Annotated in this window: 109 protein-coding genes, 2 tRNA genes and 2 pseudogenes (2 of these 113 cut by a window edge); 58 read left to right on the forward strand and 55 right to left on the reverse strand. The window is 65.3% G+C overall.

Translation table 11 applies throughout. The features are described 5' to 3' along the window. The 5 genes from AC6HZP_RS21730 to AC6HZP_RS21750 form a co-directional block, all read right to left on the reverse strand. Positions 1 to 556, reverse strand: partial view of a glycosyltransferase family 2 protein gene (locus AC6HZP_RS21730; RefSeq protein WP_497524501.1) — the 5' portion only. Its footprint begins 416 nt before the window's first position; 556 of the gene's 972 nt are visible here — the first part of the coding sequence; its start codon is at positions 554 to 556; its stop codon lies beyond the left edge, outside the window. Positions 557 to 1041: 485 nt separating this feature from the next. Beyond that, positions 1042 to 2442 carry an LLM class flavin-dependent oxidoreductase gene (locus AC6HZP_RS21735; protein WP_201400996.1) on the reverse strand — a complete coding sequence of 467 codons (1401 nt, stop codon included), beginning with the start codon at positions 2440 to 2442 and terminating at the stop codon, positions 1042 to 1044. A gap of 8 nt (positions 2443 to 2450) precedes the next feature. Further along, on the reverse strand, positions 2451 to 4070 hold the full coding sequence (locus tag AC6HZP_RS21740) for an acyl-CoA dehydrogenase family protein (RefSeq protein ID WP_201400997.1): 1620 nt from the start codon (positions 4068 to 4070) through the stop codon (positions 2451 to 2453). Then, a complete protein-coding gene (locus AC6HZP_RS21745; RefSeq protein ID WP_497524502.1) occupies positions 4067 to 5113 on the reverse strand; it encodes an ABC transporter substrate-binding protein in 1047 nt (348 codons plus the stop codon). Before AC6HZP_RS21745 ends, AC6HZP_RS21740 begins: the two co-directional genes overlap by 4 nt. Positions 5114 to 5116: 3 nt before the next feature. Further along, a complete protein-coding gene (locus AC6HZP_RS21750) occupies positions 5117 to 6202 on the reverse strand; it encodes a hypothetical protein (protein WP_497524503.1) in 1086 nt (361 codons plus the stop codon). 221 nt (positions 6203 to 6423) lie between these two features. Here AC6HZP_RS21750 and AC6HZP_RS21755 point away from each other — a divergent pair, with 221 nt between their 5' ends. The 8 genes from AC6HZP_RS21755 (at position 6424) to AC6HZP_RS21790 (ending at position 12884) form a co-directional block, all read left to right on the forward strand. Continuing rightward, positions 6424 to 7275 (forward strand): amino acid ABC transporter permease, encoded by an 852-nt coding sequence (locus tag AC6HZP_RS21755; RefSeq protein ID WP_497524504.1) that lies wholly within the window; start codon positions 6424 to 6426, stop codon positions 7273 to 7275. Between the two features lie 48 nt (positions 7276 to 7323). After that, on the forward strand, positions 7324 to 8115 hold the full coding sequence (locus AC6HZP_RS21760) for a transporter substrate-binding domain-containing protein (protein ID WP_497524505.1): 792 nt from the start codon (positions 7324 to 7326) through the stop codon (positions 8113 to 8115). A gap of 53 nt (positions 8116 to 8168) precedes the next feature. Next, positions 8169 to 9062 carry an amino acid ABC transporter permease gene (locus AC6HZP_RS21765; protein WP_497524506.1) on the forward strand — a complete coding sequence of 298 codons (894 nt, stop codon included), beginning with the start codon at positions 8169 to 8171 and terminating at the stop codon, positions 9060 to 9062. A 171-nt stretch (positions 9063 to 9233) separates the two neighbouring features. Beyond that, a complete protein-coding gene (locus tag AC6HZP_RS21770) occupies positions 9234 to 10052 on the forward strand; it encodes a transporter substrate-binding domain-containing protein (protein WP_497524507.1) in 819 nt (272 codons plus the stop codon). Positions 10053 to 10054: 2 nt separating this feature from the next. Continuing rightward, positions 10055 to 10837, forward strand: a complete 783-nt coding sequence (locus AC6HZP_RS21775; RefSeq protein WP_497524508.1) for an amino acid ABC transporter permease — start codon at positions 10055 to 10057, stop codon at positions 10835 to 10837. Between the two features lie 3 nt (positions 10838 to 10840). After that, on the forward strand, positions 10841 to 11497 hold the full coding sequence (locus AC6HZP_RS21780) for a glutathione S-transferase family protein (RefSeq protein WP_497524509.1): 657 nt from the start codon (positions 10841 to 10843) through the stop codon (positions 11495 to 11497). Beyond that, complete coding sequence (locus AC6HZP_RS21785; RefSeq protein WP_497524510.1) at positions 11494 to 12240, forward strand: creatininase family protein; 747 nt, start codon at positions 11494 to 11496, stop codon at positions 12238 to 12240. The genes AC6HZP_RS21780 and AC6HZP_RS21785 overlap by 4 nt, the downstream gene beginning before the upstream one ends. A 203-nt stretch (positions 12241 to 12443) precedes the next feature. Then, positions 12444 to 12884: a lipid-binding SYLF domain-containing protein gene (locus AC6HZP_RS21790; protein ID WP_201401007.1), complete on the forward strand. Its 441-nt coding sequence runs from the start codon at positions 12444 to 12446 to the stop codon at positions 12882 to 12884. A 140-nt stretch (positions 12885 to 13024) separates the two neighbouring features. Here the strand turns inward: AC6HZP_RS21790 and AC6HZP_RS21795 are convergent, their stop codons facing one another. Further along, the gene (locus tag AC6HZP_RS21795; protein WP_497524511.1) at positions 13025 to 13933 is read right to left on the reverse strand and encodes a LysR family transcriptional regulator; all 909 of its coding nucleotides are present in this window, start codon (positions 13931 to 13933) and stop codon (positions 13025 to 13027) included. A gap of 167 nt (positions 13934 to 14100) precedes the next feature. Here AC6HZP_RS21795 and AC6HZP_RS21800 point away from each other — a divergent pair, with 167 nt between their 5' ends. Together AC6HZP_RS21800 and AC6HZP_RS21805 are read left to right on the forward strand one after the other, a co-directional pair. Then, positions 14101 to 15036 carry an MFS transporter gene (locus tag AC6HZP_RS21800; protein WP_497524512.1) on the forward strand — a complete coding sequence of 312 codons (936 nt, stop codon included), beginning with the start codon at positions 14101 to 14103 and terminating at the stop codon, positions 15034 to 15036. Positions 15037 to 15072: 36 nt separating this feature from the next. Then, on the forward strand, positions 15073 to 15294 hold the full coding sequence (locus AC6HZP_RS21805) for a hypothetical protein (RefSeq protein ID WP_497524513.1): 222 nt from the start codon (positions 15073 to 15075) through the stop codon (positions 15292 to 15294). Positions 15295 to 15421: 127 nt separating this feature from the next. Here the strand turns inward: AC6HZP_RS21805 and AC6HZP_RS21810 are convergent, their stop codons facing one another. Next, complete coding sequence (locus AC6HZP_RS21810; RefSeq protein WP_497524514.1) at positions 15422 to 16699, reverse strand: MFS transporter; 1278 nt, start codon at positions 16697 to 16699, stop codon at positions 15422 to 15424. Positions 16700 to 16854: 155 nt separating this feature from the next. Here AC6HZP_RS21810 and AC6HZP_RS21815 point away from each other — a divergent pair, with 155 nt between their 5' ends. Next, complete coding sequence (locus AC6HZP_RS21815; RefSeq protein WP_497524515.1) at positions 16855 to 17790, forward strand: LysR family transcriptional regulator; 936 nt, start codon at positions 16855 to 16857, stop codon at positions 17788 to 17790. Between the two features lie 62 nt (positions 17791 to 17852). Here AC6HZP_RS21815 and AC6HZP_RS21820 read toward each other — a convergent pair whose 3' ends face one another. The 14 genes and pseudogenes from AC6HZP_RS21820 to AC6HZP_RS21885 all read right to left on the reverse strand — a co-directional run bounded on the left by AC6HZP_RS21820 (position 17853) and on the right by AC6HZP_RS21885 (position 32619). Next, the gene (locus AC6HZP_RS21820; protein ID WP_497524516.1) at positions 17853 to 19118 is read right to left on the reverse strand and encodes a D-tagatose-bisphosphate aldolase, class II, non-catalytic subunit; all 1266 of its coding nucleotides are present in this window, start codon (positions 19116 to 19118) and stop codon (positions 17853 to 17855) included. Further along, on the reverse strand, positions 19115 to 20092 hold the full coding sequence (locus AC6HZP_RS21825) for a tagatose kinase (RefSeq protein ID WP_497524517.1): 978 nt from the start codon (positions 20090 to 20092) through the stop codon (positions 19115 to 19117). The genes AC6HZP_RS21820 and AC6HZP_RS21825 overlap by 4 nt, the downstream gene beginning before the upstream one ends. 337 nt (positions 20093 to 20429) lie before the next feature. Then, a complete protein-coding gene (locus AC6HZP_RS21830) occupies positions 20430 to 21200 on the reverse strand; it encodes an L-iditol 2-dehydrogenase (RefSeq protein ID WP_497524518.1) in 771 nt (256 codons plus the stop codon). Between the two features lie 170 nt (positions 21201 to 21370). Then, on the reverse strand, positions 21371 to 22135 hold the full coding sequence (locus tag AC6HZP_RS21835; protein ID WP_497524519.1) for an SDR family NAD(P)-dependent oxidoreductase: 765 nt from the start codon (positions 22133 to 22135) through the stop codon (positions 21371 to 21373). A gap of 40 nt (positions 22136 to 22175) precedes the next feature. Beyond that, a complete protein-coding gene (locus AC6HZP_RS21840; protein ID WP_497524520.1) occupies positions 22176 to 23120 on the reverse strand; it encodes an ABC transporter permease in 945 nt (314 codons plus the stop codon). 2 nt (positions 23121 to 23122) lie between these two features. Further along, the gene (locus AC6HZP_RS21845) at positions 23123 to 24625 is read right to left on the reverse strand and encodes a sugar ABC transporter ATP-binding protein (RefSeq protein ID WP_497524521.1); all 1503 of its coding nucleotides are present in this window, start codon (positions 24623 to 24625) and stop codon (positions 23123 to 23125) included. A 12-nt stretch (positions 24626 to 24637) separates the two neighbouring features. Further along, positions 24638 to 25597: an ABC transporter permease gene (locus AC6HZP_RS21850; protein WP_497524522.1), complete on the reverse strand. Its 960-nt coding sequence runs from the start codon at positions 25595 to 25597 to the stop codon at positions 24638 to 24640. Between the two features lie 63 nt (positions 25598 to 25660). Then, positions 25661 to 26755 (reverse strand): sugar ABC transporter substrate-binding protein, encoded by a 1095-nt coding sequence (locus tag AC6HZP_RS21855; RefSeq protein WP_497524523.1) that lies wholly within the window; start codon positions 26753 to 26755, stop codon positions 25661 to 25663. A gap of 229 nt (positions 26756 to 26984) precedes the next feature. Continuing rightward, on the reverse strand, positions 26985 to 28004 hold the full coding sequence (locus AC6HZP_RS21860; RefSeq protein ID WP_497524524.1) for a substrate-binding domain-containing protein: 1020 nt from the start codon (positions 28002 to 28004) through the stop codon (positions 26985 to 26987). Positions 28005 to 28147: 143 nt separating this feature from the next. Next, positions 28148 to 28303: pseudogene (locus AC6HZP_RS21865) on the reverse strand (IS5/IS1182 family transposase); the annotation flags it as partial. 75 nt (positions 28304 to 28378) lie between these two features. Further along, complete coding sequence (locus AC6HZP_RS21870; protein ID WP_497524525.1) at positions 28379 to 29644, reverse strand: glycerate kinase type-2 family protein; 1266 nt, start codon at positions 29642 to 29644, stop codon at positions 28379 to 28381. An 80-nt stretch (positions 29645 to 29724) separates the two neighbouring features. After that, complete coding sequence (locus AC6HZP_RS21875; protein WP_497524526.1) at positions 29725 to 30729, reverse strand: aldo/keto reductase; 1005 nt, start codon at positions 30727 to 30729, stop codon at positions 29725 to 29727. Positions 30730 to 30738: 9 nt separating this feature from the next. Next, positions 30739 to 31623 carry an amidohydrolase family protein gene (locus AC6HZP_RS21880; protein WP_497524527.1) on the reverse strand — a complete coding sequence of 295 codons (885 nt, stop codon included), beginning with the start codon at positions 31621 to 31623 and terminating at the stop codon, positions 30739 to 30741. A gap of 9 nt (positions 31624 to 31632) precedes the next feature. After that, the gene (locus tag AC6HZP_RS21885; protein WP_497524528.1) at positions 31633 to 32619 is read right to left on the reverse strand and encodes an aldo/keto reductase; all 987 of its coding nucleotides are present in this window, start codon (positions 32617 to 32619) and stop codon (positions 31633 to 31635) included. 149 nt (positions 32620 to 32768) lie between these two features. On the opposite strand from AC6HZP_RS21885, the gene AC6HZP_RS21890 reads away from it, so the two are divergent. From AC6HZP_RS21890 to AC6HZP_RS21915, 6 genes are all read left to right on the forward strand, one after another. Then, complete coding sequence (locus AC6HZP_RS21890) at positions 32769 to 33977, forward strand: ABC transporter substrate-binding protein (RefSeq protein WP_201401025.1); 1209 nt, start codon at positions 32769 to 32771, stop codon at positions 33975 to 33977. Between the two features lie 84 nt (positions 33978 to 34061). Beyond that, on the forward strand, positions 34062 to 34937 hold the full coding sequence (locus AC6HZP_RS21895; RefSeq protein WP_201401026.1) for a branched-chain amino acid ABC transporter permease: 876 nt from the start codon (positions 34062 to 34064) through the stop codon (positions 34935 to 34937). 21 nt (positions 34938 to 34958) lie between these two features. Then, on the forward strand, positions 34959 to 35978 hold the full coding sequence (locus tag AC6HZP_RS21900) for a branched-chain amino acid ABC transporter permease (protein ID WP_497524529.1): 1020 nt from the start codon (positions 34959 to 34961) through the stop codon (positions 35976 to 35978). Further along, positions 35975 to 36697: an ABC transporter ATP-binding protein gene (locus AC6HZP_RS21905; RefSeq protein WP_201401028.1), complete on the forward strand. Its 723-nt coding sequence runs from the start codon at positions 35975 to 35977 to the stop codon at positions 36695 to 36697. Before AC6HZP_RS21900 ends, AC6HZP_RS21905 begins: the two co-directional genes overlap by 4 nt. Beyond that, positions 36694 to 37425, forward strand: a complete 732-nt coding sequence (locus AC6HZP_RS21910; protein WP_201401029.1) for an ABC transporter ATP-binding protein — start codon at positions 36694 to 36696, stop codon at positions 37423 to 37425. The genes AC6HZP_RS21905 and AC6HZP_RS21910 overlap by 4 nt, the downstream gene beginning before the upstream one ends. Then, entirely contained in the window at positions 37422 to 38714 is a 1293-nt protein-coding gene (locus AC6HZP_RS21915) for a nickel-dependent lactate racemase family protein (RefSeq protein ID WP_497524530.1), read from the forward strand. Before AC6HZP_RS21910 ends, AC6HZP_RS21915 begins: the two co-directional genes overlap by 4 nt. Before the next feature lie 16 nt (positions 38715 to 38730). Here the strand turns inward: AC6HZP_RS21915 and AC6HZP_RS21920 are convergent, their stop codons facing one another. Beyond that, entirely contained in the window at positions 38731 to 39477 is a 747-nt protein-coding gene (locus AC6HZP_RS21920) for a FadR/GntR family transcriptional regulator (RefSeq protein WP_497524531.1), read from the reverse strand. A 215-nt stretch (positions 39478 to 39692) separates the two neighbouring features. On the opposite strand from AC6HZP_RS21920, the gene larC reads away from it, so the two are divergent. From larC to larB, 3 genes are read left to right on the forward strand one after another with little or no spacing between them, the layout of a single operon-like run. Next, a complete protein-coding gene (gene larC, locus AC6HZP_RS21925) occupies positions 39693 to 40973 on the forward strand; it encodes a nickel pincer cofactor biosynthesis protein LarC (protein WP_497524532.1) in 1281 nt (426 codons plus the stop codon). Further along, positions 40970 to 41764 carry an ATP-dependent sacrificial sulfur transferase LarE gene (larE, locus tag AC6HZP_RS21930; RefSeq protein WP_497524533.1) on the forward strand — a complete coding sequence of 265 codons (795 nt, stop codon included), beginning with the start codon at positions 40970 to 40972 and terminating at the stop codon, positions 41762 to 41764. The genes larC and larE overlap by 4 nt, the downstream gene beginning before the upstream one ends. Next, a complete protein-coding gene (gene larB / locus AC6HZP_RS21935; RefSeq protein WP_497524534.1) occupies positions 41761 to 42420 on the forward strand; it encodes a nickel pincer cofactor biosynthesis protein LarB in 660 nt (219 codons plus the stop codon). The genes larE and larB overlap by 4 nt, the downstream gene beginning before the upstream one ends. A gap of 16 nt (positions 42421 to 42436) precedes the next feature. Here larB and AC6HZP_RS21940 read toward each other — a convergent pair whose 3' ends face one another. The 4 genes from AC6HZP_RS21940 to AC6HZP_RS21955 are packed head-to-tail and all read right to left on the reverse strand — an operon-like array spanning position 42437 to position 46254. After that, a complete protein-coding gene (locus AC6HZP_RS21940; RefSeq protein WP_497524535.1) occupies positions 42437 to 43282 on the reverse strand; it encodes a fumarylacetoacetate hydrolase family protein in 846 nt (281 codons plus the stop codon). Between the two features lie 35 nt (positions 43283 to 43317). Beyond that, the gene (locus tag AC6HZP_RS21945; protein ID WP_497524536.1) at positions 43318 to 44061 is read right to left on the reverse strand and encodes an SDR family oxidoreductase; all 744 of its coding nucleotides are present in this window, start codon (positions 44059 to 44061) and stop codon (positions 43318 to 43320) included. 4 nt (positions 44062 to 44065) lie between these two features. After that, positions 44066 to 44809, reverse strand: coding sequence for a FadR/GntR family transcriptional regulator (locus AC6HZP_RS21950; protein WP_497524537.1), 744 nt, complete (start codon positions 44807 to 44809; stop codon positions 44066 to 44068). Next, entirely contained in the window at positions 44800 to 46254 is a 1455-nt protein-coding gene (locus tag AC6HZP_RS21955; RefSeq protein WP_497526840.1) for an FAD-binding oxidoreductase, read from the reverse strand. The genes AC6HZP_RS21950 and AC6HZP_RS21955 overlap by 10 nt, the downstream gene beginning before the upstream one ends. 162 nt (positions 46255 to 46416) lie before the next feature. Here AC6HZP_RS21955 and gloA point away from each other — a divergent pair, with 162 nt between their 5' ends. After that, entirely contained in the window at positions 46417 to 46833 is a 417-nt protein-coding gene (gloA, locus tag AC6HZP_RS21960; RefSeq protein WP_497524538.1) for a lactoylglutathione lyase, read from the forward strand. A 492-nt stretch (positions 46834 to 47325) separates the two neighbouring features. Here the strand turns inward: gloA and AC6HZP_RS21965 are convergent, their stop codons facing one another. Further along, positions 47326 to 48171, reverse strand: coding sequence for a helix-turn-helix transcriptional regulator (locus AC6HZP_RS21965; protein ID WP_497524539.1), 846 nt, complete (start codon positions 48169 to 48171; stop codon positions 47326 to 47328). 123 nt (positions 48172 to 48294) lie between these two features. Here AC6HZP_RS21965 and AC6HZP_RS21970 point away from each other — a divergent pair, with 123 nt between their 5' ends. The 5 genes and pseudogenes from AC6HZP_RS21970 to AC6HZP_RS21990 all read left to right on the forward strand — a co-directional run. Beyond that, positions 48295 to 49071, forward strand: coding sequence for an ABC transporter substrate-binding protein (locus tag AC6HZP_RS21970; protein WP_497524540.1), 777 nt, complete (start codon positions 48295 to 48297; stop codon positions 49069 to 49071). A 102-nt stretch (positions 49072 to 49173) separates the two neighbouring features. After that, a complete protein-coding gene (locus tag AC6HZP_RS21975; RefSeq protein ID WP_201401064.1) occupies positions 49174 to 49842 on the forward strand; it encodes an amino acid ABC transporter permease in 669 nt (222 codons plus the stop codon). Then, a complete protein-coding gene (locus AC6HZP_RS21980; protein ID WP_497524541.1) occupies positions 49839 to 50636 on the forward strand; it encodes an amino acid ABC transporter ATP-binding protein in 798 nt (265 codons plus the stop codon). Before AC6HZP_RS21975 ends, AC6HZP_RS21980 begins: the two co-directional genes overlap by 4 nt. 34 nt (positions 50637 to 50670) lie before the next feature. Continuing rightward, positions 50671 to 51861, forward strand: a complete 1191-nt coding sequence (locus AC6HZP_RS21985) for a pyridoxal phosphate-dependent aminotransferase (protein WP_497524542.1) — start codon at positions 50671 to 50673, stop codon at positions 51859 to 51861. Between the two features lie 7 nt (positions 51862 to 51868). Then, a pseudogene (locus AC6HZP_RS21990) lies at positions 51869 to 52024 on the forward strand (fumarylacetoacetate hydrolase family protein); the annotation flags it as partial. A gap of 60 nt (positions 52025 to 52084) precedes the next feature. Here AC6HZP_RS21990 and AC6HZP_RS21995 read toward each other — a convergent pair. Together AC6HZP_RS21995 and alr are read right to left on the reverse strand one after the other, a co-directional pair. Further along, positions 52085 to 53335: a D-amino acid dehydrogenase gene (locus AC6HZP_RS21995; protein WP_497524543.1), complete on the reverse strand. Its 1251-nt coding sequence runs from the start codon at positions 53333 to 53335 to the stop codon at positions 52085 to 52087. Positions 53336 to 53423: 88 nt separating this feature from the next. Next, positions 53424 to 54557, reverse strand: a complete 1134-nt coding sequence (gene alr / locus AC6HZP_RS22000) for an alanine racemase (protein ID WP_497526841.1) — start codon at positions 54555 to 54557, stop codon at positions 53424 to 53426. A gap of 307 nt (positions 54558 to 54864) precedes the next feature. On the opposite strand from alr, the gene AC6HZP_RS22005 reads away from it, so the two are divergent. The 7 genes from AC6HZP_RS22005 to AC6HZP_RS22035 all read left to right on the forward strand — a co-directional run bounded on the left by AC6HZP_RS22005 (position 54865) and on the right by AC6HZP_RS22035 (position 64022). Beyond that, entirely contained in the window at positions 54865 to 56955 is a 2091-nt protein-coding gene (locus AC6HZP_RS22005) for an alpha-galactosidase (protein ID WP_497524544.1), read from the forward strand. 104 nt (positions 56956 to 57059) lie between these two features. Further along, entirely contained in the window at positions 57060 to 58970 is a 1911-nt protein-coding gene (locus AC6HZP_RS22010) for an ABC transporter substrate-binding protein (protein WP_497524545.1), read from the forward strand. A gap of 59 nt (positions 58971 to 59029) precedes the next feature. Further along, complete coding sequence (locus AC6HZP_RS22015) at positions 59030 to 60013, forward strand: ABC transporter permease (protein ID WP_497524546.1); 984 nt, start codon at positions 59030 to 59032, stop codon at positions 60011 to 60013. Next, positions 60006 to 61142 carry an ABC transporter permease gene (locus tag AC6HZP_RS22020; protein WP_497524547.1) on the forward strand — a complete coding sequence of 379 codons (1137 nt, stop codon included), beginning with the start codon at positions 60006 to 60008 and terminating at the stop codon, positions 61140 to 61142. Before AC6HZP_RS22015 ends, AC6HZP_RS22020 begins: the two co-directional genes overlap by 8 nt. Before the next feature lie 13 nt (positions 61143 to 61155). Then, positions 61156 to 62172, forward strand: a complete 1017-nt coding sequence (locus AC6HZP_RS22025) for an ABC transporter ATP-binding protein (RefSeq protein ID WP_497524548.1) — start codon at positions 61156 to 61158, stop codon at positions 62170 to 62172. Continuing rightward, positions 62169 to 63200 (forward strand): ABC transporter ATP-binding protein, encoded by a 1032-nt coding sequence (locus AC6HZP_RS22030; RefSeq protein ID WP_497524549.1) that lies wholly within the window; start codon positions 62169 to 62171, stop codon positions 63198 to 63200. Before AC6HZP_RS22025 ends, AC6HZP_RS22030 begins: the two co-directional genes overlap by 4 nt. 66 nt (positions 63201 to 63266) lie before the next feature. Next, entirely contained in the window at positions 63267 to 64022 is a 756-nt protein-coding gene (locus AC6HZP_RS22035) for a FadR/GntR family transcriptional regulator (RefSeq protein ID WP_497524550.1), read from the forward strand. 219 nt (positions 64023 to 64241) lie between these two features. Here the strand turns inward: AC6HZP_RS22035 and AC6HZP_RS22040 are convergent. Next, positions 64242 to 64318: transfer RNA gene (locus AC6HZP_RS22040), tRNA-Arg, on the reverse strand. Between the two features lie 325 nt (positions 64319 to 64643). On the opposite strand from AC6HZP_RS22040, the gene AC6HZP_RS22045 reads away from it, so the two are divergent. Both AC6HZP_RS22045 and AC6HZP_RS22050 read left to right on the forward strand, forming a co-directional pair. Continuing rightward, on the forward strand, positions 64644 to 65450 hold the full coding sequence (locus AC6HZP_RS22045; RefSeq protein WP_497524551.1) for a thermonuclease family protein: 807 nt from the start codon (positions 64644 to 64646) through the stop codon (positions 65448 to 65450). A 3-nt stretch (positions 65451 to 65453) separates the two neighbouring features. After that, positions 65454 to 66956 carry a M48 family metalloprotease gene (locus tag AC6HZP_RS22050; protein WP_497524552.1) on the forward strand — a complete coding sequence of 501 codons (1503 nt, stop codon included), beginning with the start codon at positions 65454 to 65456 and terminating at the stop codon, positions 66954 to 66956. A gap of 86 nt (positions 66957 to 67042) precedes the next feature. Here the strand turns inward: AC6HZP_RS22050 and ilvD are convergent, their stop codons facing one another. Beyond that, positions 67043 to 68899, reverse strand: coding sequence for a dihydroxy-acid dehydratase (gene ilvD, locus AC6HZP_RS22055; RefSeq protein ID WP_201401077.1), 1857 nt, complete (start codon positions 68897 to 68899; stop codon positions 67043 to 67045). A 261-nt stretch (positions 68900 to 69160) separates the two neighbouring features. Here ilvD and AC6HZP_RS22060 point away from each other — a divergent pair, with 261 nt between their 5' ends. Next, entirely contained in the window at positions 69161 to 70180 is a 1020-nt protein-coding gene (locus AC6HZP_RS22060) for a TerC family protein (protein WP_497524553.1), read from the forward strand. On the opposite strand, the gene AC6HZP_RS22065 is transcribed toward AC6HZP_RS22060, so the two are convergent. After that, positions 70138 to 71307 (reverse strand): M20 aminoacylase family protein, encoded by a 1170-nt coding sequence (locus tag AC6HZP_RS22065; RefSeq protein ID WP_201401079.1) that lies wholly within the window; start codon positions 71305 to 71307, stop codon positions 70138 to 70140. The genes AC6HZP_RS22060 and AC6HZP_RS22065 overlap by 43 nt on opposite strands. An 87-nt stretch (positions 71308 to 71394) precedes the next feature. After that, complete coding sequence (locus AC6HZP_RS22070) at positions 71395 to 72069, reverse strand: urease accessory protein UreE (protein WP_497524554.1); 675 nt, start codon at positions 72067 to 72069, stop codon at positions 71395 to 71397. 384 nt (positions 72070 to 72453) lie between these two features. On the opposite strand from AC6HZP_RS22070, the gene AC6HZP_RS22075 reads away from it, so the two are divergent. From AC6HZP_RS22075 to AC6HZP_RS22090, 4 genes are all read left to right on the forward strand, one after another. After that, positions 72454 to 73761, forward strand: coding sequence for a D-alanyl-D-alanine carboxypeptidase family protein (locus tag AC6HZP_RS22075; protein ID WP_497524555.1), 1308 nt, complete (start codon positions 72454 to 72456; stop codon positions 73759 to 73761). Further along, positions 73758 to 74942 carry a CobW family GTP-binding protein gene (locus AC6HZP_RS22080; RefSeq protein ID WP_497524556.1) on the forward strand — a complete coding sequence of 395 codons (1185 nt, stop codon included), beginning with the start codon at positions 73758 to 73760 and terminating at the stop codon, positions 74940 to 74942. The genes AC6HZP_RS22075 and AC6HZP_RS22080 overlap by 4 nt, the downstream gene beginning before the upstream one ends. Before the next feature lie 126 nt (positions 74943 to 75068). After that, positions 75069 to 75335, forward strand: coding sequence for a hypothetical protein (locus AC6HZP_RS22085; RefSeq protein WP_497524557.1), 267 nt, complete (start codon positions 75069 to 75071; stop codon positions 75333 to 75335). Positions 75336 to 75456: 121 nt separating this feature from the next. Further along, positions 75457 to 75996 carry an NADPH-dependent FMN reductase gene (locus AC6HZP_RS22090; RefSeq protein WP_497524558.1) on the forward strand — a complete coding sequence of 180 codons (540 nt, stop codon included), beginning with the start codon at positions 75457 to 75459 and terminating at the stop codon, positions 75994 to 75996. Here the strand turns inward: AC6HZP_RS22090 and AC6HZP_RS22095 are convergent. Beyond that, on the reverse strand, positions 75984 to 76274 hold the full coding sequence (locus tag AC6HZP_RS22095) for a sulfurtransferase TusA family protein (RefSeq protein WP_497524559.1): 291 nt from the start codon (positions 76272 to 76274) through the stop codon (positions 75984 to 75986). The genes AC6HZP_RS22090 and AC6HZP_RS22095 overlap by 13 nt on opposite strands. Positions 76275 to 76414: 140 nt before the next feature. Between AC6HZP_RS22095 and AC6HZP_RS22100 the strand changes: the two genes are divergently transcribed. Then, positions 76415 to 77854 (forward strand): lipopolysaccharide biosynthesis protein, encoded by a 1440-nt coding sequence (locus AC6HZP_RS22100; protein WP_497524560.1) that lies wholly within the window; start codon positions 76415 to 76417, stop codon positions 77852 to 77854. After that, positions 77851 to 78987, forward strand: a complete 1137-nt coding sequence (locus tag AC6HZP_RS22105; protein WP_497524561.1) for a GNAT family N-acetyltransferase — start codon at positions 77851 to 77853, stop codon at positions 78985 to 78987. The genes AC6HZP_RS22100 and AC6HZP_RS22105 overlap by 4 nt, the downstream gene beginning before the upstream one ends. Here AC6HZP_RS22105 and AC6HZP_RS22110 read toward each other — a convergent pair. Further along, complete coding sequence (locus AC6HZP_RS22110) at positions 78950 to 79993, reverse strand: YeiH family protein (protein ID WP_497524562.1); 1044 nt, start codon at positions 79991 to 79993, stop codon at positions 78950 to 78952. The genes AC6HZP_RS22105 and AC6HZP_RS22110 overlap by 38 nt on opposite strands. An 82-nt stretch (positions 79994 to 80075) precedes the next feature. Here AC6HZP_RS22110 and AC6HZP_RS22115 point away from each other — a divergent pair, with 82 nt between their 5' ends. Beyond that, positions 80076 to 80978 carry a LysR family transcriptional regulator gene (locus AC6HZP_RS22115; protein WP_497524563.1) on the forward strand — a complete coding sequence of 301 codons (903 nt, stop codon included), beginning with the start codon at positions 80076 to 80078 and terminating at the stop codon, positions 80976 to 80978. Here AC6HZP_RS22115 and AC6HZP_RS22120 read toward each other — a convergent pair. After that, on the reverse strand, positions 80968 to 81576 hold the full coding sequence (locus tag AC6HZP_RS22120) for a CAP domain-containing protein (protein ID WP_497524564.1): 609 nt from the start codon (positions 81574 to 81576) through the stop codon (positions 80968 to 80970). The two genes, AC6HZP_RS22115 and AC6HZP_RS22120, sit on opposite strands and share 11 nt — an antisense overlap. Positions 81577 to 81651: 75 nt before the next feature. After that, a complete protein-coding gene (locus AC6HZP_RS22125; RefSeq protein WP_497524565.1) occupies positions 81652 to 84036 on the reverse strand; it encodes a DUF3772 domain-containing protein in 2385 nt (794 codons plus the stop codon). 284 nt (positions 84037 to 84320) lie between these two features. Between AC6HZP_RS22125 and AC6HZP_RS22130 the strand changes: the two genes are divergently transcribed. Next, positions 84321 to 84602, forward strand: coding sequence for a hypothetical protein (locus AC6HZP_RS22130; protein ID WP_497524566.1), 282 nt, complete (start codon positions 84321 to 84323; stop codon positions 84600 to 84602). A 74-nt stretch (positions 84603 to 84676) separates the two neighbouring features. Here AC6HZP_RS22130 and AC6HZP_RS22135 read toward each other — a convergent pair whose 3' ends face one another. The 8 genes from AC6HZP_RS22135 to AC6HZP_RS22170 all read right to left on the reverse strand — a co-directional run bounded on the left by AC6HZP_RS22135 (position 84677) and on the right by AC6HZP_RS22170 (position 92114). Beyond that, complete coding sequence (locus AC6HZP_RS22135) at positions 84677 to 85399, reverse strand: L,D-transpeptidase (protein WP_497524567.1); 723 nt, start codon at positions 85397 to 85399, stop codon at positions 84677 to 84679. A 157-nt stretch (positions 85400 to 85556) separates the two neighbouring features. Then, entirely contained in the window at positions 85557 to 86231 is a 675-nt protein-coding gene (gene bioD, locus AC6HZP_RS22140; RefSeq protein WP_497524568.1) for a dethiobiotin synthase, read from the reverse strand. Beyond that, on the reverse strand, positions 86228 to 87244 hold the full coding sequence (gene bioB / locus AC6HZP_RS22145; protein WP_497524569.1) for a biotin synthase BioB: 1017 nt from the start codon (positions 87242 to 87244) through the stop codon (positions 86228 to 86230). Before bioB ends, bioD begins: the two co-directional genes overlap by 4 nt. Further along, positions 87241 to 87807 (reverse strand): biotin transporter BioY, encoded by a 567-nt coding sequence (locus AC6HZP_RS22150; protein WP_497524570.1) that lies wholly within the window; start codon positions 87805 to 87807, stop codon positions 87241 to 87243. The genes bioB and AC6HZP_RS22150 overlap by 4 nt, the downstream gene beginning before the upstream one ends. A gap of 89 nt (positions 87808 to 87896) precedes the next feature. Then, positions 87897 to 88565, reverse strand: a complete 669-nt coding sequence (locus AC6HZP_RS22155) for a GntR family transcriptional regulator (RefSeq protein WP_497524571.1) — start codon at positions 88563 to 88565, stop codon at positions 87897 to 87899. A 218-nt stretch (positions 88566 to 88783) separates the two neighbouring features. Next, positions 88784 to 89668 (reverse strand): aldose 1-epimerase family protein, encoded by an 885-nt coding sequence (locus tag AC6HZP_RS22160; protein WP_497524572.1) that lies wholly within the window; start codon positions 89666 to 89668, stop codon positions 88784 to 88786. Beyond that, positions 89665 to 90639, reverse strand: coding sequence for an ABC transporter permease (locus AC6HZP_RS22165; protein WP_201401096.1), 975 nt, complete (start codon positions 90637 to 90639; stop codon positions 89665 to 89667). Before AC6HZP_RS22165 ends, AC6HZP_RS22160 begins: the two co-directional genes overlap by 4 nt. Continuing rightward, entirely contained in the window at positions 90639 to 92114 is a 1476-nt protein-coding gene (locus AC6HZP_RS22170) for a sugar ABC transporter ATP-binding protein (protein WP_497524573.1), read from the reverse strand. The genes AC6HZP_RS22165 and AC6HZP_RS22170 overlap by 1 nt, the downstream gene beginning before the upstream one ends. A gap of 234 nt (positions 92115 to 92348) precedes the next feature. On the opposite strand from AC6HZP_RS22170, the gene AC6HZP_RS22175 reads away from it, so the two are divergent. Further along, positions 92349 to 93182 carry an IclR family transcriptional regulator gene (locus AC6HZP_RS22175; RefSeq protein WP_497524574.1) on the forward strand — a complete coding sequence of 278 codons (834 nt, stop codon included), beginning with the start codon at positions 92349 to 92351 and terminating at the stop codon, positions 93180 to 93182. 64 nt (positions 93183 to 93246) lie between these two features. Here the strand turns inward: AC6HZP_RS22175 and AC6HZP_RS22180 are convergent, their stop codons facing one another. The 3 genes from AC6HZP_RS22180 to AC6HZP_RS22190 all read right to left on the reverse strand — a co-directional run bounded on the left by AC6HZP_RS22180 (position 93247) and on the right by AC6HZP_RS22190 (position 96363). Continuing rightward, entirely contained in the window at positions 93247 to 94215 is a 969-nt protein-coding gene (locus AC6HZP_RS22180) for a substrate-binding domain-containing protein (protein WP_497524575.1), read from the reverse strand. Positions 94216 to 94286: 71 nt separating this feature from the next. Next, the gene (locus AC6HZP_RS22185) at positions 94287 to 95072 is read right to left on the reverse strand and encodes an SDR family NAD(P)-dependent oxidoreductase (protein WP_497524576.1); all 786 of its coding nucleotides are present in this window, start codon (positions 95070 to 95072) and stop codon (positions 94287 to 94289) included. Between the two features lie 742 nt (positions 95073 to 95814). Next, entirely contained in the window at positions 95815 to 96363 is a 549-nt protein-coding gene (locus AC6HZP_RS22190) for a TetR/AcrR family transcriptional regulator (protein WP_497524577.1), read from the reverse strand. A 112-nt stretch (positions 96364 to 96475) separates the two neighbouring features. On the opposite strand from AC6HZP_RS22190, the gene AC6HZP_RS22195 reads away from it, so the two are divergent. Next, entirely contained in the window at positions 96476 to 97267 is a 792-nt protein-coding gene (locus AC6HZP_RS22195) for an SDR family NAD(P)-dependent oxidoreductase (RefSeq protein ID WP_497524578.1), read from the forward strand. A 121-nt stretch (positions 97268 to 97388) separates the two neighbouring features. Here AC6HZP_RS22195 and AC6HZP_RS22200 read toward each other — a convergent pair whose 3' ends face one another. After that, entirely contained in the window at positions 97389 to 97763 is a 375-nt protein-coding gene (locus AC6HZP_RS22200) for a hypothetical protein (protein WP_497524579.1), read from the reverse strand. Between the two features lie 483 nt (positions 97764 to 98246). On the opposite strand from AC6HZP_RS22200, the gene AC6HZP_RS22205 reads away from it, so the two are divergent. Next, entirely contained in the window at positions 98247 to 98891 is a 645-nt protein-coding gene (locus AC6HZP_RS22205; RefSeq protein WP_497524580.1) for a class I SAM-dependent methyltransferase, read from the forward strand. Between the two features lie 135 nt (positions 98892 to 99026). Here AC6HZP_RS22205 and AC6HZP_RS22210 read toward each other — a convergent pair. Then, positions 99027 to 99111, reverse strand: a tRNA-Leu gene (locus AC6HZP_RS22210). A 199-nt stretch (positions 99112 to 99310) separates the two neighbouring features. Between AC6HZP_RS22210 and AC6HZP_RS22215 the strand changes: the two genes are divergently transcribed. After that, a complete protein-coding gene (locus AC6HZP_RS22215; protein WP_497524581.1) occupies positions 99311 to 99814 on the forward strand; it encodes a disulfide bond formation protein B in 504 nt (167 codons plus the stop codon). A gap of 3 nt (positions 99815 to 99817) precedes the next feature. Here AC6HZP_RS22215 and AC6HZP_RS22220 read toward each other — a convergent pair whose 3' ends face one another. From AC6HZP_RS22220 to AC6HZP_RS22230, 3 genes are all read right to left on the reverse strand, one after another. Further along, entirely contained in the window at positions 99818 to 100633 is an 816-nt protein-coding gene (locus AC6HZP_RS22220; RefSeq protein WP_497524582.1) for a TrmH family RNA methyltransferase, read from the reverse strand. 83 nt (positions 100634 to 100716) lie between these two features. Then, complete coding sequence (locus AC6HZP_RS22225; RefSeq protein ID WP_201401107.1) at positions 100717 to 101274, reverse strand: HNH endonuclease; 558 nt, start codon at positions 101272 to 101274, stop codon at positions 100717 to 100719. A gap of 113 nt (positions 101275 to 101387) precedes the next feature. Then, complete coding sequence (locus AC6HZP_RS22230) at positions 101388 to 102041, reverse strand: alpha/beta hydrolase (RefSeq protein WP_497524583.1); 654 nt, start codon at positions 102039 to 102041, stop codon at positions 101388 to 101390. Positions 102042 to 102137: 96 nt separating this feature from the next. Here AC6HZP_RS22230 and gluQRS point away from each other — a divergent pair, with 96 nt between their 5' ends. Continuing rightward, complete coding sequence (gene gluQRS, locus AC6HZP_RS22235; RefSeq protein ID WP_497524584.1) at positions 102138 to 103031, forward strand: tRNA glutamyl-Q(34) synthetase GluQRS; 894 nt, start codon at positions 102138 to 102140, stop codon at positions 103029 to 103031. Here the strand turns inward: gluQRS and AC6HZP_RS22240 are convergent. Further along, positions 103010 to 103960 carry an AEC family transporter gene (locus AC6HZP_RS22240; RefSeq protein WP_497524585.1) on the reverse strand — a complete coding sequence of 317 codons (951 nt, stop codon included), beginning with the start codon at positions 103958 to 103960 and terminating at the stop codon, positions 103010 to 103012. The two genes, gluQRS and AC6HZP_RS22240, sit on opposite strands and share 22 nt — an antisense overlap. 212 nt (positions 103961 to 104172) lie before the next feature. Here AC6HZP_RS22240 and AC6HZP_RS22245 point away from each other — a divergent pair, with 212 nt between their 5' ends. From AC6HZP_RS22245 to AC6HZP_RS22280, 8 genes are all read left to right on the forward strand, one after another. Next, entirely contained in the window at positions 104173 to 105003 is an 831-nt protein-coding gene (locus tag AC6HZP_RS22245) for an SDR family oxidoreductase (protein WP_497524586.1), read from the forward strand. A 76-nt stretch (positions 105004 to 105079) separates the two neighbouring features. Further along, positions 105080 to 105595, forward strand: coding sequence for a TspO/MBR family protein (locus AC6HZP_RS22250; protein ID WP_497524587.1), 516 nt, complete (start codon positions 105080 to 105082; stop codon positions 105593 to 105595). A gap of 79 nt (positions 105596 to 105674) precedes the next feature. Next, the gene (locus AC6HZP_RS22255; RefSeq protein ID WP_201401112.1) at positions 105675 to 105866 is read left to right on the forward strand and encodes a twin transmembrane helix small protein; all 192 of its coding nucleotides are present in this window, start codon (positions 105675 to 105677) and stop codon (positions 105864 to 105866) included. A 7-nt stretch (positions 105867 to 105873) separates the two neighbouring features. Beyond that, positions 105874 to 106440 carry a cob(I)yrinic acid a,c-diamide adenosyltransferase gene (locus AC6HZP_RS22260; RefSeq protein ID WP_497524588.1) on the forward strand — a complete coding sequence of 189 codons (567 nt, stop codon included), beginning with the start codon at positions 105874 to 105876 and terminating at the stop codon, positions 106438 to 106440. A gap of 9 nt (positions 106441 to 106449) precedes the next feature. Then, the gene (locus AC6HZP_RS22265) at positions 106450 to 107169 is read left to right on the forward strand and encodes a rhomboid family intramembrane serine protease (protein ID WP_497524589.1); all 720 of its coding nucleotides are present in this window, start codon (positions 106450 to 106452) and stop codon (positions 107167 to 107169) included. A 104-nt stretch (positions 107170 to 107273) separates the two neighbouring features. Further along, complete coding sequence (locus tag AC6HZP_RS22270) at positions 107274 to 108023, forward strand: electron transfer flavoprotein subunit beta/FixA family protein (protein WP_497524590.1); 750 nt, start codon at positions 107274 to 107276, stop codon at positions 108021 to 108023. 1 nt (position 108024) lies between these two features. Beyond that, positions 108025 to 108960, forward strand: coding sequence for an electron transfer flavoprotein subunit alpha/FixB family protein (locus AC6HZP_RS22275; protein ID WP_497524591.1), 936 nt, complete (start codon positions 108025 to 108027; stop codon positions 108958 to 108960). 124 nt (positions 108961 to 109084) lie between these two features. After that, entirely contained in the window at positions 109085 to 109966 is an 882-nt protein-coding gene (locus AC6HZP_RS22280; RefSeq protein WP_497524592.1) for a 3-hydroxybutyryl-CoA dehydrogenase, read from the forward strand. A 57-nt stretch (positions 109967 to 110023) separates the two neighbouring features. Here AC6HZP_RS22280 and tlpA read toward each other — a convergent pair whose 3' ends face one another. After that, positions 110024 to 110686 (reverse strand): thiol:disulfide interchange protein TlpA, encoded by a 663-nt coding sequence (gene tlpA / locus AC6HZP_RS22285; RefSeq protein WP_497524593.1) that lies wholly within the window; start codon positions 110684 to 110686, stop codon positions 110024 to 110026. A 26-nt stretch (positions 110687 to 110712) separates the two neighbouring features. Between tlpA and argH the strand changes: the two genes are divergently transcribed. Continuing rightward, a protein-coding gene (gene argH / locus AC6HZP_RS22290; RefSeq protein WP_497524594.1) for an argininosuccinate lyase crosses the window boundary here: on the forward strand, positions 110713 to 111612 show its 5' portion. Its footprint extends 495 nt past the window's final position; only the first 900 of its 1395 coding nucleotides appear in the window; its start codon is at positions 110713 to 110715; the stop codon falls past the right edge of the window.

Here is a 111612-nt window from a genome sequence, read left to right on the forward strand (position 1 = left end):
CCTCGCCATGATCGAGCAGGGCGGCCAGCGCTTTCCTGGACATCAAGCGGAAATCGGCATGGTTCTCGATGATGTTCACGCCCATCAGCCGGAGCAGCCGGTAATAGGCATTGGCAAATCCGCGCTTGCCGCGGCTGTCGGAACTGCGGTCCTGACGAACCCCGAGCGCCATATCGGCCCCTGACTCGTAAGCGTCCAGCATGGCGGAGACAGCGTGGATGTCATCCTGAAGATCGGCATCCATCGTGACCACCACGTCGGCCGTGGCTAGCGACAGGCCGGACAGCATGGCTGCCTGATGGCCGTAATTCCGCGAGAGCTTCACGCCTTCGATTTCGGGATTGGCCTCGGACAGACCTTCAATGATGCCCCAGGTGCTGTCCTTGCTGCCATCATCCACCAGCAACAGCCGGAACGACATGGCGTCGTTGGAAGGCGAGGCAACGAGATCACGAAAATAGGCCGCGATCTTCGGGGCCGTAATCGGCAGCGCGTCCTGCTCTTGATAGCAGGGAACAATAACGTCGATGCTATACGGATTCCGCCTTATGGACACTGCTGAACACCCAAAACTTCATAAGCAGGAAGAAGGTGATGTTGTAAGTCAGTATGGCCATGACGATCCCCGTCGTCCGCCGTCAAAGCATTCGACCTGATTTTCGACATAGATTACGGATCGCCCGTCGAGCCGTCAGAGGGAAGGTACGCAGCGATCTCGCTTTGCGGCAAGCGACAATCCCGAAATTCAGCAAAATTGCTGGAGAAAACGGGGATATCGCCGACGAGGACCAGAACTCACCGACGAAAATCCGCGCATGTAAAGAATTACTACTAAGGTAACATTACGGAATATCGGGATCGAAAGATCGATCCACGCCAGCTCCCGTGCGCCGCAAGGCTGATCTCCGTATCGACCGCCATTGCCCCTGAGGCCCGCCCGCAGACGTCCAGAGACCGAGGGGGACAGAGCCAACCCATCGATCCATCAAAGCTTTGGTGTCCCGGAAGGGAATCGAACCTTCTCAGCGCTCCTGACGAGGCTCACACTGTCGACTCGCCGGCGGGAGCGGATTTCTGCCAGATTTCGGGTTCGACGTGCCGCTCGGGCTGCGCGACGAAGAGGTTTTCGGGGCGGCTGAGGCCGAGATTTTCGCGCAACGTCGCCCCTTCATATTCGGTGCGGAACAGGCCGCGTTCGCGCAGGATCGGCACGACGCCCGCGATGAACTCGTCGAGACCGCCCGGCAGATAGGGCGGCGAGACGACGAAACCGTCGGCAGCACTTTCTTCGAACTGATGCTGAAGGATGTCGGCGATCTCGGTGGCCGTGCCGACAAAGCGCTCGCCGAGGCGCGTGGCGGCGACATGGGTCGCGATCTGGCGAATGGTAAGATCGAAGCGCCTGGCCCGGTCGATCACGCCCTGCCGCAGCGAGTGCCCGCCTTTGGTCGGCGGTATCTCGGGCAGCGGACCATCCAGCGGATAACCGGAGAGATCCACGCCGCCCAGCGACATCTGCAGCCAGGACAGCGCCAGATCGGGATGGATCAGATTGTCGAGATAGGCCGCCTTTTCCGCGGCCTCCCTGGCCGTCGCCCCGATGACCACCTGAATGCTGGGCATGATCTTGAGGTCATCGGCCCTTCGACCATGGGCCACGACGCGCTGTTTCATGTCGGCGTAGAACGCCTTGGCCACATCGAGCGGCGGATTGACCGTGAAGATCGCGTCAGCCGTCCGGGCGCCGAGCGAGCGCCCCGCAGGGGAGCCGCCGGCCTGCACCAGCAGGGGGTGCCCCTGCGGCGCGCGACCGACATTGAGCGGGCCATGCACGAAGAAGTTGGGACCATCATGGCCAAGCGCATGCAGCTTGTCGGGATCGAAATAGCGCCCCGATTCCTTGTCGAGCAGGAAGGCATCGTCCTCCCAGCTGTCCCAAAGCCCGCGCACCACATCGATGAACTCTTCGGCGCGCTGATAGCGCGTATCGTGATCGTTCAGCGTGCGCTGGTTGAAATTGTGCGCTTCGTTCTCGCCGGTCGAGGTGACGGCGTTCCACCCTGCCCGTCCCTTGCTGATGTGATCGAGCGAGGCAAACTTGCGGGCGATGTTGTAGGGCTCGTTGAACGAGGTCGAGGCGGTGGCGATCAGGCCGATATGGCGGGTGCCCATGGCAAGCGCCGCCAGCATGGTGATCGGCTCGAGCTTGCCCACATCCATGCGCGAAAAGGCGTCCTTGCCCTCGACGCGCCGGAACCCCGGACCATCGGCGAAGAACACCGCGTCGAACTTGGCCGCCTCGGCGCTCTGCGCCATGGCGAGGAAATAGTGGATGTCGTGCAGTCCGCCGGCGTGCGCCTCGGGATGGCGCCAACCGCCCATCTGGTTGCCGGTATTGAGCAGATGCGCGAAGAGCTTGATCTGTCGCCTGGGAGCGGCCATGGAGGGTCTCAATTGGTGCGGTTGCGGGGCGGCAGACGCCCGTTGAGAGCGTGGTCGCCAATGCGCAGATAGCGCCAGCGGCTCGGGTCGTGCAGCGTATGGGTCCGCGCATTGCGCCAGTGGCGATCGAGGCCGATCAGGTCGGGCCGCGCGAACTCGGCCGCAATATCGAGCAGGCCCGCCGCGATATCGATGGCAAGCTCGCCGGCGTGCACCTTGACGACGCTCACCTCGAGCGAGAAGCGCTGCACGACCGCTTCGGTCAGTGTCTGCGAGGCCAGGGCGCGCAGCGAGTCCAACGCCTCGGCAAACAGGGCCTCGCTGGCCGCGAGGTGCGCGGAGAACGCGCCGAGATTTCCCAGAATTTCGTCGGGAACAGGGTCGGCGCTCGCTGCGATGAGATCAACGATTCCGCTCAGCGCGGCACGCGCGATGCCGAGATCGATGCCGACATGCGCAAGATTGGCGCCGGCATTGCCGGTCGTCGGGACCTCCGAATTGAGCCAGCGGGGCAGGATTTCGTCGGCCGCGACCACGACATTGTCGAGGATCGCCGTGCCGCTGCCCGTACCGCGCTGTCCAAGCCCATGCCAATCGTCGAGTAGCGTCAGCCCGTCGCTGCCGGCGGCGACCACGGCGATGGAGGGTTGCCCGTCGTCGCCGACGGCCAGCACCGAGACGAAGTCCGCGCCGGTTGCACCGGTCGAATAGAATTTGCGACCGTTGAGCCGGTAGCTGCCATCGGGCTGGGCCGCCAGCCGGGTCGCGGTGATTTTGGCATGGGCGACGCCACGCTCGGCGGCGGCATTGCCGAAGCGCGCGCCTCGCACCACCTGCGGCAACCATCGCGCCAATTGCGCTTCGGTCGCCGTGCGGATCAGGGATTCCAGTATCCCGTAGTGGATGGTCATGATCTGGCCGACCGAGCTGTCGCCAATGGAAAGGCGGCGCGACACTTCCAGCGCATCGGCGAAACCGAGGCCAGCGCCGCCAAAGGCCGTCGGCACCGTGATGGCCAGCAGGCCGCTGCGAGCGATCGCCTCCAGCTCTGCCTTGGGAGTAGCTCGCTCGCGGTCTCGCTGGGCCGCATCCCTTGCGAGATGCTGGCTTATCGCGTCGGCGCGTCGATACGCATCGGCACGATCGACCGGCACGCCGACGGGAATGGGGAGAGCCTCGCTGGACGAGCGCCTCTGCTCCAGCGCGGTACGTCCGGCTGCCAGCCGCGCCGCTCGAACGGGTTCACGAGACGCCGTCTCCAGCACAGCGCGATGATGACGGCCAAAGTCGCTGGGATCGTCGGTCGTGCTGGTGCCGCCCGCTTCGAACAGGAAGCGCACGGCACGCCTGGCGACGTCGCCTGCGAGCAGGCGCGCTTCGGCTTGCCCAATCGTCTCGGAGCGGCGCGCCGCCAGCGCGGCGGCGAGCTCCACCGCGAGAGCGCCGGCGGCGTGAACGATCGTCGGCTCCTCGCGAACCGGCAGTCCCTCCGCTTCGAACCACGGCCGCGCCGCCGTCGCGAGGAACGACACGGTGTCTGCGAACGCCGCCTCGGCGACGGCCAGATCGGCATCTGTTGCATCCAGAACGTCGTCGCGATGCGGTTGAACGGCGACGTTGGCGCTCATGCCGCCCCCTCGCCACGCGCAGCCCGCGCCGCTTCGAGCGGGCCAGCGTCGATGAACGCGTCGAATTCGAACGCGTCGATGAACTTGGCATCGCGCAGATGCTCGTACTTGGCCTTGAGCAGCGCCACGCGCGGTGCGCTCAGGGATACATCGGCCTGTGCATGCAGGCGCGGCGAGTAGGCCTTGTCGAGCAGGTCTTCCGGCAGCCCCGTTTCGCGCGCGAACAGGCGGCGCGTGTCATCGGCGTGCTGGATGGCCCATTGCTGCGCATCCAGCAGCCGGCCGACCCAGCGCGCCACCAGATCGGGGCGTTCAGCCAGCAACGGCGCCGATACGGTCAGGATGCAGGGCGTGCCATAACCGTCGCTATCATCCTCGTTGCCGCGCAGAACGACCACGGGATGCGCGCCGGTGGTGCCTGAAAGGATCGCCGTCAAAGCGCCGTCGCTATAGATGGCATCGACCTTGCCCCTATAGAGCGCCGCCACCTCCTCGCGCTGCACGGCAAATTGGCTATTCGCCCCCCAGAGCGACTGCCCCGCCGTCGAGCCGCTGGTGGCATCCGCCACATATTCGCGACTGACCGGAATCTCGACCAGTTCCACGTCCTCGCGATCGATGGCGCCGCTGGCGAACAGCGCCTTGTAGCCACCCAGAACCGAGGCGCGCCACCAGTCCACGTCGTCATTCAAACGCACCGGCACGCCGAGCCGCTTGCCCTTGAGATCGGCGGCGGTCTCGATGCCGGCACCCGGCAAGGCATAGATGCCATGCACCCGATCATGCCAGGCAATGCCGATGACCTTGATATCGGCGCCGCGCGACTGCGAGATCAGCGGCGGGACGTAGCCGCCGAAGCGGAACGAATTGGGCTGCGAATGGCGGTAGTGGGACAGATGCACCTGTCGGTCCGTCGAGGACGCCAGCGAGCGCACCGCAATGCCATCGCCGGCAAACTCGGTGTCGAGCCAGCCCTCGCGGATCGCGATCGTGGCCGCCGTCGGCGCGGGGCAGCGCGTGTACCAGAGTGTGTCGATAGCCATGCCCTATGCCTCCACGCCGATCGATTGCTGGGCGGCCAGCGCGTTGCGTGAAAGGCCGTGCTTGTCCAGGAGTTGAGCCACTTCTGGCCGGTCGAGAAACACGAAGCGCCCGTGGTCCCAGAGGATTTCATCGTCAAAGCGGATCGTGGCGTTGAAGAGCGATCCGCAGATCTCGCCGGGATCAGACCCCACAATGTGTAAGTGGGTGTAGCTGGGGCTGCCGAAGGCAACCGAACCCCAGCGGTCGAGATCATCGATCGCGCGACCCGCGAAGAAGGTCGTCGGGTTGATCCCGGTGTGCCAGGAATTGAGCGCCCGTGCGTCCGCCCCAAACAGCGCGGCGACGCGATCAAAATGCGCCTCGGCGCGCGCGGCCTGAACGGGCTCTCCCCCGAAACGCGTGATTTTCCCCTGCTCGATGTCGAGCAGAAGCGGGCTCTCCAGCGGCACGATGGGATCGTCATATTGGTGGATCGACGTCGACAGCAGCGCCAGGGTCAGGGCGAGACGACCACTGGCTCTCGCGCTCGAAATCGGCGGAAAGATCATCACCGGGAAGTTTCGCACCGCGAACGGCGTCAATTCCGTCGGCTTGCCGGCGTCGCTGGGCTCCAAGGCCATGCGGAGATCGCTGCCATTGGGGCATGTCAGGTGATAGCTGCGGGCCGCCGCAATTCGCTCGACCACCAGATCGTGCAGCTCGGTGACAAAAGCGTAGGGAAGCCTGCCGAACGGAGCGGCCAGACTCTCCGCATCCAGCACATAGGAGACGGTCTTCGTGCCCGGGCCCGGCAACTGCAGGAACCGCGCCTGGGATCCCAGGCGACTGAAGAAGAGCGTGTGATCCGCCGCTGCGATCTTGTCGAGCACGTGCCGCGGGAAGTGCTCGGGCCCCGCCGGCACGCTCTCGACGATCAAGGTCGCATCGAGTCCGCGCGCTTGCGCGGCGTCCACGACCTGCCGACCGAGTTCTCCGCGATAGAACGTCTGATCCTCGGGCTCCGCGACCACCAGAAGCGACTGCCCGGCAGCAATACCGATGCAGCCGTCGAGCACGTTGGCGATGCCCGCAGCAAGGTCTGCACTCACTCTCAAAACCTCCCGAACCAGTTGTTCTCCGCATGTCGCCGATCGGATTCACGCGATTTTCGATAATGCCGTTTCGATTTCACCTGATTTGGCAGCAGCCATTTGGCGCGAAACGCTACGTCACCAGAATATGCTTGCGAAGATAAAACCATTTAATTTCAATGGGTTGTCATTTCTATATAGAATTTATAGACATAATCAAGATTTCCACGGATCGATAGATGACCTTTGCTTCACTGCAACTGGATGCGCCGACCGGCACAGCGATCCCGTGGCTCACGCGATGGCGTGCTTTCGCTCGCAGCGACACTGTCCGATCGGTCGGCACCTACGCTGTCGTGACCGGGGCGCTGCTCTATTCGATCTGGGCCGGCGCGGCCGCCATGCCCTACCAATGGCAATGGGAGCGCGTGCCGCAATTTCTGTTCGTGGCGGACGAGTCCGGCTTCCACTGGGGCACGCTGACGCTCGGCCTGATGGAAACGCTGCGCATCTCGGCGCTCGCCCTGGTCCTCGCCCTGCTGCTCGGTCTGGGGCTCGCACTGCTGCGCCTGTCGCCCTCGTGGTCGGGTCGTGCCATTTCGGGCGGCTTCGTTGAGTTGGTCCGCACGACACCGCTGATCGTTCAGGTCAGCATGTTCTATTTCGTGCTGGCGCCGACGATCGGCATCGGCCGTTTCTGGACCGGCGTGTTCGCGCTTGCCCTGTTCGAAGCGGCCTTCATCGCGGAAATCGTCCGCTCGGGTATTCTCTCGGTACCGCAAAGCCAGTGGGAGGCGGGCACGAGCCTCGGCCTGTCGCGCTTCACCATCTATCGCCACATCGCGCTGCCGCAGGCGCTGCGCCTGATGTTGCCGCCGCTCACCGGCGCCGTGATTTCGCTGATCAAGGACAGCTCGATCGTCAGCGTCATCGCGCTGTTCGAACTCACCACCGCCGGGCGCGATGCCATCTCGCTGACCTATATGAGCTTCGAGATCTGGCTGACGGTCGCCGCGATCTACCTCGTTCTTACCCTGCTGCTTTCCCTCGCCGCCCGACATCTCGAGCGGCGCCTGAAAACGCGCGCCTGACGATCGGCTGCATTCCTGTCACCCACAGAAACGGATGAAAGAGCTGAAATGAAAAAGTTCCTCTTCAGCAGCGTTCTCGCGCTTGCCCTGACCGGTTCCTCGCTGGCTTACGCCGGCCCCGTGATCGACGACATCAAGTCCGCCGGCGTCATCCGCGTCGGCCTGGGCACCTTCGTGCCCTGGGCCTTCCCGAACAAGGATGGCCAGCTGATCGGCTTTGAGGTGGACGTTGCCAACAAGCTGGCCGAAGACCTCGGCGTCAAGCTGGAACTGGTGCCCACCGCATGGGACGCCATCATCCCCTCGCTCGTTTCCGGCCAGTTTGACGCCATCATCGGCGGCCTGACCATCACGGAAGAGCGCGCCAAGACGGTCGACTTCACGATCCCCTACGAGCACTCGCAGGTCTATGCGGTGGTCAACAAGAAGGTCGCCCCGGACGTGACGACGCTGGAAAAGCTCAACAAGCCCGGCGTCACCTTCGCCAAGCGTCGTGGGTCCGCCGCGGCCGCGATCGATCGCTTCCCTCTGGCGAAGACCGTCCTCTTCGACGACGAGAACACCCAGCAGCAGGAATTCTTCAACGGCAACGTGACCGCCCTGACCGTGGCGACACCGACCCAGGCCCTGCTCGCCGAACAGTATCCGGACATCGTGCGCGTCGTCGAACCCGCCACCGAGCAGACCGACGAGGGGATCGCGATCCGCAAGGACGATCCGACTTCGCTGGCTGCCCTCAACGAATGGATCCAGAAGCGCACCGACGATGGCTGGCTGCAGGAGCGCTTTGACTACTGGTTCAAGGGTCGCGCCTGGGCCGATCAGGCCGCCTCGAACTGAATTCTTGCCGGTATCCCGGCTCAGGGCCGGGATACCAAACCGGATATGCCCTCTTGCTTCCAGGCTCGCGCAAACCACGCTTCGGCTGGCTCGACGCTTTGATTCTCGCCGTTCTCGCGGGGGGGATCGGCTATGTATTTCTGCAGGTCGGCGAAGTCCTGAACTACCAGTGGAAATGGTCGGCGCTGCCGCGATTTGTGCTGCGATATGATGAGGCCACCGCCCGCTGGATCCCGAACCTACTGCTACTCGGCATCCTGACGACGCTGCGTCTGTCCATCTGGGGCAGCGTTGTCGGTCTCGCGATCGGCACACTGGTCGGTCTGTTGCGGGTGTCGCCAAGCTTGACCCTGCGCATGTTCGGCACGACCTATGTCGAGACCATCCGCAACATCCCGCCGCTGGTCTTCCTCTTCATCTTCTTTTTCTTCTTCGCCAGCCAGCTGATCCCGCTGACGGGAATTGCCCCGGCGGTCCGCCGCGCCGGCCCCGAGACGTTGGCCATCCTGAACTTCCTGTTCGGCGAGCCACGCCAGCTCACCTCGTTCCTCGCCGCGTCGCTCGCCCTCGGCCTGTTCGCGGCGTCCTACGTGGCCGAAATCATTCGCGGCGGCATCGAGTCCATCGATGAAGGACAGTGGGAGGCGGCGAAGGCGCTGGGGCTGAAGCGCGGCGTCACGTTGCGCAAGGTGATCCTACCGCAGGCCCTGGCGCGCGTCTGGCCGCCGCTCGCCAACGAGGTGATCCTGCTCGTCAAGTTCTCGTCCCTGGCATCGCTGGTGTCGGTGCCGGATCTCACCTTCCAGGCCAATCAGGTCGGCGTCACCACGCGCGGCATGTTCGAGGTCTGGCTCGTCGTCGCGGCCATCTATTTCGTCATCTGCTTCGGCCTCGCCGCGATCTTTTCGGCGTTGGAGAAGCGCTCCAACCGCTATCTAGCCCGCTGAGGCCGCCCGCATGAAACCCTCGTCCCTCGCCGACAGCGCCGCCGGAGGGCCGCAGCAAGGGCGCTGAATTGGTGCGCAAGGCCATAGCGCTCGGCGCCCTTGCCGAGGCCCAGGCGGTCGCGGCCGCGTAACGCTTCCTTCCATCTCGAAACACAAGAAACGAGACATCCAATGAACAGACGCGAAGTTTTCGGCGCAGTCGCCCTCGGCGCCGGCCCCGGCCTTGCCACGCAGGCATCGGCACAGGCGCCGGCTGCCGCCAGCATTCCCGCCAACAATTCCCGGCTCGCCAAGATCCTCGAGCGCGGCGTGTTGCGCGTCGGCACGACGGGCGACTTCAACCCCATGTCGTTCCGCAATACCGCGACCAACAGCTATCAGGGCTATGACATCGAAGCCGTGACGGCCCTTGCCGCAGATCTCAAGGTCGAGATCGAATGGGTGACCGCCGAATGGGCCACCATTACCACCGGCATCACCGCTGACCGCTTCGACATTTTCTCCGGCGCTTCGGTCAGTGTCGCCCGCGCCCGCGTCGCTGCATTCTCCATTCCCTATACCGAGGCCGGCACCGTGCCCCTGGGTCTGGCGAGCGCGGCCGAGCGCTTCCACAGCTGGGATTCCATCAATGCGTCGGGCGTGCGGGTCGCCGTGAGCCAGGGCACGGTGTTCGAGGATCAGGCACGCCAGCACTTCCCCAACGCCACGATCCAGGCCGTGCAGTCGCCCGCCACCGGCTTCCAGGAAGTCCTCTCCGGGCGCGCCGATGTCACCATCACCTCCAATGTCGAGGCAGCAACGCTGGTCGCCAAGTATCCGGAGCTGAAGATCCTCGTTTCGAGCGCCGAGCTGCGCAACAAGCGCCCCTTCGCCTATGTGGTGGATCAGAACGATCCCGTCTGGCTGAACTTCATCAATACCTGGGTATCGCTGCGCCGCATCGAAGGCTTCTACGCGGCGCTCGACGCCAAGTGGCTCGGCCGGGCCTGAACATGACGCATGCCAAGACCAGGGCAAGCCGCGCGCTTGCCCTGTCCGCCGTCATCTTTCTCGCCATCCTGGTGAGCGGCTGCACCAGCACCAACTACAATTGGAGCTGGTACATCCTCTCTCCCTTTGACGCTCGCGGCCAGCAGAACCTCCGGTTCCTGCTGGCCGGCTTCGGCACGACGATGGGCCTGTCGGTTGCCGCATCCCTGATCTCGATGGTCATCGGGATCGTCGTTGCCCTGATGAGCTTTGCCCGCTGGCGTCCGGTGCGCCTGGCGGCTCGCAGCTATGTCGAGATATTCCGCGCAATCCCCATTCTGGTTTTCATTCTGTGGGTGTTCTACGGCCTGCCGATCCTGACCGGCGTGCGGTTTGACGTATTCACCACCGGGCTCATTTGCCTTGCCGTGTCGGACTCGGCCTTCACGTCGGAGATCTTCCGAAGCGGGCTGCAATCGCTCGACAGAGGGCAACCCGAAGCGGCTCGCAGCCTTGGCCTGGGGCCGGTGCGCACCCTGCGCCTGGTGGTGCTGCCGCAGGTTGTCCGCGCCATCCTGCCGGCACTCGGCAACCAGTTTGTCTACGTGCTCAAGATGTCGTCGCTGGTGTCTGTCATCGGGCTGCAGGAACTGACCCGCCGCGCCAACGAGCTGACCCTCGTCGAGTATCGCCCGCTGGAGATCTACACCTTCCTCGTGGCCGAATATCTCGTGCTCATCTTGATCATTTCGTGGCTGGTGCGTCGCCTTGAGGTCAAGCTGCGGCTGCGGACGAATGGGCGCTAGACCATGAGTTCAAAACTGCGCCTCTACGCGACGCCCGGCAGCCTCTATTCGGCCAAGGTCCGCATTGCCCTGCTGCACAAGGGGTTGGATTGGGATGAAATCGAACCCGAGGGCGGCTATCGCAGCGACTCCTACCGCAAGCTGGTGCCGCAAGGCACGGTGCCGGCGCTGGAGGTCGACGGCTTTCTGATCGTCGATTCCGAGGCGATCCTCGAATATCTCGAGGAGGCCTATCCGACCGCTCCCCTCCTTCCCCGCGCCCCGCTGGATCGGGCGCGGATCCGCTCGTTGTCGCGCTTTCACGACACGGCCCTGGAGCCAGCTATCCGCGCGCTTTTTCCGTCCATCCGCGAGGGAAAGCGTCCGCCGGATGAGCTGATAGACGGTATCAACACACGCCTCGCCGATCTCCAACGCATCGCCGAGCCATCGCCACTGCTCGGCGGCGCTGTGCTCTCGCTCGCCGACTGCGGCTATCCTGTCAGCTTTGCCACGCTCGACATCCTTGAGGCTTCAACGGGCATGAAGCTCGATTGGCCGGAAGCGATCCAGCAATACCAAGACGCGCTGGATCGGATGCCGGCCGTCGACGCCGTCCTCACACCCTATCGCGCCATCACGACAAAATGGGCCGAAGCGGCCCTTGGAGCCCGCGCATGAGACTGGACCTCAGCACCTGGAAGGAGATCGACGCCTATCTCCTCAAATCCCAGGCGGTGATCTTGCCGGTGGGTTCCACCGAACAGCATGGCCCCCTCGGGATTATCGGCACCGACACGCTGTGCGCCGAGGCCGTCGCCCGAAGGGCTGGCGAACTCGGCGGGGCTCTGGTGCTTCCTGCCCTCGCCTACACGCCAGCGCCCTTCAACATGGGCTTCGCCGGCACGATTTCCGTCAGCGAGACGGTGTTCTCGGCGCTCGTCACGGAGATCCTTGCCGCGCTGGCTCATCATGGCTTCCGGCAGGTCTATGTGCTCAATGGCCACGGCGCCAATCTGGAGCCCCTCCGCCGTGTCGCATCCGCGCAAAGCGCGCTCGACATTCACATTCGCTCCTGGTGGGAGTTCGCGGCCGTCCGCGCCCTGCGCGACGAACTCTATGGCTCCTGGGAAGGCATGCACGCCACGCCGTCCGAGGTGGCGATCACGCAGCACACCCACCGCATCGTGGACCACGCCCCGATCCCTGCCCCCGAGCCTCTCACGCCCGAGTTCATCGCTAGCCACGCGGGCGACCGTCACGGCCCTCCCGACGAGCACCGCCGCCAATTCCCCGACGGCCGCGTCGGCTCCCACTCGGGATTGGCGCGACCTGAACATGGCGAGACGCTGCTAAAGCTAGCGAGCGAGGCTTGCGCCGCAGAAATCAATACGCTGTGGGCAACGGTCGAGACGTCTCCTTGAGCGCCTGCCTGTGCCGGAGCGGCCGCGGCTTCGCTGCCACCGGGACTTCGTTCTGCCACGCCGCCTCGTCTCGTGCCGGCCTTCCCACAACCGGATTTTGGCAGCATGCTCGGAACCAGGATGAGTTAGCTCAGTTGTAACCTGGGTACGACGCTGACGAGCCCGGCCGCAGGGTAAGCGGCTTCCTTGAGGAACTCCCCATCATGATGCTTTCGACCAGAATTCGTTCAGTCGCGATTGCCGTCATCGCCGCTGGCGCGGTCAGCCTTGCGGGCGCTGCGCATGCCGACAGCGGTACGATCCGCTTCGCGGTCTACAAGGCCGCCTTTTTCGTCGGTGGCTCCGGCGGCGAGGGAACGCTGACCTTCCAAGGTCGTCGTTATCCCATCTCGATCGCCGGTGTCTCGGGCGGCCTCGCCTTCGGTGTTTCCAAGACCTATTTCCAAGGTACCGTGCGCCACATTCGCCGCGCCCGCGACGTGACGGGCGTCTACGCCGCGGTGGGCGGTGGCGGCGCGGTCGGCAGGGGCGCCCAGATGATCATCCTGAAGAACGACAAGGGCGCCCAACTCGAACTCACGGGCAAGCAGGTGGGCCTGCAGGTCAACGCCGATCTCAGCGGTATGGCCATCACCGTGAAGTAAGCGACACGGCAAATCCGGAAGCGACAACGCGGCTGGTCCGCGCCCGGTGACTTGCTCAGGGTTCCGCCGTAGGGCGGAGCCCATCGCCGGAGCTATGCCGAACCTGCGTCGGCGATCACGATTGAAGTTCGGATGGTTGGCTAGGACACCGGATGTCGGCGGGCGGCAAAAAGCTGCGCGGCCCAATCCAGAAAGATGCGCACGCATGGAGAAAGGTGCCGCGACGGCGGATACAGGGCAAAAACCGGGACCGGATCGCCGCGGAAATCTGCGAGGACTTCGCGGAGAGCGCCCTTCTCGATGATCGGTGCGGCCAGATAATCGGCGATGCGGATCAGTCCGTGCCCGTTGAGGGCGCATTCGACATAGGCCGCCGTGTCATTGACGGCCAGTTGGCAGCCCAGGGGAACCAGGAGCTCCCGCCCCTGCTCGCTGAACTTCCACGTCTCGCGAAATTCGGAGCCGTTCTGGAAATACCCGACAATGCGATGCCGGGTGAGGTCCTGAGGGGAAATCGGTGCGCCGAATTGCTCAAGATATTCGCTTGAGGCGCAGACTATCCAGTTGAAAGAGCCGATCCGCCGGCTCACCAGCGAAGCATCGTCCAGCTCGCCGGTCCTGAGCACGCAGTCAACCGCTTCCCGCACCAGATCGACGCGCCGGTCGCCAACTCCCAATGCAATCTGAATGGCGGGATATCGACGCGCGAATTCCGACAGATTGGGAAGAATAAGAGACGCCGCGATCGAGCCCGGCATGTCGACGCGAATGCGGCCGGCCGGGTGCTCGTGGTTGCTGCCAAGCGAGCTTTCGATCGCTTCGATCTCGGCCAGAACCGCCAGACTTCGCTCATAATACGCGCGGCCATCGTCCGTGAGACTGAAATACCGCGTGGACCGCACGATCAATTGCGCGGCCAGATGCCGCTCCAGTTGCTTGATGGCCATGCTGACGGCGGATTTTTGCAGCGACAGCGTTTCGGCTGCTTTCGTCATGCTGCCGGCCTCGACGACGCGCACGAATATTTCCATGGCCCGCAAACGATCCATCCGGCCCACTCCTTAACGATACGGCCAAGGCCACGACGCCCGGATCCGCGTTGTAGTTCAAAATAATTGAACTGTCTTGTTATTTCAGGGGAGGTAGCCGGGGTCATTTCTGAACATTAAGTGAGCGCTCTTCGACCCCTCTCCTATTCCAAGTTTGTGAGGCCAAGTTGAGCGACAATATAGTTTCTGAAGCGACACCCAGCCTGCGCGGTTGGCTGGCTGTATGCGCCGTCGCACTTTGTGGCGCTGTTTTCTGCACGACCGAGTTTCTACCCGTCGGCATCCTGCGATACATCGGCGCCGATCTTGGCGTGTCGGACGGCACGGCCGGTCTGATGATTACGATACCTGGCATTCTGGCCGCGCTGGCTGGCCCCCTTGTCACGCTTGGCATCGGAAAGATCGACCGGCGACACGTCCTCTGGATTTTGACCGCCTTGCTCATCGCAGCGAACGTGCTGGCGATGTCGGCGACGAGTTTCGAGATGCTTCTGGCTGGCCGGGTTCTGTTCGGAATCGGGCTTGGAGGGTTCTGGGCGATCGGTGTGGGCATTGCAGCGCGCCTCGTGCCGACCCGGTCGGTGGGTCGCGCCACGTCCATCATATTTACCTCCATCTCGGTCGGCCTGCTTGTGGGAGGTCCTGCCGGGTCGTTCATCGGGGAGGCTTATGGCTGGCGCTATGCTTTCGGACTGGCGATGGTCCTGTCCCTCGCCGCGATCGTGCTGCTGCTTGTCGCCCTGCCGCCGCTTCGCGTCGCCCAACGCGTGACGGTGGCGGACTTCGTGCAGATCCTTCGCACGCGAAACGGCGTGGTCGGGATCGTCGCCATGTTCCTGATCGTCGTGGCTCATTTCGGCACGTATACCTACGTGACGGCCTTTCTCAGCGAAAACGCCGGCTTCAGCGGGACAGCCATCTCGATCACCCTTCTGGTCTACACGCTTGTCGGAATGCTGGGTAATTTCGTCGGAGGCGCCGCTTCGGACGTGAACGTCAAGGCGACGCTGGTATCCGGTATCTTGCTGGCTTGTCTCTCCATCGCCCTCCTGCCGGGTCTGAGCGGCAACGCGGTGCTCCTCGTGCTCGTGATCGGAGCCTGAGGCTTCGCCTATGGCGTCATTCCGATCGCCCTGCAGATGTGGCTGATAAAGGCGGCGCCGAATGCGCATGAGGGCGGCACCGCCCTGTACGTCACCAACTTCCAAACCTCGATTGCTCTCGGCTCGCTCCTGGGCGGCATCCTCGTCGACCGGGCAGGACTGTCGCTGGCGATGTACGCCGGCGCTGCCGTCGCCGCGCTGTCCCTTGCGACAATCGTGACAATGGCCGGAGACTGGACTCCGAAGAAACCCCGATGAGGTTCGGAGGGGGCGCCGTGTTCCAGCTAGGCAAGCAAGGCGCCCCCAAAGCTTTCACAGGACCGATCGGGCATGCGCCCGGCACGCAAATCACTATTGGCCCGCCCGGACGAGGCAAGGCCGCCGCCTACCCCGCCTTGCGCCTGCCGCTCGCAACCACCACGACCAGCCCCACCAGGACGAAGGCCGCGGAGACATACGGGATGGGCAATGGCCCCATCCTGTTGATCAGGATGCCTCCAGACAGAGAGCCAAGGCCAACGGCGCCGTTGAACAAGGCGACATTGATCGCGGTGGCTGCGTCGGCACTGCCGTTAATGGCAGAGGCACCCTTGAAGACCGACGTCTGCAACAACACAGGAAGCGCCCCGTAGGCGGCGCCCCAGATTGCGAGGATGAGCACCAGAGTGGCGTACTGGTTGGCGGCGATGTTCATCGTCGCGAGGCTCACGGCGAGCAACGCCGTTACAATCCCCAAGCTCAACCGAAGCGCCTTATTCGCGAAGGGACCGATGGCGAAATTCGCGACCACGCCGGCGCCACCATAGACCAGCAGCAGCAGGCCGACTTGGCCGGGAGCTTGCCCTGCGATCTGCTCAAGATAGGGCGTGATGTAGGTGTAGGCGAGAAAGTTGCCCGTCACGACCAGTACCGTCGTCCCAAAAAGCGCCAGCAAGGGGCCGTCCTTCAGAATTGTCGACATCGCATTGCGGGCGGAGGATTTGGAAATTCGTATCGCCGGCACGGACCAGGCAATGACGGTGAACGCCACCAGGCTCAGCAGCGAAAGAGCCGCGAATACCGAGTGCCATCCCTGCATCTCGCCGAGCAATGTCCCCGCGGGAATTCCCAGCACCGTGGCAAGCGACACGCCGCCAAAGACGACCGAGGTCGCGCGCACGGCGTTGCGGTCCGACACGAGATGGACGGCGGTGACAACCGCCGTGGACCAGAAGACCCCGATCGCTCCGGCCACCAATATGCGCGCCAGGAGAACGATGACGTAGTCCGAGGCTAGAAAGGTAATCAGATTTCCCAGGCAACAGACGGCCAATAATCCGGCCATAAGGGCTTTACGGTTGATGCCGCCCAACATTCCCGTGAGCGGCGCTGCGGTGATCGCAACGACGAACGCGAAGACCGTGATCAGATATCCCGCCGCGCCCAGCGACACGCCGAGCCCTTCCGCCATGGATGGCAGCACGCCAACCGGCATCAACTCCGTGCTGACAAACGTGAAGCAGCCCAGACTAAGCGCCAGAACCGCCGAGACCGTCCGAAATCTGGAGCGTGTCCGACCGTGTAGATTGGAACTGTCACTGGGATGCGAAGATGTTCTCGGGGTGCTTGCTGTGACCATTGTTTTACCCTGTGCTGGATGCCTGCGAATGGACTTCGAAGGCATAGACAATCGATCCCAGACGTCCGCAGACGTCTGGAGTTCGATACGCGCATGAATTGTTGAAAGCGCCGATTGCTGAGGCGCCGCGGAGTTCTGGCACGACGCCCGCAGAGTTGCTATGTCATGAAATTCATTTCATTGATGCTTCGGAGGCATAAATGCGTCAGCCGTTCTCGCAACTGCTCGAGGGCATCGATGTCATGGCGGCGGTCTCGGAGATGAAGAGCTTCGGCGGTGCCGCGGAAGCGCTGGACATGTCGCAGTCCGGGGTGAGCCGGGCGATCGCCCGCCTGGAGGCAAGGCTGTCGATCCGCCTCTTCGAGCGCACCACCCGATCGGTCCGGCTGACCGATGAGGGGCGAGACTTCTACGAGCAGGTAATGCCGCTGATCGGCGCACTCGCCGAAGTCACGTCCAATGCCGCGGGGAGCGCCCGGAAGGTTCGCGGACGACTGCGGGTCAATGTCGATCCGCTCTTCTCCCAGCTCGTGCTGGGTCCGCGTCTGGGAGATTTTCTGGACAGCCACCCGGAGCTGGAAGTGGAGTTGCGCAGCCGGGAGGACCTGGGAGATCTGGTGGCGGACGGCTTTGATCTGGCCCTCCGGTTTGGGCACCCACCGACATCATCACTCATTGTCAGGAAGCTGTTCGACACGCGGGTGCTGGCCATGGCCTCGCCTGCCTATCTCGAGCGGTTTGGCCATCCTGCCCATCCACGTGACCTTGGGACGCCGCTGCACCGATGCGTTGAGTTCAGGGAACCGGTGACGGGGCGACCGTTCCCCTGGGAATTTCATCGACGTCGACAGACGCTTGTCGTGAAACCCCAAGGCGTGTTGACCGTCAACGATCCGGGTACCCTGCACAGTGCCTGCCTCGCTGGGCTGGGCATCGCCCAACTCTTCGAGTTGGGCATCGAGGACCACATCGCAAATCGTCGGCTGGTTCAGCTCTTCCCGGACTGGTCCGAACAGCGATTTCCGCTCCATGCGTACTATCCGTCCCGGAAGCACGTGCCTCCCAAGACCCGCGCGCTGTTGGATTTCGTCGCGGGCCTCGTACGCCGGGATGATGCATCCCATACGCAAACCTGAGGCAGATGTTTGGATCGAGCCTCCTGTCCGCGAGCAAAACGGATGAACGGCACGATGCTCAATTATTTCAATGCGATGGCCCGACCGTACACCTGCAATATCCGATCCACTGCAGCCACGACGATGGCATCAGCGCCGCCTGCCGGCAGCGGCTCGACTTGCGGCAGGTACTGGTGAAGCACTGTTTCCGGGATGCGGACCCCTTCCAAGGCCGTCAGCAATTTCTGAACCGCCATTTCGGCCTCCGGTTGGCTCCAGTAGTAGCGAATGCGGTCGCTGTAGCTGAAATGGCGCTGGATGCGCAGGTCCGTCTCGTCGCCGTGGTAGTAGCCGCTCCAGTAGCCGGGCTTCGCCAGCATCAGCGCCTCCATGGCCCTGGCAAGCGTGCGCTCGCGATAACCGGGTACGATGTCCGACGCGATAAGATCGAGGCCGTAGAGCGCCTCGCGATAGGCGAACGTAAGCCCGGGGCCGACCTTGAGGATCGGGTAGCCGTCAGCGACGAGGGCCGTGAGCGCTTCTTCGGTCTGGTAATCCGTCGAGTGGGCCTCGAACACCAGCCCCGGCTCCTCGTCGAGAAGGCCGCTCAGGGCGGCGGCGCGCGGCGCGTCGTAGGCAATGACGTTGTCGCTGCCGAATTCGACGCCGGGCTGTACGACGAAGGCTATGACGCGGGCGAAGGCATCGGCGAGCCCCGCCTTGGCGAAGGCTTCGCGGTGGACGGCGATGGTCTCGCGCGCCGCTTCCGGCGCAGTCGGCTCGACCGCGTCCAGCGCATGGTCCGCGCCGCCGGGGATCGGCACCTCCGTCCCGAGAATATAGACCGGCGCGGGGAGGCCGGCGCTTTCCGCGGCGTGCTCGGCGACCGCGCAAAGGGTCGCGGCGCGCGCGGCCACGGTATGGTCGTCCAGAGCGACGGGTTCCCCGGCACAGCCCATCGACGCATCGAGATGGATCTTGCCGAAGCCCGCCGACACATAGGCCGCGACCATATCGGCCGCCTTCTTCAGCGCGATCTCCGCCGGCTCCTTGCGCCAGGGATTGGGGCCAAGATGGTCGCCGCCGAAAAGGATCTGCTCGCGACGCACGTTTTCCTCGGAAGCAATTCTCTCGACGAAGGCGACGAAATCGGCCGGCGTCATGCCGGTATAGCCGCCGAACTGATTGACCTGATTGCAGGTCGCCTCGATCAGCACGGGGCCGCCGCTCTTCGCCGCCCGCCTGAGCGCCGCGCGCAGAACCGTCGGATGGGCGGAGCAGATCGAAGCGATGCCGTAGGGCCGGCCTTCGCGCCGGGCGGTTGCAAGTCCGGTCAGTATGTCGCTCATGCCTGCATCTCCCGGCCCGCGGCCGCGATGAATTGATCGAGTTCCGCCTTGCTGGAGACACCCTCCATGGGGCCTTGTCTTGTCACTGTGCGGGCGCCGGCGGCATTCGCGTAGAGCAGCGCGCTGTGCGGCGGCAGGCCGGCGCGCCGGCTCGTAAGATAGACAGCGCCGAAGCAGTCGCCCGCCCCGGTCGGATCGATTTCCTCGACCCGGAAGGCCACGCAGTCGACGCGGCCGAAGGCCTTGCTGAAATGAGTGGAGCCCTCGCTGCCGCGCTTCAGGACGATCTCGCCGACGCCGAGATCGAGCAGGCGCTCCACCGCCGCCGCTTCGGTCGTTTCGCCGGCAGCCACCAGCAATTCGTCACCCGAGGGCAGCAGCAGATCGGTGACGGCGATCATGTCGTCGATCAGCTTGCGGCCATCGCCGCCCTGCACGAGTTCCTTGCGGATGTTCGGATCGAAGGAAACCGACCCGCCCCGCGCCTTCACGATCGAAACGGCCTCGACGAGAATCGACCAGAGGCCAGCGATGGCAAAGGCCGACCCCATGACGTGGACATGGCCGGCACGGGAAAACAATGCGTGCGCGGCTTCGGTTGTCGTCACCTCTCCTGCCGCGGAATGCTTGATATTGTAGACGAAGTCGCGCGAGCCGTCGGTCCGGTAGCGGACAAAGGCGCTTCCGGTCGGCTTGTCCGCGCTGACGGCGATCGCTGACACGTCGACGCCGTCCGTCTTCAACCGCCCGACATTCAATCGGCCAAAATCGTCGTTGCCCACGACTGCCACGATCCCGCAGGCGCCGCCTATGCGAGCCACCTGATCGATGAAGATGGCCGGCGCTCCACTGGGAAACGGCCCAATCAGCGTTTGTGGCGCCAGGAAGCCCTCGCCAACCGTCGTGGCCATGATCTCCACGAGAATTTCGCCGACGGTCACCGTCGGCCCGAGTGCTTCCGGGGCGAGTGTCATCTCGATTTCCAACTTAGCCTCCGTCGATGTGTCGTCGCATGCCGTGAGGCGAACGAACGGAATTGAGGTTGCGGATTCCGCAAACCGCCATTGTGCGAGGCGCCACGGGCCATGAAGCCGCGACAGAGATCGGTCCGGCCCTCAGGGCGGGCCGGGCAGATGTCGCAGGGGGGGCGGCACGGCGGCGAAGCAATCGCCGGCGCGGAGGCCGGCGACGCCTTCCGCGACCGCCTGCACCGTGCCGGCCTATTCATCCCCCGGCACAAGCGGAAATGCACCGACGCCGCAGCGGCCTGCGGCACCCGTGAACCGGATGCCTTCATGCCGCTCGCATGGTTCAGTTCATCCAGTTGCCGCCGTCGACGTTGTAGGTCTGGGCCAGGATGTAGTCGCTGTCCTTGGAAGCGAGGAAGACGGCGAGGCCCTTGATGTCGTCGGGCGTCGCGAAACGGCCGATCGGAACTTCCTTGGCGACGGCTGCCTTCTTCTCGCCGGGCTTCAAGCCTTCCCATTCGGCGAACTTGGCATCGACAACGTCCCAATGCGCGCCATCCACCACACCGGGGGCGATGGCGTTGACATTGATGCCGTATTTCACGAGGGCGAGTGCGGCGGACTGGGTCGCCGAAATGATCGCGGCCTTGGAAGCGCAGTAGAGCGTCACCAGCGCCTCGCCGCGCCGGCCGGCCTGGCTTGCCATGTTGATGATCTTGCCGCCGCGGCCGCGCGCGATCATGACATTCGCCACCGCCTTCATGGTGAACAGCGGTCCCTTCAGATTGACGTCGAAGACGCGGTCGTAGCTGTCTTCGGTGATCGCCTGGATCGGCGCCAGGTCGAAGATGGCTGCATTGTTCACGAGGATATCGATGCCGCCGAAATCGGCGTCGATCTGGCTGACGACGGCGTCGATGTCCTGAAGGTTCGTGACGTCGATCTTCATGGCCGTTGCGGCGGGGCCGATGGAGGCAGCTGCTTCCTCCGCAAGCGCCAGATTGATGTCGGCGATGATGACCTTGGCGCCTTCGGCGACGAAAGCTTCGGCAAAGCCGAGGCCGATGCCTCGCGCGCCGCCAGTGATGAGGGCAACCTTGTCTTGAAGTCTCATATCAATGTCTCCGTCCTGCCGCCGCGAAAGCTCGTGCGGCGTATCCTGTCGATGGAAGCAATCTTGGGCGAGAAGTCCGGCGCGAAGCGCGGCCTCCCCGGGAGGCCCGCGGCCAAGGCCGCGAGCTGGAGCCTCAGTCGGCGCGCGTCATGTCGCGCGTTCGCGCTCCGTCAACGCGTCGTGTAACCGCCGTCGATGACAAGCACTTCGCCGGTCACATAGCTCGACGCCGGAGCGCAGAGGAACAGCGCCGCCGCGGCCACCTCGTCCGGCTGGCCTACGCGGCCCATGGGTGTCATGTTGCGCCAGATCGGGAACCAGTCCGGGTTCTCGATGCCGCCGCGCGACATGTCCGTATCGATGTATCCGGGCGCGAGGGCGTTCACCCGGATGTTTTCTGCCGCCAGTTCGCTCGCCAGGCTTTTGGTCATCATGTGGACCGCAGCCTTCGAGCTGTTATAGGCGACCTGGTTCTGGGGAATGTTCGACGCGATGCCAGACATCGAGCCGATGTTGAGGATCACCCCTGATCCCTGCGCGCGCATCGGCGCGAGAGCCGCGCGGCAGGCACGAAACACGGCATCGACATTGAGGCTCATGACCTTGCGCCAGGTCTCGTCGTCGAAATCTGCACTGTCACCATGGATCGCAACGCCGGCATTGTTGACGAGGATGTCAAGCCTGCCAGAACGCTCGACAACCTGCCGCGTCAGCGTATCGGCCGCCCCTTCGTCCCGCATGTCGGCGGCAATGAAGTCGAAATCGATGCCGGCGCCCGCCAGAACCTCGGCCGCCTCCTGGACAGGAGCGCGAGCGCTTATGATGACGCGGGCACCCGCCTCCCCGAGTGCCTTGGCGATGGCGAGGCCAATGCCGCGCGTGCCGCCGGTGACGAGGGCAACCTTCCCATCAAGCCTGAACTTATCGAGTATCAAGGGTAGTCTCCATTGATTCAAATTGGGGGGATGAGCGGCGCTACTTCATGACGCCCTTGGGTGCGCGCCCGATGCTTAGCGCGACAGCCGCAACCAGGATGATGCCGAAGACGATCTGCTGGGCGAGCACGTTGATGCCGACGAAGGTCATGCCGGTACGGACGACGGCGATCAGCAACGTTCCGACCAATGTCCGCAGAACGCCGCCACTGCCGCCGGTCAGCGAGGTGCCCCCGAGCACGACGGCGGCGATCGCCGGCAGCAGGAATTCGTTTGCGATGATCGGGGAGCCGCTGGACAGCCGGCCGGCCAGGACCACGCCGCTCAGCGCGGCGAAGAGCCCCGCGATCATGAAGACGATGATTTTGACAGACGTGATGTTTATGCCCGCGACGCGGGCCGCCGCCTCGCCGCATCCGACAGCCTTCATGGCCTTACCGAAGGGCGTCGCCTGCTCCACGGTGAGCGCAACCACCAGGACGACCAGAGATACCCAGACCTCGTTCGGTACGCCGAGAGTCGTTCCAATCGCCCAGGAAAGGGAATCGAGACGCGGCTGAGCATCGATCTGGATCGAGCGCTGATTTGAGAGATAGAGAGCGGCGGTCGTGACCACACCGCCCACGGCAAGCGTCGCAATAAAGCTCGGCAGGCGCAGGACCGCGTGAACCACGCCCGAAAGGCAGCCGAACAGCATCCCGACCAGCAAAGCCACCGGAATTGCCAATATGCCGTAGTCCGGAATGAGCAGTGCGAGCACAATCGAGCTGATCGCGGCAATCGACTGGAGCGACAGGTCGATGCTTCCGATGTAGATGACGGCGGTCATGCCAATCGCCATCAGGAACAGCGTCGCAGAATCGGCGAACAGGCCAATCAACGTCGTCGGCCTGAGGAAGGCCGTGTCGAAAGAACCAACGATCAGAATGAGGACGACCAGCGCGATCCATGGGATAAGGCCGGCAAACTTGCCAAACTGCTTCATGTTCACACCATGTGTGGAATGAGGTCGAGGGGAGTGACAGGCGTCGGTCCTGTATTGTCGAATCGCGCCGTCTGCCTGCCGTCCTTGAGAACGATGACCGTATGGGCAAGGCCGAGCGCTTCCTCGAGCGTGTCGGCAATCAGGACCACGGCGGCGCCCGCCGCGCACATTTCACGGATCAGCGCGTAGACGTCTTCCTTGGCGCCGACGTCGAGGCCGCGCGTGGGATGATCGAGCAGGAACAGCCGCGCATCCGTGCGATACCATTTGGACAGGACCACCTTCTGCTGATTGCCGCCGGAAAGATTGGCGCACAGCGCCGATCCGTCAGGGGTCTTGATGCGCAGCTTGGCGATGAGTTCGGATGTCTTCCTGGCGATCGCACGAAAATCGAACAGGCCGAAACGTGTCAGGCGGCCGCCCAAGGGCAGGCAGATGTTCTCCTGAACGGACATCTCCTCGACGATGCCCTCGATTTTCCGTTCGCGCGGCACATAGCCGATGCCGGCGGTGACGGCCCGTCCGGAGGAGGTGTTCGTGAGATCTTCGCCGCGATAGACGATCTTGCCGAGATGGACACGCTCAAGACCGAAGAAGCTCCGGATCAGGGGCTCCGAGCCGGCGCCTTCCGTGCCGACCAGAGCGAGAACCTCGCCATCATGGACGTCGAAGCTGATCTCGGAAAAATCGAGCGCCCGAGAGACGTTCTGCACGGAGAGCGCGACCGTATCGGAAGGCGGGCGGCGCTCGTCCTGCTTGTAGTAGGAGCCGGTCGCCTCGCGCCCGACCATAAGGTGGTGGATGCGCGCCGGCGTCGCGTCGGCCTTGGCCATGCGTTCGACGACGGCACCGTCCTTCATGACGACGATCGTGTCCGAGATCTCGATGACCTCGTCCAGCCGATGCGAGATGAAGATGATGCCAGCGCGATCGCGCAGCTTGCGGATGACGCCGAAAAGGATGTCGATCTCGGCCTGCTCGAGCACCGAAGTCGGCTCGTCCAGCAGGATGCAGAGGTTACCATCGACGGCTTCCTCGAGTGTCAATACCTTTGCCAGTTCCACCATCTGGCGCTGCATGAAGGTCAGGGCGGAGGTCGTCGTCCGCGGATCGATGTCCAGACCAACCTTGTCGAGTTGCCGTCTCGCGGCATGGCCCATCGCCTTCCAGTCGATGCGACCCAAACGCACGAACTGCGCCTCGTTGCCGATGAAGATATTCTCGGCAACCGAGAGGTTCGGGATGAGGGATTGCTCCTGGAACACCATGCCGATGCCCTTGGCGGCCGCGTCGCGCGGTCCGCGCAGCGTCTCGGCCACGCCATTCATCTCGATCGTCCCGCTGTCGGGTTGATAGATGCCGTTCAGAACCTTCATGAGGGTGGACTTGCCGGCGCCGTTCTCGCCGACGAGGCCGACCACTTCGCCAATGTTCACCGTGATCGAGACGCCCTTGAGCGCCTGCACGCGGCCGAACGTCTTGGTGATTTCCTTGAGGTCGAGCATGATCACACGCTCCTACTTGACGATTGCCAGGCTGCGGCGGGGCGAGTTGAGCAGCACGGCGAGGATGATCGCCAGGCCCAGAACGCCCTGCTGCACAAAGGACGGCAGGCCGAGGATGATCATGCCGTTGTTGAGCACGATGACGATGAGGACGCCGACGACCGTCTGGAGCACGCCACCCTTGCCGCCGGTCAGCGCGGTCCCGCCGACGACGACGGCGCTGATCGCGGTGAAGAGCTGGCCGCTCCCGATGAGGGCGCTCGATGCGCCGAGCCGCGCGCAGGTGAGGATCGCCCCCACCCCGAAGAACGCGCCGGCGATGGTGAATGCCAAGATGCGAACCCGCCGGACATTGATGCCGGACGCGGCTGCGAGGTCCTCGCCGCCGCCGAGCGCCATGATGTGACGGCCGATGCGGGTATGGTCCTGGATGAACCACGCCACCGCCAGCATGAACACGCCGACATAGACGGAGAGCGGAAGGCCCAGGACGCGGTTCAACGCCAGCGCCCGGATATTCGGATCGAGAATGCCGACGCGTTCCCCGCCGAGAAGCACCGTTGCGATGCCTACCCCGACAAAACCCATGCCGAGGCTCGCCATGAATGACGGCACCTTGAGATAGACATGGACCAGGCCGATGACGCAGCCGAAGGCGCCTGCCGCGAGAAGAGCGATCGGTATGGCCGCAAGGCCGATATCGAAACCGGTTCCGGAAGCGTTGGCGACGAAGGCAGCGAGGACCGCGCCAGAGAACGCCATCGAGCCTTCGATGGAGAGATCGATTGACCCCATGAGGATGATGAAGGTGGCCCCGAGCGCGAGGACCAGGGGTGCCGATGCCGCTGCCGCGATGCGCCCCAAATTCCCGAACGACAGGAACCTCGGATCGACGATCGCGATGGCAAGGCAAAGTCCTATCAAGACGAGCAAAGGGGTGGCGCTCGCCCAGCGCGAATCCAAGCGTGTCATGTTATCCTCCCGGAGCGGTATTCGGAAAGGCCGCGATAGAGTTCGCGGCCTCTCTCCTGTCGATCAGCCGTACTGGATCTGACCGCTGACGCGGCCCCAAAGGTCGTTCCAGTCGACCTCAGGCGTCGCCTCGACATTTTTCTTCCAGTAATCATCGACATCGGCCTGCGTGATCAGGGCGCCCGTGCCGTAGAATTCGCGATGCTCCTGCGGCTCCTTCGAGGGAGAGAAGGCGCCGGTCGCCGCGTGATGGCCGAGGGACAGGGCGATGCCGCCGATCCAGAACGGATCCCAGTCGACGGTTGCCGCCATTTCCTTGTTCTTCACCGCCTGCACGGCGTCACGGGTGCCGTCGACGCCGGTAACCTGGATCTGACCGGCCAGCCCCTCGGCGCGTAGCGCTTCCAGCGCGCCGATCGCCATGCCGTCATTGGCCGCCCAGACGCCCTTGATATCGCCGCCGAAACGGGTGAGCCATGCGGCGACGATATTGTTGGCCTTCGCCGAATCCCAGTCGGCGTCCTGGAAATCGAGAAGCTGCACGTTGCCGTTCGACGCCTCGATCGCCTTCAACAGGCCCGCCTTGCGCTCGATCGCGGACACGTTCGACGGAATGCCGCCGAGCGCGACGATGGCGCCCTCGCCGCCGAAGCTGTCGAACAGCGCCTTGGCCGTCTGCTCCCCGGCCGGCACGCCGTTGAAGGACATGTGCGCAACGTAGTTGTCGCCGAAATCCCAGGGGTGCAGATCGTTCGGCTTGTTCCAGACCGTCACCACATGGCCCTTGGCGGCCGCGACCGCCTCGACGATCGGGCGAGCGTCCGGAGAGTCGTTGGGATCAACGCCAAGGATCGCCTTGTCGCCGGCCTTGGCGAGGAAGGCCTTGATATCCGCAATCCCCTTCTCGCTGTTGCCTTCGGTCACCAGCGCGCTGTGGGGATCGCCAATGGTCTGGGCGAACGACTCGGCGCCCTTGTTCCAGGCGGCATGGAAGGCGTTCGACAGCGAGCGGATCGAGCTTGCGTGGCTGTAGCCGGTGCCCGCGAACGCCGGGCGAACCAGGCCAGGCGCGCCGATGACGCCGACGCCCAGCGCCGAGCCTATGAGAAAGCGGCGGCGGTCGATCAGCGCCTTCTGCATGAAGTCATTTATGCTCATTCACTTTCCTCCTCTGAAAGCGTCCTCCCACGGACGCAGGTATCCGTTGCCCGCGCATCTCAGCGCGGGCCGCCATGGCCGTTTCGAATTGTTGGGTGCCTTCCCGTTTTCCTCGGGCGTCCTAGGCATAGGGCGCGAAGGAGCCTTCCGTCAATTGCTAAATGGATTTAGCAAGTGTTTAGCGGGAAGTTATTTTTTTACGCGCGTCAAAAATAATGGCCGAAACGGCCTATGGTTCGACGGGGACCACCAGCCTGGCGGGAATGGTGATGAGGGGGATGTCTTCGGGGTAGGTGTCCATCAGGCCGAAGCTCGCCGAGATCATGGCCTCGACGTCCTGGCGTATCATCGTGATGTCATAGGGCATCTGCGCCGCGAACGGATCCCAGTCGAAGGCGGCGATCCGCGTCGAGTTCCAGGTCTCTCTCGGAAGCCTTCCCAGGAAGCTGGCGGCGCCTTCCAGTCCCGTGATGCCGTTGACGAAAAGTCCCGCCGGCAATCGACCGTTCCGCTCGTAGCGATCGGCAAGCGCCCGCTCCGCGATATGAGGCGGATATCCCTCGCATCGGAAGGCTTCCTCCCCGAGCGATACGCCGTGCTTGGCGAGGACGGCGTTGAACCCCCCGATACGCTCTCTTGTCGAGTTGTCGTCGCGGACGCCGCCGAAGAAAAACCAGTCATCAATGGGAAGATCGGATGACAGCAGCTTTTCAATGACCAGCTCGGTCACGTGGGCAGCCGCAGCATAGTTGTCAGAGATGACGGAGGGAGCCTTGGGACCAGGCAAGTCGACATTGATGCATCGAATGCCCGCGGCGGTGCACATGTCGTTCAGTGGCGAGGGATCGCGAACGCCTGCTATGAACAGGAACTCGACCTGCTGCGCGAGCAGCGTCTCGACAATTCGCGTCTCGATCTGCGGATCGCGCTGCGTACTGACGACGATGGGACATAGATCGCGCTCACGTGCCTCGGCCTCGAACGCCTCGGCAAGACCTGCGAAGAAGCGATTTCGATAATGAGGAACGATCATGCCGGCCAGGCCAGAGCGGGCCAGGCGGAGACCTCGTGCTTTCTGATTGACCGAATAGCCGAGCTCACCAGCGCATCTCAGGACGAGAGCGGCCGTTTCCGGCTTGATGCGATGCTTTTTCCAATGACCGTTCAGCACCATGCTGACCGTCGTCGGCGAGGCTGCACTTGCGGTGGCGATATCGTAAATCGTCGGCTTTCGCTTGCCTGTCTTCATGATCCGGTCCGATTCCTTGCATCGCGTTGAGGCTCGCTTGCCACCGCGGCGACCAGCCCCTTTCTACCCGACACCGAAGAACCCGGACACTGGGGGGCCGACTCGATTGAGCCAGCAGGCGCGGGCTACAGTCGCGCCGCGAACCGGCCACGGCCCCCTGTCCGTGCAATCCAGAAAGCCCCATCCAAAACAAGACGATGATCTGCCGGTTTACGCCCGTTGAGATGACGGGCGGCACGGATGAAGCCCTCGAAGAAGGCCCACTCGTCGTCCGATATGAGGCTGCATGCCAAGATCACCTCCCGCGTAGAGGTGATCTTGGGTCAAAGGCCGCCACCTAGCAGAGCCCTTTTGTCAAAGCGATCCAGCGCGCTTTACCGCACCAGGATCGCGCGGAAATCGTTGACGTTCGTCAGCGTTGGTCCGGTGACCACCAGCCGGTCGAGCGCCTCGAAGAAGCCGTAGCCGTCATTGTCGGCGAGGCGCGAGGCCGGGTCGATGCCCCTGGCCCTCGCCTCGGCGAGGATGCCCGCGTCGATCCAGGCGCCGGCATTGTCCTCCGAGCCGTCGATGCCGTCGGTATCGCAGGCGATCGCCGCGATGCCCTCGTGGCCACCGAGCGCCACCGCGAGCGCCAGCAGGAACTCGGCGTTGCGGCCGCCCCGCCCCCTGCCGCGCACGGTGACGGTTGTCTCGCCGCCCGAGAGGATCACGCAGGGCTTTGCCACCGGCTGGTCATGCGCCGCCGCATAGGTGCCGATCGCCGCCAGCACGCGGGCCACGTCGCGCGCCTCGCCCTCGAGGGCGTCGCCGAGCACCAGCGGCGTCAGCCCGATCGCCCACGCCGCATCGGCCGCCGCGTCGAGCGCCATTTTCGGTGTCGCCAGCATCTCGACCGCGCCGCCCAGGCCGGCGGAAACCGCGTTGGCGCGGATCGCCTGTTCGATGCGCGGCTCGATGGCGATGCCGTATTCGGCGAGGATCGCCAGAGCGCCCTCGGGATCCGAAGCCTCGGGAATGGTCGGGCCCGAGCCGATTGCGCCGGGATCATCGCCCGGCACGTCCGAGATCAGGAAGGTGACCATGCGGGCCGGCGCGGCGGCGGCGGCGAGACGGCCGCCCTTGATCGCCGAGAGCGCCTTGCGCACGCGGTTCATGGCGCCGATCGGCGCGCCGCTCTTCAGGAGCGCGCGGTTCAGCGCCTGCTTGTCCTCGAGGCTCACGCCGGCCGCCGGCAGCGCCAACAGCGACGACGCGCCGCCCGACATCAGGAAGACGACGAGATCGTCGGAACCGGCCGAAGCGGCGATGTCGAGAATGCGCTGCGCCGCCGCCATGCCGGCAGCATCCGGAACCGGATGCGACGCTTCCACCACCTCGACGAAGCGGGTCGGCGTGCCATGGCCGTAGCGGGTGACGGCGAGGCCCTCCGGCGGCGGGTTGCCGGCCTGCTCCCAGGCGTCCTCGAACGCCCGCACCATGCGCGCCGCGCCCTTGCCGGCGCCGAGCACGATCGTCCGTCCTTTTGGCGCCACCGGGAGCCTTCCCTCGAAGCGTCCGTCCGGCAGCGACGCGGAAAGCGCGGCGTCGAAAAGCGCGCGAAGGATGGCCTGGTCGGGGGAAGTCTTGTCGAGCGTCATGTCACATGCCTGCCTACCTTTGGCGGCCCTGCAATGCATAGCCTCCCGCACATCGCGGACGGCGCACAGGCCGGTTGAGCTCAGCCTTCCGTCCGGGTCGCGGGCGACAGGCTATCGAGCTCGACCCAGACTGTCTCGGGAATCGGGTGCCTCGCCCACTCCATGTTCTGGGCGACGCGCTCCGGACGGCTCATGCCGAGGACGGCGGCCGCGACGAGCGGATTTCGGAGCGGAAACTGGATCGCCGCCGCCTGCAGGGGAATCTCGTGCGCCGCGCAGATGGCCGCTATACGGCGCGCCCGCTCGACCACCTCTTCCGAGGGCCGGCCATAGTCGAAGGTGGCCCCGGCGGCGTCCGGCCCGGCGGCGAGGATGCCCGAATTGAATACGCCGGCCACGACGATCTCGACGCCCTGTCGCGCGGCTTCGGGAAGGAGGTCCGTCTCCGCCTGCCGCTCGAGCAGCGTGTAGCGGCCGGCCATCATGACGGCGTCGAAGCGCGCCGCCCTCAGGAACCGCGTCGCGACATCGCTTTCGTTCACGCCGACGCCGATCGCACGGATATGACCCGCCCGGCGCAAATCGTCCAGCGCGCGGAAGCAACCGTCGATCGCCTCGTCGAAACGCCGCTCATAGGCATCGCCATGCGTGAAGCGGTCGACATCATGGATATAGACGAGATCGAAATCCACGATGCCGAGCCGACTCGCAGACTGCTCGAGCGAACGCAGCGTTCCGGCATAGCTGTAGTCGAAGACCGGCTTCAGCGGCAGCGGCGCAGCCCAGAGCCCGTAATCGACGGCCTCGCCATAGGGCGGCACCATGTAGCGGCCGACCTTGGTCGAGACCGTCACGCTGTCGCGCGGGACGGTCCTGAGGAACCGCCCGAGCCGCGCCTCGCTGAGTCCGTGGCCATAGAGAGGCGCCGTGTCGAAATAGCGAAGCCCCGCCGTATAGGCTTCGGCGAGCGTCTCCGCCGCCTGCGCTTCCGGAACGTCGCGATAGAGCGTGCCGATGCCGCTTGCGCCGAAGCCAAGGCGCGAGCGAAAACCAACTTTGCCTGGTGTGGCCGTGATGGACGTCATGAGAGCCCCCTATACTGTGGCCGGTTGAAAGGCGGGCAGGCGGTAGGCCTCGACGGCCGAGCGGCCGAAAATCTGCGCCCTTTCGTCGTCGCTGAGATCCTGCAGGCACGCCTCCAGCGCCTCGACGACGCGCGAATAGTCCGCCGCGACCAAGCAGACCGGCCAGTCCGTGCCGAACATGCAGCGGTCGACGCCGAAGATCTCGAGAACTTCGCGCACATAGGGCCTGAGATCGGCCGCCGTCCAGTTCCGCCAGTCGGCCTCGGTGACCATGCCGGACAGCTTGCACCAGACATGGCCCCGCTCGCCGCGGAAGCCGCGCATCAGCCGCGCCCATTCGTCGAAGCCGTGATTGCGGATCTCGGGCTTGGCGATGTGATCGAGCACGAAGCGCTGGTCGGGAAAGGCGCCTGCAGTCGCGACGCAGGCGGGAAGTTGCGGCAGGTTCGGCACGAGGTCGTAGACGAGCCCCGCCGCGCCGACGGCGGCGAGGCCGCGACGCACATCGCCGCGCAGCAGCCAGTTTGCGTCCGGCTCGGTCTGGATCAGGTGGCGGACGCCGACCAGCCAGCGCCCCTCCGGCGCCGCCTGCAGCGCGGCGAGGGTCGCCGCGACGTCCGGATCGGTGAGGTCGACCCATCCGACGACTCCGGCGACGAAATCCGTCGCCTCGGCGGTGCGGATGAAATCCCAGGTCTCGCCGAGATCGTTCCAAGTCTGGACCAGCACGGTGCCGTCGATACGGTTCGCGGCAAGCGCGGGCCTAAGGTCGTCCGGCGCGAAGACGCGGTTGATCGGCGCGAAGGGACCGCTCAGCCAGCCATAGTCGCCGCCGCTTGCCGGATCCCAGAAATGCTGATGCGCGTCGATCCGCGGAGATGGAGATCGTGACATTCGCGCCTCCTACCAGCGCTGATGGACGAAGGGCTTGATGAGCGTGTCGTAGACCGCGCTGATCTCAGCCATCGTCTCGTCGGAAAGGGCCGGCAGGTCGGCCGCCGCCGCATTGGAACGGGCCTGGGCCGGGTTGCGCGCGCCGGGAATGGCCACGGTCACGGCGTCGAACATCAGGATCCAGCGGAGCGCGAAGCGCGCCATGACGGTATCGCCCGAGACCAGCGGCCGGATGCGCTCCACCGCCTCGAGACCGACCTCATAGGGCACACCGGCGAAGGTCTCGCCGACGTCGAAGGCCTCGCCATTGCGGTTGAACAGACGATGGTCGGTGGCGGCGAACTGCGTCTCCCGGCTGAACTTCCCCGAGAGCAGCCCGCTTGCCAGCGGAACACGGGCGATGATCGCGACGCCCTTCGCCTTCGCGCGTTCGAAGAACAGCTCGGCAGGGCGCTGGCGGAAAGCATTGAAGATGATCTGCACGCTGGCGACGCCGGGATACTCGATCGCCTTCAGCGCCTCCTCGACCCGCTCGACGCTGACGCCATAGTCGCGGATCCGCCCCTCCGCCTTCAGCCGGTCGAGGCTCTCGAACACTTGGGGCTGGTAGTAGAGATCGGTCGGCGGGCAATGCAGCTGGACAAGATCGAGCGTGTCCATCTCGAGATTGCGGCGGCTGCGATCCACATAGCTCGCGAGATTGTCATAGCTGTAGCCGGCGACGGTCTGCTCGGGCAGCCGGCGACCAGCCTTGGTGGCGATGAAGGGCCGCGCGCCGCTCCGCGAGCCGATCGCCCTGGCGATCAACTTTTCGGAATGACCGTCGCCATAGACATCGGCCGTGTCGAGGAAGGTGACGCCTGCGTCGAGGGCGGCATGGAGAGCCTCCAGCGCCTCGTCGTCGTTCACCTCGCCCCAGGAGGCGCCGATTGCCCAGGCTCCGAAGCCGATCTCGCTCACCTCATGGCCCGTCCGGCCGAACTTCCGCGCTCTCATTCGTCGTCTCCTCTTGGTCCGCGGCCTCGTCGTAAGGGCCGCCGGGGGCGATCGCCATCGCTTGACATCGCCGATCCATGCCATTATCAGGAAACAGGGTTGTACGACAACCCGGTAAGTTTGCAAATTTGTTCTGGGAGGATCAAACCTTGCGCTCGCTGCTGTTAACAGGCGCGTCCGTCGCGCTATGCCTTGCCGCATCCGCCTATTCGGCGGCGGCCGAGGACACGATCAAGATCGGTGTCGTAGCGGCCGAATCCGGCTCATTCGTATCGGCCGGCCATACCCTGCCCGCTGGCGTCAGCCTCGCGGTCAAGGAAATCAACGACGCCGGCGGCGTGAAGGTCGGCGACAAGACCTACAAGATCGAGTTGCTGAAGCGGGACGACCGCACCGACGTCTCGACCGCGATCGCGGCGACGCAGGAGCTGGTGCGCGACGACAAGGTCGCCGCGATCTTCGGCTCGGAATCGCATGACTTCACCTTGGCGATGGCCAAGATCACCCAGCCTGCCAAGGTGATCCACTTCGCCGGCAACAGCACGCTCGCCAAGGTGCTCAACCCGACTTCCGTCGCGCCCGGCGGCGAGAACCACTATCTCTTCCAGTCCGAACCGCAGGAATTCCAGCGCTCGGGCTCGACGGCGCGCGGCGTGCTCGGCCTGCTGGAACCGCTGGTCGGCCATCCGCTCAAGAAGTCCGTCGTCATCGTCGGCAATGATGCGACCGGCCAGTTCCTGACCTCCTATTATGTCAAGGCGCTGAAGGCCGAGGGCCAGGAAGTGCCCGAGGTCATCTCCTATCCGCCGGATACCACCGACTTCTCGCCCTTCCTGACCCGGGCCAAGAGCCTCAATCCCGATGTCGTCCACTTCTGGTACAATGGCGACTCGACGCTGACGGCCCTGCCGCAGGCGCTCGAGCTCGGCGTCGCGCCCAGCTACTTCCTGTTCGGCGTCGATCCGGGCATCTGGAAGGAGCGCGGCCTCACGGCCGATGTCCCGGTGGCGATGAGCTGCGTGCCGATCTGCTGGGGCGAATCCTCCAACGCCAACGCGAAGACCTACTTCGCCAACTACTTCGCGGCCGGCGCCCCGAAGGGCGTGACCTCCTCGGTCTCGCTGCTCTACTACGACTATGTCCACTTCCTGGCTGAAGCCTGGGAGAAGGCCGGCACCCTCGATCCCGACGCGACGGTCGCCGCGATCGAGAGCCTGCATCACAAGGGCGTGGTCTCGGACAACCTGTCCTTCAACACCTCCCACCAGGTCACGCATGCGACGGAAGTCTGCGCCGCGGCGCCGGGCGGTGCCATCACCTGCGCCATGCAGCAGCCTCCGGCCGAAGAGCCGAAATAAGCGCTGGCTGTGGGGTCGCCGGGCGGCGCCCTCCCCCCGCTGCCCGGCGACCGCGGCCGTTCCCTTAAACGGACGGAGACCGACGTGGACACTGCAATCCTTATTCAGCAGGTGCTGAACGGCCTTTCGATCGCGAGCGTGATCACCCTGATCGCCGTTGGCGTGACGCTCATCTTCGGCTTGACCGGCATCATCAACTTCGCCCATGGCGAGTTCCTGATGATCGGCAGCTTCGCAACCTGGATCGTCGTCCAGGCCGGGTTCGGCTTCGTCCCGGCCCTGGTGATCGCGGTGCTCGCCGTCGCCGCGATGGGCTTCGCGCTGGAGCGCGGCCTGTTCCGTTTCACCCTGACACGGCCGACCAACGGCTTCATCGTTTCTCTCGGGCTGATTGTCGTGCTGCAGCACGTCGTCATCTTCTTCTACGGCCCCAACCAGAAGAGCATCCCGCGGCCGCTGAGCGCCGTCTGGGATGTCGGCGGCGTGCGCATCGCCTCGGTGCGCGTCATGGTCATCCTGGTGACGATCGCCGTCGTCGCCGCGACCTTCGTCATGATCACCCGCAGCCGCTACGGCCGCGCGCTCCGCGCCGCCGTCGAAGATCGCGACACGGCCGCGCTGATGGGAATTCCCGTCCGGCGCTACATCACCGGCGTGTTCGTTCTCGGCAGCGCGCTGGCGGGCCTCGGCGGGGCGCTGCTGATCGCGCTCTTCCCCGTCACGCCCTTCACCGGCGGCACGATGGTCATGAAAGGCTTCGCCGTCGCCCTGATGGGCGGCCTCGGCAACCTGACAGGCGCCGTCGTCGCCGGCCTCATCCTCGGCATCGTCGAGGGCTTCAGCGCCGGCTACGGGTTCTCCGAATGGACCGACGCCTATTCGTTCGGCCTCATGATCCTTGTCCTGCTCGTCCGGCCAAACGGCCTCTTCGGCGGCACCAGCGGCCCGAAGATGGCCTGAGCTGAAGCGAAAGCACCGACCATGAAAAACAATTCCTCGCCTCTCCTTTCGCTCTTGCCAGTCCTGCTCGTGATCGGGCTGCTGGCGCTCCTCCCGGCTCTCGGACTGACGAACCGCACGCTGTCGCTCGCCATCTCGGCCGGGATCAACATCGTCGCGCTCTATGGTCTCGCGGTGCTGTTCGGGCAGACCGGCATCCTGTCGATGGGCCATGCCGCGCTGGTCGGGATCGGCGCCTATGTGGCGGCGATCCTGGCCCGCGACGCCGGCATCGGCTTCTGGGTCGCGCTGCCGCTCGGCAGCGTCCTCGCAGCGGTGGCGGCCGCCATCGTCGGCATCCCGTCGCTGCGTGTCAGCGGGCACCACTTCGTGATCATGACCTTCGCCTTCGGCCAGCTGCTCAGCATCGTGCTCACCAATGGCGGCGACTTCACCGGCGCCGCGACCGGGCTCGACCTGCAGCTGCCGGTCACGCTGTTCGGCCACCGCGTCGACGACCTCATGCCCTACTACCTCATCGTCGTCGCCTTCGTGGCGGTGAGTGCGGTCGCGAGCTGGGCGATCATCCATTCCTCCTATGGCCGGACGCTGCGCGCCATCCGCGAAAACGAGAAGCTCGCGGCCTCGCTCGGCATCAATGTCGGACGCCACAAGATCGGCGCCTTCATGGTCAGCGGCCTGTTCGCCGGCGTGTCGGGCGTTCTGCTCGCCTATTTCTACAGGCATATCTCGCCGGGGCAGTTCGCAGCCTTCCCGAGCATCTATCTGGCGCTGATGGTGATGATCGGCGGCGCTCGCCTGCTGCTTGGCCCGCTCGCCGGCGGCATCCTCGTCTCCTTCCTGCCGGAGATGCTCAATCTCGATCCGGTCGAGTCGCGCATCGTCTATGGCGTGTGCCTGATCGCGGTGATCCTGCTCTTGCCGAACGGCCTCATCGCCGGCGTGCTGCAGGGCCTTCAGGCCGTCTCCAGGAAACTTTCGGGCGTGCCGGCCGGACGCGCCTCCACCGAGGCCCGCAACCCGTCGAGGGCTGGACAATGACCGCCATTCTGGAGATCAAGGGCCTCAGGAAGCAGTTTGGCGGCGTCACGGCGCTGTCCGGTGTCGATCTTTCGATCGAGGAGGGCGAGATCCTGGGCGTGGTCGGTCCGAACGGTTCCGGCAAGACCACGCTCTTCAACCTCGTCACCGGCGTCTACAAGCCGACCGCCGGCACCGTGCTCTGGCGGGGCCGCGACATCACCGGCGTCACCGCGCATGAGGTGTCGACGGCCGGTATCGCCCACACCTTCCAGCAGGCGATGGCCTTCGCCGGCCTGCCAGTCATCGAGAACGTCCGCATCGCGTGCGAACATGCGCGCAAGTCGTCGCAGCCCTATCCCTGGACCACGCCGGAAGCGCTGCTCGAATTCGTCGGCCTTTCGGCCCTCGCGTCCGAACGAGCCGGCATCCTACCCTTTGGCAGCCTGCGCCTGCTGGGCATTGCGCTCGCCCTGGCGACGCGGCCCTCGCTGATCCTGCTCGACGAGCCGGCCGCCGGCTTGAACGACCGGGAGACGCAGACGCTGGTCGGCCTGGTGAAGCAGTTCCCAGAGCATGGCATCAGCGTCTGCGTCATCGACCACGACATGAAGCTGATGCGGATGCTGTGCCGTCGCCTGGTCGTGCTCGACTTCGGCTCCAAGATCGCCGACGGCCCGATCGACGCGGTGCTGAACGACCCGAAAGTGCTCGAAGTCTATCTCGGAGGCGTGCTGTGACGCTACTCTCGGTCACCGACATCAGTACAGGCTACGGCCCGTCCATCGTCAACCGCAACGTTTCGCTGACGCTCGACGCCCGCGAGGTCATCACCATCCTCGGCCCGAACGGCGCCGGCAAGTCGACGCTGCTGCGCACCATCGTCGGCCTGGTCAAGCCGCGCGGCGGCAGCGTCATCGTCGACGGCGAGAACCTGACCGGGAAGGCGCCCGACGTGCTCGCCAAGCGCGGCGTCGTCCTCGTGCCCGAGGGTCGACGTATCTTCGCAGACATGACGGTTGAAGAGAATCTCCGCCTCGGCGCCTATGCGCGCCGCGACACGGAGACGATCGAGCAGGACGTGCTGACGATGGAGGCGTTCTTCCCGATCCTCGCCGTCAAGCGCCAGCAGAAGGGCGGCTCGCTGAGCGGCGGGCAGCAGCAGATGCTGGCGATCGCGCGCGGTCTGATGGCGCGCCCCCGCATCCTGCTGCTCGACGAGCCGTCGCTCGGCCTGTCGCCGCTGCTCGTGAAGGAGATCCAGGCGATCATCCTCGATATCGGCGCGCGCTTCGGCGCGGCCGTGCTGCTCGTCGAGCAGAATGCCGGCCTGGCCTTGTCCGTGGCCACGCGTGGCTATCTGATGCAGAATGGCCGGATCGTGACCTCAGGGCCGATCTCGGAGCTCAAGGACATGACGCTGATGCGCGAGCTCTATCTCGGCGGAATGGCGGAACAGGCGTCATGAACGACGGCTCCATCGCGATATCCTATGGGCGCGGACATCTCTCCGTGAGGCTGCCGCCCGATGCGGTAACAACTCTGGTGCGCAAGGGCCAACTGCCGAAGCTCGCCGACCCCACGGCGGCGCTGGAGGCGGCATTCGCCGCGCCGGTGGCGGCGCGGCCGCTCGCCGAGCTTGCCGCCGGGCGGCGGAGCGCCTGCATCCTCATCTGCGACATCACGAGGCCCGTGCCCAACGGCCTGTTCCTGCGACCGATGGTCGAGACCATGGTCGCGGCCGGCATTCCGCTCGAGGCGATTACCGTGCTCGTCGCGACGGGGCTGCACCGGCCCAATCTCGGCGACGAGCTCGCCGAGCTGGTCGGCGATCCCTGGGTGCTCGAGCACGTGCGCATCGTCAATCACGACGCCCGCGACGACGACGCCCATGTCGATTTAGGCCATACGGCGACACGCAACACGCCGGTCAGGATCGACCGGCTGTTCGCCGAGGCGGATCTCAGGATCGCCACCGGACTGGTCGAGCCTCATTTCATGGCGGGATGGTCCGGCGGCCGCAAGGTGATCGCGCCGGGCGTCGCCCATCACGAGACGATCAGGACCTTCCATTCCGCCCGCTTCATGGAGGATCCGCTCGCCGTCCAGTGCAACCTCCTCGGCAACCCGCTGCATGAGGAGCAGCTCGAGATCGTGCGCATGCTGGGCGAGGTCTATGCCCTGAACACCGTGCTCGACGAGGAGCGCGATCTCGTCTGCATCACTTTCGGCGAGATCATCGCCAGCCATCAGGCAGCGGTCGATTTCGTCGAGGCGGCGACGACCATCCCCTTCGACCGGAAATTCTCGACCGTCGTGACGTCTTCGGCCGGCTATCCACTCGACAAGACCTACTACCAGACCATCAAGGGCATGGTGACGCCGCTCGACATCCTGAAGCCAGGCGGCACGCTGATCATCGCCTCGGAATGCTCGGAGGGCTTCGGCTCGCCCGAGTTCCGCGCGGCCCAGGCACGGCTGGTCGAGCTTGGCCCCGAGCGCTTTCTCGCCACCCTCACCGCCAAGTCGCTCGCCGAGATCGACGAATGGCAGACCGAGATGCAGCTGAAGCCGATGCGGCTCGGCAAGGTCGCCCTCTATTCGACGGGCCTTGCCGGCGACGACCGCCGGCTGACCGGCGTCGCCATGGTGGATGACATCGAAGCGGCGATCGCCGAAAGCATTGCACTGTCGGGCGATAGCGAGGTCGCGATCATCCCGGAGGGGCCTTATGTCGTTCCCCGCTTTGCTCCCTGACGCGACGCGCAGAGGCTCAGGGCGTCGACAGTTGCTCGCGCATTTCCTCGAAGCGAGCCGCACTCCTCGCGAGATGCGCCCGGATCGCCCGGCGCGCCGCCGTTTCGTTGCCGTCGCGGATGGCCGCGAAGATGGCATGATGCTCGCGACGCATCCGCGCCGCATGGCGCTTGCGCTCCGCAGCCGTCATGCGGTCGAGCCGCGCCCACTGCCGTGGAACCATGCTGCTGCCGAACGTATCGAACAGCCGGCTGTAGTAGGGGTTGTGGGTCGCGACCAGAATGGAGCGGTGGAAGGCGTAATCCTCCTGCGCGCCGTAGCCACCCTCGTCAATCGCCCGATCCAGCGCATCGAGGCTGCCCTGGATGGTCTCGATATCCTCCGGCGTGCGGCGCATGGCAGCGAGGCTCGCCGCCTCGCACTCAATCCCCATCCGGAGCTCGAGCACCCGTTGGATCTCGTCGATCGATTCGAGCTGGTCCGGCGGGATCGTGAAGCTGCGCGGCGTCGGATGGGTGGAAACAAAGGCGCCGAGGCCCTGGCGCGTGGCGATGAGCCCCTTGGCACGCAGCGTCGCCAGCGCCTCGCGGACGATGGTGCGGCTCACGCCCGTCGCCTGCACGATCGCCTGCTCGGTCGGCAGGCGCTGGCCCGGCTTCAGGACGCCGGCTTCGATCTGGGCGATCAGCGTGTCGGCGAGTTCGCTCCGCAAATTGGGAACCTGCCGGATGGCGCCGAAAACGACGTCGTCCTTATTCGTCATCTCGATCCGTGTTCCCTGGACAGGCAGTCATTGACGGGCATGAAACGTTGCTAGCCCAAGCCCGGGCGAAAAGCAAAATCGACTGGCGCATGGGATCGCGCCGGAGCACCAAAGGACGTCAAGACATGTGGGAACGATCAGGCCTCATCGGCGTAGGGGCCATGGGTTCCGGCATCGGAACCGCCGAAGCGGCGGAATGTGTCCAGGTGGAGTCCATGCTGCATCTTCATCTCGACCCGCTCGGCGGCATGGCCGGCGACATGTTCGTCGCCGCGATGCTCGATCTGAGGCCGGATCTCGAGCCCGGCTTGCAGGCGGCGCTTGCGCGCTGCCCGCTGATCGAGACGGTCACCTGCAGCCTCGTCGCGCATGACGACGGAATACTGACCGGTCGCCGCTTCCTGGTCGCGAAGCCCGGCGCGCCCTCCGTCGGTCGCCGCGAGCCGTCCCATGGTCATCACCATGACCATGGGACACATGGCGACCACGACCACGGGCACGAGCACGACCACGACCACGACCATGTCGACTGGCGGCGCATTCGCGCGGCGATCGCCGCCTCCGCGCTCGACGCGGAGACGCGGACGCATGCGCTCGGCATCTTCACGCTCCTGGCCGAAGCCGAGGCGCGTGTTCATGGCCGGCCGGTCGAGGACGTCCGGTTCCACGAGGTCGGCGCATGGGATTCGATCGCCGACATCGTCGCGGCCGCCTGGCTCGTGGCGCGCCTCGCACCGGCGGTCTGGACGGTCGGGGCGATCCCGATCGGCGGCGGCCGGGTTCGCTCGGCGCATGGCCTGCTGCCCGTGCCCGCCCCCGCGACCGCGCTTCTGCTCGAGGGCTTCGTCATGATCGACGATGGCATCGGCGGCGAGCGGGTGACGCCGACGGGCGCCGCCATCCTCGCCTATCTCTGTCGCAGCGGCCGGGTCGCGGATGGAACGCGTATTCTCCGCTCGTCGGCGCACGGGTTCGGCACGCGGCAACTCCCCGGCATCAGCAACTGCCTGCGCGTGCTCGCCTACGAGGCGACCGCCGGCAGCACAGAGGCGTCCGATCGGGTCGCCGTGCTCGAATGCGAGATCGACGACCAGACCGGCGAGGATCTCGCCCTGGCCGTCGCCAACCTGCGCGGCATCGCAGGCGTGCTCGACATCGTCCAGGCGCCGGTTTTCGGCAAGAAGGGCCGCATGATGACAGCGCTGCGCATCCTCGCCGCGCCGGCCGCCCGCGACGCGGTCATCGCTGCGACCTTCGATGAGACGACGACGCTCGGTATCCGGCATGCCATCGTCGAACGCGCCACGCTCCGCCGCGGCGAGGTCGCGATCGACCATGCCGGACGAAGCTATCGCGCCAAGATCGCCGAGCGGCCTTCCGGCCGGACGGCCAAAATCGAAGCCGACGACATCGCCGCCACGGCGGGCGCGGCCTCACGCTCGCGATTGCGGGCGGAACTCGATGCGGCGCTGCGGGCGGAAGGAGAAGAACCATGAGCCAGGCGAGCCTGGAAGCAGTGCTGTCGTCGCTGGGGCCGGTCACGCTCGCCGTCAGCGGCGGCGTCGACTCCATGACGCTCGCGGTCGTCGCTCATCGCCTGCTCGGCGCAGGCTCGACCGACATGGTGCATGCCGTCTCGCCGGCGGTGCAGCCGGAAGCGACCGAGCGTGTGAGGTTCTGGGCCGGGCGCGAGGGCTGGAATCTCCGGACGGTGGACACCGGCGAATTCGGCGACAGCAACTATCTCGAAAACCCGGTGAACCGCTGCTTCTTCTGCAAGGGCCACCTCTATGGCGCCATCGCCTCCCTGTCCCGACGCCAGATCCTCTCGGGCGCCAATCTCGACGATCTCGGCGACTACCGGCCCGGGCTCGACGCCGCGCGGGCGGCCGGCGTGCGCCATCCCTATGTCGAAGCCGGCATCGACAAGGCCGGCGTGCGCAGGCTGGCGCGCCGGCTCGGCCTCGGCGATCTCGCCGAACTGCCGTCGTCGCCCTGCCTTTCCAGCCGGGTGGAGACGGCGATCGCGATCGAGCCGGCGACGCTCGCCGCCATCCACGCGGTCGAGAAGCTGGTCGGCGCCACGCTCGCGCCTGAAACCGTCCGCTGCCGCGTGCGCCATGCCGGTATCGTCGTCGAACTCGACCCGCCGTCGCTCGCCGCCCTCGGCGACGGGGACGCGCTGACCGCCGCGATCGCCTCGCTGCTGCCGGCCGGACTCGCCGGCAAGCCCGTCCGGTTCGAGGCCTATCGCAGGGGCAGCGCCTTTGTCGGAGCCCAAGAGTGAGCGCAAGCGACGTAGTTTTCGATCATGGCCGTGCCGAACGCATCGGCCTCGACGAGGCGGTGTTCTGCGAAGGCAAGAGCGCCGCGCAGATCGCCGCCATCCTCGACGAGGTATCGGCACGCGGCACAAGCCTGCTGCTCACGCGGCTCGATGCCGACAAGTTCCATCAGCTGCCGCCCGAGCACAGCGCCGCGCTCGACTTCTGCGCTCTTTCCCGAACGGCCTATTTCGGGCCTCTGCGGCCGGTGCGCATCGAGGGAAGGATCGTGATCGTGGCGGCCGGCACATCGGATGCCTCGGTCGCGCGCGAGGCGGCGCGCACGCTGCGCCATGCCGGCATCGACGCGTCGATGGTGGTCGATGTCGGCGTCGCCGGCATCTGGCGGCTCATGGCGCGCATCGACGAGATCCGGCGCTTTCCCATTGTCATCGCGGTCGCCGGAATGGACGCGGCGCTCGCGAGCGTGCTCGGCGGCCTGGTGCAGGGCACGGTCATCTGCGTTCCGACATCGGTCGGCTATGGCGCGGCGGAGAGCGGACGGACCGCCCTCAACGCCATGCTGTCGAGCTGCGCGCCGGGTCTTCTCACCTGCAACATCGACAGCGGATACGGCGCCGCTTGCGCGGCGATCCGTATCCTGAACAGCTTCGCCTGAACGGTCGGGCGGCCTCTCAGGCCGCGTCGACCGTCAGCTGCGACTGCTCGCCGAGCCCCTCGATGCCGAGCCGGATGCGCTGGCCGGCCCGCAGGAACAGGGGCGGCTTCATGCCGAGGCCGACGCCGGGGGGCGTCCCGGTCGAGATGATGTCGCCCGGCTGAAGGCTCATGAACTGCGAGATGTAGTGCACGAGAAAGGCGACGCCGAAGATCATCGTCCGCGTCGAACCATTCTGGCGGACGATGCCGTCGACGGAGAGCCACATCGCGAGATCCTGGGGGTCGGCGATCTCGTCGCGCGTCACCATCCAGGGTCCGATCGGCCCGAAGCTGTCCGCCGACTTGCCCTTGGTCCACTGCCCGCCGCGTTCGGCCTGGAAGGCGCGTTCCGAGACGTCGTTGATCAGGCAGTAGCCGGCGACATGCTGCATGGCCTCGGCTTCCGGGACGTAGCGCGCCTCGTCGCCGATCACGACGCCGAGCTCCACTTCCCAGTCGGTCTTCTGCGATCCACGCGGTATGATGACATTGTCATCGGGGCCGGTAATGGCGCTCGTCGCCTTCATGAACAGGATCGGCTCTTCGGGGATCGCGGCGCCCGTCTCGGCGGCGTGATCGGCATAATTGAGCCCGACGCAGATGAACTTGCCGGTGCCGGCGACACAGGGACCGAAGCGGCGCGGGTCGCTCACGACCGGCAGGCTCTCCTCCGGAATCGCCGCGATCGCAGCCAACCCCTTCGCGGTCAGCGCCGCGCCGCCAATATCGGTCACATGGGCGGAGAGATCGCGCAGCACACCATGTCCATCAACAAGGCCCGGCTTCTCGGCGCCGCGCTCACCAAATCGAACTAGCTTCATGTCAGGATTCCGTCTCGAATAAGTAAGGGAGAGATTCAGGCGTTGGCCCAGCCACCGTCGATGACGATGGCGTTGCCGGTCATGAAGCCGCTCTCTGGCCCGGCGAGATAGAGCGCGAGTTCGGCTATTTCCTCGGCCTTGCCGAGCCGCCCCATCGGCTGGCGGGCGATGAAGGCGGCGCGGGCCTGGTCATAGTCGCCGGCCGAGCGCATGCGGTCTTGCAGAGAGGGGCTCTCGACCGTGCCGGGGCAGATCGCATTGGCGCGGACGCCCTTGCCGACATAATCGAGCGCGACCGATTTGGTGAGGCCGATCACCGCGGCCTTGGTCGTGCCATAGATGAAGCGGTTCGGCGCGGCGATGACGGTCGAGGCCACCGAAGCCATGTTGATGATCGAGCCGCCGCCGCGCGCGATCATGCCGGGCAGGAAGCCGCGGATCAGCCGGTACATGGCGCGAATGTTCAGATTGACCGAGAAGTCGAAATCCTCCTCCTCGCAATCGAGGATCGCGCCGGCATGGACATAGCCGGCGCAGTTGAAGAGGATATCCGGCGCATCGTCCGACGCGACGAAGGCCTTGACCGCCTCCGCGTCCATGACGTCGAGCCGGTGCGTCGAGACCCCGGCGAGGTCACCGAGCGAGGCGAGTTTCCCCGCGTCGATATCGGTTGCGCGCACCGCCGCGCCCTCGCGCTGGAAGGCCAGCACCGTGGCGCGACCAATCCCCTGGCCCGCGGCGGTCACCACCGCGGTCTTTCCCGAAAGCCGACCCGTCATCGTTCTAGTTGTCCTTTTCCTGCGTGGATGGACCGATCGGCCCCTCGGGAAGCCCGACGCGCTGCGCGGCGCCGGAGAGATGGGCGAGCATGGCGCTGCGGGTGCCGTCGGCGTCGCCTGCCTCGATGGCATCGAGGATCCGCTGATGCTCGCCGATCGTCACGCGCGCCAGATCCTCGGATTTCTTCTGGTTGCCGGAGGCGAGGATGCTGTCACGCACCCGTTCCGACACGAAGGTCAGGAACTGGACCATGTAGCTGTTGCCGGTGGCGGCGGCGACCGTCTTGTGAAAGTTCAGGTCGGTCGCCAGCCAGGTGACGCTGCCATAGGGGACGTTCGTCATCGTCTCCAGCGCCTCGCGCATGGCGGCGATGTCGGCATCGGTGCGTCGCTCGGCCGCCAGCGCGGCAGCCTGCACCTCGAGGATGCCGCGCAGCTCGAACAGGCTGCGGAACGCAGACACCTGCTGCAGGGCGTCAAAGTCAATGGTGAGCACCGTGGCATTGGGCTCGTCGGCAACGAAGGCGCCGCGTCCCTGCTGGGACCAGATCCGCCCCTCCGAACGAAGTCGCGCGACCGCCTCGCGGATGACGTTGCGGCTGACGCCGAAGGTCGTGGCCAGCTTCTGCTCGGTCGGCAGCTGGTCGCCGGGCTTGAGCCGGCCGTTCGCGATCTCGCGCGTGATCGAACTCGCGACCAGCGTCGAGAGATTGGGGCCGCGGCTCACCTTGTCTAGCTTCAGGACCACGCCGGACCTCCGTCTATGTCGCGCAAGGGCAGGATTCGACCCCCGCTGAGCAGATGCCGAGGATCGAAGGAATCCTTGATCCGACCGGCGAGCTCCAGCGTCAACGGGTCGGCGCGATCGAGAAATGCCTGCTGCTTCACGCGGCCGATGCCGTGCTCGGCGCTGATCGAGCCACCATGACGGTCGACGGCATCGAAAATCACCGCCTCCGCCGCATGGAACAGGTCGTCATATCCCTCCGTCGCCATGCCTTCGGGCGGCACGACGTTCATGTGGATATTGCCGTCTCCGACATGGCCATAGGTCACGACGCACGCGTCCGGATAGGCCGCGTCGAGCGCCGCGATGCTCTCGGAGACGAAGGCGGCGATCCTGGATATGGGCACCGAGACATCGGTCCTGAGATAGCGCCCGCCCCGCCCCTGCGCCTCGACCATCACCTCGCGCAGCAGCCAGAGCCGCTCGGCCTGGGCGCGGCTCGACGCGAGGACGCCGTCGAGCACGAGGTCGCCGGCATCGGCGAGGAAATCCTCGATCAGCCTCCTGAGATCGACGCGGCCGCCGGCCGACAATTCCAGCAGAACATAGACCGGACAGGGCTGCGACAGCGGATCGTCGAGACCGGAATGGGCGCTGACGGCAATCTCGATGCCGCCGCGAAGGAGGAGCTCGAAGGCCGACAGCAGGTCGCTGCATTCCCGGCGCGCCAACACATAGAGTGCCATCGCGTCCTCAACCGATGCGACACCGACCAGCGCGGTCTCGACCTGGGTCGGCCGGGGATAGAGCTTGAAGGCCGCGGCCGTCACGATTCCGAGCGTGCCTTCGCTGCCGATGAACAGCTGCTTGAGGTCGTAGCCGCGATTGTCCTTCCGGAGCGTCCTCAGGCCGTTCCAGACACTCCCGTCAGCCATCACGACCTCGAGACCCAGCACCAGATCGCGCGTCATGCCGTAGCGCAGCACATTGAAGCCGCCGGCATTCGTCGCGATATTGCCGCCGAGCCGGCAGCTGCCCTGGGCGCCGAAGGAGATCGGCAGCAGGCAGTCGGCCGCTTCCGCCTGCGCCTTGGCGTCATCGAGAATGCAGCCGGCTTCGGCCACCATGGTGAAATCGATCGCATCGACCGAGCGGACCCGATTCATCCGCTCCAGCGATACCACCACCTCGCCGTCCGGATGGCTCGGCACCGCCGCGCCGACCAGACCCGTCAGCCCGCCCTGCGGAACCACATGCAGGCGGAGCTCGTGGCAGCAGCGCATCAGCATGGACACTTCCTCGACTGAGCGGGGCAGCGCGACGGCGAGTGGCCGACCGCGATGATCGCCGGTCCAGTCCCGTCCATAGCGATCAGTATCCGCGCCGTCGGATAGCAGCATGCCGGCCGGCATCGCGGCGCGAAGCGCGGCGACCGCAAGTTCCTCGGCAGGCAGCACGGCGTGCATTGGCATATGCCCTACTCGAATCGGTAGTGGGTGGACAATTACGTCTGTTGCATGGTTATCATACAACGTTGATCGCGAACATCAAGGTGACGAACCCGGCCATGCGGCCGTTTCGCCCGAGCGTCAGCCGAGCTTCGAATGTCAGCAGGGAGAGATACGATCATGAACGACAAGCCGCCAAAGTTCAGGATGATGCACACGATGATCCGCGTGATGGATCTCGACAGGTCGATTAAGTTCTACACCGAGCTGCTCGGCATGACCCTGCTTCGGCGGGACGATTATCCAGACGGGAAATTCACGAACGCCTTCGTTGGATACGGACCCGAGGACACCGACACTGTCGTCGAGCTGACCTACAACTGGGACCGCGCGGAGCCCTACGAGCTCGGCACGGCCTTCGGCCATCTGGCCCTCGGCGTCAACGACATCTATGCGGTCTGCGCGGCGCTCGAGAATCAGGGCGCCAGGATCCCGCGTCCGCCGGGTCCGATGAAGCATGGCACCACCCATATCGCATTCATCGAGGATCCCGACGGCTACCGCATCGAGCTCATCGATCTCGCCACGATGTCTTAGGCTACCGGGCTGCCGGGGGCCGCGCCGATAGGCGCGGCTTTTCCCACGCGATGATACGACCTGACGTTAGAAGTGCCGAGAGACGGCGCGCGCCACGACCTCGTCGACATGGGCGAGGGTCTCAATGTGGACGACCCGAGCGACGAGGTCAGTCATTCGCCCGATCGGGGTTTCACGCAGCTCGCAGGGGCGCTCCTGCGGTGTTGCTCAGATGCGTTTCGTACAAGTTCGGTCAGTTCGGGCTTCGTGACGGCACCGACCCTGGTGACGCGCAGGACAAGATTGAGCGACGCCGCGTGCGTTCGGCCGAACGTCCGAATTGGGCCCCGACCGTCCGGCCGTGGCGCCTACGAGGCGCCCAGCAACCGGCAGATCGCAATCGACGTATCAAAGCACCAGTGCGCGGGACCATCCGAAGAAGAAGCGGAAGCTGAGCCAAGCCAAGACGAACTTTCATCCTCAGACATCCAGCCGCAGTCGCGGACGCCAAGACTAACAGACGTTCGCTCGGCTCGCGAGCCGGCGCATGATTGCCTGAAACAATTGTGGTTTGGTATTGATACCCAGTTTGCCGAAGGCCCTCTTGCGATGGGTCTTGACGGTCTCCTCCGATATATTCAGCCGGCTGGCGATCTGGCGTGCATCGCCACCATTCAGATCGAGCAGAAGAACCTCCTGCTCGCGATTGGAGAGCTCTCCACGAGACAAAGCCTGAAGTGCACTATGCAGGATGTTGTCATCTCCCACCGTGCTGAGCTGATGATGTTGCCAGAATCGACCGTAGAGCGCGCTGAACGTCTGGTTCAGGCTCTTGAGCGCCGAAAGTTCATGCGGCTGGAATGCATTAAAGCCGGAGCGATAAAGTGCAATCTGCACGGTTTGTAGCGGCGACAGGCGAACCGCGATGGCAAGCTCCGAGCACTGCTTCGGAAAGCCATGCGTGCGATAGCCGATTTCTTCCCGTTCATCGATCTCGATCCCGAAGACCTCGGCGAGCGGCTTCTTGACCGACTGGCAACGAGCCAATTGCCCCATCGTATAGGTGCCGCTTTCGATCCCGGTCCGATGATGCTGAAAGAAGGGATTAAACCGGTACGTCACCTCGCGGTAGCAATCGCGAAAGCTGCCATGCACCAGATGGCGCATGTCGTCATCGAAGACGTAGGCCAATTCGTCGCCGGAGTAGATGTAGGTTGCCGCGGCATCGGCCTGCACCAGCCGATTGAGCGCCCGCATCGCGACCCTCGGATACTCGGGATTGTCGATGGCAGAGATCATTTCGGCGACGACGGAATCTTGTGCTCCGTTCCCTCCACTACGCAGAATTTTCGTCACCATCTCGTTCGCTAGCCGCCGCCGCGCTGTCCCCCCCAAGGGTGATATCGGCGCATTTTTTCTCAGTGTACCCGTTTACCACCAGTACTCAATGCTGTTGTAGGAAACGGGAGGTTCCGAAAAGTCATGAAACGTACTATAGTATTCGCCGGCATAATCGCGATGCTCGCTGGGGTAGCAAACGCGAAAGAGTTGAACGTTGCTACTGCTGCCGCAAATGTACCTTTTGAGTTCGAAGACGCTTCGGGTAATCTTGTCGGCTTCGAAGTCGACTTGATTAATCTCATTGCTGAGCGCACGGGCAAAAAAGCCAATTTTACCCAGATGCCGTTCAACAGCACGTTCGCAGCGGTTCAGTCCGGCCGCGCCGATATTGCGATCGGCACCGTCACGATTACCGACAATCGCCTGGAATCCGTGGCCTTCACCCAGCCCTACTATGATGCGAACGCCTGCCTGACGACCAGTTCAAGCGGCGACGTCAAGGGCCTGGGCGACCTGACCGGAAAGACGGTGGCGGTCATCACCGGGACCACGGGCGAGATGTGGGCCACCGAAAATCAGTCCAAATACGGCTACACCCAGATCAGTCGCTATGACGGGGTGATGGATCCCATGCTCGATATCGCGACCGGGCGCGTATCGGCGTTCGTGCATGATTGTCCGATCGACGCCTATTATATCAAGGACAAGCCGCAATACGCGATCGTCGACACGATTCCGACCAACGAGCAGTTCGCTATCATGCTGGCGAAGAATAACCCGCTGCTCGACGAGATCAATTCGGCAATCAGCCAACTGAAGGAAGAGGGTGAAATCGCCAAGATTCACGAAAAGTGGTTCGGCGATGCGCCTGACAAGGACTCCAGCACCGTAGCCGTCCGCCCCATCCCCGGAAAGTAAGCACCGACCGATCGTGGAACTGCCGAAGACGATGTCCTCGGCAGTTCCACTCTGTTCTAGCGGACCGCCAGCTTTTCAACCATCCGATATACGGTGCTTCCTATGGATTTTTCCTCGACATTTCTAAACTTCGAGGTTCTGAAGAACGCGGCGCCGTTGATGCTTCAGGGCTTTGGACTAACGATCCTGCTCGGAATCACGAGCCTGGCGCTTTCGTTGGTACTGGGGCTCGTTCTGGTGCTGGTCCGGCTCTATGCACCGACACCCCTCCGTATTCTTTCCATTGCCTATATCGATGTTCTCCGGGCAATTCCGCTGCTGGTTCTGCTCGTCCTCGTCTACTACGCACTTCCCTTTGTCGGGATCCGGCTGTCCGCATTCTGGGCCGCAACCACCGCGATCTCGCTCGTTGCCTCCGCCTATATGGCGGAAACCTTTCGGGCCGGCATCGAGGCCGTGCCCCGCGGCCAGTTCGAAGCCGCCTATGCGCTCGGATTTTCGTGGCCGCGACTCATGATCGACATCGTGCTTCCGCAGGCGATGCGGCTGGTCGTTCCTCCCGCGACGGGCGTCGCCATCGGGTTGATCAAGGACACGGCTCTCGCCTCGGTCGTGGCGCTTCCGGACCTGCTGAAGCAGGCAACGCAGGCGCAGGCGTTCTACGCCAACCCGACGCCCCTGGTCGGCGCGGCCTTACTCTACCTGCTGATGCTCATTCCCCTCGTGCGGATCGTCAGCATGCTGGAACGCCGGCAGAAAAAGCGTCGATGATGAACCTGAGAACCGGGAGGGAGCATACCGTGAGCCACAAGACGCGGGACAAGGAGAGCGGCGAGACTCTGATTGAAATCACGGCGCTGGAGAAGCACTACGGCAACTTCCACGCGTTGAGGAACGTCAACCTGTCGATTCGCCGTGGCGAGGTTGTCGGAATCATCGGCTCGTCCGGCTCCGGAAAATCGACCCTCATTCGTTGCATCAATCTCCTTGAGACATTCACGTCGGGGTCGATCGTCGTCGACGGCGTGCCGGTCCGGGAAGGCAAGGAACTCGCAAAAGTCCGCGCCGAAGTCGGCATGGTCTTCCAGCAATTCAACCTGTTTCCGCACATGACGGCCTTGCGCAATATCGCGATCGCCCCCGTACGGGTCCGCGGCCGCAGCTGGGCGGAGGCCGAGGAAAAGGCGCACCAGCTGTTGCAGCGCGTCGGCCTCAGCGAACACGCCAACAAATATCCCGACCAATTGTCCGGCGGACAACAGCAGCGCGTCGCCATCGCACGCGCCCTGGCGATGGAGCCGGAAGTTCTGCTGTTCGACGAGCCGACCTCCGCTCTGGATCCCGAGATGGTGGGCGAAGTGCTCGACGTCATCCAGAAGCTGGCGCGCACCGGCGTGACCATGCTGGTCGTCACCCACGAAATGTCCTTTGCGCGTCGGATTTCGGACCGCATCATTTTCATGGAGAAGGGCGAGATCATCGAACAGAACGCGCCGGATGCCTTCTTCGACAATCCGCAGACCGAACGCGCCAGATTCTTCCTGAATTCGATCGTCCACGCCTGAATATTTTCTGTCCCGTTACAGGGAAGGACATCCAATGTTGCAGAAGCCGACATATCCCCTGGAGGCCCGCGCCGCGATCCGGTCTCTGTCCAGTTCGCAGATCCGGGAGGTGGCCAATAGCGCCATGGGACGCAACGACGTCCTCCCCTTCTGGTTCGGCGAAACGGACCAGCCGACCGCGGCGTTCATACGCGACGCCGCGGCCGCGTCGCTTGCCGCCGGCGAGACGTTCTACGCCCAGAACCTCGGTCGCCCCTATCTGCGCGACGCGATTGCCGCATACATGTCCGACCTTCATCGCCGCGAGGTAGGCGCCGATCGCATCAGCGTGGTCGGCTCGGGGGTTACGGGACTCGCGATCGTATCGCAATTGATGCTGTCGCCGGGGGACCGGGTCGTCGCCATCACGCCGCTATGGCCCAACATCACGGAAATCCCCCGCATCGCTGGCGCCAATGTCGAGCGGGTGTCCCTGACCGTTCGCGACGGAAAATGGTCGCTGGATCTCGATCGCCTTCTCGCCGCGCTGACGCCCGATACGCGGATGCTGATCGTCAATTCACCGAACAACCCGACCGGCTGGACGATTTCCGACGAACAGGTCGCCGCGATTACCGCGCATTGCCGGAAGCTTGGCATCTGGGTCGTGGCCGATGACGTCTATGAGCGGCTGGTCTACGACCCCGCCGTCCACTCGGCGCCGAGTTTCCTCAGGCATTTCGATGCCGATGAACGGCTCATCTCCGTCAACAGCTTTTCCAAGGCCTGGTCCATGACCGGCTGGCGCGCGGGCTGGATCACGGCTCCCGCTGCCTTGTCGGATGATCTGGCGAAGGTGATTGAATACAATTTCTCGTGCGTGTTCGAGCCGGTGCAGCGCGCCGCGACGACAGCGCTGCAGCAGGGGGAAGCGGAAGTCGCTGATCTTCGGACCCGACTGGGGCGGACCCGTACGCTGCTCGCATCGGGTTTGCGGGACATCCCCGGAATCGAAGTCCCCGAGGCCGGCGGCGCCATGTATGTCTTCTTCAGAATTGCAGGCCAGCCGGACTCCGTCACGACCGCCAAGCGTCTCGTCAACGAGGTTGGACTTGGGCTGGCGCCAGGCTCCGCGTTCGGGCCGGAGGGAAATGGTTGGCTGCGTTGGTGCCATGCGGTCGCCGACGAGGCCCGTCTGACGGATGGAATCGGCCGGCTGGAGACGTTTGTCCGACGCAATTCGTGAGGGCGTGCCCGGACAAGGTTTCACGCACCGCGTCGGAGACGTCGTGTCGATCTCCAACGGCCAGTTGGGCACGCTGCGCAATACGGTACGCCTGTCGACCGAATGCATGCCATGGGTGTTCGGCCCTTGGCATCTCCTGCGAAACCTCGCGGCAAGGGGATTGCACGGATCGCGGCGGCTCTCGGGCCGCTCGCGCCATAGCCCCTCCCCTCAAGCCCGTCGATCAGGCATAGCGCGCGATGGCCAGATCCGTCGCGTCGATTTCCGGCTTTCGGCCGGACACCAGATCGGCGATGACCCGTGCCGAGCCCGAGCTCATTGTCCAGCCCAGCGTGCCGTGACCGGTATTGAGGAAGAGGCCCGCGACCTTCGTCGGGCCGATGACCGGCGTGCCGTCCGGCGTCATCGGGCGCAGGCCCGACCAGAAGCTGGCCTTCGAGACGTCGCCGCCCGGGAAAAGGTCGGTGACGGAGTGCTGCAGCGTGAGGCGGCGTGGCTCGCCGAGATCATTGGTATAGCCGGAGATCTCCGCCATGCCGCCGACGCGGATGCGATCGCCGAGGCGGGTGATGGCGATCTTGTAGGTCTCGTCCATCACGGTCGATTCCGGCGCGCGCGTGGCATCGGTGATCGGGATCGTCAGCGAGTAGCCCTTGACCGGATAGACCGGCAGGCGAATGCCGTGCGGCCGCACGAGGAGCGGCGAGAAACTGCCCAGCGCCACGACGACGGCGTCCGCCTCGAGCCGGCCGTGCGCCGTGACGACGGCGCGAACGCGATCGCCTTCCACGTCGAGCCCGCGGATGATGCTGCCATAGTTGAAGCGCACGCCGAGCGCCTCGGCCTTCGTCGCCAGCGCATTGGAGAACTTGAAGCAATCGCCGGTCTCGTCCTTCGGCGTCAGCAGGCCGCCGACGATCTTTTCGCGCACATGCCGCAACGCCGGCTCGACGCGGATGCAACCCTCGGGGTCGAGCACTTCATAGGGAACGCCGTCGGCGGCGAGCGCCTGGACGTCCTTGGCCGAGGCGTCGAGCTGCGCCGCGGTGCGGAAGAGCTGCAGCGTGCCCTGCATGCGCTCGTCATAGGCGATGCCGGTCTCCTCCCGAAGCGCGGCGAGCGAAACGCGGCTGTAGTCGGCAAGGCGCAGCATGCGGCTCTTGTTGAGCGCATAGCGGGCGGACGTGCAGTTGCGCAGCATCTGCGCCATCCAGGACAGCATGGCCATGTCGATCTTGGGGCGCAGGATCAGCGGAGCGTGCTGCATGAAAAGCCACTTCATGGCCTTCACGGGAATGCCCGGCGCGGCCCAGGGCGAGCAATAGCCGAAGGACACCTCGCCGGCATTGGCGAAGCTGGTCTCCAGCGCCGGGCCGGACTGGCGATCGACGACCGTGACCTCATGTCCCGCCCTGGCAAGCTGATAGGCCGAGGTAACGCCGACAATGCCGGCGCCGAGAACGATAACTTTCATGGTGTCCTCATGCGAAAGAACAGGTCTTGTTTGTTGATTTTTGCGGCCGTGGGAAAGGATCCGTCGCGGCGTGCCTCCCGCGACGGCCTCAGCGGTATCGCCGCTCGTATCGGCGGCCGAGGCCGGTCAGTATCTCGTAGGGGATGGTGCCGGCATCGCGCGCGACATGTTCCAGCGTCTGGTGCGGTCCGAGCACTTCCACGAGGCTGCCGAACCTGAGGCGGCCTTCGGGCAGCGCGGAGACGTCGACGGTGATGCTGTCCATGGAAACGCGTCCGACGATGGGCAGGCGGATGCCGTCGCAAAAGACCGCGCCGCGCCCCGAGAGGCTGCGCGGCAGGCCGTCGGCATAGCCCGCGGCAATGGTGGCAAGGCGCGTCTCCCCGGCGGCGATATGAGTTCCGCTGTAGCCGACGCGCGTGCCGGCGGGCACGGTGCGCGTCTGAACAACTGCAACGTCGAGGCGCACCACCGCTTCCAAAGGATCTGCCAGGCCGGCGACCGGCAGGCCGCCATAGAGTGCGATCCCTGGGCGGACGAGCGCTCCATGATAGGCCTTGTCGAGGAAGATGCCGCCCGAATTGGCAAAGCAGACTTGGAATTGTGGGAACGCCGCCGCGATGCGTTCCATCTCGACGAACTGGTCAGCGTTCTGGACACTCTCGGGATCGTCGGCGGAAGCAAGGTGACTCATGACGAACAGGACATTGATCCCGCGTTCGACGTTCACGAGTTCGGCAAGCTCCGCCCGCTCTTGCGGCGGAACGCCGAGGCGCGACATGCCGGTGTCGAACTGCAGGACCGCTGGCAGCTGGCGGTCAAGCCCCCGAGCGGCGGCAGCCCATTGCCGCCATTGCTCGAGCGAATTGATGACCGGGACGATGCCCTCCCGCGCGCAGGCCAGTTCGTTCCCGGGCTGCAGTCCGTTCAGCACGAAGACCGTTGCGTCGTTTGCGAGCAGCGGACGCAGGCTCAGGGCCTCGGCGAATTGGGCGACAAAGAAATGGCGGCAGCCATGCGCGTAGAGCTTCTTTGCAATCCGATCGACTCCGAGCCCATAGGCGTCGGCCTTGACGACGGCGGCAGCGCGCGCCGGCGCGGCCATTGCGGAAAGCCGCAGATAGTTGCGGGCGATGGCAGAAAGATCGACGGTCAGATACCCCGTCGCGCCCCCCTTGCCGGCCATCTCATCCCGTCCGCTCCGCTGTACCGCGCCGCCCATCTCAAGCCTCCTGCTATCACCGGAGATTATTGAAACGATCACGGCATTGCCGACCATTTTTCAGATGATTATTGCGAATAAGCGCCACTTTCAGAGAGATATTCGAATTATTAGAATTATTTGCAATGCTCGCACCTTAAACCGATATCCCCTCTTCCGGCTGGATGCGCGCACAAGCGCTGCCAACGCGCCGTACGCCTTCGCTTGATCCAGCAGCAGTTGACGCGCGTGTATGATGATTGACAATAAATTATCATACTTATTATGGTGTAGCCTTACAGCTACGCGGTTCGACTGGGAGGATTGAATGGGCGTTAGTGCAAGCGGCAACTATTGGGTGCTTGAAAGCGGTCATGCCGCCTATGCGATGGGCGTCGAGCCGGGCGGCGTGTTGGTGCACACCTATTGGGGGCGCCGGCTTCCGCACCTTGCCGACTATCCGGCGGCCGCGCGCGCCAGATATTTCTCCGCCGATCATGAGCTTCAGCTGACGCCGCAGGAAGTCACGACCGGCGAAGCCAGCGCTTCGGACGAACGCACGCTGGATGCGACGATTGCGGGCGGCCATTTGCGCGGACTGGTGTTGCGGTTTGAGTCCGCTGACGTTGGCGACGATACGCTGGCTGTCACCCTGCGGGATGCCGATCTAAATCTGCGCGTTGTGCTCACCTACGGCACCCTGGACCAGCATGGCCTGTTCACGCGGTCGCTTGCCGTGATCAATGATGGCGAGCGTGAAGTGAAGCTCACGCGGGCATTTACCGGTGCGTTCAACTTACCGGCCGGTGGCGAATTTGCGCTGAATCATCTGAGCGGGCGCTGGGGCGATGAGTTCCGCATGCACCGTGATCCCATGGGTTTTGGCACGATCCAGCGCGACAGCCGTCGGGTCATCACGTCGCATGGCGGCGTGCCTTACTTCGCCGTGGACCGCAACGAGCCTGGTCTCGCCGCAAGCGAGGAGGCCGGAGAAGTGTGGTTCGGCACGCTGCAGTGGAGTGGCAACTGGCGACTGATTGCCGAGCGGACACGCGATGATCGCGGCATCATCCATCTGGGCCTGAACGACCATGATTTCGCCTGGGACCTTCAGCCCGGCGAGACCTTCGAGGCGCCTCGCGTGGTCTATGGATATTCGAGTGAGGGCTTTGGGGCGATGAGCCGCGCCTATCACGATCTGATCCGCCGGAACCTGTCGCCACGTCCCAACTTCGTGCCGCCCGTCGTCTATAACTCCTGGTACGCAACGCTGTTCGACGTTGACCAGGAGGGGCAGACAGCGCTCGCCGAGAAGGCCAGCAAGATGGGCGTCGAGCTTTTTGTCATGGATGACGGCTGGTTCCACGGCCGGAATACAGACAAGGCAGGCCTTGGTGACTGGTGGCCTGACGAGACCAAGTTTCCCAAGGGGCTTTCGCCACTGATCGATGCGGTCAAGTCGCGCGGCATGCAGTTCGGTCTTTGGATCGAGCCCGAGATGGTCAATCCGGATTCGGATCTCTACCGGGCGCATCCCGACTGGGTGTTGCATTATGAGGGGCGCCAGCGCTCGCTGATGCGGAACCAGTTGATCCTTAATTTGGGTCGCGTCGACGTCCAGGATTACCTGATCGATATCTTCGATCGCCTGCTGACCGAGAATTCAATCGACTTCATCAAGTGGGATATGAACCGCTCGGCGAGCGAGGCCGGTTGGCCGACTCACGAGCGGGACGCCCGTGAAGTCTGGGTGCGCTATGTCGAAGGGCTGTATCACGTCTGGGGTGAATTGCGTGCCCGTCATCCGGACGTGATCTGGGAAAACTGCTGCAGCGGTGGTGGTCGGGTCGATCTCGGCATGATGGCGCTGACCGAGCAGAGCTGGACGAGCGACAATACCGTTCCCGCTGCGCGCTTGCTGATCCAGGAGGGCTACAGCCAGCTGTTCCCCGCCAACACGATGGCCGGCTGGGCGACGGACGAAGAGCGTCGCGAATATCCGCTCGACTTCCGTTTCCATGTCAGCATGGCGGGCGCGCTGGGCGTCGGCGGCAATCTGCTCGACTGGAGCGATGAAGAGTGCTCCGTCGCGGCAGGTCACGTGGCACGTTTCAAGGCAATCAGGCACCTCGTTGCTGGCGGCGATCTTTATCGCCTGCGTTCGGCGCATCGGCATGCGGTCAGTGCGTTTGCCTATGTCGCACGCGACAAGTCCGAGGCTGTCTTGTTCGTCTTCCGTGTTCACAGCGCGCGGCTCGGAGCCAATCCAACGATCCGAATTGCCGGCCTCGATCCGGAGGCCCTCTACGCAGTCGAGGGTTCGGATGTCGTCCGGTCCGGCCGTGCCTGGGCCGAGATCGGCCTGATCTCGCCGATCAAGAATCTCCAAAGCCAGATTTTGCGGCTCACCCGCGCCTGAATAAGTCAGACATATTCGAACAGATAGAGATTATATATCGGATATATAGCAACATCCGTCGCGGCACCTTGAGGAGGGTCCGCGACTTCACATGGGAGGGAACTATGGCCGCAAGGTCGGGGGGCAATCGAGCTTTCAGGGCTCTTTTATTTACTGCGGCGCTGCTGGCATCTACAGCAGCCTCTGCCCAAGAATATCGTCAGGCACCTGGGCTGGATAGCGTGGCGGGCTTGCCGCCCATCGCCGAGCGCCTGCCATCGGATCCACTGGTCGTGCCGCCCGTTGATAGCATCGGCCAATATGGCGGTACCCTGCGCAACATCTCTCGAGATGAACTCGACTGGCTGCGCCAGTTGATCATGGTCGAGCCGTTCGCTCGCTTTGAACGAGACGTTTCGGGTGTACGCCCGAACGTGCTGAAAGGCTGGACCTGGAACGATGCCTATACCGAAGTCACAATGAACTTTCGCAAGGGCATGAAGTGGTCAGACGGCGAGCCGTTCACCGCCGATGATTTCATGTTCTTCTGGAACGATCTGGTTTTGGACGAGTCCATCCCCGTTGGCCTGCCATCCGGCACCGTGGTCAACGAGGTGCCGATGACGGTCGACAAGATCGACGACTATACTGTCAAGCTGACCTTCGCTGCGCCGAACCCGCTATTCATGGAACTGGCTTCGCGTGGCCACTACAACAGCGCGCAATGGCTGGTTCCGGCGCACTATCTCAAGCAATTCCACCCGAAATATGCCGAGGTGAAAGACACGACCGCGCTGATGGCGCGCTACAACGCGACCTCGCGACTGCAGCAAGTCGGCATGCCGACACTGGCGGGCTGGGTCGTGACCGAATATACCCCCGGCCAGCGCATCGTGGCTCAGCGCAATCCTTACTATTGGAAAGTGGATCCCGACGGGCAGCAGTTGCCCTACATCGACACCATCGACACCGCCATCGCCACGCCGGATAGCGCGCGCCAGGCGGTTCTGCTCAAGGGCATGGCTGGCCAATTGGACTTCCAGGCTCGCGAATTCAACCTCTCCGACGTCTCCCTGCTCATGGAGAACCAGGAGGCGGGCGATTACACCATCAAGATGTGGAGCCGTGGCGACTTTGCGTGGCCCTGGCTGATGATCACCTATGATCACAAGGATCAGGGCATCGTCGATCTGTTCTACGAGCAGAAATTCCGCATCGCCCTATCGCAGGCGATGGACCGCAACAAATACAATGACGTGGTGTCGTTCGGTCTGGCGAAGCCCCGCCAGTTCTCGATGAGCCCGGAGAGCCCCGAGTTCCGTACGCCCGAAGGCAAGGAACTCTATGAACAATGGTCCAGCTCCTACGTCGAGCATGATCCGGAACTCGCCAAGAAGCTGCTGGACGAACTGGGCGTCGTCGACAAGGACGGCGACGGCCGGCGGGATCGCCCTGATGGCAGCAAGCTGCAGCTCATTGTCGACATGCCCGCATCCGATCCGCAGACCATCGCGGTGATGGACCTGGTCAAGGAAGACTGGGACGCGATCGGTATCGATACGATCCTCAATCCGATCGACAACAGTGCGCTGACAACGCGCGCCGAAAGTGGCGCGATGATGATGCGAGCCTGGCCGAGCGCGGCAGGCTGGGGGCTGATGTCCGCACCGACCGTCTGGGCGCCGGTCGAGGCCCGCGAATGGTCCATGGGCGGCATCAGCATCTCGCGCCATTTCCAGAGCGGCGGGAGGGAAGGCACCGCGCCCCGCAAAGGCTCTATGCTCGAGAAGTTGCAGGAGGCCTACGCTTTGGCCTCCAAGCAGGTCGATCCCGCGGCACGCGACGCGGCGCTGCTCGATGCCTATCGCATCTACCTGGAAGATGGTCCGATCACCCTCGGCACCATTGGTGAGCATCCGAGCCCCGTGCTGGTGTCCAACAAACTGCATAACGTGCCCGACACCGGCATGATCGGTAGCCACGACTTCGGCTTCCCGGCGACGGCGGACCCAGAGCAGTTCTACTTCAGCAAGTAACACCCTCCTCGCCGGTGCCGACAATAGCAGGCACCGGCGCTCATTCAGGGATGGCTACGATGCCCATATACATTGCCAAGCGCCTGCTCATCATGGTGCCGACCTTGCTGATGATCATGGCCGTTGGCTTTATCATCATGAAACTTCCGGCGAGCGACTTCGTCAGCCAGTACGTCATGCGCCAGGCCGCGCAAGGCAATACGGGTATGGTCGCGCAACAGGATATGCTGCGCGAGCAATTCGGTCTCAACCGTCCGCTGTATGACCAGTTTTTCACGTGGGTGATCAATGCCTTCCGCGGTGATCTGGGTATTTCGTTCGCGGACCTTCGTCCGGTCAGCACCATCATCATGGAACGCCTGCCTGCCACGCTCGCTGTGTCGGCCATGGCTTTCGTCCTGTCCTGGGGTATCGGAATTCCGCTCGGCGTCTATTCAGCAACGCATCAATATTCGGCTGGCGACATCGGGCTCACAGCTTTCGCCTTCATCGGCATTGGCCTGCCCGACTTCCTCCTGGCGCTGGTCTTCCTGGTCCTGGCTTTTCTGGCCACCGGCGAGGTGCTGCTGGGGCTGAATTCCATCCAATATGCCAATCAGCCATTCTCGCTGGCAAAGGCGCTGGATTTTCTGTCCCACGCCTGGCTCAGCGTGACGGCCGTGGCGTTCACAGGCACGGCCTTCATCATGCGCGTGACCCGCAACAACATGCTCGAGGAGCTCGGCAAGCCCTATGTCATGACGCTGCGAGCCAAGGGGCTGCCAGAGAAAGTGGTGATCTGGAAGCATGTGTTCCGCAATGCGCTTCACCCGCTCGTGACGCTCTTCGGCCAAGTGCTGAGCTTCCTGATCAACGGCTTCGCCATCACTTCGATCGTGCTGAATTTACCTACCCTGCAGACCACTTACCTGCAGGCAACCCTCCAGCAGGACATGTACCTCGCGGGCGCCATTCTGGTGCTCATCGCCGTCACCGTGACGGTGGGCAATCTCATCTCTGACGTGATGCTGGCCTGGCTGGACCCGAGGGTGCGCTATGACTGATATCGCAGCAGACGCAAGTCCCGCCGCAAGCGCCGGGGTGGCCAGCCGCACAAAGGTGCTGTCGGTTCGCCAGCTCACCTGGCGCAAATTCCTGCGCAACAGACTTGCCGTTGTCGGATTGATCGTCCTCGCCATCATGTATCTGATGGCGTTGCTTGCGGGGTTCATCGCCCCCTATGGCGATCGCGAGACACACGGCCAGTTCGCCCGACAGGCGCCGCATGGTCTCCATTTCTTCGACGAGACAGGTACGTTTCACCCGGTACCGTTCGTCTATGGCCTCAAGCGCACGCTCGATCCCAAGTCGTTCAAACAGGTCACGACGATCGTGCCGGAGCAGAAGTATCCGCTGCGGCTTTTCGTGAAGGGCCAGCCCTATACGATCCTTGGCCTGTTCCGCAGCGATATTCATCTGTTCGGCGTCGAAGCCCCTGGCAAGCTGTTCCTGCTTGGCACCGACACCAAAGGGCGCGATGTGTTCAGTCGCATTCTCTATGGGGCGCAGGTCTCGCTGACCGTCGGGCTTGTCGGAGTCGCCTTGTCGCTGGTGATCGGCGTGGGCATGGGTCTGATCACCGGCTATTTCGGGGGATGGTTTGACGGGTTGGTGCAGCGCATCATCGAGATGACCATGGCGTTTCCGCAGATTCCGCTATGGCTGGCGCTCGCGGCGCTCATCCCGCCGACATGGAGTTCCGCCCAAGTCTATTTCGCGATTTCCATCGTGCTGTCGGTTTTGACTTGGGGGAGTCTCGCCCGCCAGGTGCGCGCGATGGTGCTGTCGCTCAAAACCTCGGACTTCGTCAGGGCTGCGCGATATTCCAACGCCTCCACGGCCCGCATCATGATCCGTCACCTGCTGCCATCTACGATGAGCCATGTGCTGGTTATCGCCACGCTCACCATTCCGTCCATGATCCTCGGCGAAACCGCGCTGAGCTTTCTGGGGCTTGGCATCAAGCCGCCGATGACGAGCTGGGGTCTGCTGCTCAATGAGGCACAGAGCGTTCAGGTGATCATCGAACTGCCGTGGCTGTTGACCCCGGCGATCTTCGTGGTGCTCACCATCATCTCCTTCAATTTCGTTGGCGACGGCATGCGTGATGCGGCCGATCCCTTCTCTCGATGACGGGGGACCCGATATGACGCAACCATTGATCGAAATCGAAGCGCTCGTCGCGGAGTTCCGGACCGAAGGCGGCGTCGTGCGTGCCGTCAATGGCATCGACTTCTCCATTCCCAAGGGCGGTTCCGTCGCCGTCCTCGGCGAGAGCGGCTGCGGCAAATCCGTTACCGGGCAGTGCCTGCTCAATCTGGTGCGCAAGCCCGGCTACATAGCCGGCGGCAGCATACGCTACTATGGCGGAGACAAGCCGGTGGACATCACAAAGCTCAAGCCGACTTCCGAGGCGATGCGCAGACTGCGTGGTCCAGAGATCGCGATGATCTTTCAGGAGCCGATGACCTCGTTCGACCCACTGTTCACGGTGGGCGAGCAGATCATTGAAATGCTTCTGGCGCATCAGCGGTTTCCGAACCGGCGCGCGGCCCGTGAGCATGCCGTCGAGATGCTGCGCAAGGTACGGTTGCCAAGCCCGGAAATTGTCGTCGATCGGTATCCGCACCAGCTTTCCGGCGGTATGCGGCAGCGTGTGATGATCGCGCTGGCTCTCAGCTGTGGCCCTAAATTGCTGATTGCTGACGAGCCGACGACAGCACTCGATGTGACCACTGAAAGCCAGATTCTCGACCTCCTGCGTCAGCTGCAGGGTGAGATGGACATGGCCATGATGTTCATCACGCACGACCTGGCCGTGGCGTCGGAAATCGCCGATGAAGTGGTCGTGATGTATCTCGGATATATCGTCGAACGCGGCCCGGTGGCCGACGTTCTGAGCACGCCGCAGCATCCCTATACGCAGGCCTTGCTCGACTCGATACCCAAGCTGACCGATAGCGCCTCGACCCGGCTCAATGCCATTCAGGGCATGGTGCCGACGCCCGACCAGATGCCGTCCGGCTGCCCGTTTCATACACGGTGCAGAAAGTTCATGGCGGGTCTTTGCGACCAGAAGCTGCCCGAGTTGTACGAGAGCCGCATGGGTCATGTGGCCCGGTGCTTCCTTGCTGATCCCCATTTTGCAGGAGCGGCCGCATGACCGCACTTCTCGAAGTTCGCGGCGTAAGGAAGTCGTTCCCGCTATCCAGCGGCCTATTCGGCAAAACGACCGGCGAGGTCCGGGCGCTGGATGATGTCTCGTTCGTCGTTCCGGCGGGATCGACCGTCGGTCTGGTCGGGGAAAGCGGTTGTGGCAAGTCCACGATGGGCCACACCATCATGGGGGGGCTGGAAGCCGATGATGGCGAGATCATCTTCAATGACCCAGAACTAGGGCGGGTCGATCTCGTGAAAGCCGACAAGCATGTTCGGCGCAAGACGCGGCTCAACATGCAGATGATCTTTCAGGATCCGAACTCGTCGCTGAACCCACGCATGACGCTGCTTGATCTGATCGGCGAACCGCTCCTCATCAATCGGGTGCTCAAAGGCAAGGCGCTGGAAGATCGCGTGGCCCAGCTCCTGCAACAGGTGGGACTGTCGACACGCTATATGCGGCGCTATCCGCACGCGCTTTCCGGCGGCCAGAGGCAGCGCGTGGTGATTGCGCGCGCCTTGGCGCTCAACCCCCGACTGGTCGTCGCCGACGAGCCGATTTCCGCGCTGGACGTGTCCATTCAGGCGCAGACACTGAACCTGATGAAGGATCTGCAGGCGGAAAGGCAGTTGACCTATCTGTTTGTGGCGCACGACCTCGGTGTGGTCAAACACTTCACCGATACCACCGTCGTCATGTATCTCGGCCGGGTGCTGGAAGCAGGCCCTACCAACGTCATGTTTCAGCGTCCGCTGCATCCGTATTCGGAAGCGCTGATTGCCAGCGTGCCGCGCATCGGCGCACATAAGGGTGGCACCAAGCGCGCGGCCGGCGAAGTGCCCAGCGCAGCCAATCCCCCATCGGGTTGCCATTTCCATCCGCGTTGCCCCTATGCGCGGGATATCTGCCGCGCCGTGGTGCCGGAATTGCGCAGTGTCTCTGGAGATCGCAGCGTTCGCTGTCACTTTGCCGACGAACTGAGCTTGCACGGTATCGATAGCCTCGGACCGCCTGTCCCAAGCAGCAACTGAACTTGCGGCCGGTGCGATTGCGCTGCAGATGTGCTAGGCGTTCTGCGCCCAACCTGGGATGCATCCATGTCCGTGAATACTGACAAACCTGACGGCGAACCCGCACACAGACCGGCTTCCTTTGTTCGAGAGCGAGTTTTGGGTGAACTCGGGCGACGGATATTATCGGGCAATTACAAGCAGAATGGGGCTCTACCGACGGAGGCCGAGCTTTGTAAAGAGTTTGGTGTCAGCCGTACGCCGATGCGGGAAGCTATCAAGATGCTGGCCGCAAAAGGGCTGATCGTGTCCCGACAGCGTGCCGGCACCCGTGTCCAGGAATCTTCGAATTGGAACCACCTGGATCCGGACGTCATCAAATGGATGAACGGCATCGACATCGATCCTGACTTCGTCCGCGGCCTGATCGAGGCTCGTCAAGCCATCGAGCCGGCTGCCGCACGTCTCGCTGCCATGCGCGCCACATCGAAAGACCTCGCAATGATCGAGGTGGCCTACGAAGCAATGTGCGCCGCACCGACCTCCGATCTAGCGGCCTGCGCAGATGCCGACGTGGCCTTCCATGCTTCGATCCTTCGCGCTAGCCACAATCCGATCTTCGCCGGCTTGGTCAGCTTGATTGGGCAGTCGCTCGCCAATTCGTTCCGCCTGACAACCTCTGTCTCTCAAAGCTATGTCACGACGCTTGCCGCTCATGGCGACGTGTTTGAAGCTATTCGCCTCCGCCAGCCGGAGATCGCCAGCGAACGCATGCGCGCCCTGATCGAGATAGCGTCCTCTGACTTTGTGCGCCATTCAGCCGCGGGCGCTGCGAAGTCTTGATGTTCATGCGCAACGATTGCGGCACGGAATTAGGTTGACCGCCCCCCTCTTGGCGTCCGTCGTAACGCCTTGCTCGTCGAAGATTGAGCGACGAACTCATCCAAGGCCGATCGCGGTCGAATGCGGGCCCTCGGTTCGTCTTCATCCTTCAATGGCGCGCGGATTGTCAGGCACTTGTCCGTGGTCTGATCGATCCAGCTTTTTGGGCCTTCGAAGTGCTGGTGTCCCGGAAGGGATTCGAACCCCTGACCTACGGTTTAGGAAACCGTTGCTCTATCCTGCTGAGCTACCGGGACATCGGCCGTGGTGACGGCGCGGCCCGGATGGCGTTGCCGGCCGGGCGAGATGCTTATCCTCCGATTGGCCCTCCACTTTCAAGAGCATTCGGCACGAATCTGGTGATGGCGCCGTGGTGCAACACGGCGCGGCAAACTGCTCTTGCCCACAGGAAGGAAGCCCGGCCGCCCTGTTTCCAACACGCTTGCGTGATGCCACCATGCCGGCATGAGGACCGCGACGGGTCGCATGCCCTGCCCTGCCCTGATCCCGACCGTGGCGCGACGGACGGGCCGGGCCGGCTGCGGTTCGATGCTTGGCGTGCTGATGATGATCGGAGCGGTGATGACGGGTTCCCTGGCGCAAGGCGAGACCGCGAAGCCCGGCCATAACGAGCGGATGGCCGGGAAGAACGAATGCCACCTCGTCGACGGCGAGGCGGGGATCGTCACCCATGTCATCGACGGCGACACGCTGGTGCTCGACAACAATCTCGAGGTCCGCCTCGTCGGCATGCAGGCGCCGAAACTGCCGCTCGGCCGCCCCGGCTTCGTCGCATGGCCACTCTCCTCGGAGGCGAAGGCGAAGCTCGAGACGCTGGCGCTCGGCAAGGCGGCTCAGCTGCGCTATGGCGGCACGCGGCGCGACCGCTACGACCGGGCGCTCGCCCATGTCACCATCCTGCCGGAGGACGGCGAGCCGATCTGGATTCAGCAGGCCATGCTCGCCGAGGGGCTCGCCCGCGTCTATTCCTTCGCCGACAATCGCCAATGTGTCGGGGCTTTGTTGAATGTTGAACGGGAAGCCCGCAATTCGGGGCTTGGCCTCTGGCGCGATCCATACTACGCCATCCGCCCTGCGGCCGATCCCGCTCTTGCAACCCGTCACGATGTATATGATCTGGTTGAGGGAAGCGTGATTTCGGTCGGCGAGCGCGGTCCGATCGCCTATCTGGATTTCGGGCGCGACTGGTCGACGGATTTCACGGCGGTGCTGACCACGGAGGCGATCACCGCCTTCGCGGAATCCGGGATCGCCGTGGAGACGCTGCGGGGGCAACGGGTCAGACTAAGGGGCTGGATCGAAAGGCACGGCGGACCGAGCATGCGGGTGACGCATCCCGAACAGCTCGAACTGCTGGACCAATGGTGAAGAATGACGGCATTCGGTGCCCATCTGGATAGGGAGCCCAAGAGCTCCCGCGGCGCGCTTCTCTGGAAGGCGGCAATCCTCACGGCGAGCCTGCTGCTCGCCGGCTGCACGACCGTGCTCGAACAGACCTACGGGCCGCCGCAGACGACGGCCGGCGCGGCAACGCCGCCTCCCGTCGATCCCGAACAGGCGCGCATCGGCGCGCAGGAGCATCCGCGCATCGTCGCGAGCTTCGGCGGCATCTATCACGACGACAAGCTAGAGAAGACGCTGGCCCGCATCGTCGGCCGCATCGTCGCCGCCTCCGACGATCCGTCGCAGTCTTATCGGATCACCATTCTCAACACGCCCACGGTCAACGCCTTCGCGCTGCCGGGCGGCTATCTCTATGTGACGCGCGGCCTGCTGGCGCTCGCCAATGATTCCTCCGAAGTCGCCGCCGTCATCGCTCATGAGATGGGGCACGTCACCGCCAATCACGCCATGCAGCGCCAGAACAAGGCGCGCGCCGCGATGATCGTCAGCCGCGTCGTCACCGACGTGCTGCAGGATGGCGACGCCGGGCAGCTGGCGCTCGCCTCCAGCCAGCGCACGCTCGCCGCCTTCTCGCAGCAGCAGGAGCTGGAGGCCGACGCGATCGGCGTGCGCACCATCGGCAAGGCCGGCTACGACCCGTTCGCGGCCGCCCGCTTCCTCGACCTGATGGGCCGGTTCGCCGCCTACAAGTCGGCCGGCAGCGTCCAGGACAAGCGGCCCGATTTCCTCGCCTCGCATCCGGCGACGCCGCAGCGCGTCGATTTCGCCATCCGCGCCGCGCGCCAGTTCGGCGCGCCCGGCATCGGCGAGGTCGACCGCGAGCGCTACCTGCAGGGCATCGACGGCATGCTCTATGGCGACGACCGCTCGCAAGGCTTCGTCCGCGGCAAGAATTTCTACCATCCCACCCTCGGCGTCGGCTTCGCCGTGCCGAGCGGCTTCGTGCTCGACAACACAGCCGACGCGGTGCTGGCGACCGCGCCCGACGGCACGGCGCTGCGCTTCGACGGCGCCAATCTGCCGACCGGCACGGCGCTGCCGGACTACATCGCGTCCGGCTGGGTGAACGGGCTCGACCGGAACTCGATCCAGAGCTTCACGGTCAACGGGCTGGAAGCGGCTTCCGCGCGCGCCGAGGCCAAGGGCTGGGTCTTCCGCATCGCCGTCATCCGGGTCGGGCCGAACGCCACCTATCGCTTCATCTTCGCCAATGAGAGCGACACGCCGGGCCTCGCCCAGGCGGCGACCGAAACGGTGCAAAGCTTCCGCAAGCTGTCGCCGCAGGAAGCAGCCGCTCTGAAGCCGCTGCGGGTAAAACTGGTCACCGTCCGCCCCGGCGACACGGTCGACAGCCTCGCCCGCCGCATGAACGGCGTCGATCGTCCGACCGACCTCTTCCGCGTCCTGAACGATCTGAAGGACGGCGCGCCGCTGAAGCCGGGCGACACGCTCAAGATCATCAGCGACTGATTGGCGGGCCTGCGAGAGGCCAGCCGAAACATCCCGACAATAAAAAAGGGCGCCCGAGGCGCCCTTTTTCATGGGAGTGGATCCGCTCAGACGTCGAAGCGGCTGACGTCGCGCACCGCGCCCTTGTCGGCGCTGGTCGCCATCGCGGCATAGGCCTTGAGCGCCGTCGTCACGTTGCGCTTGCGCGGCTTCTCCGGCTTCCAGGCAGCCTTGCCCTTGGCTTCCATGGCGGCGCGGCGCGCGGCCAGCTCCTCGTCGGAGATGACGATGCGCATCGAGCGGTTCGGGATGTCGATCTCGATCGTATCGCCTTCCTCGACCAGGCCGATGGCGCCGCCAGCCGCAGCCTCCGGCGCGACATGGCCGATGGAGAGGCCCGAAGTGCCGCCGGAGAAGCGGCCGTCCGTCACCAGCGCGCAGGCCTTGCCGAGGCCACGCGACTTCAGATAGCTGGTCGGATAGAGCATTTCCTGCATGCCGGGGCCGCCACGCGGTCCCTCGTAGCGGATGATGACGACATCGCCCGCCTTGACCTTCTTGTTCAGGATGCCGAGGACGGCGTCGTCCTGGCTCTCGAAGATCACGGCCGGGCCGGTGAACTTCAGGATCGATTCGTCGACGCCGGCGGTCTTCACGACCGAGCCGTTCAACGCGATGTTGCCCTTCAGCACCGCGAGGCCGCCATCCTTCGAGAAGGCATTCGGCACGTCGCGGATGGCGCCCTTCTCGCGGTCGAGATCGAGCTCGCTCCAGCGCTTGTCCTGGCTGAAGGCGACCTGGGTCGGCACGCCGCCGGGCGCTGCGCGGTAGAACTCGCGAACGCTCTCGCTGTTGGTCTGGCGGATGTCCCAGCGGGCGATCGCCTCGGCCATGGTCGAGGAATGCACGGTCGGCAGGTCGAGGTTCAGCAGATCGCCGCGGGCGAGTTCGCCGAGGATCGCCATGATGCCGCCGGCGCGGTGAACGTCCTCCATGTGGACGTCCTGCTTGGCCGGGGCGACCTTGCAGAGCACCGGGACATGGCGCGACAGTCGGTCGATGTCGTCGAGGTCGAAATCGATCTCGCCCTCATGCGCCGCGGCCAGGATGTGCAGCACGGTGTTGGTCGAGCCGCCCATGGCGATGTCGAGCGTCATGGCGTTCTCGAACGCGCCGAACGAGGCGACGTTGCGCGGCAGCACGCTCTCGTCGTCCTGCTCGTAGTAGCGGCGGGTGATGTCGACGATCTGGTGACCAGCCTCGACGAACAGGCGCTTGCGGTCGGCATGGGTTGCCAGCGTCGAGCCGTTGCCGGGCAGCGACAGGCCGAGCGCCTCGGTCAGGCAGTTCATCGAATTGGCGGTGAACATGCCCGAGCAGGAGCCGCAGGTCGGGCAGGCGTTCTGCTCGATCAGCTTGACGTCGGCGTCCGAGACGCTCTCGTCGGCGGCGGCGACCATGGCGTCGACGAGGTCGAGCGCGTGCAGCTTGCCGTCCGAGAGGACGACCTTGCCGGCCTCCATCGGGCCGCCTGAGACGAAGATCGTCGGGATGTTGAGGCGCAGCGACGCCATCAGCATGCCGGGGGTGATCTTGTCGCAGTTCGAGATGCAGACCATGGCGTCGGCGCAATGGCCGTTGACCATGTACTCGACCGAGTCGGCGATGATCTCGCGCGAGGGCAGCGAATAGAGCATGCCGTCATGGCCCATCGCGATGCCGTCATCGATGGCGATCGTGTTGAACTCCTTGGCGATGCCGCCCGCCTTCTCGATCTCGCGCGCCACCAGCTGGCCGAGGTCCTTCAGGTGGACGTGGCCGGGGACGAACTGCGTGAAGGAATTCACCACCGCGATGATCGGCTTGCCGAAATCACCGTCCTTCATGCCGGTGGCGCGCCAAAGGCCGCGCGCGCCGGCCATGTTGCGGCCATGGGTGGAGGTACGGGAGCGATAGGCAGGCATGGTGAACCCTCGATCTGCAGCGATTTCCCTCATATAGGGCGCCGCCGGTCGAGCGGAGCGTCCGAGGGAGGAAGTGGATAGGGTTGGTTGCACCAAAGATGACGGGATGTCGAGAAAATTTCTCACGCCCGGCCTTGCATGAGCGGGGTCCGAGTGCCATGTCCTGCTGACGAGTGGGGTCCGGGCCCCTCTGGCGGTGAGTCGCCCACCGCGATGTCGGACCCTTGAGCCTATTGGCCCGGCGACCTGTGCTCGTGATCCATGGATATCGTTTCGTTGCTTGATGCCGAGTTTCTCGGCAAGTCCGCGGCTGCGTGGGCGCTGTTCCTCGGCGTCGTCGCCGTGCTCCTCATTCTCGACCTCGGCGTCTTGAACCGCGGCGACAAGGAGATTGGCATCCGGCGCAGCCTGATCCTCTCCTCCTTCTACATCGGTGTCGCCCTGCTGTTCGGCGCCTGGGTCTGGTGGGACCACGGCGCGGAATTCGGCATGCTCTACCTGACCGGCTTCGTGGTCGAGAAGAGCCTGGCGCTCGACAACATCTTCGTCATTTCGCTGATCTTCAGCGCCTTCGCGATTCCCCGCGCCTACCAGCACCGCGTGCTGTTCTGGGGCATTCTCGGCGTGCTGGTGCTGCGCGCCATCATGATCGGCCTCGGCGCGGCGCTGATCTCGTCCTTCGGCTGGATCCTCTACATCTTCGGCGCCTTCCTGATCCTGACCGGCATCAAGATGCTGTTCGCCGGCCATGAGCCGATGGACCTGGAGAACAGCCGCATCCTGAAGCTGGTGCGCAAGGCGATCCCGGTCTCGCCGTCGCTGGACGGCCACCGCTTCTTCACCCATGTGAAGAAGGCCGACGGCAAGATGCACTGGGTGGCGACGCCGCTGTTCCTGGCGCTCGTCTCGATCGAGATCGCCGACATCGTCTTCGCGGTCGACAGCGTCCCGGCCGTGTTCGCCATCACGACCGACCCCTATATCGTCTACACCTCGAACATCTTCGCCGTGCTCGGCCTGCGCGCGCTCTATTTCGCGCTCGCCGCCATGGTCCACCGCTTCGACTATCTGAAATACGCGCTGGCGCTCGTGCTGGTCATCGTCGGCGGCAAGATCTTCTGGACGCACCTCGTCGGCCCGGTGAACACCTTCGTGTCGCTCGGCTCGACCATCGGCATCCTCGCCGCCGGCGTCCTCCTTTCGCTCTGGAAGACGCGCAAGGAGGACAAGGCGGTAGCTCAGGCCGGCGCCAGCGACGTCTCCACCAGCCGCACCCAGTAGGATGCGCCGATCGGCAGGGCTTCATCGTTGAAGTCATAGGCCGGGTTATGCAGCCCGGCCGAATCGCCATTGCCGATGAAGATGAAGGCGCCAGGCCGCTTCTCCAGCATGTAGGAGAAGTCCTCTCCGCCCATCATCGGGGCCACGTCGCGCTCGACGCGATCGGCGCCGACGACCTCCGCCGCCACGTCGGCCGCGAAGGTCGCGTTGGCGGCGTGGTTGACGGTGACGGGATAGTTGCGGTCGTAGTCGACTTCGATGCGAGCGCCATAGACGGCCGCGATGCCGGCCGCGATCTCTCGAATGCGCTTCTCGGCGAGATCGCGCGTTTCCGGCGTCAGCGTCCGCACGGTGCCGCCGAGATAGGCGGTCTCGGGAATGATGTTGTGCGCCTCGCCGGCATGGAACTTCGTCACCGACACGACGACGGAGGCGAGCGGATCGACCGAGCGCGAGACGATGGTCTGCATCGCCTGAACCAACTGCGTGCCGACGACGATCGGATCGATGCTCGCATGCGGCTTGGCGGCATGGGCGCCATGGCCGGCGATGACGAAATTGAACTCGTCCGTCGCGGCCATGATCGGACCCGGACGGATGGCAAACTTGCCAAGGTCGAGCCCCGGCATGTTGTGCATGCCATAGACCTCGTCGATGCCGAAGCGCTCCATCAAGCCGTCCTCGATCATCGCCTTGCCGCCGCCGCCGCCTTCCTCAGCCGGCTGGAAGATGACGACCGCCGTGCCGTCGAAATTGCGGGTCTCGGCCAGATATTTGGCGGCGCCCAGCAGCATGGCCGTGTGGCCGTCATGGCCGCAGGCGTGCATCTTGCCGGGAACGGTCGACGCGTAGGGCTTTCCTGTAACTTCCATCAGCGGCAGTGCGTCCATGTCGGCGCGGAGGCCGATCGTGCGCGAGCCATCGCCGCGCTTGCCACGAATGACGCCGACGACGCCGGTCCGACCGAGGCCGGTCACGACCTCGTCGACGCCGAATTCCTGCAATCGCTCGGCGACGGTCGCGGCGGTGCGGTGAACCTCGTACAGGATCTCCGGGTGGCGGTGCAGGTCGTGCCGCCAGGCGGCGACTTCGTCCTGATACTCGGCCAGACGGTTGACGATCGGCATTCCGGAACTCCGCAGGTCACAACGCGAAGTTCCACTCTAGCTGCGCCGCAGCAGAAAATCACCGGTGCGATCGCGCCGCTGGCAAGGTCAGCCCGATCGATCGTCCGGCCCACCGGAAGGGTCCGTCTCCTCCCCGTCGGGCTCGGTGGCGGAGCCCGGCTTCTTCGAATGACTTTCGGAGGTCGAGGTCGAGTGCGCGCGCGACGGCGAATGGCTGCTCGCGAAGGCCTGGCCACGCGCCTCGGCAAATCCCGATCCGCTGCTTTCCGAGAAGCCGGCATGCCGGGAGAACCCGTGCGTGAACTCGACGCTGTGCCAGAAGCGGGGGCCGTCGCCGCCGACGGAGTCTTCCTCCGGATCGAAGGGGGCGGAGATCGGCATGATCCGCGCACCCCGTTCGGCCAGTTCCGCCTCGACGACGGGATCGCGCCGGATGCGCAGATGCTCGCCGAGAAGCTGGGCGGGAAGCTGCTGATTGCCGAGCAGCCAGGCGAGGCGGACGAGCTTTGCCGGGGTCTCGGCCGAAATGTCCGCTAGCGGCTCGGCCGCCGCCTCGACGGCGATGACGCGGCCGTCCTCGAGCAGGAGACCGTCGCCATGATGGAGCGCTTCCCTGGCCGGGAGATCGAGCAGGAAGGAGACGCCGCCGCGGGCCGACATGGCGAGGCGGCGGCGATGGCGCGCCTCATAGTCGAGCAGCACAGTGTCGGCAGGTGTCCCGGCCCAGGTACCGGCCGGGAGAACGGAGGTTGCGCGGATCAATTCAGCACCTCTTCGAGTTAGCCCCGCACCGCCGGCACATCGGGAAGTTCCGAAAAAACGGCAAAACGGTCGGAGGCGCGCTGCGATGCCAGACCCAATCGATATGCGTTTTAATGCATAACGCAGCGTCACGCCATCAAAAGGCAGGGTGATTTCGGCATGCCGGGGTGAGTCTTTGGCAGAATTCGGCCTTTTCACGCCAAAGCGCCTGCCGAGGCCGGGGACCGCCCGAAGAGGCATTTCGATCCATTTTCCAATCACTTCGCGATCGTGATCGATGTTTGCCAAACCGCCGCTTTGCCAAGCACCGCGCAGATCGGTTATTCAGAACCGACGCGCCGGCCCTGCCGGCCTCTCGATATCCCGAGACGGACAAAGCCCGACATGCACTTTCTGACCCGATCGATTGCCCGGTTTCTCGCCCTGTTCCTGCTGCTGGGCTACGGCGCGAACTCGGCCATGGCGGTCGAGACACCGTACATCGTCGTCGATCTCGACAGCGGCAAGGTTCTGGCCGAGCGCAACCCGCACCAGATGTGGTATCCGGCTTCGATCACCAAGCTGATGAACGCCTATGTCGTGTTCAAGGCCCTGCGCGACGGCCGCGTCAAGCTGTCGAGCCAGGTCGTCGTCTCGCGCCACGCCCTCGACGAGCCGCCCAGCAAGATGGGCTTCAAGGTCGGCACGATCATCGACCTCGACAATGCGATCAAGATGATGCTGGTGCATTCGGCCAACGATATCGCCATGGCGATCGCCGAGACCATCGGCGGCAGCGAGCAGGGCTTCGTCGCCATGATGAACGCCGAGGCGGCCCGCCTCGGCATGGCCTCGACCCATTTCATCAATCCGAACGGCCTGCCCGGCGAGGGCCAGTACACGACGGCGCGCGATCTCGCCGTGCTCGCCCGCGCGCTCTGGACCGAGTTTCCCGATCGCCGCGAGCTCTACAGCATCACGGCGATCCGCTCCGGCAACCGCGTGCTCAAATCCGCCAATTCACTGCTCGAGCGCTATCCGGGTTCCAGCGGCATGAAGACCGGCTTCATCTGCGCCTCCGGCTTCAACGTCGTGGCAACCGCCTCGCGCGGCGGCAACACGCTCGCCGCCGTCGTGCTCGGCGCACCGAACGCCAAGGACCGGGCCGAGCTCGCCGCGCGGCTGATGAACCAGAGCTTCGGCAGCCTCGCGCTCACCGGCTCGCGGCCGTCGCTCGCCAGCTATCGCGGCAATTCCCCCGTCGGCGAGGCGATCAACATGCGGCAGGACATCTGCGGCAAGAAGGATCGCGGCGAGCACGAGGCCGATGGCGGCCAGAACGCGGCCCTGCCGAGCGCGCTGCAGCCGCGCGTCCAGCTGATGGAGCCCGTCGTCGTCTCGATCCTCGGCGTCCGCAGGCCGGACGGCTCGATCATGACGCCGCAGGAAGCGGAGGCCGAAGAGATCGCCGCCGCCGAGGCAGCCGCCGCGGCGAAGGCCGCCAAGAAGCAGAAGGGCGGCAAGGCCGGCAAGAAGGAAGCCGACAAGAAGACCGCGACGAAGCCGACCCCGCGCGAAAAGCCCGTCAAGGCCAAGGCGACGGACAAGGCGCCCGCCAAGCCGGCGTCGAAGCCCAAGATCGAGATCGGCGTGCCGTTCGATTCGACCGATTTCGCGCCCCTGCCCGACGCGGCGCTCGCCGTAACCCAGTGACCCAGAATTCAGTGACTGCCGTGCCCGAAGCCGCCAAGGTCCGCCAGCGTCCGAAGCCGATCCCGCTCACCGTGCTGACCGGCTTCCTCGGCGCCGGCAAGACGACGCTGCTCAACGGACTGCTCAAGGACCCGGCCCTCGCCGGCACGGCCGTCATCGTCAACGAATTCGGCGAGATCGGCCTCGACCACCTCCTGGTCGGCGAATCCGAGGACGGCATCATCGAGCTGTCGTCCGGCTGCCTCTGCTGCACCATTCGCGGCGAGCTGGTAACGACGCTGGAAAACCTGCTCCGGGCGATCGACAACCACCGCATCGAGCGCCTCGACCGCGTCGTCATCGAGACAACTGGCCTCGCCGACCCCGCCCCAGTGCTGCAGAGCGTGCTGCTGCATCCCTATCTCTCGATGCGCTACCGGCTCGACGGCGTTGTCACGGTGATCGACGCCGTGCATGGCGCCCGCACGCTCGACATCGCCGACGAAGCAGTACGGCAGGTCGCCGTCGCCGACCGCATCGTGCTGACCAAGACCGACCTTGAAGGCGCCGATCCGGCCATCGTCGCGCGGATCCGCCAGCTGAACCCCGGCGCGCGCATCCTCGACGCCGCGAAGGGCGAGGCGCTGCCGCGGTCCCTGTTCGACACGCAACCCTTCTCGACCGAAGGCAAGATCGGCGACGTCGCCGGCTGGCTGGCGGCCGAGGCGCATGATCACGATCATGACCACGGGCACGGGCATCATCACCACGGCCATGCGCACGACCACCAGCATGCAGGCGACGTCAATCGCCACGACGCCCGCATCCGTTCCTTCACGGCAACGCGCGCGACGCCGATCGGCCGCCATGCGCTGGACGATTTCCTCGACCGCATCGCCCGCGAGCATGGCGAGCACCTGTTGCGGCTGAAGGGTCTCGTCGCGACCACCGACGCGCCGGGCCAGCCTCTCGTCATCCAGGCAGCGCAGACGATATTCCATCCGCCGCAGCGCCTGCCGTCCTGGCCGAGCGACGACCACCGCTCGCGGCTGGTCCTGATCGTGCGCGACCTGCCGGAAGCGGCCGAGCACTGGATCGTCGCCGCCTTCTCCGACCTACCGCAGACGGATATCGCCGACGCGGCCACGATGGCCGACAATCCGCTGGCGATTCCCGGCTTCTCCGGCACGTTCCGACCGTAGCCGTCGCGTCCCGCGTCGGCGCTGGGCAGGACGGCGGAACGTCGCCCGAAGAAAGCCCGCCCATGCCCTGGAACCGAACGAACGAGCGGTCGTTGACGCCCCAGATGCAACCGGAAGGAGACTGAGATGTCGATGAAGATGCTCATGCTCGCCGCCGCTTCGATGGCGCTCGCGCTGCCGCTCGCCCCGACAGAGGCGCTGGCCGTCTCGAAAAGCCACGCACAGACGACCTGCATCAACGCGGCCGCGACCAGCAACAATGCCCTGCGCGGCAACATACACGTCCGCCGCGCCAAGCCGCATGGCTCGGGCTACGAATTCGGCCTCGTCGTCGATGGCCGCGAGCTCAACTGCATCGTCGCCAAGAGCGGCAAGATTCAGTATCTCCAATAGAGCGCGGAGCGGTCGCAGGCCCCTGCTCCGAGCGCCGTCTGGCGTGACAAGCCCCGCTCGTCACGCCCAAAATTCCCGGCCATGATGCCGCCCCCTCGGAACCATCCGAATCGGAGCCGGCATGCCCCTCGTCCTGACGCTCTGCGGCAGTCTGCGCGCGCATTCTTCCAACCGGGCCCTGCTGGACGCGACGGAACGGGTCGCTCCGGACGGCGTGGCCTTCGACCACTTCACGACGATCGACCGGCTGCCGCATTTCAATCCCGATATCGAACAGGAAGCCCTGCCCCCGGACGTGGCGGATCTTCGCCGCCGTGTCGGCGCCGCCGATGCCATCCTGATCTCCTGCCCGGAATATGCGCGCGGCATTCCCGGCTCCTTCAAGAACGCGCTCGACTGGCTGGTCGGCGGTCCTGAGTTTCCCGGCAAGCCCATCGCACTCTTCAACGCCTCGCCGCGCGCTTCCGACGCGCAGGCGCAGCTGCGGCTGGTGCTGACGACGATGTCGGGCCGTGTGATCGAGGATGCGACGGTCACGGCGGCGTTGCTCGCCAAGGGGCTGGACGCCGGGGCGATCGCCGCCGATCCGGCGATCCGTTCCGAGCTCGTCACGGGCCTCGGGCGCCTGATCGCGGCGATCGAAGCCGATCAGACGGGCTGAGCCGTCGCGCCGCGCTCGATCAGGAAGCGCAGGAGCGGCCGGCCGGGGTCCGCGCTCCGCTCCTGTCGCACCAACCGGTGACCGTCCTGCTGGCAGAGGTGCGGAATATCGATCGCCGCCATCGGATCGGTAGCCTCGACCAGGAGCGTCTCGCCGGCCGACATCGTGACCAGCCACTTGCGCGCCTTCAAGACCGGCAGCGGACACGCCAGCCCGCGCGCATCCAGAGTGCGGTCGGCGCGCCAGGAATCGGCGCCATCCTCGACATCTTCACGCATGGGGATCGGCAAATCTCCGAACAGAACGCCTGCAATCGGCGGCGAACGCTTTCTTAAAGCAGAAAGGGCTAGAAAACACCCTTCGTTGCCGGGGCTACCCGGCGGCGCAAGGATGGGGACTTCTGAGCGGGAGCTGCGCGGTGCGACTTTCCTTCGTCGGCTGGGTCGAGCGCTGGGCGCCGGCGCCGCTTCGGGCGCGCCTCGTCCACCTCGCCGCCATTGGGGACAGCATCGTCACCGGCCGCGACGACCGGGCCGTCGCCCAGCGCATGGCGCTCACCGCCTTCGCCATCCGCATCGTCAGTGCCGTGATCGCCTATCTGAGCCAGGTCCTGCTGGCGCGCTGGATGGGCGACTTCGAATATGGCGTCTATGTCGTCGTCTGGGTCGGCGCCGTCATCATCGGCGGCCTCGCCTGCCTCGGCATCCAGACCGCCGTGGTCCGCTTCGTGCCGGAATACGCCGCCCGCAACGAGCTGGCGCTTTTGCGCGGCATCGTGCTGGGCAGCCGGGCGCACGGCCTCGCAACGGCGACGCTGATCGCCGCGATCGGCCTGATCGGCATCGCACTCTTCCGCGACCAGATCGCCAGCTACTACGTCATGCCGCTCTATCTCGCGGCGATCTGCCTGCCGATGCTGGCGATCGGCGAGATCCAGGACGGGCTGGCGCGCGGTTTCAACTGGGCCGACCTGGCGCTGTGGCCGACCTTCATCATCCGGCCCGTGCTGATCATCGCCTTCACCTTCCTGGCGATCGAGCTCGGCGCCATCGCCGACGCGACGACGGCGATGGCGGCCGCGATCGTCGCCACCTACCTGACCAGCCTCCTGCAGATGGGCGCCCTCGCCTACCGGACGCGCAAGGTCGTGGCGCCGGGCGTCCGGCACTATCGCTCGATGACGTGGATCGCCGTCGCCTTCCCGATCTTCCTGGTCGAGGGCTTCTTCAACCTGCTGACCAATGTCGACATCCTGATCGTCGGCCAGCTGCGCGCGCCGGAAGAGGTCGCCGTCTATTTCGCCACGGTGAAGACGCTGGCGCTGGTGCATTTCGTCTATTTCGCCGTGCGCGCCGCCACCATGCAGCGCTTCTCGCAGTACTACGTGTCGGGCGACCGGGCGCGCTTCGAGGCGACGGTGCGCGATTCCCTGCACTGGACCTTCTGGCCGTCCGTCGCCGCCGTGCTGGTGCTGCTCGTCTGCGGGCGCTTCCTGCTGTCGATGTTCGGCGAAAGCTTCGTCTCGGGCTTCCCGCTCATCTTCATCTTCGCTGTCGGCCTGATCGTCCGCGCCTCGATCGGCCCGGCCGAAAGCATCCTCACCATGGCCGGCGAGCAGCGCATCTGCGCCGCCGTCTATGCCGGCACGTTCCTCGTCAATCTGATCCTGAACTATTCGCTGATCCCGCATTTCGGCCTGGCGGGCGCGGCCACCGCCACCTCGCTGGCCCTGATGCTGGAGACGCTCGCGGTCTATCTCGCCGTCCGCTGGCGGCTCAATCTCCGCTGTTCGATCGTTCATGTGATCGGCCGGCGCGGCACGATCGCCATGGTGCCCCGGCCGGAGGAACAGGCGTGACGGCCGCCGGAACGGGCTCGGTCAATGATCCGGCCGGGGAGAACCCATTCTTCGCGCCGGCGCTGCTTACGGCCGCGCTCGATCATCTCGCCGACGGCAGGGTCGAGCTCGTACTGCTCGCCGGGGACGATGACGCGGCGATCGCGCTGGCGCCGATCCGCCCGACCTGGCTTGGCCGCCTTGTCCCGGCCGTCGCCGTCTGGGTCCATTCGCTCGGGCCGCTCGGCACGCCTCGCCTCGCCGCCGGCGATCCGGATCGCGCCGCGGCCGGCCTGATCGCTGCCATGGACGGCGCGGCGCCCGGCCGCCGCATTCTCGAATTTCCCTATCTGCCGCTCGCCGGCCCGGTCGCCGAGGCGCTGCAGCGGCAGGCGCTGATGCAGGGGCGCCCTATCTCCTGGATCGGCACGCACCAGCGCGCCATCCTGCGGAGAAAATCCGGCGACGGAACCGGCCCCTCGCCCGCCGTCGCGCCGAAGAAGCGGAAGGAGCTGGCGCGCCAGTTCCGCCGTCTGGCCGAGCTCGGCAACGTCACCACCGGCCATGCGACCGAACCCGAGGCCGTTCTCGCCGCGCTGGACGAGTTCTTCGCGCTGGAGGCGAGCGGCTGGAAGGGGCGGCGCGGCACCGCGCTCGCGCTGCGTCCGCAAGAAAAGGCATTCGCCGTAGCGGCAGTCACCGAGGCGGCACGGACGGGCGACGCCGCCATCGACGCGATCCGGCTAGACGGCCGCGCCATCGCCATGCTGATCAGCTTCCGGGCAAGAGCCACCGCCGTCACCTGGAAGATCGCCTTCGACGAGGCCTATGCGCGCTTCTCGCCGGGGGTCCATGTCATGTTGCAGGCATCGGAACGGATCGCTGGCGACGCGGGGATAGACCAGATCGACTCGCTCGCCGTCGCCGATCATCCCATGGTCGACCATCTCTGGCCCGACAGGCTCGAGATCGGCACGCTGGTGATCGGCCCGAAAGGCGGCAGCCTCGCCTATAGGCTCGGCCTGGCGCTGGCGCGGCTGGAGATCCGCGCCCGGCCGATCGTGAAGAACTGGATCCGGCAGGCGCGGAAGCTCGTCGGCACCGCCCGGGCGCGCCTCAGGCGATCTGCATCCAGTGGATCGCCAGCAGGCTGATCGCGCCGAGCGACAGCAGCGACAGCACCACCGTCGCCGTCACCCGAAGTCCGGCGCGCGCCACCGCGCGGATATCGACGCCGAGCCCGAGCGCCGCCATGGCGAGCACGGTCAGGAAGCTGGCGACGGAGCTGGCCTGGACGGCGACGGCGGCCGGAATGATGCCGAGCGAACGGAGCGCGCCGAGGGCGAGGAAGCCGAGGATGAACCACGGCACCATATGCCGGAGCGGCAGGCGGCCGGCGGCGCCCCCGGAGCGTCCGGTCGTCCGGCCTTCGAACAGCGACAGGACGAGCACGACGGGCCCGAGCATCAGCACGCGCAGCAGCTTGACCAGCGTGCCGGTATGCAGGCTGACGGCGGATACCGGCGCGGTGGCGGCGAGCACCTGCGGCACGGCATAGACGGTGAGCCCCGCCAGCACGCCATATTTCGTATCCGACAGCCCGAGCAGCGGAACGAGAAGCGGCAGCGTCAGCACGACGACGACGCCGAACACCGCCGTGAAGGCGATCGCCGAGGCGACGTCCTCGCCGTCCGCGTGAATGACGGGTGCTGCGGCGGCGATGGCCGAATTTCCGCAGATCGAGTTGCCGCAGGCGATCAGGATCGCCATGCGCTGCTCGAGCCCCATCAGCCGGCCGATGCCGTAGCTGACCAGGATGGCAAGCGCGACGACGGCGGCGACGCCGATGAGCAGGGTCACGCCCTGCGCCGCGATGACACTGGCGCTGATCGAGGCGCCGAGCAGCATCACCGCCACTTCGAGCAGGGTCCTGGCACTGAAGTCGACGCCCGGACGGAAACCCTTGCCGGGCTTCCAGCAGGACCGGACGGCGACGCCGATCAGTATGGCGAGCACGACGCCGTCGAGCCAGGCTCGGCCGAGCCAGGCGGCTTCCAGCGACTGCAGCCCCAGCGCCGCGACGGCGACGGCGGCGGTGAGCGCCAGCCCGGGGGCGAGGGAATGGAGATGGGAAGAGAATGAACGTGCTGTAATTTTCATGCACGCAGGATGCTATTACCCGTCGTAGCAATCCATTTCGGAATATAATACCATTCGTTCGACCCAATCGAACGATCGAACGATGACCCTCGACCAGCTCCGGATCTTCATCGCCGTCGCCGAGCGCGAGCATCTGACGCGCGCGGCAGAAGCGCTGCGGCTGACGCCATCCGCCGTCAGCTCCGCCATCCAGGTGCTGGAATCGCGCTACGACACGCGCCTGTTCAACCGCGTCGGGCGGCGGATCGAACTGACCGAGGCGGGCCGGATCTTCCTCGTCGAGGCCAAGGCGACGCTCGCCCGCGCCGAGGCGGCGGAACTGGCGCTTTCGGAACTCGGCGGCGCGATGCGCGGAACCCTGACGATCGAGGCGAGCCAAACCATCGCCAGCTACTGGCTGCCGCCGACGCTGGTCCGCTTCCGCACCGCCTACCCGGCGGTCGGCATCCGCCTCGGCGTCGGCAACACCGAGACGGTGCGGCGCGCCGTGCATGACGGCGCCGCCGAGATCGGTTTCATCGAGGGGCATATCGACGATCCGGCGCTGGCGAGCCGGCAGGTCGGCGAAGACAGGCTGATCATCGTCACGGCGCCGGGCCATCCGCTCGCAAGCGCCGAGCGCGTCGGCGCGTCAGAACTGATGCAGACGCGCTGGGTGCTGCGCGAGCACGGATCGGGCACCCGGTCCGTCTTCGAGGCGGCGCTGCGGGCGAAGGGAATTGCGCCGGAGATCCTCGAGGTCGACCTCGAGCTGCCGAGCAACGAGGCGATCCGCGCCGCCGTCGAGATGGGCGGCCACGCCACGGTCGTTTCCGAGCTCGTCGCCGCGCCGCACATCGCTGCCGGCAAGCTGGCGCGCGCCGCCTTTCTGATGACGCCGCGCGCGTTCAGCATGATCTGGCACAAGGAGCGCTACCGCTCCAAGGCGTCGCGCACGCTCGATGCGCTCCTGACCGGAAGGCCGGAAGAAGCCGTCAGCGGTTGACGACGGCGCCGCCGATCGAGACGACCGGGCTGCCATCAGCCGGCAGCGGGCCGCCACCGATGACGGTCGGGCGCTCATACGGCTTGGCGAGGACCAGCGACCAATAGGCCTTGTACTTGCTGTTCGGCGCATAGGCCGTGCCGATGCCGATCCGGGTGACGCCCGGCTTCAGCATGTTGGCATTGTGATGCGGGGAATCGCGCCAGCCGGAAAACGCCTCGGCGAGCGTGCGATAGCCGGCGCCGACATTCTCCGCCGCGATGCCCGCGTCGAAGCCGGAAGCAGCCAGGCGACGCTGGAAGCTGCCGCCGACGTCGTGGTTGACTTTGTCGGCCTTGGCCATGGCGCGCGCCTGGTCGAGGGCCATCTTGTTGAGCAGCGGGTCGACGGTGACGGGGCCGAGGCCCTTGTTCGCCCGATAGCCGGAGATCAGGCTCGCGGCGGCCTGCGGATCGACGCTCGCGCCGGCGGAATCGATGCGGTTGTAGAAGACGGGCGACTTCGGCGTGGTGTCGACGGTCTCGGAACAGCCGGCCATCACGGCGGCGGCGGCGAGCGCCGAGAGAAGCAGGGTCAGGCGCCGGGGGGAAAGGGTCATGGGACGGCCTCGGGGGTCAGAGATACGGCGACGGCAGGCATAGTCGAAAATGGAAAACGAACTGCGAATGCCGGGCTAGCCCGGCAGCGCCACTCCCGCTTCCCGCAGCCGGCCGAAGATCGCGAAGCGGAGATCGGACCGGACCGTGGCGCCGGAGGCGATGTCGGCGAGATAGCAGCGCAGCTCGAAATCGAGCGACTTCTCGCCGAAATTCAGGAACAAGACGATCGGCTCGGGATAGCGCAGCACCAGCGAATGCGCCTTGGCGCATTCGATCAGGATCGCTTTCACCTGCTCGGCGTCGGAGAGCTTGCTGACCGAGACGGGGACGACGACCCGGCCCGAGCGATCGCGCAGAACCATGTTCTTGACGACGCCGGTGATCAGACTGGAATTCGGCACGATGACGGTGGCGCGGTCGAAGGTCTCGATCTCGGTGGCGCGCACATTGATGCGCTTGACCGTGCCCTCTTCCGCTCCAACCGTGATCCAATCGCCCGCCCGGATCGGCCGCTCGGCCAAGAGGATCAAGCCCGAGACGAAGTTGTTCACGATCGCCTGCAGGCCGAGACCAATACCGACGGAGAGCGCACCGGCGACGATGGCGATGTTGGAGAGATCGAGACCGGCATAGCCGAAGGCGAGCGTGGCGGCGAAGATCATGCCGACATAGCCGACGCTGGTGCGGATCGAATTGCGCAATCCGGAATCGAGCCGCGTCGTCGGCAGGAAGCGCGTATCGAGCCAGCCCTGGATCGACCGCGTGATGATCAAGCCGATCATAAAGACAACGATGCCGGCGATCAGCGTCGACATCGAGATGGTGATCGAGCCGATCTTGAAGCCGAAGAAGAGCTGGCGGATCGTCGCGAACAGGCCGGAGGAATCGACGCCCCACTGGGCGACGATGGCGAGGAACGCCAGCCCGATCAGCGCGAGATGCGCCGCGCCATTGGCGAGCACGCCCGCCTGCGTCACCGAGCGCGGGGCGAAGCCGACCGAGGTGATCAGGCGGCTGCCGACGACGCCGTCGCGCCGGAACGAGGCGGCGGTCAGCTCGTCCGTCAGCTTCATCAGGAGATAGAGCAGCGACAGCACGACGGCCGTCCAGACCGTCTGCGTCGTGATGAAACGTCCGAGCGCGACATAGCCCATCAGATTGGCGAGGATGGCGGCGCCGGACGCAAGACCGGCCGCCATCAGCGCGAGGCGCCGGAGGCCGAAATCCTCGTCCGCCGGATCGTCGCCCTCCTCCTCGGAGGGCTCCGCACGCCGGGTCAGCCCGCGGACCATGGCTATCACCAGCACGGCGATGACGATCGACGCGACGCCGTCGAGCGCGATGGTGAAGGAGAGCGACGCCTGGGTCACCTTGGCGAAGTTCTGGTGGAAGACGACCATCGCCTGCACCGCCGCGATGGCGATGGAAAGCCGGAAGGCCCGCATGGCGACGGCGTCGTCCAGCGCGACGAGGCGCCAGGTGCTGCGCGTCGGCGCCAACAGGGCGCGCGATATGCCGAAGGCCAAGGAGAAGAAGACGATGGCCGCCGTCGCGCCGGTCCAGAGCTGGTCGATCCGGTAGGGCAGCAGTTCCAGCGCATTGAGGATCGACTGCCCTCCCACCAGCACGATCAGCGGCAGGAAGACGTTCACCGCGACGATCGCGGCGGCGGACATCACCTTGGTCCGCACGGTCGGCTGGGCATCGGCATGCGGCCGGCGCAGCTTCGAAAGCAGGAACCGGCGCCCCGGCACCAGTACCGCGACGATCAGCGCGAGCAGGCCGATGAAGATGGCGATGGCGGAACGATCGCTGCGGCTGGCCACGAGACTGGCCCATTCGCCGACGACGGAGCCGGTGCGGCCGGTAATGCCGGGCAGGTCGCTGGCCGCGTCCCCCCACAGTCCCGGATCGATCAGGCTGGTGTTGCGCTCGAGCAGTTCGGCGGTGAAGCGCATGCGGCGATGCTCGCCGATCTGCGCCAGCGCATAGGAGCCGTGACTAGCGATCGCCAGCGCCTGCTTCTGGAAACCAGCGAGATCGGAGAGCTGCTTCTCCGCCTCCTGGCGGTTTTCCTTGGCGGCCTCCGATTCCGGCGCATCCGTCGCGCCCGTCGGCTTCAGCTGCTCGACCTGCGCCGTCGCCGCGGCGACCTTCGGCGCCAGCGAATCCGCCAGTGCGTTCGCGGCCGCGACGATATCCGTCACCTGCTGCTTCAGCGCCTTGAACTCGGCGTCGCTGGTACCCTCGCGCTCGATGGCCGCGTCGACCTTCTCCAGCGCGACGTTCCAGCCATCGATCTGCTTCTGCGGGCTTTCCGGCTGCGCCATCGCGCCGCCGGCCATGGCCATGAACAGGATGGCGATGCCGAGCAGCAAACCACCCAGGCCGTGTCGCGAAAAGCGGGTCCACGTCCGGGAAGACGAGCTAGTGGTCGAGACGAAGGTCTTGCAGAACAAGAAGTGCTCCTGCGGGGCGGTCGGACGGCCGGATCTTGGCGACTGAGCTATAGTATTAAAGATGACGAGAATAGGGATTTCCGTCGCCTTCGGCGCCGTATCCGCAGCGTCACTTCCGCGTCCCGGCCTGATGGCGACGCCGTCGAGGGGTGGCGGCCGGAGACGCCGCCCCTATATCCCCAGGCGCATCCGGGCCGGCGATCCGGCGCCCGCAAGGCTCTGGCGCGGCGGCGTTTCTTGTCTATGCTCGGCGCGTCTTCACCGCTGCCAAGAGGCTGTTCGCAGTGTTCTTCCTGATCCGGCTCGCCCTGCTCTACTGTCTGATCGGGGCCGGTATTCTGTTCGTCCAGCTCGGTTCGACGCCCTGTGAGCGCCCGCTCGTGCTCGACGACGGCACCAGTTCGCTCAAGGGGCCGATCGAGTTCGGCCGCCTCGGGCATGACACGGCCTACACCTCGCGCGTGTTCAAGGACGTCGTCTTCTGGCTGCCACGGCTGACCGACTACGTCCTCACCGGCGACATCTCGGTGAAGAACTTCCTGTTCGCCACCGACTGCAAGCGCTAATCCAGAGCGTTTTCGAGCGAAGTGGATCCCGGTTCGCGTGAAGAAAACGCGACAAACAAAGAGCTAAAGCCGCCTCAGATCACCACGAGCGTCGTCTTCGACGGGACGCGGTCATAGAGGTCGATGACGTCCTGGTTGAACATGCGGACGCAACCGGACGAGGCTGACTTGCCGACCGTCTTCCACTCCGGCGTGCCGTGGATGCGATAGAGCGTATCGACGCCGTCCTTGTAGATGTAGAGCGCGCGCGAGCCGAGCGGGTTCTGCAGGCCGGGCGGCATGCCGGTCCGCCACTTCTCCAGCTCCGGCTTGCGGCCGATCATGGCGGCGGGCGGCGTCCAGGTCGGCCATTTCCGCTTCCACTGCACGACCGCGCGCCCCTTCCACGAATAGCCCTGGCGACCGAGGCCAACGCCATAGCGCATCGCCTTGCCGTCCTTGAGGACGAGGTAGAGGTGCTTTTCCTTGGTGTTGACCACCAGCGTGCCCGGCGCCTCGCCGGTCGGGTCGTCAACGATCTGGCGCAGATACTTGGGATCGACGGTCGAATAGGGAATGGCGGGGAGCTTGTAGTCGCCGTCCTTCAGCGCGGCGTAGCGCGATGCGTTCTCGCTGTCGGCGACCGGCGCGACCGCCTTCACCACTTCAGGCTGGGGCTTCGGCTCGGGCTCCAGCTTCGGCGCCAGGGCCAGGCTCTCGGGACCCTCCTTCGGAACCTGCGCGCAGGCGGCGAGAGCCGCTGCGCCGACGACCGACATCCCGGTCAGAAACGACCGGCGCGAAAGAAGCAGAGACACGTGACGGAACCTTAGAACTGGCGGGAGGGGAATGGGTCCGTCTCTCGGGGGGAGCGGACCGCGGAAGTCTCGTGCCAAGGGGAATAAGGCGACGGTGTGGTCCATGCCACCACAACCGTCGCAGAGCAGCCATGCAGGCTTTTAAAGACGCGACCTGTTACCGGAAGGACACGGATCCGGCCGCCTGATCGGAGACTTCGGCGATCGCGTCCGCAAAATCGCTGACCCGGAACGCGGCGGCGAAAGCCTCCCGCAACGCCGGCGCCGTCAGGGACGCGAGCCGAGGCAGGCGGCCGAGGATGCGGACCTGCCCGATCCCGGCGATCGCCCGCGCCGTCTCGGGCTCGTCGTCACCGATCAGGGCGACGCCGAGCACAGGCGCGCCGCGATGGCGAAGCGCCTCCAGCGACAAAAGCGTGTGGTTGATCGTGCCCAGCGCGGTGCGGGCGCAGAGCACGACCGGCAGGCGCCAGCGGGCGAAGACGTCGCCGAAGGTCACGCTCGACGTCAGCGGCACCAGGACGCCGCCGGCCCCCTCGATGACCAGCGGCCGTTCCGAGGCTGGCGGCGTCAGCCGATCGACGTCGATCGCGATCCCCTCGATCGCCGCCGCATGATGCGGCGACCGGGGGGCGCTGAGCCGATAGGCCTCGGGCAGGATCCGGTCCGGCGTGACCTCGCCCAGCCGGGCGACGGTCTCGCTGTCGGTTTCCTCGTCGAGACCCGCCTGGACTGGCTTCCAGTAACAGGCGCCGAGTGCTGCGGTCAGCCCCGCCGCGAACACCGTCTTGCCGATGCCGGTATCGGTTCCGGTGACGACGAGGCGCGTCACGGCCCCGCAACCGGCACGATCCCCGTCCGCATGCCCAGCTTCGCCAGCAGCGCCGCATCCGCTTCGCGCTGCGGATTGCCTGTCGTCAGCAGAACGTCGCCGGTGAAGATCGAGTTGGCGCCCGCGAGGAAGCAAAGCGCCTGCGTCTCGTCGCTCATCGCGTGGCGGCCGGCGGAGAGGCGGACCACGCTTCCCGGCATCAAGATCCGCGCCAGCGCCACCAGCCGCACGAAGGCGATCGGCTCCACCGGCTCGCCCTTGTCGAGCACCGGCGTCCCCTTGATCTCGTTCCACATGTTGAGCGGAACGCTTTCCGGATGCCGCTCGAGACCGGCGAGGATCACCAGCATGCCGATGCGGTCGTCGATCGTCTCGCCCATGCCGACGATGCCACCGGAGCAGACCTTGATGCCGCCATCGCGGACATGCGCCAGCGTCTCCAGGCGATCGTCCATCGTCCGCGTCGTGATGATCTCGGGATAGAATTCCCGCGAGGTGTCGATGTTGTGGTTGTAATAGTCGAGCCCGGCCTCGCCCAGCCGCTCGACCTGCGCCGGCGTCAGCATGCCGAGGGTGACGCAGGTTTCCAGCCCCATCGCCCGGACGCCGGAGATCATGGCGCAGACCTGCTCCATGTCGCGGTCCTTCGGGCTCCGCCACGCGGCGCCCATGCAGAACCGCGTCGCCCCGCCGGCCTTGGCCTTGGCCGCCTCGGCGAGCACGCGCTCGACCGCCATCAGCTTGGTCGCCTTGACGCCGGTATCGTAGCGAGCGCTTTGCGAGCAATAGCCGCAATCCTCGGGGCAGCCGCCGGTCTTGATGCTGAGCAGGCTCGCCGCCTCGATCGCGGTCGGATCGAAGTTCTGCCGATGCAGGGTCTGCGCCCGGAACATCAGCTCGGGAAGCGGCAGGTCGTAGATCGCCCGCGCCGCCTCGCGCTCCTGGTCGACGGTCGCACGCTCCGGGACAATCGCGGCCGGGGCGGCGGCGACGGATGTCTCCGCGGCTCTCATCGGCCGATCTTTCCGATGAAGCGAGCCGGAACCAGCGCCGCGCCGAAGGCGACCATGGCGATGTTGACGAGATCGCCGAGGATGAACGGCGTGAAGCCGAGCGCGATCACCTTGTCGGCCGGCACGAAGAGCGCGAGCCAGGGCAGGCCGACGGCGTAGGTGGCGGCGAGGCCGGCCAGCATCGCGACCGTGCGGCCGAGTGTCTTGCGGCCTTCGGCGAGCGCGCTGGAGAGCCAGCTCGCGGCGAGATAGCCGAGGAGATAGCCGCCGGTCGGCCCCATCATGTAGGCGAGGCCGATGCCGCGCTCGGGCGAATCCGAGAAGACCGGAAGCCCGGCGGCGCCGACGGCGAGATAGCCAAGGAAGGTCGCAAAGGAGAGCCGCGGCCCCGTCGCCACCGCGATCGCCATGACGGCGAGCGTGTGCAGCGTCATCGGCACCGGCCAGGACGGGATGTGGATCTTGGCGCAAAGCGTGATCAGCGCGATGCCGGCGACGATGACGGCGAGCGGGCGCGTCAGCGTGCCGGCCTTGCGGGCCGAGAGGGCGAGGACGGAGTTCATCGAGGGATCCTAAATTATAGATAATATAGAAGTCTATCTATAATAGAATCCACAAACCCGTCCGAGTCGCAACCCGCTATCGATAATGATCAGCCTTCGATAGCAAAAGCCTCGCGGACCTTGCCGCCCGCCGCCGTCACCGGACGACGGCCGATCCACTGGACATGGCTGGCGAGGGTCGTGCAGGCGAGATCGACCTGGCGACGGCGCAGGGCGGAGAGAATGGCGCGATGATCATGATCTGTCCGCGACTCCCAGTCCGAACGCCAGGCGGCGAACAGGAAGCGCGCGCTGGCGGCGTGCAGGTCGTCGATCGAGGCGAGCAGGCGCGGCATGCCGCATGGCGAGAGAATGAGCTGGTGGAAGCGGCGGTTTGCCTCCTCCCACGAGCGGACATCGCGCGAATTATCGCCGGCTTTCGTGGCTTCCTCGGCCTCGTCGAGGATGGCGGCGGTCAGATTCGGCGCGGCCTGGCGAAGCGCCAGCACCTCGAGCGCTGCCCGCATTTCCGCCACCTCCTTCACCTCGGCCAGGTTGAAGGCGGCGACCCGAACGCCGCGGCGCGGCTCGCTGACGGCAAGCCCCTGCGCTTCCAGACGGCGGAAGGCCTCCCGGACGGGCACATGGCTGGCGCCGAACTCCTCGGCGATATGATCCTGGCGCAGGCGCGAACCCGGCTCGATGTCGCCGGCGATGATCCGTTCGGCCAGCGTGCGGCTGATGCGAACGGCCAGCGTGTCTTCTCTGGGCTTTCTCATCGTTTATAGATAATTTCTCGGATGATGGTTGTCGATCACGTGATGCTGCGACGACGTAGCCGGAAATGCGCTCCGGAACAGCAATCTGCCACTTCCAAAGCCCCGGCGCCAAAGCTTTCCCGGCACTTAGCTAAGCTGGCTCTCGTTGCCGGCGCAGCGTTGCCGATTTGCGACGCTTGCCGATTGAGCGACCGGCCTGGCGGGAAGGGTCGACCTCCTCATGCCCACCCGGGCGCGTCGACGCCGCAACGGATCGCGATGCCTCGCGTCGCGCTCTCGCCGGAACGAAGATGCAGAACGCCCGGCATGTCGAAGAACTCGCCGTCAAAGCCGACCGGGGCGTGATGGCCCTGCCACGGCTCGATGCAGAGGAACCCCGCGCCCGGCAGGGTCCAGATGCCGAGATGCGGCAGCCCCTCGAAATCCACCGCGATGCCGGGATCGCCGGGCCTGCCGAGCCAGACCGCGCGACTTGCCGGCCGGTCGAACACCATCGCGCCGACTGCGAAGAGATCGTCGGCAAGGCTCAGGACGCCATCCGGCGCCGGCGGCCCGCCGGCCGGCGGCGCGAGGCGCCCATCGACGATCCGTCGGATCGGCGCCCGCTCCGGCCTTTCGAAGCGAAGCTCATAAGCCGTCCGATCCGGCCCCGGCGGCCAGACGAAGGCCGGATGGAAGCCGAGCGACGCCGCCAGGGCCTGCTCGCCGACATTCGTCACGGTGGCGGACTGACGAAGCGCGCCATCCGCGAATCCGAACGTGACATCGAACCGGAACTCGAACGGATAGATCGCCCGCGTCGCCGCATTCGCCTCGAGCCGGAGCCGACAGGAATGACCCGTCGCCTCAACCAACTCGAACTCGGCCTCCGGCGCGAAGCCGTGCTGCGGCATCGGGAAGGTTCGGCCCTGATGCCGGATCTGGTCGCCAGCGGCGCGGCCGACGACCGGGAACAACACCGGCGCGCGGCGATCCCAGAATGCGGGGTTGCCATCCCACATCCATTCCCGGCCGGTCGGATCGACGAGCGAGAGCAGCTCGGAGCCGCGCCGACCGATCTCGGCCCGGAAGCCATCCGCCGCGATGACGACCGGCGCCGTCACCGCAGCCGGTCCAGGATCTGGTTCAGCAGCACGGCGCCGAGGATGATGCCGCCGCGCACGACATACTGCCAATATTCGGAGACGTTCATCAGCGTCATGCCGTTGGCGATGCAGCCGAGGAACAGCACGCCGAGCAGCGTGCCCCAGACGCGGCCCTTGCCGCCGAACAGGCTGGTGCCGCCGATGATGGTCGCCGAGATGACGTCGAGCTCCATGCCGGTCGCCATCGTGCCGATGCCCGAACCCACCTGCGAGGCGAGCAGGATGCCGGAGAGCGCGGCAAGCGCGCCGGTGATGGCGAGTGCCAGCGTCTTGGTCAGCGAGACGTCGATGCCCGAAAGGCGCGCCGCCTCGGCATTGCCGCCGACCGCATAGATCGCGCGGCCGAAGCTCGTGTATTTCATCAGGAAATGCATGGCCGCGAAGACGGCGAGCAGGACGTAGACGGGGAACGGCACGCCGAAGAGATTGCCGGCGCCGAAGAAATAGAACCAGGACGGGAAGCTCGGCATCGGGAAACCGCCGGTGACGAGATTGGCGATGCCGCGGATCGCCGTGAACAGCGCCAGCGTGGTGATGAAGGTCGGCACGTTGAACCACTGCCGGATCTTGCCGGTGAACACGCCGGTGCCGAAACCGATGGAGAGCGCCACCAGCGTGCCGATCGCCACGGCGGCGACGCCACCGATCGAGTCCATGTAGGCGTCGCAGAACCAGGCGACGACGCAGCCGGCGAGCCCGGCCGTCGCGCCGATCGACAGGTCGATCTCGCCGGAGATGATCACCGCCGTCATGCCGAAGGCGATGATGCCGAGCATCGACACGGTGCGCAGCACGTTGAAGAAGTTGCCGACCGTGGCGAAGCCCGGCGCAAAGGCGATCAGGAAGACGACCAGGATGAGGAGGATGACCTCCATCGCGTAGATCTTGAGGCTGGTCGCGCCGATCCGCGACATGACAGCGGTCGACATTATGGCGTCCCCTCCATGCAGATTTTGTAGAGCTGAGCGAGCGTGATGTCTTCGGGAAGAACTTCCGCGACCATGCGGCCGTGATACATGACGATGATGCGATCGGCGACTTCGAGCACTTCTTCCAGCTCACTGGATACGAAGATCGACGACAGGCCGCGCTCGGCCTTCTGCCACATGATCTCGAAGATCTGCTGCTTGGCCTGCACGTCGATGCCGCGGCTGGGCTCGTCGAAGAACATCACCTTCGGCTCGGTATTGAGCCAGTTGCCGATGACGATCTTCTGCTGGTTGCCGCCGGAGAGCGACGAGACCGGATCGAGCGGATGCGGCACGCGGATGCTCAGATCCCTGATCTGGCGGTCGACGAAGGGCTGCTCCAGCCGGCGGTCGATTAGGCCGTGCCGGGCGATGCGCTGGAGGCTGGCGAGGCAGAGATTGTCGTGGCTGGACAGAAGCTGCACCAGCCCGACTTCCTTGCGGTTTTCCGGCGTGTAGCCGAGGCCGCGCCGCTTCATCCTCTTCGGCGACGGCCGGACGACCGGCTCGCCGTCGAAGACGATGTCGCCGCGATCATAGGGATCGGCGCCGAAGATCGCCCGCAGCACCTCGGTCCGACCTGAGCCGAGCAGGCCGGCGAAGCCGAGGACTTCGCCGCGATAGAGCTCGAACGAGACGTCCTCGATGGCGCCGGCGCGCTCGAGATTGCGGACCGAGAGCACGGGCCGGCTGCGGTCGACGTTCCGCCGGGCCGGGCGCTTCGCCATCGACACGTCGCCGAACATCATCTCAACGATCGAGCCGGAGGTCGCCTCGCTCATCTCCGTCGCGCCGATGAAATGGCCGTCGCGCAGCACGGCGCAGGTATCGGCGATGGCGAAAAGCTCGTTCATCCGGTGCGTGATGTAGATCATCGTCACGCCCTTCGCCTTCAGGCGGCGGACGAGCTTGAACAATTGCTCGACCTCCGGCGCCGCCAGCGCCGAGGTCGGCTCGTCGAGCAGCAGGATCGAGGGCGCGAAGGACATCGCCTTGACGATCTCGACCGCCTGTTGCTGGCCGACGCTCAGCGTCTCGACCAGCGCGCGCGGATCGAGATCGAGCCCCATATCGGCAAGCAGGGCGCGAGCGTTGGCGTGCAGCGTCTGCCAGTCCACCACCGAGCCGCCCATGACGCGGCGATGCGGCAGGCGGCCTAGATAGATGTTCTCGCCGATCGACAGCGAGCGCACGAGCGACAATTCCTGATGCACGGTGACGATGCCGGCGGCATAGGCATCGCGCGGCGCCTCGAAGCGGACGTGCTCGCCATTGACCCAGAGCTCGCCCAGCGTCGGCTGGATGGCCCCCGCCAGCATCTTGACCAGGGTCGACTTGCCGGAGCCGTTCTTGCCCATCAGCGCATGGATGCGCCCGGGCTCGAAACGGTGCGAGAAGCGGCCCACCGCGACCGTCGGTCCGTAGACCTTGGTCACGTCCCTGAATTCGATTGCCCCCCGGGCCATAGGCTCGTTGCTCCAGCGACTGGTTTGGCATCATCGAGCGCAGTCCCAAGCACGCAGACGCGGGCTTTCGTCCCCCGTCCGCCTCCAGGCTGGGCGCTCCTCCCGACGGGTCGTTGAACGACCTCTTGTCTGTTCATATTTGGATATTTATAGTTCAATTAAGAATGATACGGGCAAAAGAAGGCGTGTCAATGCGGTTCGGCAATGGATGAGACGACGAGCGCAGTTGAGGCGGACGCCTCGGAAAAGCACAGGATCCCCGTCATCGACCGGATGATGGAAATCCTCGAACTGCTGGAGTGGCGGCCGCAGGGCTCGACCATCCGCGAGCTGGTTTCGGCAAGCCGGATGCCGCGCACCACCGTCTACCGCATCCTCAACACGCTGCAGAGCCACGACGTCGTGCGCCGGTCGGCGGCTGGCGCCTACACGCTGGGGCCACGCCTGCTGTCGCTGTCGTCCCGCGTCGCCGTCGACAACCCCGGCTATGACCTCGGCGCGATCGCCCTGCCCTTCCTGGAGACGCTGACCGACGAGATCGGCGAGAGCAGCAAGGTCTCGGTATTCGACAACGGCACCACGCTGGTGCTCGCCAGCACGCAGGGAAAGCGCGAATACGCGTTGATGGTCACGCCGGGCCAGAGCCTGCCGCTGCATGCCGGCGCCGCCAGCAAGGTGTTGCTGGCGCACCTGCCGGAGGCGGAGCGCGAGGCGATCGTCAACGGACCGCTGCAGGCCTTCAACGGCCGCACCTACGCCGAGCCGAAAAAGCTCCGCGCCGAGCTCGCGAAAATCGCCCGCCAGGGCTGGGCGGCGGACCGGGGTGAGTTCTCGCCGAGCGTTCATGCCTTCGGGGCCCCGATCTTCGATTCGGCCGGACGCTGCGTCGGCGCGCTGAGCGTGCCGTTCCTGGCCGGCGCCGACCCGGAGAGGCTGGAGATGATCCGGCGGCGCGCCATCGCCACGGCGACGGCGATCGGCGCCGTGCTGCCGGTCAAGGCGCGCGCCGCCGGCAGCGTCGACAGAGAGCCCGCCTGACCGTACGGGATCCGCATTCCCGGCGACGAACCGGGAATGCGGAATCCAGATCGAAGGGTCCCGCCTATTTCAGGCTCTTCCATTCCTTCTTGAACGCCTGGACCGCCTCGGGATCGGTCCGCGTCAGGCCGAGGACCTTGACGTTGGCGGTCTTGTCGACGGGCTTGCCGTCCAGGATCGCGACCGCCGCGTCGAGCGCCTGCGCCCCCATCACGAAGGGCTGCTGCGCCGTCACCGCCTGCAGCACGTTGTCGTCATCGAGCAGGAAGTTCGCCAGCTGCTCCGAGCCATCGATGCCGAAAACGACGATGTTGCCCTGCTTGCCGGCATTGCGAACGGCCTGTACCGAGCCGACGGTGCCGCCTTCATTGGCGCCATAGAGGATGTTGATGTCGGGATTGGCCGTGATGAGGTCGCCCGCAACCGCCACGGCCTTCTCGGCCAGCCATCCATCCTGCTGCGCCACGACGGTGATCTCGTTGCCACCGGCCTTGGCCGCCTCGAGGAAGGAGTTGGTGCGCAGATCCGACACCTCGGCGCCAAGCGCGCGGAAGCCGAGCGTCGCGATCTTGGCCTTGCCGCCGAGCTTCTCCTTGATGTATTTCGCCGCCGCCTCGCCGGTCGTGCGGCCGAGATCGGCCTGGTTCGAGCTCAGGTCCGCGTCGACGAAATCCCAGCCGAGGTTGAAAGTGTTGTAGGCGATGATCTTGACGCCTTTTTCCGAGGCGCGCCGCAGCGCCTGCTCGGAACCCTTCGGGCTGATCGGCGAGATCACGATCGCCTTGACGCCACGGGTGACGTAGGTGTCGACCAGCGACTGCTCCTTCTCGGGCTTCGAGTCGGAATTGGCGAGGAGCAGCTCGACGCCGGATTTTTTGGCAGCGGACTTCATGCCGGATTCGATGCCGTTGAAGAACTGGTCCTGCTGGAAGACGATGCCGGCGATCTGCTTGTCGACCGCCTTGGCGGCCCCTCCGAAGGCGATGGCCGTGGCAAGTGCGGCCGAGGCAAGCATGAGATCACGACGATTCATGGTTTCTCTCCCTGTTTCCACGTCGCGACGCGGCGCGCGTGGTTTTGTTGATCTTTCATCCAACAACGCACTTACGAACCGTCGGAACGTCCGAACGGGATCTGCAGGATCAGCCCACCATCGACAGTCAGGGTGTGGCCGGTGACATAGGCGGCATCCGCCGACGCCAGGAACGCGAAGGCGCCAGCGACTTCCTCCGGCGTCGCGACGCGGCCGATCGGGATCGTCGCGTTGGCGCGCGCCCGCTCCCTGGGATCGGCAAGTCCGGGATTGAGCGGCGTGTCGGTGCCGCCCGGCGCCACGGCGTTCACGCGGATACCGCGCCCGGCATATTCGAGCGCCAGGGTACGCGTCATGTTGCCGATAGCGCCCTTCGAGGCCGAGTAGCTCAGAAATTCCGGCTTCGGCATCCACTCGTGCACGGAGGTCGTGTTGATGATCGAGCCGGGCTGGCCATGCGCCAGCCAGTGCGCGATCGCCGCGCGCGAGCAGAGGAACGTGCCACGCATGTTGACGCCGATGACGCGCTCGAAGGTCTCGAGGCTCAGCTCGTGCGTCGGGGTCTGGATCTGGATGCCGGCATTGTTGACGAGGACATCCAGCCCGCCGAGCCCGGCGATCGCATTGGCGACCAGGCGATCGGCGGAAGCCTCATCGGAGACGTCGCCCGCCACCACCAGATGCGGACCGATGGCCGAGGCCTTCATCGCCGCGACCCTGGCGACGAAGGCGGGGTCGGCATGACGGTCATTCAACGCGACGCGCGCGCCCTCCTCGGCGAAGCGCTCGGCAACGGCGCGGCCGATGCCCTGCGCCGCGCCGGTGACGAGAACGCGGAGATCCCGAAGCCCCCGCATGTCAGAGCCGCCCCTGCCGGTTTTCCGACCGGCCGGGTCGCAGGCCATTCCCGCCGCCGACATTCGTCCCGCCGCTCGCCGGGACGGCGGCACGGCCAGCGCAATCGATTCTGAGCTTCATTCGGCACCTTCTCGCGCGTCTCTCCCGATCGTCGATCGCGACGACCGCCGTGGCGGGGGCCGATTGGTTCGGCCCTCCTTCGTGAACCGATCCGGAGATGCCCGATGAAGCGTTGGCGCGCTTATCCGACTCCAGATCGGTTCATATTTGAACCAAAGCAATTCTGATATGAAGTCTATGGTCAAGTCGAAGCGGCGGTCAAGGCTCGCCGATGGTGCGGCGCGGCCGGTGCGACGCGGGAAAGACGCGGAACGGAAAGGCGCGGGATCGACCGCCGAACCGGCCCGCGAACGGGCGTGGCGAAGCGCGGCGGACCGCTTGGGCGGAGGCCGTCGTCCCGGTGCAAGGAGTTGCAGGGCCACAGGACGCGACCGGCTAAAGCGATGCGCCACATCGGAGATTGACGTAAGGTGAGGTGAATGTATCCTTGGCGGGCAATCTCAGATCAGCCCCTAAGCCGAACTGGCGATTGCACCCGCCGGCGACCTGCCAAGCTTGCCGGCGGGCCTCTTCATGTTCCGACGGCCGGCGGAAATGGCGCGCCAACTCATTGGCGACGCGCCGAAGCGCGCGGCCCGTTTCCCGGAACGCGACCATGCCTCCGATGGCGAATGCGGCCGGCTAGGCGCGCAAGAACGAGTCGGTCGCTTCCAGGATTTCCTTCGACAATTCTTCCGAATCGGCGATGCGGGCCAGCACCATCGCGCCGATCATCGCGGACCAGCTGCCGATGGCCGCGACGCGCCGCTCCCGCTCGTCGTCCCCGGGCGCGGTCTGCGCGAAAAGCTCGATCTGCCGGCGCATCGCCCCCGTCAGCACGTGGCGGGTGTCGCCGGGCGCCCGCGCCATCTCCGGACCGAGCGCCGCGAAGACGCAGCCCTGGCCGGGCGAATCACAGTGCTCGGGCCGGAGATAGAGCTCCGCGAAGGCTTCGAGGTCGATGGGGCGGTCGGCCGGCCGATTTTTCGGATCCAGGATCGCGGCCATCGTCTCCGTCACCAGCTCCTGCTTGCTGGCGAAGTGTCGCGGAAATCCGCCATGCGTCAGGCCGGCCGCCTCCATGACATCCGCCACCGTCACGCCGTCGATGCCGCGCTCGCGGAAGAGCCGCGCCGCCGCCGCGACGATCGCCTGCCGGCTCGCCGCCTTCTTCTCCTGACTGGTTCCCATGACGAAATCTCCTTCGATTTCGAAAACTAGATGACAACGATCATCCAATCAACTAGATGATGATCATCATCCTGATTAGGATGCGTCCTCCCCTCTCGAACGGAGAAGTCCGATGTCTGTTGCCCTAGTCACGGGAGCTTCAAGCGGCATAGGCGCCGTCTATTCCCGCCGCCTTGCCGCTCGCGGTTACGATCTCGTTCTTGTCGCCCGCGATACGCAGCGCCTGAACGCGCTCGCCGCCGAGCTCCGCGCCGCCCATCCCGTTTCGGTCGAAGTCCTGATCGCCGACCTGACGGAGGCGGAACAGCTCGAGCAGGTCGGCGCGCGGCTCCGCTCCGATCCGCCGGTCGATCTTCTGGTCAACAATGCCGGCGCCGGGCTGCGAGGCAGCTTCGAAACCGCCGATCCCGTCGCCATGGAAAAGCTCCTGAAGCTGAACGTCGGTGCGCCGACCCTCCTCGCCTCCGCGGCGCTCAAGGGCATGGTCGCGCGCGGCACGGGCGCGATCATCAATATCGGCTCTGTCGTGGCGCTGGCGCCGGAGCGTTTCCCGGGCGTCTACGCGGCGACCAAGGCCTACATGCTGACGCTCTCGCAGGGTCTGGCCGCCGAAGTCGGCCCCAAGGGCATCTATGTCCAGGCGGTTCTGCCCGCCGCGACCCGCACCGAGATCTGGGAGCGCTCGGGCATCGACATCAACCAGATCCCCGGCATGATGGAGGTCGACGACCTCGTCGACGCGGCGCTGGTCGGCTTCGACCGCCGCGAAGCCGTAACGATCCCGCCCGTGCCCGAGGCCGCGGCCTGGGAGGCGTTCGAACAAGCCCGCTTCGCCTTGGCATCGGGCTTCGGCAACGCGACACCGGCCGCGCGCTATCGCGTCGAGACCGCCCCGGCCGAATAGCTGTCCTGCTCGGCCCCTGCGGGATGAAGCGCATTGCGTTCGGCTGCGCCGATCAGCCCAGCCTCATGTCGTGACTGCAGGATCGGCGGGCGGAGACCCGATCCCCGCCCGCGAAGCGCGCCTAGGAACGGAAGCGCCTGACGTCGACGACCTCGCCCGTGCGAGCGCTGACGGTCACGCGCATGTCACGTCCGCGGAAGTCCGTCCCGCGCACGATCCAGACATTGCCGCGCTGGCTGACATTGAACACGTCGGCAAGGCCGGCGCCGCGCGCGATGCGGCGCGCCTCCCTCGGCCCGACGCCCCGGTCATACTCGCCCCGGTCATATTGCTGCCCCCGGTCGTACTGATCGTAGCGTTCATAGCCGCGATCGTTCTGCGGCATGACATGCACGCCGTCCTGGTCGATGGTCACGCCCTGGGCGGAAGCCGAGTGCGGCACCATGCCGACGGTGACCGCGAAGAGCGAGGAAGCAAGCAGAAGCCGGAGTTTCATAGCGATCCTCCTGATGGCCTGATCGGCTCTCCCACCCGCCGCGATGAAACGAAAACGCCCGACCCGCGGCGGCAGTTCCAGGCAACTGCCGGCAGTCGCGCGGGTCGCGCTTGCGCAGGCTGGAGAGGATGCGGGCAAATTGTTACAGATCACCCGCAGCAACGCGCAACCGCGCGCAGGCTAAACGATCTAGGCCGCGGGGAGAAACCGCTGAAGTCCGATAATTCTTGCCTCCTAAGCGCCAGCCACAACAAGGTTGGCGATATTAGCAAAACAGCCTTCCGGAACACTGCACCTTATGCCGAGCACTAGACAGACCGCAGTGACCGTGCGAGCGTGACCTGTCTACTGAGCCGCTATTGCATTCCATAGTTGTTATTTTCAAGACTACAGTTGAGTCGATTGGCCCATCGGAGTTCTCCGCAGGCATCGGCCCAACCATATCCAAGGCACCGCAACGCGCGGAAAGGCAGGGAGATTTTAATGACAAGCCGCACCCGGGAAATAGCGCTCCAGGAATACATGAACGCGCTGCCGAATTTGCACACCTGGGATGACGGCGCGACCTGGAACACCGGCGGCTTCAACCGCGACCACCTGGAGAAGGTCATCCAGATCATAACGCAGCGGTTCCCCACGGCTCGGATCATTGAAACCGGGGCCGGGAATTCGACAATCTCGTTCTTGTTCTGCTGTCCCTCAAAACTCGTATCCATCTGCCCCGAACCAGATTTGTTCGGCCGCATCAAGGAATACTGCGCATCGAAGACCCTTGATGACAGCGCCTGGGAACCGATCGAGGGCTTCTCTGAAACTGTGCTTCCCGACCTCGCCAAGGATACGGCGAACCTCTTTGACTTCGCCCTCATCGATGGCCACCACGGATGGCCGCTGGTCTTTGTCGATTTCTGCTATCTCAATCAGATGCTCCGCCAGGGCGGGCTTCTGATGATCGACGATATCCAGCTCCACAGCGTCCGCGAACTTGCTAATCTGCTGCGGGAGCAACCGGGCTTCACGCTCGCCGCCGACCTCGGCAAGGCCTTGATCTTCGAAAAGACGACGTCGGATCGCGGGCTGCCCGAGTGGAATTCCCAGCCCTATATCGTGAGGAATTCGGCCGGTTAACCCGGCTGCGGAAACGCGTCGGAAGGCCCTGCCCGTCCCGGCTCCTTGGCGGCATCCACCATCCAGCAGGGATCGCGACCCGCAACCCGCCGGCTGGCAACAGAACGCTGTACGTCATTTCTGGAAAAGAGAAGGTGGTGCGGGCGGTCGGAATCGAACCGACACTCCTTTCGGAACCGGATTTTGAGTCCGGCGCGTCTACCAGTTCCACCACGCCCGCAAGTGCGGGCGCTCGGCCCGCGACGGCGCGACTATAATCAGGCTCGCGGCAGAAGCAACGGCGTTTTCAGCCTTTTCCCGCGCGCCGGCTCGCGACGCCGCCCCGGTTCGCTCGCCCACGCGGATGTGAATCGCCGGGCCGTCGACAAGCCCGACATCGCCGGGCTAGAAGCAGGCGCCCCGATCAAAGCGAGATATCCATGGCCGATAGCATCCCGACCCGCCGCTTGCCGCTCGCCCTTTTCAGTTTCGTGATCGGCCTCGCGGCGATCCTCGGCGCCTGGGGCTTCCAGATCTTCGGCGGCTACGCGCCGTGCAAGCTCTGCCTCGAGGAGCGCATTCCCTATTATCTCGGCCTGCCGGTCCTGCTGGTCGCCATCCTGTTGCTCGCCGCCGGCAAGTTCGAACGCCTCGCGCGCGTCCTGCTGGTGCTGGCGGCGCTGGCCTTCCTCGTCGGCCTCGGCCTCGCCATCTACCATGCCGGCGCGGAATGGAAGTTCTGGCTTGGCCCCGCCGATTGCGGCGGCGGCACCGCGACGACAGGCAATGCCGGCGACCTGCTGGCCCAGATCGGCAAGACGAAGGTGGTGAGCTGCACCGATGCGGCGCTGCGCGTCCTCGGCCTTTCCTTCGCCGGCTGGAACGTCGTCGTCACCGCCGTCATCACCGCCGCCCTGCTCGGCGCCGGCCTGCGCAAGGGCTGAGGCCTAGGCCTCGTCGGCCGCCGCCTGCGTCAGCTGGTGAAGGACGATGCCGCTCGTCGTCGCGACGTTCAAGGAATCGACGCCGGGCGCCATCGGGATCCGGACCGTCAGCGTGCGGGCGAGGACCGCCGCGTCGAGGCCCGGACCCTCGGTGCCGAACAGGGCCGCGACCCGCGCCGGCCGCTTCACCTCGGCAAGCCGGATCGCGCCCTGCGGGCTCAGCGACACGGCCTCGAAGCCATGCCGCGCGAGGAGCGCGACGACATCCTCCGAACGGTCGAGCCGCGCATGCGGCAGGGTCAGCGTGTTGCCGACCGAGACGCGGATGGCCTTGCGGTAGAAGGGATCGCAGCAATCGGCATCGAGCAGCACCGCCTGCGCGCCGAAGGCGGCGGCGTTGCGAAAGATGCCGCCGAGATTGTCGTGGTTCGAGATCCCCATCAGCACGACCACCAGCGCCCGCCCGTCAATGCCGGCGAGCAGTTGATCGGCCGAGGGCGGCGGCGCGCGATGGCCGAGCGCCAGGATGCCGCGATGGATATGGAAGCCGACGATGCCGTCGAGCACGGCCTGGTTCGCGACATAGACCGGCACGTCGTCACGAAGGCGATCGAGGATCGGAGAAAGCGCTTCGACGCGCTTCTGGTCGAGCAGCAGCGAGACGGGCTGGTGGCGGGGCGACTGCACCAGGGTCTGCAGCACGACTTCGCCCTCGGCGATGAAATGATCGTCGCGGCCGACCAGGTCGCGCTCACGAACATCGCGATAGGGCGCAATGCGGGGGTCGGCGGGGTCGGTAATGGGAACGAGAAGCGGCAAGAGCTCGACGAAGGTTGGGGCGGACTATTCGTTCGGTCGCGTTTTCTGGACGCGAACCGGTCCCCACTTCGCTCGAAAACGCTCTAGGGATCCAGTTCCGTATCCCAGTAGAGATAATCGAGCCAGCTGTCGTGCAGATAGTTCGGCGGGAACGCACGGCCGTTGTTGTGCAGATCGGAAACGCTGGGCTGGAACGGCTTCTGGCGCGGCCACATCCGCGCGTCGGCCGATGTCAGGCTGCCCTTGCGCAGATTGCAGGGCGAGCAGGCGGCCACGACATTTTCCCACGTCGTCGTACCGCCATGGGCGCGCGGGATGACGTGGTCGAAGGTGAGGTCCTCGCGCGCATTGCAATACTGGCACTGGAAGCGGTCGCGCAGGAAAACGTTGAAGCGCGTGAAGGCCGGATTGCGCGTCGGCGTCACATAGCTCTTCAGCGACACGACGCTCGGCAGCCGCATCCGGAAGGACGGGCTGCGGATATCGACGTCATATTCGGAGACGATGTTGACGCGATCGAGGAACACCGCCTTGATCGTATCCTGCCAGGACCAGAGCGACAGAGGGTAATAGCTCAGAGGCCGATAATCGGCATTGAGCACGAGGGCGGGATGTGCGCCGGGCGACACGGCTATCGTCAAGACATGGCTTCCTCTGTTGAGACGCGCCGAACCTCGAGATTGCCAAAATAGTCTACAGGGTCTGTGTCATCCTTGTGAAGCCGCTGAAACGGTGACGTTTCCGTGCGCGTCGATCAGATCTCGGCTGTGGCAAAAATGCGGTTCAGGAAGCCGGCCCCGGCGACGAGCCCCGCCTCGTCGATGCCGTGGCCGAGACCGGGCCGCTCGATCGCCGCGACGGCGAAGCCGGCGTCGCGCAGCGCCTTTTCCGTTTCCTGCAGTGCGGCGACCGGAATCACCTCGTCCAGCGCACCATGCACCAGCAGGACCGGCGGGCGGCTCTTCACTTCCGCGGCGAGGCGCTCAGGGCCGGCAATGCGGCCGGAGTAGGCGACGATGCCGGCCATCGCGCGCGGGCGGCGAGGACCGACCTGCAGCGCCATCATCGTGCCTTGGCTGAAGCCGACCAGCGCCAGGTCCGCATCGGTCAGGCCATGCCGTTCCAGTTCCGCGTCGAGGAATTCGTCGAGCTTCGGCGCGGCGGCGGAAGCGCCCTGCCAATATTCATGCGCGTCGCGGACGGTGAGCCGGAACCACTGCTTGCCGACGCCCCAATCAGACGGATCGGGCGCGTCCGGCGCGACGAAATAGGCATCCGGGAACAGCGGCGCCCAATGCGCGCCGATGTCGATCAAATCATGCCCATCCGCGCCGACGCCATGCAGGAGGACGACGAGTTTCTTGGGCTTGCCGCCGGAAAGCGGAGCGAGGCGCGGACCATCGAGCATGGAAAATCCCTGTAGCAGGCAGGCGAACGAATCTTCCGCATGCTAGCAAGGGCGAGCCCCTGATCGCCATCCCGCACGACGTCGCGCCCAACGCCCATGACCCGCAATTTCACCCGCATCCTCCGCTTTGCCCCGAGCCCGAACGGTCCCCTCCATCTCGGCCACGCCTATTCGGCGCTGCTGAACGGCGACCTCGCGCGCGCCGCGGAAGGCAGGCTGCTGATCCGGATGGAAGATATCGACGTGACGCGCTGCCGGCCGGAATACGAGGCGTCAATCCTCGACGATCTCGCCTGGCTGGCCCTCGACTGGGAGCAGCCGGTTCGCCGGCAATCCGAACATTTCGACGCCTATGCGGATGCGCTCGAGCGGCTCCGGGCGATGGACCTCGTCTATCCGAGCTTCCTCTCCCGCGCCGAGATCCGCGCCGCGACCCTCGATCCCGCCTGGCCACGCGATCCCGACGGCGCGCCGGTCTATCCGGGTCTCGACCGCGATTTGCCCGCCACCGAGGCGAAGGCGCGGATCCAATCCGGCGCGCCCTATGCCTGGCGGCTGAAGATGGACGCGGCGATCGAACGGGCCGGGCCGCTCACCTTCACCGAGCAGGGCCGCGGACCGGACGGCGAGACCGGGACCGTCACGGCGACGCCGGCGCGCTGGGGCGACGTCGTCATCGCCCGCAAGGAAATCCCGACCAGCTACCACCTCTCGGTCGTCGTCGACGACGCCCTGCAGGCCGTGACGGATGTCGTGCGCGGCGAGGATCTCTTTCCTGCGACCAGCGTGCACCGGCTGCTGCAGCAGTTGCTCGGCCTCCCCGCGCCGGCCTATCGCCACCATGGCCTGATCCGCGACGAGGCGGGACGCAAGCTTTCGAAGTCGGAAGGGGCGACGGGGCTCGCCGGGCTGCGCGCGTCCGGCGCGTCGCCTGACGATGTCCGAAGGATCGTCGGATTGCCGCCGGCTCAGCCGACGCCGAGCACGTAGAGCCAGAGCGTCACCGTGAACAGGCTCAGCATGGTCGAGACCGACACGGCGCTCGCAATGCTGGCGACGCCGGCCTTGTAGTGGTTGGCGAGCAGATAGGCGTTCACGCCGCAGGGCATGGCGGCGAAGACGACGGCGACTCCGGCCCAGACCGGCGGCATCGGCAGGGCCTGCACGAGGCCAAGCACGATCAGCGGGTGCAGGATGAGCTTCAGCAGGCTGATGACCAGCGAGGCGTTGAGATCGCCGGCGAAGCCGTAGCGGCGCAGCGCCAGCCCCATCGAGATCAGCGCGCAGGGCACCGACGAGGCGGCGAGCATGCGGACGACCTCGCCAGCCGGGCCGGTGGCCTGGATACCGACGATCTGGCCGATGGCGCCGGCATAGATGCCGATCAGGATCGGATTGCGCGCCAGCGCCTTCAGGAGCCGCTTCAGCGTCGCGCGGGAAATCCCGCTCTCCGAACCCTCGGCGAAGAGCGTCGCCGCCGTGGTCATCACCGGCAGGTGGATGGCGATCAGAAGGAACAGCGGCACCGCGCCATCGCTGCCGAAGGCATTGAGGATCACCGGCACGCCGACGAATACCGTGTTGGACTGGCCGCTTGCAAAACCCTGCATGACGGCCTCGACATGGGCGCGGCCGAACATCCGCCGCGCGACCAAGAAGCCGATGCCGAAGACGATGAAGGCGCCGGCGAAATAGGCGATCCAGTAGCCCCAGGGCTGGCCGCCCTCCGGCATCTTCGCCTCCGACAGCGTCTTGAAGATCAGCACCGGCACGGCGATGCCGAATACATATTCCGACAGCCCGTCGGCGGCGCGGTCACCGAGATGCTTGGTCCAGCCGGCGATGTAGCCGATCGTGATCAGCCCGGCGATCGGCAGGATGATGAAGGCGATCTCGGCCAGGCGGCCGATCATCAGCATGCCGCCCATCCTCTCGGGACGAGCGCGGTCAGGGCACGGCGGGGCATCGTGGGAAATACCGGAAGCTGGCGGGGAAAGCGTCCGCCGACAGTAGAAATCCTCACCCGGCGGGTCAACCGCGCCGATCCGGCTGCCGGGCGCATTGGCGCTTGGCTGGCCGCGCCCGCGATCTATAGTCCGGGCGCCAGCCCCGAAGAAGCACAGGGAACAGTATGAACGCCCGATCGATCCTCATCACCGGCGCCTCGTCCGGCATCGGCCTCGACGCGGCGAAGACGCTGAAGGCGCGCGGGTGGCGCGTGTTCGCCACAGCGCGCAAGCCGGACGATCTCGCTACGCTGGCAGCGGCCGGGGTTGAGGCGCTTTTCCTCGACTACACCGACAAACCATCGATCCACGCCTGCGCCGACGCCGTGCTCGCGGCGACGGGCGGCCGGCTCGATGCTCTCTTCAACAACGGCGCCTATGGCCAGGTCGGCGCGGTCGAGGATCTGACCACTGACGTGCTGCGCCGCCAGTTCGAGGCCAATTTCTTCGGCTGGCACACGCTGACACGCCGGATCGTGCCGGTGATGCGCGCGCAGGGCCATGGCCGCATTGTCCAGTGCTCGTCGATCCTCGGCATCGTCGCCGGCAAATATCGCGGCGCCTATGTGGCGTCGAAATATGCGCTGGAAGGACTGACCGACACGCTCAGGATCGAGCTCGCCGGCAGCGGCATCGAGGTCGCGCTGATCGAGCCGGGCCCGATCGCCACCCGCTTCACCCAGAACGCGCTTGCCAATTTCCGCGAGACGATCGACGTCGAGGGCTCGGCCCACCGCGCCGACTATCAGGCGCAGCTGGCGCGCCTGACCGGCACCCGCCGCCCCTCGCGTTTCAAGCTCGGCCCGGAGGCGGTGACGACGGCGCTGCTGCACGCCCTCGAAAGCCCGCGCCCGAAAATCCGCTACCGCGTGACCGTGCTGACGCAGGCGGCCGACGTGATGCGACGCCTGCTGCCGGCGCGGCTCATGGATCGGCTGATCGCCCGAAATTCGTGAGGTGGAACCTTCCCCCGGATCCGCACGTATAATGTGCTGATCTGTTGTTGTGCGAGCATGGGGGACAGGAAGCCAGATGAGTTCGATCTCCGCTGATACAGGAAGGCCGCAGGCCTGGCTCTCGCCGGGATCGCTGATCCGGTTGGCGATCTGCCTCGTCGTCTGCTTCGCCGCCGCCGTGCTCGGCTCCTGGATGACTCTTCCAAGTATCCCGACCTGGTATGCGGGATTGCAGAAGCCGTTCTTCAACCCGCCGAACTGGATCTTCGGACCGGTATGGACGCTGCTCTACGCCCTGATGGCCGTCGCGTTCTGGCGGGTCTGGGTGCTCGGTCGCGGCCCGGCGTTGCAGGCGGCGGCACTTGCCTTCACCGTGCAGCTGCTACTCAACGTCGCCTGGTCCGGATTGTTCTTCGGCCTGCACGCGCCCGGCCTGGCGCTGATCGATATCGCGGCGCTCCTCCTCGCCATCATCGCGACGATGAGCGCGTTTTCCCGCATCGACGGCCGATCCGCCTGGATGCTGGCGCCTTATCTGGCCTGGGTCGCCTTCGCCAGCGTCCTCAACGCCTCGATCTGGTGGCTCAACTGAGCGACATTTCGCGATATGGCGGGTCTTCGCGGAACGCGCGTATAAAAGCGGACCCTTCCGATTCCCGAAGCAGAGCCCGATGAACAGCTTTTTCTACTACCTGATCCCGATCGCGCTCGGCGCCGTTGCCATCGTGCTGCTGCTCGGCCTGTTCAACATGGTGCGCGGCGGCTCGCCCGAGCGCTCGCAGAAGCTGATGCGCCTGCGCGTCCTGCTGCAGTTCGCCGCCGTCGTGATCATGATGGCCGCCCTCTATTTCGCAGCCCGCTGAGGAAACGATGGTCGCGCTCACCCGCATCTATACGAGGACTGGCGACGACGGCACCACCGCCCTCGTCACGGGGGAGCGTCGGGCCAAATCGGACTTGAGGGTCGATAGCTACGGCACCATCGACGAGACGAACGCCCATATCGGCGCCGCGCGTCTCTACGTCACCGATACGCTCGATCAGATGCTGGCCCGGATCCAGAACGACCTGTTCGACCTCGGCGCCGATCTCTCGACGCCGGAATCCGGACTGAAGCCGGGGCGCGAGGCGCTGCGCATCGTCGACGCGCAGACCGAGCGGCTGGAGGCGGAAATCGACCAGTTGAACGCCGAGCTGAGCCCGCTGCGCTCCTTCGTGCTGCCGGGCGGGTCGCCTGCCGCGGCGCATCTGCATCTGGCGCGCACCGTCGCCCGCCGCGCCGAGCGCGTGATGGTCGAGCTCGCCTCGCGCGAGGCGGTCAACGCCGCCGCGATCCGCTACATCAACCGCCTGTCCGATTTCCTGTTCGTGGCGGCGCGCTATGTCAATGATCGCGGCGCCACGGATGTCCTGTGGGTGCCGGGTCAGAATCGCTGAGGACGACACATGTTCGTGCCGTTCCACGACCAAAATCCGCTCCGCTACATCCGCTTTCCGTGGGTCACGCGCGGGCTCGTGGTCCTGAACTGCCTGATCTTCCTGATCTACCAGCGCGCCGGCAACGCCGATGCCGAAGCCGCGTCGGTGATGGCGTTCGGCCTGATCCCGTCGACGCTCGCCGGCATCCACATCCGCACGCCCGGCATCTTCCACGCGCCGGAATATCTGACCTTCATCACCTCGTCCTTCCTGCATGGCGACATCTGGCATCTCGCCGGCAACATGCTGTTCCTCTGGGTCTTCGGCGACAATGTCGAGGATGCGATGGGACATGTCCGCTTCATCATCTTCTATTTCCTGTGCGCGATCGGCGGCGGGCTGGCGCATGTCGCGGTCGAGCCCGGCTCCGATATCGCGCTGATCGGCGCGTCAGGCTCGGTCGCCGGCGTGATCGCTGCCTATTTGCTGCTGCATCCTCGCGTAAAAATCTGGATCCTGCTGCTGTTCCGTATTCCGATACGGCTCAGGACCGTCTGGGTGCTCGGCTTCTGGATCCTGCTGCAGATCTACAATTTCGCCTTCGGCGCGCCGGGCGAGATCTCCTGGGCGGCGCATCTCGGCGGCCTCTTGATGGGCACGATCCTGGTCTTGTTCATGCGTCGGCCCGGCGTGCCGCTGCTGGCGCGGCAGGCGGACGAGGCGCTGCCGGTCGACCCTGTGGTTTGAGCCATTCCAGCCTGCCGGAGTTGCGTTGACTCCCGGCGAACCCGCCAGTACGGTCCCGCGCCAAACGCTCCGCAAATCGCTGCAGCGAAAGGATAATCACCAAGATGAAAATCCTCGTGCCCGTTAAGCGGGTGGTCGACACCAACGTCAAGATCCGCGTCAAGCCGGATGGCACCGGCGTTGATCTTGCCAACGTCAAGATGTCGATGAACCCCTTCGACGAAATCGCCGTCGAAGAGGCTCTGCGTCTGAAGGAAGCGGGCAAGGCGACGGAAGTCGTCGTCGTCTCCATTGGCTCCGACAAGTCGGCGGAAACGCTGCGCACCGGCCTTGCCATGGGCGCGGATCGCGCCGTCCTGGTGAAGACCGACGCCGCCAGCGTCGAGCCCCTCGCGGTCGCGAAGCTCTTGAAGGCGGTCATCGCCACCGAACAGCCCGGCCTCGTCATTCTCGGCAAGCAGGCGATCGACGACGATTCGAACCAGACCGGCCAGATGCTGGCCGCCCTGCTCGGCTGGCCGCAGGCGACCTTCGCCTCGAAGGTCGTCATCGGCGACGGCACGGTCGACGTGACGCGCGAGATCGATGGCGGCCTCGAGACCCTGCAGCTCAAGCTTCCGGCGATCGTCACCACCGATCTCCGCCTGAACGAGCCGCGCTACGCCTCGCTGCCCAACATCATGAAGGCGAAGAAGAAGCCGCTCGACGAGACGACGCCGGAGGCGCTCGGCGTCGACGCCGCGCCGCGTCTGACCGTGCTGAAGACGGTCGAGCCGTCGGGCCGCACGGCCGGCGTCAAGGTCGGCTCCGTCGACGAACTGGTCGCGAAGCTCAAGCAGGCGGGAGTACTCTGAGATGGCGACGCTGATCATCGCGGAACATGACGACGCGCATCTGAACGAGGCGACCGCGAAGGCGCTCAGCGCCGCGTTGGCGCTCGGCAAGCCGGTCGACATCCTCGTTGCCGGCCACCAGGCGAAGGCCGCGGCCGACGCGGCGGCACAGCTCGCCGGCGTGCGCACGGTGCTGCTCGCCGATGGCGAGAGCCTCGCCAATCGCCGCGCCGAACCGCTCGCCGACCTGGTCGTCTCGCTCGCCGACAAGTATGACGCGATCGTTGCCCCGGCGACCTCGACCGGCAAGAACGTCGCGCCGCGCGTCGCAGCGCTGCTCGACGTGATGCAGGTCTCGGAAATCACCAAGGTGGTGGCTCCGGACACGTTCGAGCGTCCGATCTATGCCGGCAACGCCGTCGAGACGGTGCAGTCGAGCGACAAGAAGCTGGTCGTCACCGTCCGCATCGCCGCCTTCCCGGCGGCAGCGACCGGCGGCAGCGCCACGGTCGAGACGATCGCGGCGCCTGCCGATGCCGGCCTCTCCCGCTTCGTCGGTGCGGATCTCTCCGTCTCCGACCGGCCGGAACTGGCCTCGGCCCGCGTCATCGTTTCCGGCGGCCGCGCCCTCGGTTCGGCCGAGAAGTTCCAGGAAGTGATCGCCCCGCTCGCCGACCAGCTCAAGGCCGCCATCGGCGCCTCGCGCGCCGCGGTCGACGCCGGCTACGCGCCGAACGACTGGCAGGTCGGCCAGACCGGCAAGGTGGTGGCGCCGGAGCTCTACATCGCCGTCGGTATCTCAGGCGCGATCCAGCATCTCGCCGGCATGAAGGACTCGAAGGTCATCGTCGCGATCAACAAGGACGGCGACGCGCCGATCTTCCAGGTCGCCGATTACGGCCTCGTCGACGATCTCTTCACGGTCGTGCCGGCCCTGACCAAGGCGCTCGGAAACTAAGCGTTTACCAAGACCGGTTGACAATCCCGCCGGCCGTGCTCGACTGACCTCCCGGTCATCGTGCACGGCCGCATCGTTTTTCAGACCCGCATTCCGTTCGAGACGACAAAGGAGCCCTTGGGGCATGAGCACCGCGATTAAGACGATCGGCGTCATTGGAGCCGGTCAGATGGGCAATGGTATCGCCCATGTGAGCGCGCTTGCCGGCTACGAGGTCTTCATCCACGACCTCGCCGAGGAGCGGGTCCGCAAGGGCCTCGCCACCATCGACGGCAATCTCTCGCGCCAGGTTCATTCCGGCCGCATCACCGAGGAAGACCGCAAGGCGGCGCTGGCCCGCGTCAAGCCGGCCGTCAGCGTCGACGCGCTCGGAACCTGCGATCTCGTCATCGAGGCGGCGACCGAGGACGAGCAGACCAAGCGCAAGATCTTCGCCGGCATCTGCCCGGCGCTGAAGCCAGAGGCGATGCTCGCCACCAACACCTCGTCGATCTCGATCACCCGCCTCGCCTCGGCCACCGACCGGCCCGAGCGCTTCATCGGCATCCATTTCATGAACCCGGTCCCGGTCATGCAGCTGGTGGAGCTGATCCGCGGCATCGCCACCGGCGACGAGACCTTCGAGGCGTCGAAGGCCTATGTCGGCCAGCTCGGCAAGACCTCGACGGTCTCGGAGGATTTCCCGGGCTTCATCGTCAACCGCATCCTGCTGCCGATGATCAACGAGGCGATCTACGTTCTCTACGAGGGCGTCGGCTCGGTCGACGCGATCGACACGGCGATGAAGCTCGGCGCCAACCATCCGATGGGCCCGCTGCAGCTCGCCGATTTCATCGGCCTCGACACCTGCCTGTCGATCATGCAGGTGCTCTATGAGGGGCTGGCGGATTCGAAGTACCGCCCCTGCCCGCTCCTGGTGAAATATGTCGAGGCCGGCTGGCTCGGCCGCAAGACCAATCGCGGCTTCTACGACTATCGCGGCGAGCACCCCGTCCCGACGCGGTAACTTTCGATCACACGCTTCCCCGAGACGGCCCGCCGGGCCGCCTCGGATCGCCGACCGTCAGGCCTCGCCGAGCGCCGCCTTGATCAGCGCCTTGGCGTCGTCCGAATCCCATTCGGCCGGGCCGGACATCACGCCGAGCGCGCATCCCTTGCCGTCGATCAGCACCGTCGTCGGCAGGCCGACCGCCAGTCCCTTGCCCTTCAGGCCGGAGAAGATGCCGGTGGTGGGATCGCCGTAGAAGCCGAGCGACTTGACGCCGATCTCCTCCAGGAACGCCTTCGGCTTGGCCGGGTCCTGCGTGTCGATCGAGACCGCGACGACCGAGAAGTCCTTGCCCTCATGCGCCGCGTCGAGCCGGTCGAGCGCCGGCATCTCCTGACGGCACGGCGCGCACCAGGTCGCCCAGAGGTTCAAAAGCACCGTCTTGCCGGCGAAATCGGCGATCGAGACCTTGTCGCCGCTAGCATTCTGGAACGACAGGTCGCCGAGCAGCGTTGGCTCGCTGGCGACGCGGAACGCCGCGACCTCGCCCTTGGCGAAGGGCGCGAGCAGCCCCGCCGCCTTGACCGCCGGGGCGCAGTCGACGCCCGACCATTCAACGACGGCGTTGCCTTTCCGGGTCTCCGTCACGTATACCGCCGCGACTCCCACTGCGATGCCTGCGATCGCGGCAAGGCTGATTACCGTCCACCGCCGCGATTGACCGCGCGTCTCATTCATTCCGTCCTGCCTCCAAGAGAGGGTACATGAGCAATTCGATGTGGGGCGGCCGCTTCTCCGAAGGTCCGGCCGCCATCATGGAAGAGATCAACGCGTCGATTGGTTTCGACCAGAAGCTCTACCGTCAGGACATTGCCGGTTCGAAGGCGCATGCTGCCATGCTCGCCCGCCAGGGCATCCTTGGCGCGGACGATGCCGAAAAGATCGTGGCAGGTCTAGACACCATCCTGCGCGAAATCGAAGCGGGCGAGTTCAAATTTTCCCGCGCGCTCGAGGACATCCACCTCAATATCGAGTCGCGTCTGAAGGAACTGATCGGCGACGCCGCCGGCCGGCTGCACACCGCCCGCTCGCGCAACGACCAGGTCGCGACCGACTTCAAGCTCTGGGTCCGCGACACGATCGACGCGTTGGACGCGGCGCTGCGCGAGCTCCAGGTAGCCCTTGCCGACAAGGCCTTCGCCCATGCCGGCCAGGTCATGCCGGGCTTCACCCATCTGCAAAGCGCCCAGCCGGTTACCTTCGGCCATCACCTCCTCGCCTATGTCGAGATGATCGGCCGCGACCGTGGCCGCTTCCAGGACGCCCGCAAGCGCCTCAACGAAAACCCGCTCGGCGCCGCGGCGCTCGCCGGCACGTCCTTCCCGATCGACCGCTTCCAGACGGCGCAAGCGCTCGGCTTCGACCGTCCGACGGCGAACTCGCTCGACAGCGTCTCCGACCGCGACTTCGTCATCGAGGCGCTGGCGGCGGCGAGCCTCTGCGCCATCCATCTCTCGCGCTTCGCCGAAGAGATCGTGATCTGGTCGTCGGCCCAATTCCGCTTCATCAAGCTTTCCGACAAGTTCACCACCGGCTCGTCGATCATGCCGCAGAAGCGCAATCCGGACGCGGCCGAGCTGGTGCGCGCCAAGACGGGCCGCATC

The sequence above is a fragment of the Kaistia sp. SLG-1 genome, from assembly GCF_059699055.1.

Bases quoted from the DNA above. Each gene is read 5' to 3' on its own strand.
- AC6HZP_RS22065 (WP_201401079.1), bottom strand. From the start codon at position 71,307: ATGCCGATCGTCAACCGTCTGGCCGAGTATCAGGACGAAGTCGCCGCC.
- AC6HZP_RS21755 (WP_497524504.1), top strand. From the start codon at position 6,424: ATGACCTTTGCTTCACTGCAACTGGATGCGCCGACCGGCACAGCGATC.
- AC6HZP_RS21815 (WP_497524515.1), top strand. From the start codon at position 16,855: ATGCGTCAGCCGTTCTCGCAACTGCTCGAGGGCATCGATGTCATGGCG.
- AC6HZP_RS22265 (WP_497524589.1), top strand. From the start codon at position 106,450: ATGTTCGTGCCGTTCCACGACCAAAATCCGCTCCGCTACATCCGCTTT.
- larC (WP_497524532.1), top strand. From the start codon at position 39,693: ATGCTGCATCTTCATCTCGACCCGCTCGGCGGCATGGCCGGCGACATG.
- AC6HZP_RS21980 (WP_497524541.1), top strand. From the start codon at position 49,839: ATGATGAACCTGAGAACCGGGAGGGAGCATACCGTGAGCCACAAGACG.
- AC6HZP_RS22150 (WP_497524570.1), bottom strand. From the start codon at position 87,807: ATGAACTCCGTCCTCGCCCTCTCGGCCCGCAAGGCCGGCACGCTGACG.
- AC6HZP_RS21830 (WP_497524518.1), bottom strand. From the start codon at position 21,200: ATGAGACTTCAAGACAAGGTTGCCCTCATCACTGGCGGCGCGCGAGGC.
- AC6HZP_RS22200 (WP_497524579.1), bottom strand. From the start codon at position 97,763: ATGAAACTCCGGCTTCTGCTTGCTTCCTCGCTCTTCGCGGTCACCGTC.
- AC6HZP_RS21810 (WP_497524514.1), bottom strand. From the start codon at position 16,699: ATGCCTTCGAAGTCCATTCGCAGGCATCCAGCACAGGGTAAAACAATG.
- AC6HZP_RS21920 (WP_497524531.1), bottom strand. From the start codon at position 39,477: ATGACGAATAAGGACGACGTCGTTTTCGGCGCCATCCGGCAGGTTCCC.
- AC6HZP_RS22045 (WP_497524551.1), top strand. From the start codon at position 64,644: ATGACGGGTTCCCTGGCGCAAGGCGAGACCGCGAAGCCCGGCCATAAC.
- AC6HZP_RS22190 (WP_497524577.1), bottom strand. From the start codon at position 96,363: ATGGGAACCAGTCAGGAGAAGAAGGCGGCGAGCCGGCAGGCGATCGTC.
- AC6HZP_RS22255 (WP_201401112.1), top strand. From the start codon at position 105,675: ATGAACAGCTTTTTCTACTACCTGATCCCGATCGCGCTCGGCGCCGTT.
- AC6HZP_RS22110 (WP_497524562.1), bottom strand. From the start codon at position 79,993: ATGAAAATTACAGCACGTTCATTCTCTTCCCATCTCCATTCCCTCGCC.
- AC6HZP_RS22115 (WP_497524563.1), top strand. From the start codon at position 80,076: ATGACCCTCGACCAGCTCCGGATCTTCATCGCCGTCGCCGAGCGCGAG.
- bioB (WP_497524569.1), bottom strand. From the start codon at position 87,244: ATGAGAGCCGCGGAGACATCCGTCGCCGCCGCCCCGGCCGCGATTGTC.
- AC6HZP_RS21940 (WP_497524535.1), bottom strand. From the start codon at position 43,282: ATGAAGCTAGTTCGATTTGGTGAGCGCGGCGCCGAGAAGCCGGGCCTT.
- AC6HZP_RS22025 (WP_497524548.1), top strand. From the start codon at position 61,156: ATGACGCAACCATTGATCGAAATCGAAGCGCTCGTCGCGGAGTTCCGG.
- AC6HZP_RS22180 (WP_497524575.1), bottom strand. From the start codon at position 94,215: ATGAATCGTCGTGATCTCATGCTTGCCTCGGCCGCACTTGCCACGGCC.
- AC6HZP_RS22010 (WP_497524545.1), top strand. From the start codon at position 57,060: ATGGCCGCAAGGTCGGGGGGCAATCGAGCTTTCAGGGCTCTTTTATTT.
- AC6HZP_RS21915 (WP_497524530.1), top strand. From the start codon at position 37,422: ATGAACGACGGCTCCATCGCGATATCCTATGGGCGCGGACATCTCTCC.
- AC6HZP_RS22095 (WP_497524559.1), bottom strand. From the start codon at position 76,274: ATGCGTGAAGATGTCGAGGATGGCGCCGATTCCTGGCGCGCCGACCGC.
- AC6HZP_RS21775 (WP_497524508.1), top strand. From the start codon at position 10,055: ATGACGCATGCCAAGACCAGGGCAAGCCGCGCGCTTGCCCTGTCCGCC.
- alr (WP_497526841.1), bottom strand. From the start codon at position 54,557: ATGGGCGGCGCGGTACAGCGGAGCGGACGGGATGAGATGGCCGGCAAG.
- AC6HZP_RS22020 (WP_497524547.1), top strand. From the start codon at position 60,006: ATGACTGATATCGCAGCAGACGCAAGTCCCGCCGCAAGCGCCGGGGTG.
- AC6HZP_RS21850 (WP_497524522.1), bottom strand. From the start codon at position 25,597: ATGACACGCTTGGATTCGCGCTGGGCGAGCGCCACCCCTTTGCTCGTC.
- AC6HZP_RS21955 (WP_497526840.1), bottom strand. From the start codon at position 46,254: ATGCACGCCGTGCTGCCTGCCGAGGAACTTGCGGTCGCCGCGCTTCGC.
- AC6HZP_RS22155 (WP_497524571.1), bottom strand. From the start codon at position 88,565: ATGAGAAAGCCCAGAGAAGACACGCTGGCCGTTCGCATCAGCCGCACG.
- AC6HZP_RS22175 (WP_497524574.1), top strand. From the start codon at position 92,349: ATGGATGAGACGACGAGCGCAGTTGAGGCGGACGCCTCGGAAAAGCAC.
- AC6HZP_RS21840 (WP_497524520.1), bottom strand. From the start codon at position 23,120: ATGAAGCAGTTTGGCAAGTTTGCCGGCCTTATCCCATGGATCGCGCTG.
- AC6HZP_RS22240 (WP_497524585.1), bottom strand. From the start codon at position 103,960: ATGCTGATGATCGGCCGCCTGGCCGAGATCGCCTTCATCATCCTGCCG.
- gluQRS (WP_497524584.1), top strand. From the start codon at position 102,138: ATGACCCGCAATTTCACCCGCATCCTCCGCTTTGCCCCGAGCCCGAAC.
- AC6HZP_RS21745 (WP_497524502.1), bottom strand. From the start codon at position 5,113: ATGGCTATCGACACACTCTGGTACACGCGCTGCCCCGCGCCGACGGCG.
- AC6HZP_RS22230 (WP_497524583.1), bottom strand. From the start codon at position 102,041: ATGCTCGATGGTCCGCGCCTCGCTCCGCTTTCCGGCGGCAAGCCCAAG.
- AC6HZP_RS21820 (WP_497524516.1), bottom strand. From the start codon at position 19,118: ATGAGCGACATACTGACCGGACTTGCAACCGCCCGGCGCGAAGGCCGG.
- AC6HZP_RS21985 (WP_497524542.1), top strand. From the start codon at position 50,671: ATGTTGCAGAAGCCGACATATCCCCTGGAGGCCCGCGCCGCGATCCGG.
- AC6HZP_RS21825 (WP_497524517.1), bottom strand. From the start codon at position 20,092: ATGACACTCGCCCCGGAAGCACTCGGGCCGACGGTGACCGTCGGCGAA.
- AC6HZP_RS22015 (WP_497524546.1), top strand. From the start codon at position 59,030: ATGCCCATATACATTGCCAAGCGCCTGCTCATCATGGTGCCGACCTTG.
- AC6HZP_RS22050 (WP_497524552.1), top strand. From the start codon at position 65,454: ATGACGGCATTCGGTGCCCATCTGGATAGGGAGCCCAAGAGCTCCCGC.
- AC6HZP_RS21805 (WP_497524513.1), top strand. From the start codon at position 15,073: ATGTGGCTGATAAAGGCGGCGCCGAATGCGCATGAGGGCGGCACCGCC.
- AC6HZP_RS21870 (WP_497524525.1), bottom strand. From the start codon at position 29,644: ATGACGCTCGACAAGACTTCCCCCGACCAGGCCATCCTTCGCGCGCTT.
- tlpA (WP_497524593.1), bottom strand. From the start codon at position 110,686: ATGAATGAGACGCGCGGTCAATCGCGGCGGTGGACGGTAATCAGCCTT.
- gloA (WP_497524538.1), top strand. From the start codon at position 46,417: ATGAACGACAAGCCGCCAAAGTTCAGGATGATGCACACGATGATCCGC.
- AC6HZP_RS22005 (WP_497524544.1), top strand. From the start codon at position 54,865: ATGGGCGTTAGTGCAAGCGGCAACTATTGGGTGCTTGAAAGCGGTCAT.
- AC6HZP_RS22185 (WP_497524576.1), bottom strand. From the start codon at position 95,072: ATGCGGGGGCTTCGGGATCTCCGCGTTCTCGTCACCGGCGCGGCGCAG.
- AC6HZP_RS21995 (WP_497524543.1), bottom strand. From the start codon at position 53,335: ATGAAAGTTATCGTTCTCGGCGCCGGCATTGTCGGCGTTACCTCGGCC.
- AC6HZP_RS22120 (WP_497524564.1), bottom strand. From the start codon at position 81,576: ATGACCCTTTCCCCCCGGCGCCTGACCCTGCTTCTCTCGGCGCTCGCC.
- AC6HZP_RS21760 (WP_497524505.1), top strand. From the start codon at position 7,324: ATGAAAAAGTTCCTCTTCAGCAGCGTTCTCGCGCTTGCCCTGACCGGT.
- AC6HZP_RS22205 (WP_497524580.1), top strand. From the start codon at position 98,247: ATGACAAGCCGCACCCGGGAAATAGCGCTCCAGGAATACATGAACGCG.
- AC6HZP_RS21875 (WP_497524526.1), bottom strand. From the start codon at position 30,729: ATGACGTCCATCACGGCCACACCAGGCAAAGTTGGTTTTCGCTCGCGC.
- AC6HZP_RS21740 (WP_201400997.1), bottom strand. From the start codon at position 4,070: ATGAGCGCCAACGTCGCCGTTCAACCGCATCGCGACGACGTTCTGGAT.
- AC6HZP_RS21780 (WP_497524509.1), top strand. From the start codon at position 10,841: ATGAGTTCAAAACTGCGCCTCTACGCGACGCCCGGCAGCCTCTATTCG.
- AC6HZP_RS22035 (WP_497524550.1), top strand. From the start codon at position 63,267: ATGTCCGTGAATACTGACAAACCTGACGGCGAACCCGCACACAGACCG.
- AC6HZP_RS21770 (WP_497524507.1), top strand. From the start codon at position 9,234: ATGAACAGACGCGAAGTTTTCGGCGCAGTCGCCCTCGGCGCCGGCCCC.
- AC6HZP_RS22280 (WP_497524592.1), top strand. From the start codon at position 109,085: ATGAGCACCGCGATTAAGACGATCGGCGTCATTGGAGCCGGTCAGATG.
- AC6HZP_RS21975 (WP_201401064.1), top strand. From the start codon at position 49,174: ATGGATTTTTCCTCGACATTTCTAAACTTCGAGGTTCTGAAGAACGCG.
- AC6HZP_RS22215 (WP_497524581.1), top strand. From the start codon at position 99,311: ATGGCCGATAGCATCCCGACCCGCCGCTTGCCGCTCGCCCTTTTCAGT.
- AC6HZP_RS22260 (WP_497524588.1), top strand. From the start codon at position 105,874: ATGGTCGCGCTCACCCGCATCTATACGAGGACTGGCGACGACGGCACC.
- AC6HZP_RS22090 (WP_497524558.1), top strand. From the start codon at position 75,457: ATGCCCCTCGTCCTGACGCTCTGCGGCAGTCTGCGCGCGCATTCTTCC.
- larE (WP_497524533.1), top strand. From the start codon at position 40,970: ATGAGCCAGGCGAGCCTGGAAGCAGTGCTGTCGTCGCTGGGGCCGGTC.
- AC6HZP_RS21880 (WP_497524527.1), bottom strand. From the start codon at position 31,623: ATGTCACGATCTCCATCTCCGCGGATCGACGCGCATCAGCATTTCTGG.
- AC6HZP_RS21855 (WP_497524523.1), bottom strand. From the start codon at position 26,755: ATGAGCATAAATGACTTCATGCAGAAGGCGCTGATCGACCGCCGCCGC.
- AC6HZP_RS22085 (WP_497524557.1), top strand. From the start codon at position 75,069: ATGTCGATGAAGATGCTCATGCTCGCCGCCGCTTCGATGGCGCTCGCG.
- AC6HZP_RS22250 (WP_497524587.1), top strand. From the start codon at position 105,080: ATGAGTTCGATCTCCGCTGATACAGGAAGGCCGCAGGCCTGGCTCTCG.
- AC6HZP_RS22165 (WP_201401096.1), bottom strand. From the start codon at position 90,639: ATGTCGACCGCTGTCATGTCGCGGATCGGCGCGACCAGCCTCAAGATC.
- AC6HZP_RS22270 (WP_497524590.1), top strand. From the start codon at position 107,274: ATGAAAATCCTCGTGCCCGTTAAGCGGGTGGTCGACACCAACGTCAAG.
- AC6HZP_RS21970 (WP_497524540.1), top strand. From the start codon at position 48,295: ATGAAACGTACTATAGTATTCGCCGGCATAATCGCGATGCTCGCTGGG.
- AC6HZP_RS22195 (WP_497524578.1), top strand. From the start codon at position 96,476: ATGTCTGTTGCCCTAGTCACGGGAGCTTCAAGCGGCATAGGCGCCGTC.
- AC6HZP_RS21905 (WP_201401028.1), top strand. From the start codon at position 35,975: ATGACCGCCATTCTGGAGATCAAGGGCCTCAGGAAGCAGTTTGGCGGC.
- AC6HZP_RS21845 (WP_497524521.1), bottom strand. From the start codon at position 24,625: ATGCTCGACCTCAAGGAAATCACCAAGACGTTCGGCCGCGTGCAGGCG.
- AC6HZP_RS22075 (WP_497524555.1), top strand. From the start codon at position 72,454: ATGCACTTTCTGACCCGATCGATTGCCCGGTTTCTCGCCCTGTTCCTG.
- AC6HZP_RS22060 (WP_497524553.1), top strand. From the start codon at position 69,161: ATGGATATCGTTTCGTTGCTTGATGCCGAGTTTCTCGGCAAGTCCGCG.
- ilvD (WP_201401077.1), bottom strand. From the start codon at position 68,899: ATGCCTGCCTATCGCTCCCGTACCTCCACCCATGGCCGCAACATGGCC.
- AC6HZP_RS21790 (WP_201401007.1), top strand. From the start codon at position 12,444: ATGATGCTTTCGACCAGAATTCGTTCAGTCGCGATTGCCGTCATCGCC.
- AC6HZP_RS21900 (WP_497524529.1), top strand. From the start codon at position 34,959: ATGAAAAACAATTCCTCGCCTCTCCTTTCGCTCTTGCCAGTCCTGCTC.
- AC6HZP_RS21860 (WP_497524524.1), bottom strand. From the start codon at position 28,004: ATGAAGACAGGCAAGCGAAAGCCGACGATTTACGATATCGCCACCGCA.
- AC6HZP_RS21965 (WP_497524539.1), bottom strand. From the start codon at position 48,171: ATGGTGACGAAAATTCTGCGTAGTGGAGGGAACGGAGCACAAGATTCC.
- AC6HZP_RS22030 (WP_497524549.1), top strand. From the start codon at position 62,169: ATGACCGCACTTCTCGAAGTTCGCGGCGTAAGGAAGTCGTTCCCGCTA.
- AC6HZP_RS22245 (WP_497524586.1), top strand. From the start codon at position 104,173: ATGAACGCCCGATCGATCCTCATCACCGGCGCCTCGTCCGGCATCGGC.
- AC6HZP_RS21885 (WP_497524528.1), bottom strand. From the start codon at position 32,619: ATGAGAGCGCGGAAGTTCGGCCGGACGGGCCATGAGGTGAGCGAGATC.
- AC6HZP_RS21945 (WP_497524536.1), bottom strand. From the start codon at position 44,061: ATGACGGGTCGGCTTTCGGGAAAGACCGCGGTGGTGACCGCCGCGGGC.
- AC6HZP_RS21795 (WP_497524511.1), bottom strand. From the start codon at position 13,933: ATGGATCGTTTGCGGGCCATGGAAATATTCGTGCGCGTCGTCGAGGCC.
- AC6HZP_RS22275 (WP_497524591.1), top strand. From the start codon at position 108,025: ATGGCGACGCTGATCATCGCGGAACATGACGACGCGCATCTGAACGAG.
- AC6HZP_RS21785 (WP_497524510.1), top strand. From the start codon at position 11,494: ATGAGACTGGACCTCAGCACCTGGAAGGAGATCGACGCCTATCTCCTC.
- AC6HZP_RS21735 (WP_201400996.1), bottom strand. From the start codon at position 2,442: ATGGCCGCTCCCAGGCGACAGATCAAGCTCTTCGCGCATCTGCTCAAT.